General features: G+C 60.8%; 104 protein-coding genes and 1 pseudogene (2 of these 105 cut by a window edge). 69 read left to right on the top strand and 36 right to left on the bottom strand.

What is annotated here, in order from left to right:
• The 8 genes from LDN90_RS12585 to LDN90_RS12550 form a co-directional block, all read left to right on the top strand.
• Positions 1-12 carry the end of an acetyltransferase gene (locus tag LDN90_RS12585; protein ID WP_223945969.1) on the top strand. 651 nt of this gene lie to the left of the window's left edge, so the window shows 12 of its 663 coding nt (coding positions 652-663); its start codon lies beyond the left edge, outside the window; its stop codon occupies positions 10-12.
• Positions 9-1,472 (top strand): oligosaccharide flippase family protein, encoded by a 1,464-nt coding sequence (locus LDN90_RS12580; RefSeq protein ID WP_223945967.1) that lies wholly within the window; start codon positions 9-11, stop codon positions 1,470-1,472. Before LDN90_RS12585 ends, LDN90_RS12580 begins: the two co-directional genes overlap by 4 nt.
• The gene (locus LDN90_RS12575; RefSeq protein ID WP_216925719.1) at positions 1,469-2,734 is read left to right on the top strand and encodes a glycosyltransferase family 4 protein; all 1,266 of its coding nucleotides are present in this window, start codon (positions 1,469-1,471) and stop codon (positions 2,732-2,734) included. The genes LDN90_RS12580 and LDN90_RS12575 overlap by 4 nt, the downstream gene beginning before the upstream one ends.
• Positions 2,734-4,743, top strand: a complete 2,010-nt coding sequence (locus LDN90_RS12570) for a glycosyltransferase (protein WP_223945965.1) — start codon at positions 2,734-2,736, stop codon at positions 4,741-4,743. Before LDN90_RS12575 ends, LDN90_RS12570 begins: the two co-directional genes overlap by 1 nt.
• Before the next feature lie 140 nt (positions 4,744-4,883).
• Positions 4,884-5,474, top strand: a complete 591-nt coding sequence (locus LDN90_RS12565; protein ID WP_223945963.1) for a hypothetical protein — start codon at positions 4,884-4,886, stop codon at positions 5,472-5,474.
• Between the two features lie 2 nt (positions 5,475-5,476).
• Entirely contained in the window at positions 5,477-6,163 is a 687-nt protein-coding gene (locus tag LDN90_RS12560; protein WP_223945961.1) for a hypothetical protein, read from the top strand.
• A complete protein-coding gene (locus LDN90_RS12555; protein ID WP_223945959.1) occupies positions 6,144-7,580 on the top strand; it encodes an O-antigen ligase family protein in 1,437 nt (478 codons plus the stop codon). Before LDN90_RS12560 ends, LDN90_RS12555 begins: the two co-directional genes overlap by 20 nt.
• The gene (locus LDN90_RS12550; protein ID WP_223945957.1) at positions 7,561-8,721 is read left to right on the top strand and encodes a glycosyltransferase family 4 protein; all 1,161 of its coding nucleotides are present in this window, start codon (positions 7,561-7,563) and stop codon (positions 8,719-8,721) included. The genes LDN90_RS12555 and LDN90_RS12550 overlap by 20 nt, the downstream gene beginning before the upstream one ends.
• A 69-nt stretch (positions 8,722-8,790) precedes the next feature.
• Here the strand turns inward: LDN90_RS12550 and LDN90_RS12545 are convergent, their stop codons facing one another.
• Entirely contained in the window at positions 8,791-11,415 is a 2,625-nt protein-coding gene (locus tag LDN90_RS12545; RefSeq protein WP_223945955.1) for a WecB/TagA/CpsF family glycosyltransferase, read from the bottom strand.
• Positions 11,416-11,857: 442 nt separating this feature from the next.
• On the opposite strand from LDN90_RS12545, the gene LDN90_RS12540 reads away from it, so the two are divergent.
• Positions 11,858-12,718: a glycosyltransferase gene (locus tag LDN90_RS12540; RefSeq protein ID WP_216925714.1), complete on the top strand. Its 861-nt coding sequence runs from the start codon at positions 11,858-11,860 to the stop codon at positions 12,716-12,718.
• Here LDN90_RS12540 and LDN90_RS12535 read toward each other — a convergent pair.
• Both LDN90_RS12535 and rfbB read right to left on the bottom strand, forming a co-directional pair.
• On the bottom strand, positions 12,710-14,119 hold the full coding sequence (locus LDN90_RS12535) for a bifunctional dTDP-4-dehydrorhamnose 3,5-epimerase family protein/NAD(P)-dependent oxidoreductase (protein ID WP_223945953.1): 1,410 nt from the start codon (positions 14,117-14,119) through the stop codon (positions 12,710-12,712). The two genes, LDN90_RS12540 and LDN90_RS12535, sit on opposite strands and share 9 nt — an antisense overlap.
• Positions 14,120-14,122: 3 nt before the next feature.
• Positions 14,123-15,121 (bottom strand): dTDP-glucose 4,6-dehydratase, encoded by a 999-nt coding sequence (gene rfbB / locus LDN90_RS12530; RefSeq protein WP_216925712.1) that lies wholly within the window; start codon positions 15,119-15,121, stop codon positions 14,123-14,125.
• A 54-nt stretch (positions 15,122-15,175) separates the two neighbouring features.
• Between rfbB and rfbA the strand changes: the two genes are divergently transcribed.
• Positions 15,176-16,042, top strand: a complete 867-nt coding sequence (rfbA, locus tag LDN90_RS12525) for a glucose-1-phosphate thymidylyltransferase RfbA (protein WP_223945952.1) — start codon at positions 15,176-15,178, stop codon at positions 16,040-16,042.
• A 12-nt stretch (positions 16,043-16,054) separates the two neighbouring features.
• On the opposite strand, the gene LDN90_RS12520 is transcribed toward rfbA, so the two are convergent.
• A complete protein-coding gene (locus LDN90_RS12520; RefSeq protein WP_216925710.1) occupies positions 16,055-16,987 on the bottom strand; it encodes an aldo/keto reductase in 933 nt (310 codons plus the stop codon).
• A gap of 51 nt (positions 16,988-17,038) precedes the next feature.
• On the opposite strand from LDN90_RS12520, the gene LDN90_RS12515 reads away from it, so the two are divergent.
• Both LDN90_RS12515 and mshC read left to right on the top strand, forming a co-directional pair.
• Entirely contained in the window at positions 17,039-17,872 is an 834-nt protein-coding gene (locus LDN90_RS12515) for an undecaprenyl-diphosphate phosphatase (protein WP_223945950.1), read from the top strand.
• A gap of 15 nt (positions 17,873-17,887) precedes the next feature.
• The gene (gene mshC, locus LDN90_RS12510; protein ID WP_216925708.1) at positions 17,888-19,165 is read left to right on the top strand and encodes a cysteine--1-D-myo-inosityl 2-amino-2-deoxy-alpha-D-glucopyranoside ligase; all 1,278 of its coding nucleotides are present in this window, start codon (positions 17,888-17,890) and stop codon (positions 19,163-19,165) included.
• Positions 19,166-19,181: 16 nt separating this feature from the next.
• Here the strand turns inward: mshC and LDN90_RS12505 are convergent, their stop codons facing one another.
• Positions 19,182-20,087, bottom strand: coding sequence for a PAC2 family protein (locus LDN90_RS12505; protein ID WP_223945948.1), 906 nt, complete (start codon positions 20,085-20,087; stop codon positions 19,182-19,184).
• A gap of 122 nt (positions 20,088-20,209) precedes the next feature.
• Between LDN90_RS12505 and LDN90_RS12500 the strand changes: the two genes are divergently transcribed.
• The 18 genes from LDN90_RS12500 to LDN90_RS12415 all read left to right on the top strand — a co-directional run bounded on the left by LDN90_RS12500 (position 20,210) and on the right by LDN90_RS12415 (position 41,259).
• Positions 20,210-20,929, top strand: a complete 720-nt coding sequence (locus tag LDN90_RS12500; RefSeq protein ID WP_223945945.1) for an HAD family phosphatase — start codon at positions 20,210-20,212, stop codon at positions 20,927-20,929.
• Positions 20,930-22,093 carry a site-2 protease family protein gene (locus LDN90_RS12495; protein WP_223945943.1) on the top strand — a complete coding sequence of 388 codons (1,164 nt, stop codon included), beginning with the start codon at positions 20,930-20,932 and terminating at the stop codon, positions 22,091-22,093.
• Between the two features lie 109 nt (positions 22,094-22,202).
• Positions 22,203-23,291: a tRNA (adenine-N1)-methyltransferase gene (locus LDN90_RS12490; RefSeq protein WP_223945941.1), complete on the top strand. Its 1,089-nt coding sequence runs from the start codon at positions 22,203-22,205 to the stop codon at positions 23,289-23,291.
• 96 nt (positions 23,292-23,387) lie between these two features.
• Positions 23,388-25,199, top strand: a complete 1,812-nt coding sequence (arc, locus tag LDN90_RS12485) for a proteasome ATPase (RefSeq protein ID WP_216925704.1) — start codon at positions 23,388-23,390, stop codon at positions 25,197-25,199.
• A complete protein-coding gene (gene dop, locus LDN90_RS12480; protein WP_275962935.1) occupies positions 25,196-26,869 on the top strand; it encodes a depupylase/deamidase Dop in 1,674 nt (557 codons plus the stop codon). Before arc ends, dop begins: the two co-directional genes overlap by 4 nt.
• A 137-nt stretch (positions 26,870-27,006) precedes the next feature.
• Positions 27,007-27,210 (top strand): ubiquitin-like protein Pup, encoded by a 204-nt coding sequence (locus LDN90_RS12475; RefSeq protein WP_216925702.1) that lies wholly within the window; start codon positions 27,007-27,009, stop codon positions 27,208-27,210.
• A gap of 80 nt (positions 27,211-27,290) precedes the next feature.
• Complete coding sequence (gene prcB / locus LDN90_RS12470) at positions 27,291-28,100, top strand: proteasome subunit beta (protein WP_216925701.1); 810 nt, start codon at positions 27,291-27,293, stop codon at positions 28,098-28,100.
• 1 nt (position 28,101) lies between these two features.
• Positions 28,102-28,809, top strand: a complete 708-nt coding sequence (prcA, locus tag LDN90_RS12465; RefSeq protein ID WP_223945939.1) for a proteasome subunit alpha — start codon at positions 28,102-28,104, stop codon at positions 28,807-28,809.
• 1 nt (position 28,810) lies between these two features.
• On the top strand, positions 28,811-30,175 hold the full coding sequence (pafA, locus tag LDN90_RS12460) for a Pup--protein ligase (RefSeq protein ID WP_216925699.1): 1,365 nt from the start codon (positions 28,811-28,813) through the stop codon (positions 30,173-30,175).
• Between the two features lie 128 nt (positions 30,176-30,303).
• A complete protein-coding gene (locus LDN90_RS12455; RefSeq protein ID WP_216925698.1) occupies positions 30,304-31,233 on the top strand; it encodes an FKBP-type peptidyl-prolyl cis-trans isomerase in 930 nt (309 codons plus the stop codon).
• A gap of 70 nt (positions 31,234-31,303) precedes the next feature.
• Positions 31,304-31,699 (top strand): FKBP-type peptidyl-prolyl cis-trans isomerase, encoded by a 396-nt coding sequence (locus LDN90_RS12450; RefSeq protein WP_216925697.1) that lies wholly within the window; start codon positions 31,304-31,306, stop codon positions 31,697-31,699.
• Between the two features lie 97 nt (positions 31,700-31,796).
• The gene (locus tag LDN90_RS12445) at positions 31,797-33,836 is read left to right on the top strand and encodes a WYL domain-containing protein (protein WP_223945938.1); all 2,040 of its coding nucleotides are present in this window, start codon (positions 31,797-31,799) and stop codon (positions 33,834-33,836) included.
• 9 nt (positions 33,837-33,845) lie between these two features.
• A complete protein-coding gene (locus LDN90_RS12440; protein WP_223945936.1) occupies positions 33,846-34,196 on the top strand; it encodes a hypothetical protein in 351 nt (116 codons plus the stop codon).
• Positions 34,197-34,232: 36 nt separating this feature from the next.
• Entirely contained in the window at positions 34,233-34,502 is a 270-nt protein-coding gene (gene tatA, locus LDN90_RS12435) for a Sec-independent protein translocase subunit TatA (RefSeq protein WP_223945935.1), read from the top strand.
• Positions 34,503-34,508: 6 nt separating this feature from the next.
• A complete protein-coding gene (gene tatC, locus LDN90_RS12430; protein WP_223945933.1) occupies positions 34,509-35,345 on the top strand; it encodes a twin-arginine translocase subunit TatC in 837 nt (278 codons plus the stop codon).
• 24 nt (positions 35,346-35,369) lie between these two features.
• Positions 35,370-38,339 (top strand): DEAD/DEAH box helicase, encoded by a 2,970-nt coding sequence (locus LDN90_RS12425; RefSeq protein ID WP_223945931.1) that lies wholly within the window; start codon positions 35,370-35,372, stop codon positions 38,337-38,339.
• A 95-nt stretch (positions 38,340-38,434) separates the two neighbouring features.
• Complete coding sequence (locus LDN90_RS12420; RefSeq protein WP_223945925.1) at positions 38,435-40,096, top strand: amidohydrolase family protein; 1,662 nt, start codon at positions 38,435-38,437, stop codon at positions 40,094-40,096.
• A gap of 419 nt (positions 40,097-40,515) precedes the next feature.
• Positions 40,516-41,259, top strand: coding sequence for a polyprenol monophosphomannose synthase (locus LDN90_RS12415; protein WP_223945924.1), 744 nt, complete (start codon positions 40,516-40,518; stop codon positions 41,257-41,259).
• A 74-nt stretch (positions 41,260-41,333) separates the two neighbouring features.
• On the opposite strand, the gene LDN90_RS12410 is transcribed toward LDN90_RS12415, so the two are convergent.
• The 4 genes from LDN90_RS12410 to LDN90_RS12395 form a co-directional block, all read right to left on the bottom strand.
• Positions 41,334-41,681, bottom strand: a complete 348-nt coding sequence (locus LDN90_RS12410) for an RNA polymerase-binding protein RbpA (RefSeq protein WP_021470504.1) — start codon at positions 41,679-41,681, stop codon at positions 41,334-41,336.
• Between the two features lie 256 nt (positions 41,682-41,937).
• Positions 41,938-42,933: an SPFH domain-containing protein gene (locus tag LDN90_RS12405; RefSeq protein WP_223945923.1), complete on the bottom strand. Its 996-nt coding sequence runs from the start codon at positions 42,931-42,933 to the stop codon at positions 41,938-41,940.
• Between the two features lie 96 nt (positions 42,934-43,029).
• A complete protein-coding gene (locus LDN90_RS12400; protein ID WP_216925837.1) occupies positions 43,030-43,491 on the bottom strand; it encodes an NfeD family protein in 462 nt (153 codons plus the stop codon).
• An 83-nt stretch (positions 43,492-43,574) separates the two neighbouring features.
• Positions 43,575-44,429 carry a methyltransferase domain-containing protein gene (locus LDN90_RS12395; RefSeq protein ID WP_223945921.1) on the bottom strand — a complete coding sequence of 285 codons (855 nt, stop codon included), beginning with the start codon at positions 44,427-44,429 and terminating at the stop codon, positions 43,575-43,577.
• 69 nt (positions 44,430-44,498) lie between these two features.
• Here LDN90_RS12395 and LDN90_RS12390 point away from each other — a divergent pair, with 69 nt between their 5' ends.
• Positions 44,499-46,514, top strand: a complete 2,016-nt coding sequence (locus LDN90_RS12390) for a S9 family peptidase (RefSeq protein ID WP_223945920.1) — start codon at positions 44,499-44,501, stop codon at positions 46,512-46,514.
• A gap of 17 nt (positions 46,515-46,531) precedes the next feature.
• On the opposite strand, the gene LDN90_RS12385 is transcribed toward LDN90_RS12390, so the two are convergent.
• Positions 46,532-47,209 carry a peptide deformylase gene (locus tag LDN90_RS12385; protein WP_216925686.1) on the bottom strand — a complete coding sequence of 226 codons (678 nt, stop codon included), beginning with the start codon at positions 47,207-47,209 and terminating at the stop codon, positions 46,532-46,534.
• A 98-nt stretch (positions 47,210-47,307) separates the two neighbouring features.
• On the opposite strand from LDN90_RS12385, the gene LDN90_RS12380 reads away from it, so the two are divergent.
• Positions 47,308-47,751 (top strand): nuclear transport factor 2 family protein, encoded by a 444-nt coding sequence (locus LDN90_RS12380; RefSeq protein ID WP_216925685.1) that lies wholly within the window; start codon positions 47,308-47,310, stop codon positions 47,749-47,751.
• A 9-nt stretch (positions 47,752-47,760) separates the two neighbouring features.
• Here the strand turns inward: LDN90_RS12380 and LDN90_RS12375 are convergent, their stop codons facing one another.
• The 3 genes from LDN90_RS12375 to LDN90_RS12365 are packed head-to-tail and all read right to left on the bottom strand — an operon-like array spanning position 47,761 to position 50,753.
• Entirely contained in the window at positions 47,761-48,891 is a 1,131-nt protein-coding gene (locus LDN90_RS12375) for an NAD(P)/FAD-dependent oxidoreductase (RefSeq protein WP_223945919.1), read from the bottom strand.
• 9 nt (positions 48,892-48,900) lie between these two features.
• Positions 48,901-49,620 (bottom strand): class I SAM-dependent methyltransferase, encoded by a 720-nt coding sequence (locus tag LDN90_RS12370; protein WP_223945918.1) that lies wholly within the window; start codon positions 49,618-49,620, stop codon positions 48,901-48,903.
• Positions 49,617-50,753: a type III polyketide synthase gene (locus LDN90_RS12365; RefSeq protein ID WP_223945917.1), complete on the bottom strand. Its 1,137-nt coding sequence runs from the start codon at positions 50,751-50,753 to the stop codon at positions 49,617-49,619. Before LDN90_RS12365 ends, LDN90_RS12370 begins: the two co-directional genes overlap by 4 nt.
• 250 nt (positions 50,754-51,003) lie before the next feature.
• On the opposite strand from LDN90_RS12365, the gene LDN90_RS12360 reads away from it, so the two are divergent.
• Positions 51,004-53,397: an excinuclease ABC subunit UvrA gene (locus LDN90_RS12360; protein ID WP_223945915.1), complete on the top strand. Its 2,394-nt coding sequence runs from the start codon at positions 51,004-51,006 to the stop codon at positions 53,395-53,397.
• 438 nt (positions 53,398-53,835) lie between these two features.
• Positions 53,836-54,891 (top strand): haloacid dehalogenase-like hydrolase, encoded by a 1,056-nt coding sequence (locus LDN90_RS12355; protein ID WP_223945914.1) that lies wholly within the window; start codon positions 53,836-53,838, stop codon positions 54,889-54,891.
• Between the two features lie 200 nt (positions 54,892-55,091).
• Here LDN90_RS12355 and LDN90_RS12350 read toward each other — a convergent pair whose 3' ends face one another.
• Entirely contained in the window at positions 55,092-55,442 is a 351-nt protein-coding gene (locus tag LDN90_RS12350) for a hypothetical protein (protein ID WP_223945913.1), read from the bottom strand.
• A 547-nt stretch (positions 55,443-55,989) separates the two neighbouring features.
• Between LDN90_RS12350 and LDN90_RS24205 the strand changes: the two genes are divergently transcribed.
• A complete protein-coding gene (locus LDN90_RS24205) occupies positions 55,990-56,112 on the top strand; it encodes a hypothetical protein (protein ID WP_256449733.1) in 123 nt (40 codons plus the stop codon).
• A 257-nt stretch (positions 56,113-56,369) separates the two neighbouring features.
• Here LDN90_RS24205 and LDN90_RS12345 read toward each other — a convergent pair whose 3' ends face one another.
• Positions 56,370-56,564, bottom strand: a complete 195-nt coding sequence (locus tag LDN90_RS12345; RefSeq protein ID WP_254186553.1) for a hypothetical protein — start codon at positions 56,562-56,564, stop codon at positions 56,370-56,372.
• A 423-nt stretch (positions 56,565-56,987) separates the two neighbouring features.
• Here LDN90_RS12345 and LDN90_RS12340 point away from each other — a divergent pair, with 423 nt between their 5' ends.
• Together LDN90_RS12340 and LDN90_RS12335 are read left to right on the top strand one after the other, a co-directional pair.
• Positions 56,988-57,296, top strand: a complete 309-nt coding sequence (locus LDN90_RS12340) for a hypothetical protein (protein ID WP_216925678.1) — start codon at positions 56,988-56,990, stop codon at positions 57,294-57,296.
• 132 nt (positions 57,297-57,428) lie between these two features.
• Entirely contained in the window at positions 57,429-57,992 is a 564-nt protein-coding gene (locus LDN90_RS12335) for a GNAT family N-acetyltransferase (RefSeq protein ID WP_216925677.1), read from the top strand.
• A gap of 493 nt (positions 57,993-58,485) precedes the next feature.
• Here the strand turns inward: LDN90_RS12335 and LDN90_RS12330 are convergent, their stop codons facing one another.
• Positions 58,486-58,701, bottom strand: coding sequence for a hypothetical protein (locus tag LDN90_RS12330; protein ID WP_223945912.1), 216 nt, complete (start codon positions 58,699-58,701; stop codon positions 58,486-58,488).
• A 945-nt stretch (positions 58,702-59,646) separates the two neighbouring features.
• On the opposite strand from LDN90_RS12330, the gene LDN90_RS12325 reads away from it, so the two are divergent.
• The gene (locus LDN90_RS12325; RefSeq protein ID WP_216925675.1) at positions 59,647-60,171 is read left to right on the top strand and encodes a barstar family protein; all 525 of its coding nucleotides are present in this window, start codon (positions 59,647-59,649) and stop codon (positions 60,169-60,171) included.
• A gap of 635 nt (positions 60,172-60,806) precedes the next feature.
• Here the strand turns inward: LDN90_RS12325 and LDN90_RS12320 are convergent.
• On the bottom strand, positions 60,807-61,709 hold the full coding sequence (locus tag LDN90_RS12320) for an alpha/beta hydrolase fold domain-containing protein (protein ID WP_223945910.1): 903 nt from the start codon (positions 61,707-61,709) through the stop codon (positions 60,807-60,809).
• 1,315 nt (positions 61,710-63,024) lie between these two features.
• On the opposite strand from LDN90_RS12320, the gene LDN90_RS12310 reads away from it, so the two are divergent.
• The 5 genes from LDN90_RS12310 to LDN90_RS12290 all read left to right on the top strand — a co-directional run bounded on the left by LDN90_RS12310 (position 63,025) and on the right by LDN90_RS12290 (position 65,214).
• Positions 63,025-63,324, top strand: coding sequence for a hypothetical protein (locus tag LDN90_RS12310; protein ID WP_216925672.1), 300 nt, complete (start codon positions 63,025-63,027; stop codon positions 63,322-63,324).
• Positions 63,325-63,551: 227 nt separating this feature from the next.
• The gene (locus LDN90_RS12305) at positions 63,552-63,935 is read left to right on the top strand and encodes a DUF1304 family protein (RefSeq protein ID WP_223945908.1); all 384 of its coding nucleotides are present in this window, start codon (positions 63,552-63,554) and stop codon (positions 63,933-63,935) included.
• 239 nt (positions 63,936-64,174) lie between these two features.
• The gene (locus LDN90_RS12300; protein WP_223945907.1) at positions 64,175-64,453 is read left to right on the top strand and encodes a hypothetical protein; all 279 of its coding nucleotides are present in this window, start codon (positions 64,175-64,177) and stop codon (positions 64,451-64,453) included.
• Positions 64,454-64,684, top strand: coding sequence for a hypothetical protein (locus LDN90_RS12295; RefSeq protein ID WP_223945905.1), 231 nt, complete (start codon positions 64,454-64,456; stop codon positions 64,682-64,684).
• Between the two features lie 242 nt (positions 64,685-64,926).
• Complete coding sequence (locus tag LDN90_RS12290) at positions 64,927-65,214, top strand: hypothetical protein (RefSeq protein ID WP_223945904.1); 288 nt, start codon at positions 64,927-64,929, stop codon at positions 65,212-65,214.
• A 408-nt stretch (positions 65,215-65,622) separates the two neighbouring features.
• Here LDN90_RS12290 and LDN90_RS12285 read toward each other — a convergent pair whose 3' ends face one another.
• Positions 65,623-66,678, bottom strand: coding sequence for a CU044_5270 family protein (locus LDN90_RS12285; protein WP_223945903.1), 1,056 nt, complete (start codon positions 66,676-66,678; stop codon positions 65,623-65,625).
• On the bottom strand, positions 66,644-67,240 hold the full coding sequence (locus LDN90_RS12280) for an RNA polymerase sigma factor (protein ID WP_223945902.1): 597 nt from the start codon (positions 67,238-67,240) through the stop codon (positions 66,644-66,646). Before LDN90_RS12280 ends, LDN90_RS12285 begins: the two co-directional genes overlap by 35 nt.
• 460 nt (positions 67,241-67,700) lie before the next feature.
• Here LDN90_RS12280 and LDN90_RS12275 point away from each other — a divergent pair, with 460 nt between their 5' ends.
• From LDN90_RS12275 to LDN90_RS12265, 3 genes are all read left to right on the top strand, one after another.
• The gene (locus LDN90_RS12275; protein ID WP_223945901.1) at positions 67,701-68,105 is read left to right on the top strand and encodes a hypothetical protein; all 405 of its coding nucleotides are present in this window, start codon (positions 67,701-67,703) and stop codon (positions 68,103-68,105) included.
• 517 nt (positions 68,106-68,622) lie between these two features.
• Positions 68,623-69,228, top strand: coding sequence for a VCBS repeat-containing protein (locus LDN90_RS12270; protein ID WP_223945900.1), 606 nt, complete (start codon positions 68,623-68,625; stop codon positions 69,226-69,228).
• 434 nt (positions 69,229-69,662) lie between these two features.
• On the top strand, positions 69,663-70,496 hold the full coding sequence (locus tag LDN90_RS12265; RefSeq protein WP_216925666.1) for a VCBS repeat-containing protein: 834 nt from the start codon (positions 69,663-69,665) through the stop codon (positions 70,494-70,496).
• 855 nt (positions 70,497-71,351) lie between these two features.
• On the opposite strand, the gene LDN90_RS12260 is transcribed toward LDN90_RS12265, so the two are convergent.
• The 5 genes from LDN90_RS12260 to LDN90_RS12240 all read right to left on the bottom strand — a co-directional run bounded on the left by LDN90_RS12260 (position 71,352) and on the right by LDN90_RS12240 (position 75,168).
• Positions 71,352-72,812 carry a site-specific integrase gene (locus tag LDN90_RS12260; protein ID WP_216925665.1) on the bottom strand — a complete coding sequence of 487 codons (1,461 nt, stop codon included), beginning with the start codon at positions 72,810-72,812 and terminating at the stop codon, positions 71,352-71,354.
• Positions 72,805-73,158 carry a helix-turn-helix transcriptional regulator gene (locus LDN90_RS12255; RefSeq protein WP_216925664.1) on the bottom strand — a complete coding sequence of 118 codons (354 nt, stop codon included), beginning with the start codon at positions 73,156-73,158 and terminating at the stop codon, positions 72,805-72,807. Before LDN90_RS12255 ends, LDN90_RS12260 begins: the two co-directional genes overlap by 8 nt.
• Positions 73,151-73,324, bottom strand: a complete 174-nt coding sequence (locus LDN90_RS12250; protein ID WP_263426263.1) for a hypothetical protein — start codon at positions 73,322-73,324, stop codon at positions 73,151-73,153. The genes LDN90_RS12255 and LDN90_RS12250 overlap by 8 nt, the downstream gene beginning before the upstream one ends.
• Positions 73,321-74,274, bottom strand: a complete 954-nt coding sequence (locus LDN90_RS12245; RefSeq protein WP_223945897.1) for a hypothetical protein — start codon at positions 74,272-74,274, stop codon at positions 73,321-73,323. The genes LDN90_RS12250 and LDN90_RS12245 overlap by 4 nt, the downstream gene beginning before the upstream one ends.
• A 252-nt stretch (positions 74,275-74,526) precedes the next feature.
• On the bottom strand, positions 74,527-75,168 hold the full coding sequence (locus LDN90_RS12240; RefSeq protein ID WP_263426262.1) for a sigma-70 family RNA polymerase sigma factor: 642 nt from the start codon (positions 75,166-75,168) through the stop codon (positions 74,527-74,529).
• Between the two features lie 310 nt (positions 75,169-75,478).
• On the opposite strand from LDN90_RS12240, the gene LDN90_RS12235 reads away from it, so the two are divergent.
• Positions 75,479-76,462, top strand: a complete 984-nt coding sequence (locus tag LDN90_RS12235; protein ID WP_223945894.1) for an Lrp/AsnC family transcriptional regulator — start codon at positions 75,479-75,481, stop codon at positions 76,460-76,462.
• Positions 76,463-76,536: 74 nt separating this feature from the next.
• Here the strand turns inward: LDN90_RS12235 and LDN90_RS12230 are convergent, their stop codons facing one another.
• The 3 genes from LDN90_RS12230 to LDN90_RS12220 all read right to left on the bottom strand — a co-directional run bounded on the left by LDN90_RS12230 (position 76,537) and on the right by LDN90_RS12220 (position 78,223).
• On the bottom strand, positions 76,537-76,965 hold the full coding sequence (locus tag LDN90_RS12230; RefSeq protein ID WP_223945893.1) for a VOC family protein: 429 nt from the start codon (positions 76,963-76,965) through the stop codon (positions 76,537-76,539).
• An 87-nt stretch (positions 76,966-77,052) separates the two neighbouring features.
• Positions 77,053-77,511: a VOC family protein gene (locus LDN90_RS12225; RefSeq protein WP_223945892.1), complete on the bottom strand. Its 459-nt coding sequence runs from the start codon at positions 77,509-77,511 to the stop codon at positions 77,053-77,055.
• A 100-nt stretch (positions 77,512-77,611) separates the two neighbouring features.
• A complete protein-coding gene (locus tag LDN90_RS12220) occupies positions 77,612-78,223 on the bottom strand; it encodes a dihydrofolate reductase family protein (RefSeq protein WP_223945890.1) in 612 nt (203 codons plus the stop codon).
• Between the two features lie 358 nt (positions 78,224-78,581).
• On the opposite strand from LDN90_RS12220, the gene LDN90_RS12215 reads away from it, so the two are divergent.
• From LDN90_RS12215 to LDN90_RS12195, 5 genes and pseudogenes are all read left to right on the top strand, one after another.
• Positions 78,582-78,773 (top strand): hypothetical protein, encoded by a 192-nt coding sequence (locus tag LDN90_RS12215; RefSeq protein WP_216923785.1) that lies wholly within the window; start codon positions 78,582-78,584, stop codon positions 78,771-78,773.
• Between the two features lie 160 nt (positions 78,774-78,933).
• Positions 78,934-79,449, top strand: a complete 516-nt coding sequence (locus LDN90_RS12210; protein WP_223949285.1) for a flavin reductase family protein — start codon at positions 78,934-78,936, stop codon at positions 79,447-79,449.
• A gap of 70 nt (positions 79,450-79,519) precedes the next feature.
• Entirely contained in the window at positions 79,520-80,620 is a 1,101-nt protein-coding gene (locus LDN90_RS12205; protein WP_223945889.1) for an LLM class flavin-dependent oxidoreductase, read from the top strand.
• Between the two features lie 101 nt (positions 80,621-80,721).
• The gene (locus LDN90_RS12200; protein WP_223945888.1) at positions 80,722-81,759 is read left to right on the top strand and encodes an AraC family transcriptional regulator; all 1,038 of its coding nucleotides are present in this window, start codon (positions 80,722-80,724) and stop codon (positions 81,757-81,759) included.
• Between the two features lie 225 nt (positions 81,760-81,984).
• Positions 81,985-82,274: pseudogene (locus LDN90_RS12195) on the top strand (amylo-alpha-1,6-glucosidase); the annotation flags it as partial.
• A gap of 95 nt (positions 82,275-82,369) precedes the next feature.
• On the opposite strand, the gene LDN90_RS12190 reads toward LDN90_RS12195, so the two are convergent.
• Positions 82,370-83,392 carry an AraC family transcriptional regulator gene (locus LDN90_RS12190; protein WP_223945887.1) on the bottom strand — a complete coding sequence of 341 codons (1,023 nt, stop codon included), beginning with the start codon at positions 83,390-83,392 and terminating at the stop codon, positions 82,370-82,372.
• A gap of 331 nt (positions 83,393-83,723) precedes the next feature.
• On the opposite strand from LDN90_RS12190, the gene LDN90_RS12185 reads away from it, so the two are divergent.
• From LDN90_RS12185 to LDN90_RS12160, 6 genes are all read left to right on the top strand, one after another.
• Positions 83,724-84,518 (top strand): SDR family oxidoreductase, encoded by a 795-nt coding sequence (locus tag LDN90_RS12185; protein WP_216923780.1) that lies wholly within the window; start codon positions 83,724-83,726, stop codon positions 84,516-84,518.
• 110 nt (positions 84,519-84,628) lie between these two features.
• A complete protein-coding gene (locus tag LDN90_RS12180) occupies positions 84,629-85,906 on the top strand; it encodes a styrene monooxygenase/indole monooxygenase family protein (protein WP_223945886.1) in 1,278 nt (425 codons plus the stop codon).
• Positions 85,907-85,957: 51 nt separating this feature from the next.
• On the top strand, positions 85,958-87,718 hold the full coding sequence (locus LDN90_RS12175; RefSeq protein ID WP_223945884.1) for a flavin reductase: 1,761 nt from the start codon (positions 85,958-85,960) through the stop codon (positions 87,716-87,718).
• 16 nt (positions 87,719-87,734) lie between these two features.
• On the top strand, positions 87,735-89,312 hold the full coding sequence (locus tag LDN90_RS12170; RefSeq protein ID WP_216923778.1) for an NAD(P)/FAD-dependent oxidoreductase: 1,578 nt from the start codon (positions 87,735-87,737) through the stop codon (positions 89,310-89,312).
• Positions 89,313-89,340: 28 nt separating this feature from the next.
• On the top strand, positions 89,341-90,153 hold the full coding sequence (locus tag LDN90_RS12165; RefSeq protein WP_223945882.1) for a cyclase family protein: 813 nt from the start codon (positions 89,341-89,343) through the stop codon (positions 90,151-90,153).
• Complete coding sequence (locus tag LDN90_RS12160) at positions 90,150-91,826, top strand: thiamine pyrophosphate-binding protein (protein WP_223945880.1); 1,677 nt, start codon at positions 90,150-90,152, stop codon at positions 91,824-91,826. Before LDN90_RS12165 ends, LDN90_RS12160 begins: the two co-directional genes overlap by 4 nt.
• Positions 91,827-91,895: 69 nt before the next feature.
• Here LDN90_RS12160 and LDN90_RS12155 read toward each other — a convergent pair whose 3' ends face one another.
• A complete protein-coding gene (locus LDN90_RS12155; RefSeq protein WP_223945879.1) occupies positions 91,896-92,786 on the bottom strand; it encodes a PaaX family transcriptional regulator C-terminal domain-containing protein in 891 nt (296 codons plus the stop codon).
• 115 nt (positions 92,787-92,901) lie between these two features.
• Positions 92,902-93,042, bottom strand: coding sequence for a hypothetical protein (locus LDN90_RS12150; RefSeq protein WP_223945878.1), 141 nt, complete (start codon positions 93,040-93,042; stop codon positions 92,902-92,904).
• 269 nt (positions 93,043-93,311) lie between these two features.
• Here LDN90_RS12150 and LDN90_RS12145 point away from each other — a divergent pair, with 269 nt between their 5' ends.
• The 3 genes from LDN90_RS12145 (at position 93,312) to LDN90_RS12135 (ending at position 97,253) form a co-directional block, all read left to right on the top strand.
• Complete coding sequence (locus LDN90_RS12145; protein ID WP_223945877.1) at positions 93,312-95,705, top strand: bifunctional salicylyl-CoA 5-hydroxylase/oxidoreductase; 2,394 nt, start codon at positions 93,312-93,314, stop codon at positions 95,703-95,705.
• 298 nt (positions 95,706-96,003) lie between these two features.
• A complete protein-coding gene (locus tag LDN90_RS12140) occupies positions 96,004-96,423 on the top strand; it encodes a nuclear transport factor 2 family protein (RefSeq protein ID WP_223945875.1) in 420 nt (139 codons plus the stop codon).
• A gap of 17 nt (positions 96,424-96,440) precedes the next feature.
• A complete protein-coding gene (locus LDN90_RS12135) occupies positions 96,441-97,253 on the top strand; it encodes a hydrolase (protein ID WP_223945874.1) in 813 nt (270 codons plus the stop codon).
• Positions 97,254-97,297: 44 nt separating this feature from the next.
• Here LDN90_RS12135 and LDN90_RS12130 read toward each other — a convergent pair whose 3' ends face one another.
• Positions 97,298-98,977: a response regulator transcription factor gene (locus LDN90_RS12130; protein ID WP_223945873.1), complete on the bottom strand. Its 1,680-nt coding sequence runs from the start codon at positions 98,975-98,977 to the stop codon at positions 97,298-97,300.
• 131 nt (positions 98,978-99,108) lie between these two features.
• On the opposite strand from LDN90_RS12130, the gene LDN90_RS12125 reads away from it, so the two are divergent.
• Positions 99,109-99,495 carry a hypothetical protein gene (locus LDN90_RS12125; RefSeq protein ID WP_216923771.1) on the top strand — a complete coding sequence of 129 codons (387 nt, stop codon included), beginning with the start codon at positions 99,109-99,111 and terminating at the stop codon, positions 99,493-99,495.
• Between the two features lie 727 nt (positions 99,496-100,222).
• A complete protein-coding gene (locus LDN90_RS12120; protein WP_223945872.1) occupies positions 100,223-100,897 on the top strand; it encodes a DUF6766 family protein in 675 nt (224 codons plus the stop codon).
• Positions 100,898-101,017: 120 nt separating this feature from the next.
• Here LDN90_RS12120 and LDN90_RS12115 read toward each other — a convergent pair whose 3' ends face one another.
• Entirely contained in the window at positions 101,018-101,371 is a 354-nt protein-coding gene (locus LDN90_RS12115; protein ID WP_216923769.1) for a cupin domain-containing protein, read from the bottom strand.
• A 260-nt stretch (positions 101,372-101,631) separates the two neighbouring features.
• On the opposite strand from LDN90_RS12115, the gene LDN90_RS12110 reads away from it, so the two are divergent.
• Positions 101,632-102,525 carry a LysR family transcriptional regulator gene (locus tag LDN90_RS12110; RefSeq protein WP_223945870.1) on the top strand — a complete coding sequence of 298 codons (894 nt, stop codon included), beginning with the start codon at positions 101,632-101,634 and terminating at the stop codon, positions 102,523-102,525.
• A gap of 182 nt (positions 102,526-102,707) precedes the next feature.
• Entirely contained in the window at positions 102,708-104,195 is a 1,488-nt protein-coding gene (locus tag LDN90_RS12105) for an NAD-dependent succinate-semialdehyde dehydrogenase (RefSeq protein ID WP_223945869.1), read from the top strand.
• A 307-nt stretch (positions 104,196-104,502) separates the two neighbouring features.
• On the opposite strand, the gene LDN90_RS12100 is transcribed toward LDN90_RS12105, so the two are convergent.
• Entirely contained in the window at positions 104,503-105,912 is a 1,410-nt protein-coding gene (locus LDN90_RS12100) for a ferredoxin reductase (RefSeq protein ID WP_223945868.1), read from the bottom strand.
• On the bottom strand, positions 105,909-107,210 hold the full coding sequence (locus LDN90_RS12095) for an aromatic ring-hydroxylating dioxygenase subunit alpha (protein ID WP_223945867.1): 1,302 nt from the start codon (positions 107,208-107,210) through the stop codon (positions 105,909-105,911). The genes LDN90_RS12100 and LDN90_RS12095 overlap by 4 nt, the downstream gene beginning before the upstream one ends.
• Before the next feature lie 163 nt (positions 107,211-107,373).
• On the opposite strand from LDN90_RS12095, the gene LDN90_RS12090 reads away from it, so the two are divergent.
• The 4 genes from LDN90_RS12090 to LDN90_RS12075 all read left to right on the top strand — a co-directional run bounded on the left by LDN90_RS12090 (position 107,374) and on the right by LDN90_RS12075 (position 112,911).
• Positions 107,374-108,306, top strand: a complete 933-nt coding sequence (locus LDN90_RS12090) for a LysR family transcriptional regulator (RefSeq protein WP_216923764.1) — start codon at positions 107,374-107,376, stop codon at positions 108,304-108,306.
• Positions 108,307-108,801: 495 nt separating this feature from the next.
• On the top strand, positions 108,802-109,839 hold the full coding sequence (locus LDN90_RS12085) for a glycine betaine/L-proline ABC transporter ATP-binding protein (RefSeq protein ID WP_216923763.1): 1,038 nt from the start codon (positions 108,802-108,804) through the stop codon (positions 109,837-109,839).
• On the top strand, positions 109,839-111,872 hold the full coding sequence (locus tag LDN90_RS12080; RefSeq protein WP_223945866.1) for an ABC transporter permease subunit: 2,034 nt from the start codon (positions 109,839-109,841) through the stop codon (positions 111,870-111,872). Before LDN90_RS12085 ends, LDN90_RS12080 begins: the two co-directional genes overlap by 1 nt.
• A gap of 58 nt (positions 111,873-111,930) precedes the next feature.
• Positions 111,931-112,911 carry an ABC transporter substrate-binding protein gene (locus tag LDN90_RS12075; protein WP_216923761.1) on the top strand — a complete coding sequence of 327 codons (981 nt, stop codon included), beginning with the start codon at positions 111,931-111,933 and terminating at the stop codon, positions 112,909-112,911.
• 63 nt (positions 112,912-112,974) lie between these two features.
• Here LDN90_RS12075 and LDN90_RS12070 read toward each other — a convergent pair whose 3' ends face one another.
• Together LDN90_RS12070 and LDN90_RS12065 are read right to left on the bottom strand one after the other, a co-directional pair.
• On the bottom strand, positions 112,975-115,242 hold the full coding sequence (locus LDN90_RS12070) for an alpha-galactosidase (protein ID WP_223945864.1): 2,268 nt from the start codon (positions 115,240-115,242) through the stop codon (positions 112,975-112,977).
• Positions 115,243-115,250: 8 nt separating this feature from the next.
• Positions 115,251-115,343, bottom strand: the 3' end of a protein-coding gene (locus LDN90_RS12065) for a glycosyl hydrolase family 32 (RefSeq protein WP_223945863.1). Its footprint extends 876 nt past the window's final position; only the last 93 of its 969 coding nucleotides appear in the window; its start codon lies beyond the right edge, outside the window — the gene reads right to left on this strand; it ends in the stop codon at positions 115,251-115,253.

Here is a 115,343-nt window from a genome sequence, read left to right as displayed (position 1 = left end):
GACGCCCTGTGACCCTCCGCAGCCGTCCTGCAATCCCGCGAACGCCCACTCCAACACGGGCGTTTGTCATCAGCGTGCTGAACGCAGTCGTGACCCGCCTGGGAACGATCGCAATTGGCATAGCACTCGCGCGGTTACTGGGGCCCGAGCAATTCGGAACATACGCTGTGGCCTTTGTGGCACTCATGGCTGTACTGAGCTTCAACGAACTTGGGGTCAGCCTGGCAATCGTTCGATGGCCAGGGGATCCGAAGGAGATCGCAGCGACCGTGACGACGATCTCGACGGCATGCAGCATTCTTCTCTTCGCAGGTTCCTATGTGATGGCGCCATACTTCACAGCAGCCATGGGAAACGAAGCTGCCACCGACGTGGTCAGGGCGCTCGCATTATGCATCATTCTCAACGGGCTGGTGGCTACGCCTGCGGCCGTTCTGCAACGAAACTTTCGCCAGGGCCAACGAATGATCATTGACCAGGTCAACGTTTGGCTTGGGGCAGGCGTCTCCCTTGTTCTCGTCATTATGGGGATGGGCGCTATGAGTCTCGCCGTTGGACGCGTGCTGGCCAGCCTTGTTTCCGCTGTCCTTTTCCTGGTTTACTCGCCGTTGCCTTATCGCTTTGGGTTCTCCATGAAGCTGGCGAAACAGCTGCTGGGTTTTGGGTTGCCTTTGGCGGGCGCGAGCATAGTGGTCTTCGGCGTGGGTTACGTTGACCAACTGGTTGCTGGAAAGATGCTCGGTCCGGTGGTGTTGGGTTTTTATGTCATGGCCACGAATATGGCCGGTTGGCCAGCCAGCTTGTTGTCGCAGCCTCTGCGCAGCGTGGCACCTGCGACATTTGCCAGACTGCAGGATGCTCCCACGGAGATGCGTGCCGCCATGCTGTCAATAGTTGCGGTGGTGGCATCAGCCATGCTGCCGGTTTCGGCCGTCCTGACTGCCTGCGCGGTTCCGGTGGTGACGCTGCTGTATGGGGAGGCGTGGGGGCCGGCTGCCGGGGCCCTGGCTTGGCTGGCGCCGGTTGCGGTCTTCAGGGTTTTTCACGAACTCATTTATGACTACCTGGTGGTGATAAAGCAGTCTGTTCCCATTCTGAGGGTCCAACTCTTGTCCCTCCTTGCTTTGATTCCGGCACTTGTGCTGGGCGCACAACTGGGCGGCCTCCAAGGCTTGGCGGCAGTTCCGCTGTTCATTGCGGCGGCCGTAACTTCGCCGCTCTATTTAGGTGCGCTCTCTCGGGCTGGCATTCCCTTGAGGAGCCTTGCAGTCAGCGTGAGCGTGTCCACCGGTATCTCGCTCGCCGCCGGAGTGGCGTGTTTCGTGCTGTCCTCTTCGATTCCTTCGCCGTTTCTGGCAGTTGGTGCCAGCCTGTTGGTTGGTTTGCTGGCGCTCGCGGTCTCGGTGTTCCTCCGGCTGGGAGACATTCATCAGTTGCGTCGAATGGGTCGGGAGCAGGAGGCTGTCCGGTGAAGATTCTTATCTATCCGCATGACCTTCGAATCGGTGGCAGCCAGGTCAATGCCATTGAGTTGGGAGCCGCTGTCCGGGATCTTGGCCACAGCGTGGTCATTTTTGGGCAGCCCGGAACGCTTACCCGGAAGGTGCGGGAGCTTGATCTGGAGTTCATTCAGGCACCGACTCCCCGAAAGCGGCCATCCCCGTCAGTGTGCGCGACGTTGGGCAAGCTCGCCCGGGGCCGCATGCTTGACGTACTCCATGGTTACGAGTGGCCACCGGCCCTTGAGTGCTTGATTGCTTCAAGACTGGTACCCGGCAGCAGCAGCATGGCGACTGTCATGTCCATGGCCGTTGCGCCGTTTATCCCCAGGACGATGCCCCTTCTTGTAGGAACTGAACAGATTCTAGGTGCAGAGTCAGCTTCCGGTCGCCAGCGCGTGGGGCTTCTGGAGCCTCCCGTCGATGTCATCGCAAACAGTCCGTCAGCCGTTGCAGGGCCGGTCAAATTCCGGGAACGGTTTGGACTCAATGACCAGGCCCAACTAGTTGTTTGCGTTTCACGACTTGCCCGGGAGTTGAAGCTTGAGGGCATCTTGTCCTCGATGGACGCCATCGCTGAATTGGCACGGCTGAGAGACGTTCGCCTAGTGATCGTTGGCGACGGGCCAGGGATGAGCGACGCGATTGCCAAGGCTTCCGCTATCAATGACGGGCTGGGACGTCGCGTGGTCCTGCTAACAGGGGAGCTTGAGGACCCCAGGCCAGCGTACGCGGCTGCTGATGTTGTCCTGGGGATGGGCGGCTCGGCCTTGCGTGGTCTTTCCTTTGGGAAGCCGCTGGTGGTTCAAGGGGAGCGCGGCTTCTGGGAATTGTTGTCCCCGGAATCTGTGGACCGCTTCCTCTGGCAGGGATGGTACGGCGTAGGCAGCGGCACGGAAGCGGGGCGGGAAAACTTGATTTCCATCCTTGGATTCCTGCTGGACAACGAGCAGGAACGAGCCCAGCTGGGCTCCTTTGGGCGCGAACTTGTTCAGGACAGGTTTTCGCTCACAAACGCAGCCCGGGTACAGGTGCAGTTCTACCGGCGTTCACTGGAAGAAAGCACAGGTACATTCTCTTCGTTGAGGGCCGAGGCGCTAGCTGGTGCTCAATATGCCGCCTACGTGGGGCGTCGACGCTTTCACCGCTATTTCGGACACAACGCAGCCGATGACTTCAATGCCAAGCCGGTGGCATCGATGCCTTCCTTGGCCGTGCGTGGACGGGACAGCTGATGGAAACGATCGTCTATTTGTCCGGGACCCGCTGGGACAGCCTTTCGGGTACTGACAAGATGCTGGCCACCTCGTTGGCCAAGACACACCATATCCTCTGGGTTGATCACCCGGTTCCACTTACCAGCTACGAGGATGTCCGACGCCACCTCGTCCGGAGCCTTCGTGGTGTCGGCGAAGATGTGGCGACGAATATCAGCCGCCTCCGGATCCCGGCTCTGCCCGGCGTGAGCAAACCAATGGTGCGTCGCTCTACGGATGTCCTTGTACGCCGCTGCGTGGGTGCAGCGTTGGATCGGAGTGCCAGGCGTATTGCCGGCATAGTCAATTCGTCGCCGATCATGCTGTTTCCGTCCCGCCGCCCGGAAGGGACACGGCTCCTGCACGTGACAGATGATTGGTTGGCGGGGACGAACCTCATGGGCTTCACTTCGTCCCATTTGATCCGCGTATTGGAAGAGAACATCCGATCTGCCGACGCTATTAGCGCAGTCTCTGAGGAACTGGCAGCCAAGATCTCCCGGTTTTCCGGCAGGCCCGTCGAAGTCTTGCCCAATGGCTGCACTCCCGCGACCACGCCATCAGGTTCCAGCCGCAGTCCGGTTGTGGCCCTGGTTGGTCAGCTCAACAACCGGTTGGACCTGGACGCCCTGGAATCCGTAGCAGCAACGGAGGTCCCACTGCTCATCATTGGTCCCCGGGCGGACGGTGATCCAGTTGTCCGCTCCAGGTTGGATGCCCTCTTGTCCAGGCCAAACGTGGATTGGAGGGGGTTGGTGGCCCAGGAGGACGTTGCCCTATTGCTGCAAAGCGTGTCAGTCGGGATCACTCCTTATGCGGACACAGAGTTCAACCGATCAAGTTTTCCTTTGAAGACCCTTGAATACCTTGCTGCAGGGCTCCGGGTAGTAGCCACAGACCTGCCCTCGACCCGATGGATTGACTCGCCCGCCATTGCGGCGGCCCGGACACCGACCGAATTCTCGCAACTCGTTCTCAAGGCCCTGCGTGAGCCTATGACACGGGAACTCCGCAAAGATATGGACGCAACCGCCAGGCAGCACAGCTGGGACTCACGGGGCGCCAAAATCCGGGGGCTCCTGTCGGCTCCTACCGTGGAGGGGCTGGCGGATGACGTGCGGCCGACGGTAGACCACGCGCTCCTGACCCGGTTCAACCTTCCGTCAAAGGGCTTTGAGAGCCTTGTCCGGGCCAAAGACGGGTGGCTTCACAACCGTGTTGAACTCTTCGAGAGATATTGTCTTCCCTCGGTTCGTGCCCAAACACGCAAAGGCTTTCATTGGATTGTCTATTTCGATCCCGAGTCTCCTGAGTGGTTGTTGGACAGGATTCGGGACCTAAGTGCCGACGGTCTGTTCACGCCGATTTTCCGGGCGGAAGTTTCTGCCGACGAGCTCCTCTCGGACATCGAGGAGGTCACAGGGCGGCAGGCACAAAATCTGCTGACCACCAACGTAGACAACGACGACGGTCTGGCAGCAGACTTTGTGGCCCAGGTGCAGGATGTCCAATGCTCCGAGCTGCCGTCAGCTATCTATCTCTCCTCCGGATTGATAAAAGGAGACGCCTCGGTGTACTTGAGGCACGACGACCGAAACGCTTTTTGCTCGGTCCGGTCCAGTTGGAGTGCTCCAGTAACTTGTTGGTCTGCCTGGCATAACCAGCTGAGCGAGATCATGGCCACGGAGGAAATCGGTGGCCCGCCAGCATGGTTGCAGGTCGTGCACGGGTTAAACGTCAGCAACAGAATCCGGGGACGGCTTGTGGCCGCTGATCCATTTGCGGACAGGTTTCCTGGGTTGCTCGACGACGTGGCCACAGTGCGAACGCTGGAGTTAGTGCGCGACGCCCTGGTTGAGGGGCCGGTGCGCCTGCTGCGTGACGGCCTTCGCAGCGCAATCAAAGCGGCCACGATCAGGCTCCTTGGCAGAAGCGGAATCGACAGGGTGAAAGTGTTCCTGGGACAGAGTAGGCGGGAGATCGAATAATGCAAATTAGAACGATTCTAAGAAGCCTGGGACGCAGATGGTACTTCGTGATCATCGGCCTGGTCATGACGTTGATTCTGTGTTTTCAGGTCCAACAAAACACCCCCGAGAAATTCAAAGCCCAAGCCAGCCTGGTGATCATGCCATCAGCGCATAGCGTTGGCGTCGACGGTAATCCGTACCTGAATCTGGGCGGGATGGGTGAGGCGCTGGACATCCTTACGCGCCGGCTCTCGGCCGAAGACATCCGTGGCAAGATCGCGGACGAATTCGCCAACGCAAGCTATACGGCCGAGACCGATCGAGGCACGAGCGGCGCTATTCTTCTCATCACGGCCACGTCACCGAACCCGGATGAGTCCTTGGGTACCATGCGCGCGGTCATGGACCAAGCCCCACTCGTGCTGGAAAACATGCAGGGCGCGTTGAACGTTCCAGAGGAGTCACGGATCTCAACCATGACCCTTCTGGTCGACAGCCGGGCAACACCCGAATCCAAGGCAAGGACCCAGGTCCTCCTCGTGGCGGCAGCCGGGGGAGTAGGGCTGACCTTGGTGCTTACCGTTCTGTTGGACAGCCTGCTTAAGTCACGCAATGCCCGCCGCCGCAGGGAAAAGGGTTCCCGGATTCCGGAGGAAACCAACCATACTGTGCCGGCTACAGCGCCAGCGCCGGAACCAGCGCACGACGACGTCCCGGTCACCTTGCCGCTTTCCCGCAGGCCCTCATAGCCATGACGCCCAAGACGCTGCTCCAGGTCCTGCGAAGGAGGTGGTATGCCGCCGTCGCTGTTCTGCTGATTGGCTTCGCAGGATTGGGGGCTATCCGGTCCCTGGATCCCGTGTATTGGACGCAAGCAGAAGTCTCCTTCGTTGCACCTAATGGAGAACCTGCCTACTGGGTACCAGGGGGAGATGTGGCCTCGCTTGTCCCCTTCGCCGCTTTGGTGGAGCGCCGGGTCAACGACAACTCCGACTCAGTCAATTTGGTCCTGTCCCGGGGCACCCTCTATGGAGCGGGGGTCAAGCACGGGTATTCCGTGACGCTGCCCAACACTGGAGGTCAGTGGACCAAGAGCTATTCCAGGCCGGTACTTGCGGTTCAGGTGGTGGACTCAAGCGCGGAGCGGGTGAACGAAGTACTGTCCGCGGTCATTAAGCGAATCCAGGAGGAGTCCACGGCACTGCAGGAGGAAACGGACGTTCATGGCGCCCTGATAACCACGGTGACCACGCCGTCAAGCCCCGAGATCATCTTCGGCGGCGGTACGCCGACGGACCGCGTCAAGGGTGCCAGCGCCTGGCTCGCCCTCGCTTGCGCTGCCGCCATGGCCGTGGCCGCCACTGTTGAACGCCAGGTTGCCCGACGCCGTGGGGTACGTCGAGGGGAGGTCAGTAGATATGCGGGACTCAGCAAATAGTTGGCACCCCCGTGAAGGAACTGTGGTCCAGGCTGCGGCCCAAATGGAGCCGCAGCGCGAGCGCTCGGATGTCGCCACATTCGTCACCGTATATCTGGTGCTCACGTGTGCCGTTCCTTCCAACCTGACGATATCGGCCTTGGGCACGGTCGGACGATTGACTACGTTGTGGGCCCTTTTGGCACTCGTATGGTGGGTGCTGTACCAGGTCCACAGGACCACGCCGGAGGCTGTGGGTCGCCGCCCCGTCCGTCTCGCCCTTGCCCTCTTTTTGGCTGTTGCGATAGCCAGTTACGCCGTGGCGATGCTCCACGGCCTGCCCGATAAGGAATCCAGTCCTGCAGATGGAGGACTCATTCGTTTGCTTGCCTGGGCCGGGATTCTCCTCCTGATCCACGATGGGCTCAAGAATCGACGTGGACTGATTATCATCATGCGCAGTGTTGTCATGATGGGGACGTTCACCGCAGTCCTTGGACTTCTCCAGTTTGTTACCGGAGCGTCGCTCATCGACTGGATCACCATCCCGGGTATGTCATCCAGCCCCGACTTCTCCAACATCGACGTAAGGGGCGGATTTGTCCGGGCCGCCGCCATGGCGTCCCACCCGCTCGAGTACGGAGTTGTACTTTCGACCTCATTTCCCATTGCTTTGACCTTGGCACTGACGCAGACCACCAGGAATTGGCTGCTCCGGTGGCTACCGGTCATGGCTATCGCCGTTGCTTCCGTCTTGTCCGTCTCCCGTTCTGCATTGATCGCGGTCGCCATCGCCTTCGTAATCCTCATCCCTGCTTGGTCGAAGTCAATGCGGCGTCGTGCATATGTGGCCTCGATAGGCCTCGTGGGCGCCATCTATATCCTCACTCCTGGACTGCTTGGCACGCTTCGAGGACTGTTCACGGTGGGGGGCGATGACACAAGCATTACTTCCAGGACAAATGGGTACTCAACTGCTTTGGGGATGTTGGAAAACAACCCCGTCATTGGGCGGGCCTTCGGAACGTTCCTGCCCGAGTACGTCATCGTCGACAACCAGTATTTGGGACTGCTTGTGGAACTCGGAGTCCTGGGACTGGCCATGTTCCTGGCCCTGATCGTCAGTGGGCTTACGTGTGCTTGGCGCGCGCGGCACCTGGCGGTGGACAACGACATGCGCCAATTGAGCCAAGCAGTCCTTGCGTCCCTGGCAGCCGTAGCTGTCACCTTTGCGTTCTTCGACGGGCTCTCTTTTCCCATGGCCGCCGCGATGTTGTTCCTCATGCTTGGAGTCGCGGGCGCCTTGTGGCGCATCGTGCAGGAAGAACGAGGAGGCCTTCCCGTAGGAAAGCTGACCGCGCCAACCATCGGAAAGACCCCTGGATTTGGATTGCTGCACCCGTATCGAGACGGAGTTGATGATGGTTCGAACAGATGAGGCCTTCCGTGTTGGTGCGCCGAGAATCCTCCTCGTCAAGACCAGGGGACGCTCGACAGTGGAGCGGGCTGACCGACAACGCCTGGAGTCCTCTGGCGCAGAGCCCCGCAGTCTCCTGTTTGAAGAAACCCTGAACTGCGATGTCCTCGATGAAAACACCATTCAACACACGGAGGGCCTCCGGGCACACATCTATAAGCGTTTACCGGCCTTTGCCGCCCAGGCCTTCGAAGCCGCGCGGCTCAGCGGCTCCTACGATGTGATTATTACGTGGTCGGAACGGCATTCAGTTGCCGTTGCGGCACTCTTCGCCGTCCTCCGTATCAGGACTCCGCATTTAGCCATGATGTTCTGGCTTTCAAAACCGGCAGTTCGATGGCCTCTGAGGGTTGTCCGGACCGGTATTGACAGAATCGTGACATGGAGCTCGATCCAACGGACCGTGGCGATTGAACAGATTGGGTTCAGGCCCGACGACGTAGTCCTCGTTCGCCATCCCGTAGATCTGGAATTCTTCAAACCAGTCGATTCCGAGCGTGAAATTATCTTTTCAGCAGGCTCAACCCAACGGGACTTTCCAACCTTCGCAGACGCAGTCCGGGGATTGGACGCGCCCGTTCATATAGCCGCCTCGCTGGTGGTTGCCCTTGACGGATACAAAATCATCACGCGGGACGTTCGTGATGAACCGGGCTGGCCAGAGAACTGCCAGGTCCGACCCCTCACGTCCGTTGAGCTGCGGGACGCCTATGCCGCCGCCAAGGTGGTGGTTGTCCCGCTGCTGCCCACCGACATTGACGCAGGCGTGAACGTCATTCTGGAGGGCATGGCCATGGGAAGACCTGTCATTGTCTCGGAAACCCAGGGTCAGGTGGACGTTATCCGTGACGGCGACACCGGAGTTTTCGTGCCAACAAAAGATTCCCCGGCACTCAGGAGTCGCATAGAGTCTTTCCTCGCCGACCCGGAAGCCGCGGAGGAAATGGGGCGTCGTGGTCGCGCCTACGTGGAGCAAAACCACCGTCTGGAAGACTTCATAGATCACGTCAGGAGCAATGTGCTCGAGTTGTCGGCGCGGCCAAGCAGAAGAAGCTTTTGGTCCCGGAGGAGCGGCGTAACGCTGGGGTCGGTCCGGAACTAGCCCGGCCCGCCCGGAACTAGCCCGAGCTTGCAAGGCAAGCCCACCTGCCCGGGTCCGCCCACAGTGGGTCTACTGCCTGCTGCTCTCATCGCGTTCCCAGGAAGAGCTCGCTCTCCCCGTAAAGAATGCTCCACACCGGCCAATAACGGCGAAAGCAGCGTATACGAGCGCATCGCATGCACTGACCGGCCCGCGTACTGAAACGGCCAGCTCCTGCAAAGTCCGCGCCGTAGAGGTGGCTGCGCCGGATGACGTCGACAGAGGGCCCCGTGTGGGTCCTTGCTGTTGGTTTCCGCGGTATGTGCGCCGAAGAATCGCGAGCAACGCCCTGGATGAGCGCGGGGTCCGGACAACCACAGGGTCGGTCGCCAGAACAGCTTTTTCGGCCGGCTGGAACAAACGGTCCACGTAGTAGTCGTCGCCGGTCAGAGCGGGAAATTCTCCGAGCCGTTCATGTCCATGCGCGTTCATTGCGTAGACTCCGGCGCCCCACAGTCCTTGAGCGTTTCCAGGAATCCGGTTCCGGGCCCTGTAATAGGCCCTGACCAATACGGAGGCTCCGCTGGTGTCGTAGCGGAAGGCTGGCCGTGCAGCCAGAAGGGGCCCGGCCTCCAGGGCCTTGAAAACGGCGTGCAGGGCCTCGGAGTTGAGCTCTACATCGGCATCCAGGTATAGGCGCGGCCACAGTTCCGTGGCATCGTCCGCGGCGTTCAGTGCTGCTGTCTTTGACGCTTCCTTGACATGCAGGACCTTAACGCCGCGATACTGCGAGGCAATGGATTCCGTATCATCGGTGCAGCCATTGCACGCCACGATGACATCTACAGATCCGGTACCTATGACGTCCTTCAAAGAATCCAATGTCCGGCCAATCACTTTTCCCTCATTGTGCGCCGGGATGATGACGGCTCCGGTTGGAAGGCCTTTCGAAAGACCAGGGGATCGGGTGGCATGAGGCAACGTCTGCCATAGCTGCTTCCTCAAAAGGGCCCGCGCTGCTTCCCGGTGGCCAGGTTTGTTTATGCGTGCTATCTCAGCGGCGCACACGGCCGCCCGGAAGAACAGAGCCCTGCTCCGCCCGAGATGTTTGGCTGCATAGCGAACACGATTCACGGACAGAAGTGCCGTCAGTTGAGGCGAGGTACCTGACCCCCCGCCTTCATGCCACATCCTTGCTGTGGGCTCGAACCAGATTGACTTCCCTGCTTCACGGAGTCGATGGCAATAATCTGTCTCTTCCGAATACAAGAAGAATTGCTCGTCCCATTCCCCAACGGCCTGGGCTGCCTCGTCGCTTATCAGGAGGGCCGCGCCTGTGGCCCATTCGATGCGGTGAGCGTATTGGTAGCCCTCCACGTCGAAGTCCATTTCCGAGAGCCAGGCGGGCCGACGGCGCAGATGGCTGCCCAGTGCGGCATCCCCTAGGGCCCGCATCACGCTCGGCTCGCGGCGCAGCGAGGGATAAACACTGCCATCATTTTCCAGCAGGACCGGCACAACGGCCCCAGCGTGGGACAGCCTCATTCTTCGGCGCAATGCTGCTACTGCGCCCGGCTCCACCCGTAGGTCCGGATTCAAGATGAGGTAGGCGTCGGCGGGGCCCGCCACGCGCATCGCCGCGTTGATGCCACCCGCGTAGCCGAGATTTCCGCCCGTCCGCAAAGAGATGACATCCGAATGCTTCCCCAGCTCTGTCATGGTGCGATCGTCAGGAGAATTGTCCGCCACCACTACCTTCATGGTTTGCTCGCCCGTCATAGCCCTCAGGCTCGAAATCAGGGGCCCGACGTCGTCGGCGTTGTTGTAGGTAACAACTATGGCTGCCACCTCTGCCCTCGCCTCAGCCGGGAGGAAGGGCTGCGGCGCCTGGTTGTTGATCGGGGCAGGGGCAATTATTGAATCCTCTGGCTTCCGGCCCGCGGGCAGTGCGGTAGGAGGCACTTCCGCAGCGCTGACTTGACGCAACTTCAGGTATGCCTCGGGCCCATCCACCAGGTACCGGCGGGCAAGCCTGCGCGGCTCCAGCATGAGTCGCCAAGCCCACTCAAACCCGTGGGAACTGATCCAAGATGGGGCACGCCGGATTCGGCCAGCCAGGAAATCGACAACAGCACCGAACGCCAGCAGGATCTTGGCACCCGTGAGCCGACCATACTTGCTCACCCACAATTCCTGGCGAGGCTTGCCCATGCCCACCACCAGGATGTCCGGAGCAGTGGCCGATATCTGCGCGGCAAGTTCCAGCGAAGCCTGCTCATCGCTGATCACGGACCTCTCCGGGGCCCACCAGCCTGCGATCGCCAAATCCGGACGCTCCGCTGCGAACCTGCTGCGGATAAGTTCCTGGGCCTGCTCCGTGCCACCAAGGAATCCCACGCTCAGGCCGCGGCGTTCGGCTTCGTCCAGCAGGGGCTCCACAAGATCGCTTCCCGCCAATCGCGGCCACGGTTGATCCGTAAGACGACGGGCCTCGGCTACCAAGGGGGCTCCGTCCAACAGCGTCAGCCACTCCACGGACGCGTGCTCCGCCATGGCACCCATCCACCTGCTTCCGGCCCCAAAGTGCAGGATATGGTCCAGGTTCGCAGAACAAACGCCAAGAGGTGACGCGCCAACCGAAGTTGCCCGGTCCATAATTTCCCGCAGGGCGCCATCAAACTCCAAGAGCTTGACGGGAACTCCGCCCAAGCTCACCCACAGACCCTGCCCTGCTGGTGAAACTGTTGGCGGTCGGGAACCATGCCCTCTGGCGTCCCCAGGGCGAAGCCGGGTAGAAATGTGGTGGGTGGCCACCCGGGAGGGCGCAGTCTCTTGGTGCAGCATTCTCGGCTCCAGGCTCGACGATCCAACTCACGGCACAAAAAATGTGCCGGCGATCCAAGTTGCTGCACTTCCCGGATCGCCGATGCCGGACGGCGGGTGCCGCCCGAACTTACTTCCTTGAGTTGTCTCCCGGCCCTACTGTTTCGAGGCTGCCGTAGGGCTACTTTAGGACGATTTGCCTGCGTGCACCAGTGCGCGCGTTTGACTCATGGGAAGGTCCGCGGTCGCAGGGTATTGCCTGCCGGCCCCTGCCGGGAGAGGATGCGTTATGTCGACACCGAAGGGACCAACTCTGACCACGTAGAGGACGGACATGGGCAGCGAGATCACAGATTGTTCGCGGGGCTCGGCAACGCATTTTGTTCTGACACGCTTCAACGTCCGCAGCTTTTATCACAAGGCAGAGCCCACGGACGAATGGCTTCGCGAGCGCCTTCAACTATTTGAAATGTACTGCATCCCTTGCTTCCGGAATCAAACCGAGGCCCGGTTTACTTGGCTGGTTTTCCTTGACTCCCTGTCACCATTGTGGTTGCGGCAGGAAATAGACAAACTATCCCAAGGCCTCTTTCGGGCTGTTTACGTTGAGGGTGCCTTCTCGCAGGAATTCCTTAGCCGGACAATTGGCCAACTTAGTGTCACTCCCTACGTCATCACCACACGGGTCGACAACGACGACGCAGTAGCAAACGACTTCATTGAGACAATTCAGAACTGTTTCGCCGAACAGGACAAAACCTTCGTTAATCTAGTGAATGGTGCGCAGTATGCCGGGCGGAAACTTTACGTCCGCCCCTACACGATGAATCCATTTTCGAGCTTGATAGAGCGGGTTGCGAACCATCGTCCCGCCACCGTGTTCGTTGAACATCATTACCGGATCGATGCATATGCCCCTGTCCTGAACGTGCGCACCGCACACCCGATGTGGTTGCAGGTGATCCACGGCGGCAACGTCCTCAACGAGGTCGTAGGCCTGCGAACGAGTGCCCAACGCATTGCCCCACACTTTTCTGTTTCCCTCGAGGTGGATGATCGACTGTTCAGCCGCAGCGTGGACAGGGTGCTGGGCGCCTGGAGGATTTTCCTGCGCCTGCTCCGAAAGCCATCGCGGCTGAGGGACTTGACCAGGACCCTCGTGGCGCGGAAAGCGGGAAGCTTCGTCTCAAAGTGACGTTCCGGAACGCAGATATGCTTCCAAGCGGGCATGCGACATGGACGGAATGAAGCCCGCTTCCTTTATTTTCGAAAGGTCCAGGATGCTGCTGCCTGGGCGCGGCGCCGTCCCGGGTTTTGCGTATTCGGAGGTGCTGATGGTGGTGATTTTCCCTGGATCCGCACCGCAGAGTCGATAGACGTCCTGTGCAATGTCCGCCCAGGACTGCGGCTCGCCGTCGTTGGTGAGGTTGTACGTTCCGTAAGGTGCCTGTTGGGTAATCAGGTGCCTGATGCCTGCGGCAATATCAGAGGCAAATGTCAGCCGCCCCCATTGGTCACCCACCACCGTGGGCGCAACGCCTTTCGCCGCCAGGCCAGCCATGGTGCGGACGAAGTTGCGGCCCTCGCCCACTACCCAACTGCTCCGCACAATGTAGTGCCGCGGCACCGCAGCAACGGCAGCGTCTCCGGCGGCTTTGCTTTGCCCGTAGACACCCAGGGGAGCGGGTGCCTCGTCCTCCCGGTGCACGGCGGCCGTGCCGTCGAACACATAGTCGCTGGACACATGGACAAGCGTCAGTGAATGTTCGACGGCGGTCCTGGCCAGGCGGGACACTGCAGCTGCGTTAATGCTCCAGGCAGCAGTGCGGCCTTCCGCTGTCTCCGCGGCGTCGACTGCTGTGAAGGCGGCGGCGTTGATGATGGTGGAGTACTTGCGCCAATCGGTGGCGAGATAGGAATTCTCTGCGGAGATATCGAACTGGGCTCGTCCCGCAAAGTCGACTGTGGGGTCGCCGTCGAACTCCTGTCTGAGCGCCTTCCCCAATTGTCCGTCCGCGCCGAGTACCAATGTCCGCCTGGATTGCATGGGTGTGACTGTTGCCAGCCTCGGATGGTTGCGGTCCTGCGCTGACAGGATGGCCCGCTCCAAGGGTATGGGCCACGGGACGGCGACGTTTTCGTCGCCAACGTTCAGGAACGTATATTCGGCTTGCGCGCCGGCGCTCCAATGGTCGTTGACCAAGTAGGTGTAGGCAGTGTCGTCCTCCAGGGTTTGAAAAGCATTGCCCACACCGCGCGGAACGAAGATAGCGTCCTTGGCCGTCAGCTCGGCATGGAACATCGTTCCGAAGGTTGGCCCATCCCGCAGGTCCACCCATGCACCAAAAATCCGCCCCGATGCGAGCGAAACAAACTTGTCCCATGGTTCGGCGTGGATACCGCGCGTTGTTCCACGGAGGGCATTGAAGGAGATGTTGTTCTGCACCGGCCCAAAATCCGGCAGGCCCAAAGCCATCATCTTGCTACGGTGCCAGTTCTCCTTGAACCATCCCCGGTGGTCACCGTGGACCGGCAGCTCGAAAAGCACCAACCCAGGGATGGGGGTGCTACGGGCTGTCAATTCAGTGGGTTCCATTGGTTAGTGGCCTTGACCCGCATACTTGGTTTCGGTCGCAGCTTTTTGCGGCCGCCACCAAGCTTCGTTGTCCTGGTACCAGCGCACGGTGTCAGCCAATCCGGCGTCGAAGTCTGCAAACCGGGGGACCCAACCAAGTTCCTTTCGAAGCTTGCTGGAATCGATCGCGTATCGAAGATCGTGACCGGGCCTGTCAGTCACCAGGTCATAGGCTTCAGGGGACTGTCCCATCTGTCGAAGAAGCTTCTCCACGACGACCCGGTTGGACTGCTCACCGTCAGCACCGATCAGGTACGTTTCACCAATCCGCCCACGCTCCAGGATTGCCGCCACAGCCGAGGAGTGGTCCTCCACATGGATCCAGTCCCGCACATTGTGGCCGTTGCCGTAGAGGCGGGGACGGTTGCCATCCAGGATGTTGGTGATCTGTCGTGGAATGAACTTTTCCACGTGCTGGTAGGGCCCATAGTTGTTGGAGCAGTTGCTGATGGTCGCTTGGAGGCCGAAGGAACGGACCCAGGCCCGCACCAACATGTCTGAACCGGCTTTGGTTGCCGAGTAGGGGCTGGTGGGCCGATAGACCGACGACTCGGTGAACCGCTGCGGATCTTCCAGGGCCAAATCCCCATACACCTCATCTGTGGATATGTGGTGGAAGCGGGTACTGTGCTTCCGCGCCGCTTCAATGAGCGTGAACGTGCCGACGAGGTTCGTGTCCACGAACGGCCGGGGATCCTGCAGCGAATTGTCGTTGTGGGATTCGGCCGCAAAATGCACCACGGCGTCAACGCCTGCTGTCATGCGGTCTACCAGTGGGGCATCGCAGATATCGCCCTGGACGAATTCGAAACGTTCAGGAGGCAGACCGGCGAGGGACTCGATGTTTCCGGCATAGGTGAGTTTGTCCAGGGCCGTGACATGGAGGCCTGTGTGCTCCATGATGTAGTGGATAAAGTTGCATCCAATGAATCCGGCCCCGCCGGTGACAAGGATTCTCTGCATGGCCATAGCGTAGCCGTCAATTGCGGCTATGTGCAGCGGGAAGGGACAGCTAATATGCGCGGCATCGTTCTTGCAGGCGGCACGGGCTCCCGGCTTCACCCAATAACGCTTGGAATCAGCAAGCAATTAGTCCCCGTATTCGACAAACCCATGATTTATTACCCGCTTTGCACGCTGATGCTTGCCGGCATTCGGGACATTCTGGTGATTACTACACCCACGGATGCGCCCCAGTTCGAGAACTTACTGGGCGACGGATCCCAATTCGGCATAAACCTCAGCTATGCACAACAACCCACGCCTGATGGATTGGCCCAGGCATTCATCCTGGGGGAGCAGCACATTGGCAGCGGCAAAGTAGCGCTCATCCTGGGGGACAACATCTTCAACGGTCCGGGGATGGGCAACCAATTCCGCAAGTACGCCGACGTTGAAGGCGGCGCGATCTTTGGTTACTGGGTCAAGGACCCAAGTGCTTACGGCGTCGTGGAATTCGATGACGATGGTCTTGCCGTATCCATCGAGGAAAAGCCAGCGTCCCCAAAGAGCAACTACGCGGTCCCGGGCCTGTATTTCTACGACAATGACGTTGTCGCCATGGCAAAAAACCTCAAACCTTCCCCTCGAGGGGAGCTGGAGATCACGGACATCAACCGGCAGTACATGGAGCTCGGAAGGCTCCATGTGCAGAAATTCCCCCGCGGCACCGCCTGGCTGGATACGGGAACATTCAGCGACCTCAACGATGCATCGAACTATGTCCGCACCACCGAGAACCGGCAGGGCCTGAAGATCGGAGCGCCTGAAGAGGTGGCCTGGCGAATGGGATACCTGAACGACGACGAACTCCGCCAACAGGCGTCCAAGCTCGCCAAGAGCGGCTACGGCAGCTACCTGTTGGACATCCTCGACCGCCAGTAAGGACCTCTAAGGCTATACCGCCGAGACATCCTCCAGAGCGCGCGAAATTTCGGCCGGGAGAACCGTCAACTGGGCATCCAGCAGTTCCTTGAGCTGGACGGCGTTCCGGGCTCCCACTATCGCCGTGGCAACGCCGGGACGCGAAAGCAACCAACTCAGCGATACGTCCACCGGCGATCGTCCCAAACCCCGCGCCGCCATGGCGACGGCCTCCACTACCCGTGATGCCTTGGGTTCAAGGTACGTCTCAACATACGCAGCGAGCCTGCTCTGCGCAGCACGTGAATCCGCGGGAATCTGGCCCCGGTACTTTCCGCTCAACACACCACGGCCCAGGGGCGCCCAGGCCATCAGGCCGAGCCCGGCATCCTCCACGGCAGGAATGAGCTCTTCCTCCGGCTTTCGCTGCACCAGGGAATATTCGGATTGGTTGGCTACCAGCGTGAAACCAGCCACTGCCGCCGCTTTGGCTGTCTGCCAACCGTTGTAATTGGAAATTCCCACGTATCGGGCACGTCCCGTCCTCTGCGCGAGCTCCAACGCTGACAGAGTCTCGTCCAAGGGAACATTCGGGTCCCACTCATGAACGAACCAGATATCGAGGTAATCGGTTCCAAGCCTTGCCAGGCTGGCGTCCAACGCTGACAACAGGGCACCGCGTGATGCGTTGATGCTGCGCCTGGATTCCGACGCCGAGACACCGGCTTTGGTAGATATCACGACTTCGGAGCGAGCCACGACGTCACCCAACATGGAGCCCAACATCGCCTCAGCCTGGCCTTGGGCATACGATGCAGCGGTGTCGATGACGGTGCCACCTGCGTCCACGAAAGCGTGGAGCAACTCCGCAGCGTCCTGCTCATCCGTCTCCTGTGCCCAGGACATTGTTCCGAGGGACAAAGAGGAGACACGGAACCCACTGTTCCCGACATAACGCTGCTGCATGCTGATAGCTTACGGGGAGTTCCCAGTCTTCATGACGTAGGGTCTATTCACGTGAACTGGATAGAAGCAGCCTTGCTGGGCCTGGTGCAGGGCCTCACCGAATTCCTCCCGATCTCTTCAAGCGCACACCTGCGGATCGTGGGCTCATTCCTTCCGAATGCAGCCGATCCCGGTGCCGCCTTCACGGCCATTACCCAACTGGGTACGGAGACTGCGGTCATCGTCTATTTCTGGCGCGACATTGTGCGGATCATTGGAGCCTGGTTCAGGTCCCTGGGCGGAAAAGTGCCACGAAACGATCCTGACGCCCGAATGGGGTGGTTGGTGATCCTGGGCAGCCTTCCCATCATCGTGCTCGGCTTGTTGTTCCAGGACCAGATCGAATCGGTCCTGCGGAGCATGTGGATTGTCGCCACCATGCTCATTGTCTTCGGCATGATCCTGGCAGTCGCCGATGCCGTAGGCCGCCAGGAACGTGATCTCACACAGCTCAGCTACAAACACGGCATTCTGTATGGCCTTGCCCAGGCGATGGCCCTGATTCCCGGTGTTTCGCGGTCAGGCGGAACCATTACCGCCGGCCTGCTGATGGGGTACACGCGTGAAGCAGCGGCCCGCTACTCGTTCCTACTCGCCATTCCGGCGGTTTTCGGCAGCGGCCTCTACCAGCTCTACAAAACGGTTTCCAAGGAGGGCCTGGCCGGTCCCTTCGGCCTCCCGGAGACGGCCCTGGCCACAGTCATCGCCTTCGTGGTGGGCTACGTGATCATTGGGTGGTTCCTTAAGTTCGTCTCCACACGCAGCTACAGGCTCTTTGTCTGGTACCGCATCCTCATTGGCCTGGCCTTGTATGTCCTGCTCGGTTTCAATGTGATCAGCGCCTAGCACTAAGGTTGAGTCGTGAAATCGTGGACTTCCCGCCCTGTTCCTGAGCTGCCCGGCACAATGCCGCAACTACGCCTCTTCGACACCGCCCTCGGCCGTGTCGTGGAGATAGAGCAGCAGCCGGAACAATCGATGTACGTCTGCGGCATTACGCCGTACGACGCCACGCACATGGGCCACGCCGCCAGCTATGTGGCCTTCGACCTCCTCAACAGGGCCTGGCGCGATGCCGGGATCCGGGTGGCCTACGTCCAGAACGTTACGGATATCGATGACCCGCTGCTTGAGCGCGCCACCGCCACCGGCGTGGACTGGCGTGAGCTGGCGCAGAGCCAGATTGAACTTTTCCACACGGATATGGACGCGCTCAACGTCCTTGCTCCGAATCACTACATCGGCGCGGTGGAAGCCATTCCGGATATTGTGCCCGCCATCGAGCGGCTTATTGCCGATGGCGTCGCCTATCGCGTACAAGGCACAGACGGCGAGCCCGACGGCGATGTCTACTACGACGTCGAAATGGCCGGCAAACGATCCGACGCCACGGATGCATGGACTTTAGGTGACGTGTCAGGCCTCGGCGAAGCGGAAATGCTTGCACTCTTTGCAGAGCGCGGCGGCGATCCGGACAGGGCGGGCAAACGCCAAGCGCTCGATCCCTTGCTCTGGCGGGTAGCGCGTGAAGGCGAACCCAGCTGGCCGGGGGCCACTCTCGGCGATGGCCGTCCCGGTTGGCACATCGAATGTACGGTTATCGCGCAGAAGTACCTGCCCGCACCTTTCACCGTGCAGGGCGGCGGCTCCGACCTCGTGTTCCCGCACCACGAAATGGGAGCTGGACACGCTTACTCACTGGCGGGCGTTCCACTTGCCCGGCACTATGCCCACGCTGGCATGGTAGGCCTTGATGGGGAAAAGATGAGCAAGTCAAAGGGCAACCTGGTTCTGGTCTCCAAGCTCCGGGCTGCCGGAGAGGAACCAGCAGCCATCCGCCTTGCCATCCTCGCGCACCACTACCGCTCTGATTGGTCCTGGACGGAGGCGGACTTCGGGGCAGCAAAGGATCGGCTCGCCCGGTGGCGCACTGCCCGCGACGCCGCCCCTGCCGGTTCGGCCGCAGCACTCGTCGAGGCCATGCGCCTGGAATTGGCCAATGACCTCAACGCTCCCGGAGCCATTGCCGCCGTCGATCGCTGGGCCGAGGAGGCATTGCGGAACAACGCCCCGGTGTCCGGGATGGACGCCGCACTTATGGGCGATGCTGTAGACGCGCTGCTCGGCGTGGAGCTTTAGGGCCGGTCCTTACGCTTCAGGGCCGGTCCTTACCGCGCCGCTTCAGATACCGCTCGAATTCCCGTGCAATCGATTCGCCGGATGCTTCCGGGAGGTCTGCGGTGTCCTTGGCCTCCTCCAACTGGCGCACGTAGGCGGCAATCTCAGGATCTTCGGTGGCAAGTTCGTCCACTCCGCGTTCCCAAGCCTCGGACTCTTCCGCCAGGGCCTGGCTGTCCAAGGGAACCTGGAGCAAGTCCTCGATCTTGTGAAGGATGGCAAGTTGGGCTTTGGGCGAGGGTGGTTGCGCAACATAGTGGGGGACCGCTGCCCACAATGACACCGTTGGCAGCCCTGCCAGCATGGCAAACTCGGCGAGCACACCCACAATGCCCACGGGCCCCTCGTATTGGGAGGCCTCCAGGTTCAACCGTTCCCGAAGGGAACTGTCTTCTGTGGTGGTGCTTACCGGAATAGGCCTGCTATGGGGAACGTCGGCCAGCAGCGCGCCCACAAGAATGACCGAGTCCACCTTCAGCGCCTCCGCATGGACCAGGAGTTCGGTGGTGTAGGCGCGCCAACGGTATGAAGGTTCGGTGCCAAGAACAAACACAGCGTCCACATTGCTGTCCGGAACTGACGCTTTGTAGATCCGGGTTGACGGCCATTTGACTTTGCGCGCACCAGAGGACGTGCGCCGCACGGTGGGCCGGGTGAACTGGAAGTCGTAGTACTCCTCGGCGTCCACTGTGGCAACCTTCTTGCCGTCCCAGAGCTTGTTCAAATAGTGCAGCGCATCGCTGGCAGCCTCACCGGCGTCGTTCCAGCCTTCAAACGCGGCGATCATTACGGTGACGCGCTGGCCTTCCGCGGGTTCCTTAAGGAAACGCTCGGGCTCCGCGCTGTTGTCCTGTCCTTCGGGGGTCCCGTCCACACTGTTCATCCACTCACCCTACGTCCAAGTCCCTTGCGGATGCATGGCATTTCGCGCCGGAGCGTGTCCTGTATTCGCCCACAGCGCAAGCCCGGCCGGAAGCGCCCCGGCTTCCACGTAGACTTGAAACCATGCCTTCGTCATCCAGTCAGCCCCTCCTCAAAGCCGTGCTCTGGGATATGGATGGCACCCTCGTGGACACTGAGCCCTACTGGATCGCCGCCGAGCGCGCACTCGTGGAGGCCCATGGTGGGACATGGTCACACCAGCAGGCCATGCAGTTGGTGGGCCAGTCCCTGCTGCACTCCGCCGCTGTACTCCAATCTGCAGGAGTCCGCCTTGAATCCCGGGAAATCGTGGATACCCTCAGCGCACAGGTGATCACGCACGTCCGCAATGAAGTTCCCTGGCGCCCGGGAGCACGGGAGTTGCTTGACGAATTGCACGAGGCAGGCATCCGCTGTGCTCTCGTCACCATGTCCGAGGGCCCGCTCGCCGGCGTCATCGTTGAAAGCCTCCGCAAGCCCTACTTCGAATTCCTGGTCACCGGAGACACCGTCACCAACGGCAAACCGCATCCGGAGGCCTACCTTACGGCTGTTGAACGGCTTCGGCTCGACGACCCGTCCCTGACCATCGATCACTGTGTTGCGTTGGAAGATTCCATTCCGGGCGCTACGGCTGCCCTGGCATCGGGCGTACTGACTGTGGGCATCCCGCACCAGGTTCCGTTGCCCGGGTACCCCGGCATGGTCATGTGGGAAACCTTGGTAGGCCGGTCCGCAGCAGACGTCAGGCAGTTGGTTGCCGACCGCTTCGCGACAGGAAACCTGCTTGAAGGGGCAAACTAGGTGAGCAGCTCCTCCACGCCACACCATGCTGTTACCAAGAAGGACGGCATTCCACTAGGGAGAATCGCGGGAATCCGCGTGTACCTCGCGTACTCGTGGTTCGTCATCGCGGGTTTCACGGTGATCGTCTATGGGCCGGCCCTGCTGGTGCGAATGCCCAACCTGGGCATTTGGGCCTACTTTGTTGCGCTCGGCTACGCCTTGCTGCTCGCGCTCTCCGTCCTGGTCCACGAGCTTGCCCATGCGCTCAGTGCCAAAGCGTTCAACTGGCCAACGGAAAAGATTGTCCTGAACCTGTGGGGCGGTCACACCCAATTCGAAAGCTTCACCGCATCCCCGGGACGCTCAGTCATCGTCGCCCTTGCCGGACCGGTGTCGAACTTCATCCTGGCCGGCGGCATGTGGGCTGTCCTTACTTCAGGCATCCTCGGTGGCGTCGCGGAAATCCTGGCAAACATCCTGATGTGGGCCAACCTCCTCATTGGCATCTTCAACGTTCTTCCCGGTCTGCCCTTGGATGGCGGCCGGTTGGTGGAGTCGGCTGTATGGAAGGCCACAGGCAGCCAGGACAAGGGAACCATAGCGGCAGGATGGTCAGGCCGTGTCATCGTCGCCGCACTTGTCATTTGGTTCATCGCAGTGCCCTTCCTCAGCGGAGCGCCCCTGGACATCAGCCTCATGCTCATCACCGTCCTTGTTTGCGGTTTCCTGTGGATGGGCGCATCGAGCTCAATCCACCATGCAAAACTCCGCAGCCGCCTTTACCTGGTGAGCGCGGCCGGGCTGGCGGAGCCCGCAGTCGGCCTCCCGAACGCGGCTACTGTGGCGGACATCCTGCTGGTATCACCTGCCGGGAGTCCCGCCGTCGTAATTTGCGGTCCTGACGGAAAACCCCAGGGAGTGGTGGACCCGGGCGCGGTTGCCGCGGTTCCTCCCGAAGCCACAGCGACGACGCCGGTCACCGCCGTAGCGCATGCCCTCGCTGCCGGCGCCTACGTCCCGGAATGGTCCAAGGGCCAGGAGCTGATCCAGTATCTGGCGCGGCTGGAGGGTGGCGAATACGCTGTGGTGGACCACAACGGAACCGTGACCGGGTTGCTCCGCCAACAGGCGGTAGTGACAGCGATAACAGGTAAAGAAGCACGGGGCAGCGGGCGCGCCTGACCCCCTTGCCGGTAGAGTTACGTGCCGGTCAGTAGAACAAACCATAGATTTCGGTGCCCATACGGCAGCAACACATGGCGGCCCAGCCGCAAGGAGCGAGGAACACCACATGAGCAGCGAAACCGCCGCGGCTGAGACAAGCGCAGGCACTGTCACGGGTGCGGACACCGGCATCGACAAGCCAGCTACTGACACTGCCACGCAACCAACCGGGGCAGCCCGGCGCCGTGGGCCTTTCCGTGTGGGCGAGCGGGTGCAGCTCACCGATGAGCGTGGCCGGATGAACACCATCACGCTTGAGGTGGGGGGAGCTTTTCATACCCACCGCGGGTTCCTGAACCACGACGAAATAATCGGCAAGGTTGATGGTTCGGTAGTCAGCAATAACATCGGCCAGCAGTACCAAACGCTGCGTCCCCTCCTCTCGGACTTCGTGCTGTCCATGCCTCGCGGTGCGGCGGTTGTCTATCCGAAGGATGCCGGCCAGATTGTCACGATGGCAGATATCTTCCCCGGTGCGCGTGTTGTTGAAGCCGGCGTGGGCTCCGGTGCGCTGTCCATTTCCTTGCTCCGTGCAGTAGGCGACGGCGGCTACCTCCATTCCTTTGAGCGTCGGGAAGAATTCGCGGATATCGCCCGGGGGAATGTGGAGACGATTTTCGGTGGCCCGCACCCCGCTTGGCAGATCTCCCTGGGTGACTTCCAGGAAGAAGTGGTCCGCACCGAGGCGCCCGGCTCCGTAGACCGTGTAGTACTGGACATGCTTGCTCCCTGGGAGTGCCTTGACGCAGTGGCAACGGTTCTGGCCCCAGGTGGCGTCTGGATCAATTACGTGGCCACGGTGACGCAACTTTCCCGCACGGCCGAGGCCATCAGGGCTGACGGACGCTTCACCGAGCCCGATGCCTGGGAATCCATGGTCCGCGGCTGGCACCTTGAAGGACTCGCAGTGCGCCCGGACCACCGCATGGTGGCCCACACGGGATTCCTCCTGGTCACCAGGCGGCTCGCCGACGGCGTCACTGGAATATCCGTCAAACGGCGCCCATCCAAGACCGAATTCAGCGAGGAAGACCTGAACGCCTGGACTCCGGGAGCAGTAGGGGAGCGTGCCGTATCGGATAAGAAACTCCGGCGCGCCGCACGTGATGCCATCGCCGGAACCAACGTCCAGGACGACCCCCCGGTCACAAACTGAAAAGGTCACAATAGGGTCCGCATTCCGGATGTCACACAGCACCCTGAGCTTTTCGGGACTAAGGTCTTCTTAAGCGCAGGAAGGGGCTGATGAATCGTGGATACGTCGAACAACAACGACATTGGACGGCCGACGCCGGAGGAAGCTAACGCCGCTGCTGAAGAGGCAGCGAACCGGAGGCTTGCCGCCATCCAGCCGCCCGACCCATCCAGTGAATTGACCGTGGCCGAACGCCAGATCAACATCCTTCGGGACAAGCTTCGCCACATCGACCGCCAGCTTGCTGCCGCCACCCAGAACAACAGCAAGCTCGTCAGCATGCTTGAAACGGCGAAGAGCGAGATCCTCCGTTTGAAGGGTGCTTTGGAGCAGGAAGGGCAACCGCCCTACAGCTTCGGAACAGTGGTTCAGATCAACCCCCGCAGGCAGCCGGCGCCGGGAAGTTCCGGGCAGGCGGCCACGGAGGAATCCGTGGACATTTTCAATGCAGGCCGCAAGATGCGTGTTGGCATCAGCCCGCTGGTAAATGTCAACCAACTCGCCGTTGGTCAGGAAGTCCTCTTGAATGAGGCACTGCTGGTGGTTGCCGGGCTTGGCTACGAACGGGCAGGTGAACTCGTTACGCTCAAGGAGTTGCTGGGCAAAGACCGTGCGTTGGTGGTTGGCCGTGCGGACGAGGAACGCGTAGTCCGCCTTTCCGGGGCGTTGCAAAACGTGCACCTGAAGGTAGGAGACGCACTATCCCTGGATTCGCGCACCGGCTATGCACTGGAGAAAGTCCCGCGCGCTGAGGTGGAGAACCTTGTCCTGGAAGAAGTTCCGGACATCACCTACCAGGACATCGGCGGCCTTGGTCCCCAAATTGAACAGATCCGAGATGCTGTAGAACTCCCGTTCCTGCATCCGGACCTGTACCGGGAACACGGGCTCAAGGCGCCCAAAGGCATCCTCCTCTACGGTCCGCCAGGTTGCGGCAAGACCCTTATCGCAAAGGCGGTGGCCAATTCCCTGGCAGCCCGTGCCGCTGAGCGCGCAGGCAACACCGACCTCAAGAGCTACTTCCTCAATATCAAGGGCCCTGAGCTCCTGGACAAGTACGTCGGCGAAACCGAACGGCACATTCGGCTGATCTTCTCCCGTGCCCGGGAAAAAGCGTCCGATGGCAGCCCTGTAGTGGTTTTCTTCGATGAAATGGATTCGCTGTTCCGCACCCGTGGAACTGGCGTATCCTCCGATGTCGAAACCACCATCGTCCCGCAGCTGCTGAGCGAGATTGATGGGGTGGAGCGATTGGACAACGTGATCGTTATTGGTGCCTCAAACCGCGAGGACATGATCGATCCCGCGATCCTCCGGCCAGGCCGCCTTGACGTAAAGGTCAAGATCCAGCGACCCGATGCCGAAGCCGCTGCAGATATCTTTGGCAAGTACATCACCACCGACCTTCCCTTCCATGCACAGGATCTGGCGGAGTACGGCGGGGACGTCCAGGCCACTGTCGACGCCATGATCCAGCGCACCGTGGAGGCAATGTACTCCACCGAGAAGTCGAACGAATACCTTGAAGTCACGTACGCCAACGGTGATACGGAAATGCTTTACTTCAAGGATTTCAACTCCGGCGCCGTGGTTCAGAACGTCGTGGACAGGGCTAAGAAGTACGCCATCAAGGACCTGCTGACCAACCATCAGAAGGGTCTGCGGATCGATCACCTGCTGCGTGCAGTGGTGGATGAATTCCGGGAGCATGAGGACATGCCCAACACCACAAACCCTGACGACTGGGCAAGAATCTCAGGGAAGAAGGGTGAACGGATCACGTACATCCGTACGATCGTGCAAGGCAAGGCCGGCCAGGAACCTGGCAAATCCATCGAGACCACAGCCAACACGGGTCAGTACCTGTGACGGCCAAAACCGAGGGTGTGCCCGGGGAAAGGTTGCCTGTAGGTGGCGCGATGCGCGTCATGGGTTCCGAAACCGAGTACGGAATCCATGCGCCATCGGCGCCCGGGGCGAACGCCACCATGATGTCCGCCCGGATCATCCAGGCCTATGCCACGGTCACGCGCCAACGTGCCGCCGGGGGAGCGGAAACCCGTTGGGACTACACGGACGAAGAACCTTTACACGATGCCCGCGGTTGGACCGTTGACCGGGCGTCCGCCGATCCCAGCCAGTTGACTGACCAGCCGCCAGTGCTCGACGCCGAGGCAGTGGCGTTGGCGTATGGCCGCCAGGAACTGGAACTGGACGGCCAGGACGAATCCGGTTCGCTCCTCATGAACATGGTCCTCGGGAACGGCGCGCGCCTTTACGTGGACCATGCACACCCGGAATACTCAAGCCCTGAAGTCACCAACCCACGGGATGCAGTGGCCTGGGACGCAGCCGGCGATCTCGTCGCACTTGCCACGGTGCGGAAAGTGGCGGCAGACACCAGCCTTCCGCCGATCAATCTCTACAAGAACAATACTGACAACAAATCAGTGTCCTATGGCTCGCACGAGAACTACCTCATGCCCCGTTCAGTACCCTTTGGCGACATCATCCGGGGGCTCACACCATTCTTCGTGTCCCGGCAGGTGATTTGTGGGGCCGGACGTGTGGGGATCGGACAGGACAGTTCCACGGCCGGTTACCAGATCAGCCAACGGGCAGACTTCTTCGAGGCTGAGGTGGGCCTTGAAACCACTATCCGACGCCCCATCATCAACACCCGGGACGAGCCCCACGCGACGGCGGATAAGTACCGGCGGCTTCACGTCATTATCGGCGATGCGAACCTCAGCCAGGTTTCCAACTACCTGAAGTTCGGCACCACGGCCATGGTTCTCAGCCTCATTGAAGCTGGCCAGGCACCCCGCATCGAAGTCCATGAACCCGTTCAGGCGCTGCAGGCCATCAGTCATGACACAACCCTGGCCACTACCGTAAGACTGCTGGACGGACGCAGGGTGACAGCCCTGGACATCCAGTGGATGTACTACGAAGCCGCCGCAAAGCTGGCGCAGGAGACCGGAGTTGCCGATTCCGTCACTGGCGACGGGCACACGCATGGCGTCCTTGAGCGCTGGGAGTCCACCCTGTCACTGCTGGGCAGCGACCCCGCTGCTGCGGCGTCATCCGTGGAGTGGGTAGCCAAGAAGTCCCTTCTTGAGGGGTACCGGAACCGGGACGGCCTTGGCTGGGACGATGCCAGGCTCGGGCTGGTGGATCTCCAATGGTCCGATATCCGGCCGGAGAAGGGCCTCTACTACAGGATGCTGTCCAGGGACAGGATGATCCGGATCGTCGACGACGCCGACATCGCCAGGGCGGTGGGTGAACCGCCGTCGGATACTCGCGCGTATTTCCGCGGACGGTGCGTCTCAAGCTTCGGCAAAGATGTTGTCGGTGCCAGTTGGGACTCCGTCATCTTCGATGTTCCGGGACTGGGGAAATTGCAGCGTGTTCCCACGCGCGAGCCGTTGCGGGGCACCCGGGCACTCACAGGAGCCCTCTTTGACCGGCATAAGGAGGCAGGCTCGTTCCTGGCCGAATTGCTGGGCCAGAAGCCGCCGCCGCCCAAGGACTGACGCGTTCAGTCCCGGGACTGTGGCGTTCAGGCACAGGAAAAATGGTGCCCCGGCAAAGCCGGGCGCAGCAGCCCACGGCGTGGCAATATGGCAGTAGGAAGTCCCCACAAACGGGGACTGACAGTAGGGAGAAAGAAATGGCAGCTCAGGAGCAGCAGCAACCGCAGTCACGGGACACCGAGACCGAAGTAGACGTCCCGGAGGCACCACCGGCAGCACCCGAAGCCCAGGCCTCGGACGCCACGCAAGGTGTGGACGATCTCCTCGATGAAATCGATGGCGTCCTGGAATCCAACGCTGAAGAGTTCGTCAGGGCCTTCGTCCAAAAGGGCGGCCAGTAAGCGGACCCGGACAAACCATGTACTGCCCGGCTGGCGCGAGGCCGCCGGGCATCGGAATGCAGAGTCGAAGGAGTGCAGCAATGCAGGACCCATCAACCGGCCCCCTGGCCACCCAGGCAACGTCTTCATTCACGGAGCACCTTCAACGCTCGCGTCCCGAACTCCTTCCTTTCAACCAAACGTTGCCGGCCGGCACCGTACCGTCCTCGCCGCACGCAACCACCATCGTCGCCTTGACGTATGCCGGCGGCGTGCTGATGGCGGGGGACCGGCGGGCAACCATGGGAAACGTGATCGCCAGCCGGCACATTGAGAAGGTCTTTCCCGCGGACCAGTATTCGGTTTTGGGTATTGCCGGGACAGCTGGCCTGGCCATCGACATCACCCGGCTCTTCCAGGTGGAACTTGAACACTACGAAAAGATTGAGGGCACCCTCCTCAGCCTGGTTGGCAAAGCGAACCGTTTAGGCGCCATGATCCGGGGCAACCTGCCCATGGCGATGCAGGGAATGGCGGTGATTCCGTTGTTCGCCGGTTTCGACCACGTGTCAGCCACCGGGCGGCTTTTCTCCTACGACGTCACGGGTGGACGCTACGAAGAACAGGAACACCACTCCGTGGGTTCCGGTTCTGTTTTTGCGCGGGGAGCGCTGAAAAAGCTTTGGAAGCCCAATCTCACGGAAGAACAAGCCGTGGCCGTCGCGGTGGAGGCCCTCTATGACGCCGCGGACGACGACTCCGCGACAGGCGGCCCGGACCCCGTCCGCCAACTCTGGCCAGTGGTTTACACGGTCAACCGTGCCGGTAATCGCCGGGTACCTGAACGGGACCTGGCGGCGATAGCCGGTGCCATCGTCGAATCCCGTGCCATCGCCGGACGGGAGGCCTGACATGACGCAGCAGTTTTATGTCTCGCCCGAACAGCTGATGAAGGACCGTGCGGACTTCGCACGGAAGGGCATTGCGCGCGGACGTTCCGTAGTGGTGATCAGTTGCGCCGATGGCATCGCACTGATTGCTGAGAACCCGTCACCTTCGCTGCACAAAATCGGCGAGATCTACGACAAAATCGCGTTCGCGGCAGTGGGCAAGTACAACGAGTTCGAAAGCCTCAGGCAGGCTGGGGTACGGTACGCGGACGTCCGCGGCTACTCGTACGACCGCGAAGACGTGACCGCCCGGGGATTGGCAAGCGTCTACGCGCAGAGCCTCGGCGCCGTGTTCACCGCCGAACAAAAGCCGTTCGAAGTGGAACTGGCGGTGGCTGAAGTCGGCCTGGCGCAGGAGCAGGACCACCTGTACCGGCTCACCTTTGATGGTTCGATTGCCGATGAGAACGGCTTCGTGGTGATGGGTGGACTTGCCGATCAGATTTCCGACGTCGTAAGCGGGGCTTGGGAGCCCGAGCTTGGTTTTGCAGGGGCCATGAGATTGGCTTTGCGCGCTTTGGCGACAGATAAGGAAGCCGACGCCCTCCCGGCGACCGCCGTCGAAGCCGCCGTTCTGGACCGCGCTTCGGAGAGTCACCGGGGTTCCCGCCGGGCTTTCCGGCGTCTGGGTCCCGAGGACATGACACAGCTGCTCACAGAGGAGGCTTGAGATGGACAAACGCATATTCGGCATCGAGACGGAGTTTGGGATTTCCTATTCCAGCCCCGACTCACGTCCTTTGGCCCCCGAAGAAGTGGCCCGCTATTTGTTCCGCAAAGTGGTGAGCTGGGGCAGGTCTTCCAACGTCTTCCTGACCAACGGTTCACGCCTGTATCTGGACGTTGGTTCGCACCCGGAATACGCCACCGCAGAATGCGACGACCTCGCGCAACTGATCGCCCACGACCGCGCCGGCGAGCTCATCCTGGACGACCTCGTCGATGAGGCCCAGGCCCGCCTGGCCGCGGAGGGTTTCAACGGCACGGTTTACCTCTTCAAGAACAACACCGACTCCGCCGGAAACTCCTACGGCAGCCACGAGAATTACCTCATACCCCGCCGGGGTGAGTTCTCCAGGCTGGCCGAGATCCTCATCCCGTTCCTGGTGACCCGGCAGCTCATCGCGGGAGCGGGCAAAGTTCTGAAGACGCCCCACGGTGCAACGTTCGCCTTTTCACAGCGGGCGGACCATATCTGGGAAGGCGTGTCCTCTGCCACCACCAGGTCACGCCCCATTATCAACACCCGTGACGAGCCGCATGCCGATGCAGAGTTCTACCGTCGGCTTCATGTGATCGTGGGTGATTCCAACATGTCCGAAACCTCCGCGCTCCTCAAAGTGGGCACGGTGGACCTCATCCTGCGCATGATCGAGGCAGGGGTGATAATGCGGGACATGCGGATGGAAAACCCGATCCGGAGCATCCGGGAAATTTCGCATGACCTCACGGGCAGCGCCTTGGTCCGCCTGGCAAACGGCAGGCAGCTTTCGGCGCTCGATATCCAGCGTGAGTACCTGGCAAAGGTGACAGAGTTCGTCGCCGCGAACGGCGCGCACAATGCCCACGTCCCCCTTATTCTCGATCTCTGGGAGCGGACTCTGGACGCGATTGAAAGCGGCGATACCAGCACCATCGACACCGAGGTGGACTGGGCCATCAAGAAGAAGCTGATGGACAGTTACATGCGTCGGCACGACCTCAGCCTGGACTCGCCACGCATTGCCCAGCTGGATCTCACCTACCACGACATTTCGCGCCAGCGCGGCCTCTTCTTCCTGCTGCAATCACGGGATGCCGCACGGCGTTTGGTCCCCGAAACCGAGATCAAAGATGCCGTGGACACTCCTCCCCAGACAACCAGGGCCAAGCTGCGGGGAGACTTCGTCCGGAGGGCGCAGGAACTCGGACGCGACTACACGGTGGACTGGGTGCACTTGAAGCTCAACGACCGCGCACATCAGACGATCCTGTGCAAGGACCCCTTCCGCAGCGTGGACGACCGCGTTGATGCGCTCCTGGACTCCATGGGCTAACGGCTTTCTGAGCGGACTCCCAGCTTCACCGGCTATTCTGGACTGTGGCCTCTTTCCAAGAGGCCATTGCCTTGGATCTGCCATGCGCCTTTCCGAGTGTCCTTTGCCCCGACGAAAGTGTCTTTTTTGTGCGCCGACTCCTAGCAATTCTTCTTCCTGCCCTGCTGCTCATCACTGCGTGTGGAGGCGGGGGCACGCCAGCCGCCGAGCCCACCAGCCAGTCATCCGGCGATGTCTCCAAACTCGATTCCGTGAAGGTGACGGACAACGGAGATGACAAGGCCCCTGGTCTGGACTTCACCAAGCCGCTCACCGTCGCTGAACCCACTATCAAGGTAGTCAGCGAAGGCAATGGCGAGCGTATCAAGGCCGGCCAGGTTGCCGAGCTCGCATACATCGCGGTGGATGGCAATGACGGCAAGACCGTTGAAGACGTCTACAAGAATGGCCCCCAGCCCATTGAGCTGAATGACGAGCTTAAGAAGGGCAACGAGCTGATCTACAACGCCATTGTTGGCGCCAAGATCGGTTCCCACATCGCGTTCGCTGCGCCGGGTTCGGCAGCTACGGGCGCGGCAGCCGGCTCTACGCAGTTGGTGGTTTTCAAGCTGCTTTCAGCTAAGGAAGCAGCTCCGGTCCTGTCGAAGCCGGAAGGTGAGACCGTCACTCCTCCGGCTGGGCTCCCCACCGTGAAGGAAGACGACAAAGGCATCCCGCAGATCTCCGTTGACGGCGCAGCCGCTCCGAAGGAACTTATCGCACAGGACCTGATCAAGGGCTCCGGCGCTGCTGTTAAGGCCACAGACACGCTCACGGTGAATTACGTAGGCGTCAATCTTGTAGGCGGCCAGAAGTTCGATTCGAGCTTTGACCGGGGGCAGACAGCAAGCTTCGCGCTTTCCGGTGTCATCAAGGGCTGGACCCAAGGCCTGGAAGGCAAGACGGTGGGCTCCCGCGTCCTTCTGGTAATCCCGCAGGACCTTGCTTACGGCGCGGCTGGACAGGGTGAAGCCAAGGGCGATCTCGTATTCGTCGTTGACATCCTCGGCGTCAAGTAGACTGCCACCTGATCCGGGACTGGCTAAGCTTGATCCTGACACCACTCACCCCACACACCAAGGAGCAACCATGTCATTTGGTCAGCGTGACTTCGACCGCACCAAGCCCGAAATCGACTTCCCCGAAGGCGACGTTCCCACCGAACTCGTCATCACGGACCTCATCGAGGGGTCCGGCGCTGAGGCCAAAGCCGGCGACACCGTTTCCACCCACTACGTTGGCGTCGCCTGGTCAACGGGCGAAGAGTTCGACGCTTCCTGGGGCCGTGGTGCTCCGCTGGACTTCCGCGTTGGCGTGGGCCAGGTCATCCAGGGTTGGGACCAGGGCCTGCTGGGTATGAAGGTTGGCGGCCGTCGCCGTCTGGAGATCCCTTCAGAACTGGCGTATGGATCCCGTGGCGCCGGCGGAGCAATCAAGCCCAACGAGGCGTTGATTTTCGTCGTTGACCTCGTAGCTGTCCGCTAAGGCGCAAGCTTCCTGCCAAGGCGCGTTACCTTCCGGCTTTGCCGGACCGGTGACGCGCCTTGCTGCTTTCGCCCAGGACTTTAGTAACGTAGCAAGCGTGTCCGCATCCCGCACTGAACGACTCCTGAACCTCCTGCTTGCCCTGCTCAATACCAGGGTGGGCCTGCCGCGCTCTGTCCTGCGGGAGAAGGTCTATCACGACACCGCCGAAAACGACGTCGCGTTCGGACGGATGTTCGAGCGCGACAAAGTGGATCTGAAACAGTTCGGCTTTGAGATCGAGACCCTCACAGACCCCCGGAGTTTCGGCGCCGAGGATCCCGCATCAACCCGCTACCGCATCGGCAAGGACTCCAACAGGCTGCCTGATGTCAGCCTGACGCCCGCCGAGTCCACCGTTCTCCTCCTTGCGGCCCAGTTGTGGGAGCGCGCTGCTCTCGGCAACGCCGCAGTCAATGCCGTCCGCAAACTGCAGGCCGCAGGCGGATTTACCGACGTCGACCTGCCTGCCGGCGTCCAGCCGAGGATTAAGCCAGCCGGACAAGCCTTCGACGACGTCGTTGCAGCCATGCACGCCAGGCATGCGGTCCGCTTCGGGTACCTCGCCGGAAGCACCGGCCGAGAGGAAGTGCGCGAGGTGGAGCCGTGGGGCCTGGGGAGCCGGTTTGGGCAGTGGTACCTCGTGGGATTTGACCGGGGGAGGGCAGCCAAGAGGATTTTCAGGTTGTCACGCATGACCACTGCCGTCTCGGTCATGCCGGGCAGTTCCTTCGAGCCACCAGCCGGGTTCAATGCCCGGGCGGAGCTGGATTCGCTGAACGAACTTCCCCTGCAGCAAGCTGTCATGGACGTAGACGCCGGACGCCTTCTAGCCCTGCGCAAACGTGCTGGTTCCAGCGGTGCCGGGAAGGAACCGGCTGAGAAGGAATTGGGCGGCCGGGACAGGCTAGTGGTGGACTTCCGGGATCCCGAGCAGTTCGCCGAGGAACTGGCCTCGTATGGCCCCCACGTCAAAGTAGTTGAACCCGCCGGGCTGCGTGCCGCCGTCGTACGCCGACTCAAAAGCGCTGCGGAGTTCAATGCGTCTCCGGCCATCGAAGTGGAATTTCCAGAAGCTGGGCGCGCGCAGCGATCGAGGAAACGCACGTCCGAAGACCAACTCACGCGCATGCTGCAATTAGTGCCCTTCCTGGTCCACCATCAGGGCCTGCAGGTACAGGAGGTAGCCGATCGCTTCGGCATCAGCCGCAAAGCACTTATCGACGACCTAAAAATCCTGATCTGTTCCGGGTTGCCCGAAGGCTACCCGGACGATCTCCTGGACATCCAATGGGAAAACGACCATGTGTACATCACGGAACATTTGGACCTGAACCGTCCTGTTCGCTTCAGCGAGGACGAGGCCGCCGCGCTGCTGACTGGATTGTCGATGCTGGGCGATCTACCTGCACTTGCAGGTTTGCCCGAAGACGAACCGGGCAGCGCCTTGGAGTCTGTGACGATCAAATTGACGGGCGCAGCAGGACAAGCCGGACGCCTGGCTGGTGCAGTTGCAGGCCAGTCCGTGGCACCCGAGCAATCGGAGGCGTTCGCCACCATTACGCACGCCATCAGGGACGGCAAACAACTGCACCTGAGCTACCTTTCCCCCCAAAGGGATGAAGTAACACAGCGCGACGTGGACCCGCTGCGGCTGTACTCCCTGGACAACACCTGGTACTTCGAGGCCTACTGCCATAGCAAGTCAGGACTCCGGAATTTCCGGCTGGACCGCGTGCAATCCCTGGAAGCCAACGGCCGTCCAGTCTCCGGAACAGCAACTGCTGATGCAGACTTCCCGGCAAGGCTCTTCACCCCCAGTGACGACGACGTCCTGGTGGTGCTTGAGTTGACCCGGCAGGGCGCTGGCCTGGCTGATGACTACTATGCCGAACGCACGGCGGAATTGCCCGACGGCGGACTGCTCGCTGAGGTGCGCTTTGGAAATGCGGAGTGGTTACCAATGTTTGTGTCCCAACATGGAGGGACGGTGCGGGTGCTGGACCCTGCAGAGTTGCGCCAGGAAGTCCAGACGTGGCTCACGGCGGCGCTTGACCAATACGGTGCCGTTTCCTCCTCGGACAACATGGCTGGCTAGACTACTCAGATGCCTTGGTGGTTTTGGATCCTGCTGTGGATCGCGCTCATAGCACTGTCGTTGCTCCTTCACGTGACCTTGGGTTTTCGGCTGTTCAGGAAATTCATGGCCACTGTTCACGAGTTAGGGGACGCTGGTCAACGTTTCAGCCATATCCCTCCTGCCGTAGAAACCTCCGATGTTGAGGCCCCGGAACGCCGACCGGAGCCGGGATCCGCAATTTTTGCCTCGCCGGAGCAGATGCGTCATGATTACCTGACGGCCAAAGCCTTCCGCCAGGAAGTTCGTCGCCAGAAGCGCGTTCAGCGCAAAGCAGAGCGGGGTCAGCCCCAATCCCTGCACGACATTGAATTCAGATAGACGTAGGATGTATCCAAAAGGAAAGGACCTCCCCACATGAGGCTCGAAGGCTGGCATCTCATCATCATCATCGTCCTGGCTCTGGTGCTTTTCGCGGCACCGAAGCTGCCGTCCATGGCGCGCAGCATTGGCCAGTCGATGCGTATCTTCAAGTCTGAAGTCCGGGAAATGAAAAAGGACGGTTCCTCGGAAAAGAAGGAAACCCAGGACCCCTCTGACGCCGTCGAAGGCAGGGTTGTAGACCACCCGGACGTAAAGGCCAAGAACAACGGCGAGACCGACGTTCCGCCCTCCAACCGCGTCTAAGAAGAAGTGGTAGAGACGAAGGGGCGCAAGGCCAACCCCGAAGCCCGGATGGCGCTCCTTGACCATCTTAAGGAGCTCAAGAACCGGCTCTTCAAGGCTGCCATCGGCGTTATTCTTGGGACGGTGCTGGGCTTCATCGTCTATCAGCCCCTCTTGGAAGCTCTGATCAAGCCGATCAAGGACCTCAATCAAAAAGAGGGCCGCGCTGCCAGCCTCAACTTTGATGGCGTAGCCAGCTCATTCGACCTCATGGTCCAGGTCTCGGTATTCCTTGGCGTGATCCTTTCCAGTCCTGTCTGGATTTACCAGCTGTGGGCATTCATAGTCCCGGGCCTGCACAAGAAAGAGCGCAGGTTGGCTCTATCGTTTGTAGCAGCTGCCGTTCCGCTGTTTATCGGCGGCGTCCTGCTGGCATGGCTGGTGTTGCCCAACGCCGTGCGTGTCCTCACGGACTTCACACCCACGGGCGCTTCAAACTTCATTAGTGCCGAAATCTACCTTGCGTTCGTCCTCAGGCTTCTTCTGGCTTTTGGAATCGCCTTCCTGGTGCCGGTGGTACTGGTTGGGCTGAACCTGGCGGGAATTATCAAGGGCAAGCAACTGGTCAAAAGCTGGCGGATTACGATCTTCCTGGTCTGCCTGTTTGCGGCCATGGCTGCCCCGGGTGCCGACGCCATGAGCATGTTTTACTTGGCGGCGCCCATGCTGCTTCTGTTCTTCGCTGCCATCGGTGTTTGTCTCTGGAACGACCGCCGGCGAGAGCGCCGCGCCATCAAGCGAGCTGCTGAGACCGAAGCCACGGCAGATATTGCCACCCCGGCCTCGGATCTGGAGAATCTCTAGACCTCAGGCCATTAGGCTTGGTGCATGTCCTCCATTTCCGGGTCTCCATCACCATCAGACCGCTACCAGGCGGCCGCTCACCGGGCAGCTGAGGCCAAGACGTATCTTGGTGCCTTTGCCCGGACGCTGGACTTCGAATTGGATGACTTCCAACGTGAGGCGTGCAGATCATTGCAGGAGGGCCGCGGCGTCCTCGTCGCGGCTCCCACAGGTGCGGGAAAGACGATCGTTGGCGAATTTGCCATCTATCTGGCTTTGGAACGCGGGCTCAAAGCGTTCTACACAACACCCATCAAAGCCCTGAGCAACCAGAAATTCTCCGAGCTCGCCGCCAAGTATGGCTCTGCCAACGTTGGCCTGCTGACGGGTGATACAACCATCAACGGTGAGGCTCCCGTTGTGGTGATGACCACCGAAGTCCTCCGCAATATGCTGTACGCCGACTCGGAGACACTCGGCGATCTCGGCTTCGTCGTGATGGACGAGGTCCACTACCTCGCAGACCGCTTCCGCGGAGCCGTCTGGGAGGAAGTCATCATTCACTTGCCCAGTGAAGTGCAGGTTGCTTCGCTGAGCGCCACTGTCTCCAACGCCGAAGAGTTTGGCGCCTGGCTGGATACCGTTCGGGGCGATACTGACGTCATCGTGTCCGAGCACCGGCCCGTACCACTGTGGCAGCACGTCATGGTGGGCAGGGAGATTGTTGACCTTTTTGCCGGCGATACCACTTTCGATGAAATCGCTCCCCAGATACCGGACACAGAAGTTCCGGATCTCAGCGATACTGACGACGCCGTGGATGAGGCTACTCTGCCGGCAGAATCCCGGAAGATCGCCGTTAAGAGTTCTGTGGCATCTCCTGCCCGGCAGGCAGTGACCGGCCCGGAGTTCGAAGTGAACCCCGATCTGCTCGCAATGGCCCGCTCCGAGAGCCGGATGAACTTCAACGGCCGCTTCGGCCACGGTGGCCGGAGCCGCCGACGGCAGGACCGCTATAGGGATGAGCGGCAGACCACTGAACAACGCAGCCCGGTCCGGAAGGCAAGCCGCCCCCAGGTTATTGAAAGCCTTAACCGACAGGGCCTGCTGCCTGCTATTACGTTCATTTTTTCCCGGGCCGGTTGTGACGCTGCAGTGGCCCAGTGCGCGGCATCGGGACTGTGGCTCACTACAGAGCGTGAACAGCAGATCATTGCGCAGCGGGTGGATGAAGCTAGCCACGAGATCCCTGCCGATGACCTCGATGTCTTGGGATTCTGGGGCTGGCGCGACAGCCTCATCCGGGGCTTCGCGGCTCACCACGCGGGCATGCTTCCCACTTTCAAGGAGGTAGTGGAGAAGCTGTTTGCGGATGGCTTGGTCAAGGCAGTTTTTGCCACCGAAACGCTGGCGCTCGGGGTCAACATGCCCGCGCGCTGCGTGGTGCTGGAAAAGCTTGAGAAGTTCAACGGCGAAGCGCACGTCAACATCACGGCGGGGGAGTATACACAGCTCACCGGCAGGGCTGGACGCCGGGGTATCGACGTCGAGGGCCATGCCGTAGTCCTGTGGCAGCCGGGAACGGATCCGGCTGCCGTTGCTGGCTTGGCATCCCGCCGCACCTACCCGCTGAATTCCAGCTTCAGGCCCACGTACAACATGAGCATCAACCTGATAGCCCAATTTGGGCGGGTCCGGGCACGGGAAATCCTTGAGTCGTCCTTCGCGCAGTTCCAGGCGGACCGCTCTGTCGTCGGGCTGGCGAGGCAGGTCCGTGGCCGTGAGGAGTCGTTGGCAGGATACGCGAAATCCATGGAGTGCCATCTTGGCGACTTCACCGAATACGCCAGGCTCCGGCGGGAGCTTAGTGATACTGAGCAGTTCGCTGCCCGGGACTACCAACGCGCGCGGAAATCCAGGGTGGCGGACTCGCTGACGCGGCTTATTCCAGGGGACGTCATCAGCGTCTCCAGCGGCAGGCTGGCGGGGTACGCCGTCGTGCTAGATTCTGATGCCAACGCCCGCGAGCCCAGGCCTTCGGTCCTCACCTCGGACAATCAACTGCGCCGGATCGGCGTCCACGACGTCGACGCCCCGGTCTCTCCTGTAACCCGGATCAGGATCCCGAAATCCTTTAATGCCAAGGTCCCTAAATCGCGGCGTGACCTCGCCTCCTCCATGCGCCATGCAATCAGCGACGACGCCCCCAAATCGCGCCGCAACAGCAGGCATGAAGACTTTGGCTTGGGGTCCCGGCTCCCGGACCAGGAACAGAAGATCACTGAACTGCGCAGGGCGCTCAGGGCCCATCCCTGCCATGGATGCAGTGAACGCGAAGACCACGCACGCTGGGGGGAGCGTTGGTGGAAACTTCGCAAGGAGACAGACGGCCTGATCCGCCAGATCCAAAGCAGGACCAACACGATTGCCAAAACGTTCGATCGCGTATGCGACGTCCTGTCCGCCTACGGTTACCTCGAAACCAACGACGCCGGAACGGTCACCATCAGCACGGACGGCCAGCGGCTGCGGCGCATTTACGGTGAGAAGGACCTGCTCATTTCACAGTCCATCAGGCGTGGTGCCATCAACGATCTCGATGCTGCCGAGCTGGCCTCGTTGGCCAGCACCCTGGTGTACCAGGCAAAGCGCGAAGACAGGGGCCTTCGCCCGAGGATGCCCTCGGTTGCACTGGAAACGGCGGTGGACATCGTCGTCCGGGAATGGTCGCAACTTGAGGACACAGAGGAACAGAACAGGCTTCCGCTGACCGGCGAACCGGAGCTGGGCCTCATGTGGCCGATGTATAAGTGGGCCAAAGGCCGCCATCTCCAGGACGTGCTCAGCGGCACAGACCTTGCTGCAGGGGACTTCGTCCGTTGGGCAAAGCAAGTGGTTGACCTCCTGGACCAGCTCGCCAAAATTCCACAGTTGGATCCGCGCTTGACGCGGATCTGCCGTGAATCCATCGATCTGGTCCGCCGGGGTGTCGTGGCTTACTCCACTGTCGCCTGAACCTCCACAGCCGCCTGTACCTGCACAGTAGCGCCTGACCCGGAACCGCTTTAGAGACCCCCAGACCTTCTTCAAACGCTCAAGGAGCACACCGCATGAACCAGCCAGGCCTGTCCGCCGGCGACCGCCCCAACGAAAACGTCCGTAAGGTCACCCTTTACCGGAACGGTTCCATCTATACCGCTGCCGATCCGTTCGCTACCGCCATGGTGGTGGACGGTGACACGGTCGCGTGGGTGGGCTCCGAGCAAGCGGCGACGTCCATCGCGGATTCCACCATGGACGTCATTGATCTTCGGGGAGCCCTCGTGGCGCCGGGCTTTGTTGACTCCCATGCGCACTTGACGGAGACGGGCCTCGCTTTGGCTGGACTGTCCTTGACGGGCGTGCGCTCTGCCCGGGAACTGCTGGACGCCGTTGCCGCCGCTGGCGGTACAGGAACGGTGATTGGGCATGGCTGGGATGAAACAACCTGGCAGGATGCCACCCTTCCAACGCTTGAAGAGCTGGAACAGGCCTCGGCTGGCAGGCAGGTTTACCTTTCGCGCATTGACGTTCATTCCGCCCTCGTTTCGTCCTCCCTGGCGGCGTCGGCAGGCCTTGCCGGCATGGACGGCTTCACGGGGGACAGTGGGCGCGTAGTCAGGACGGCCCACACCGCTGCCCGTCTCGCGGCACGGCGCTTCAGTGACACCGAGCGGAGTGGGTATCAGGAACAGGCCCTGCATCATGCGGCTTCCAACGGGTACGTTGCCTTGGCTGAAATGTCGGCCCCCCACATTTGCGGGCCGGAAGATCTTCGCATGGCCATGTCCTGGAACAGGCAACAGGGCAAACCGCAGGTGCTGCCATATTGGGGCGAGCTGGCGTCATCCGAAGATCACGCCCGCAGCATACTGGACAGCGTGGGACCCGAGGTCCTGGGCTTGGCGGGAGACCTGAACATCGACGGATCCATCGGGTCACGAACAGCTGCCTTGAGGCAAGACTATTCCGATGCGCCGGGCCAACGCGGCAATTTGTATCTTTCAGTAGATGAGGCCGCCAAGCACCTTGCCGCATGCTCACTTCTGGGCGTCCAGGCCGGTTTCCACATCATTGGTGATGCGGGCCTCGATGTTGCGCTTGACGCATTGGATGCCGCAGCCGCCGAGGTGGGGGAGCAGCGGATCCGCGCAGCAGGTCACCGCTTTGAACATGTTGAGCTTGCCGATCAGGCCGCAGTGGACAAGTTGGCCAGATACTCGGTGACGGTCTCCATGCAACCGTCCTTCGATGCTGTGTGGGGAGGGCCCGGAAGACTCTACGAGCAACGGCTAGGCGGCCGCAGCAAGGCCATGAACACCTTTGCTGCGTTCTACGCCAGCGGAGTTCCGATCACCTTTGGCAGCGATAGCCCCGTGACACCACTCAGCCCTTGGTCAAGCATCCGGGCCTGCCTGGAACACAGCAACCCGGACCAGCGCATTTCGGCCCGCGCCGCTTTCCTTGGCCACACCAGGGCGGGCTGGCGGGCCACCAAGCACAGGAACCCTCTCATGGGCCAACTCGTCCCGGGTGCGCCAGCCAGCTTCGCAGTATGGGAAATTGAGGAACTCATGGTGCAGGTGGCGGATAGCCGCGTGCAATCCTGGAGCACCGATCCCCGTGCCCGGACCCCCTTGCTCCCTGCCCTGGATACCGGCACTGATCCTGTGTGCCTGCAGACCGTGAGGGAAGGCCAGGAGCTCTTCGCGCACGAATCCCTCCGCGTCTGAGGGCACTATTTCCTTGCCTTCGAATGCGGCGCCTGAACTGGGACGATGCACGAACGCGCAGGTCAACCCCTGGTTGACAGCTTTTGTAAAGTCCGTAACATTGAGGCTCAACAGATTGTTAAGGCTTGGGGTTCCCCCGGAAGTAACTATCTGGTCGTGGCCAGGACGTAGTCTGGTGGCGGTACGCGAGTGGGCAGGCCCATAGGGCCCCAGAAAACAGTTCGTCCGGCAAATTACCTGTCCGGACAACACTGGTCCTGGGTCTATGGACCTGCCCGCAGCGCTTTAGGTCCGTGTGGCCGGGGACACAGCTGCCCATAGGAGTGCGCAGGATCGTCCTATAATGGAGAGTTGCGCCAGAACGCCAGCCTTAAGGCTGGCCCGGCACACTGACCGCTCCATCAAGGAAAGGCCTCTTCTTGCGTGTCCTGACGATCATCCCTACCTACAACGAGCTGGAATCGCTCCCCAAGACATTGGGTCGGCTGCGGACCGCAGTGCCTGAGTCGGACGTCCTGGTGGTTGATGACAACAGCCCGGACGGCACGGGACAACTTGCTGACGGCATAGCCGCCGAGGACAAGCAAGTGCACGTACTGCACCGCAAGGGCAAGGAAGGCCTTGGCGCGGCGTACATCGCCGGCTTCAAGTGGGGCCTCGCCGCCGGGTATGACGTTCTGGTGGAGATGGACGCCGATGGCTCCCACAAGCCCGAGCAGCTGCCCCTCCTCCTTGATGCGGTCAAAGAGGGCGCCGACCTCGCCATGGGCTCGCGCTGGGTACCGGGAGGCAGTGTTGTGAACTGGCCTCTCTACCGCCAGGCAATCTCCCGCATCGGCAGCACCTATGCCCGCATCATGCTTGGCCTGAAAATCAAGGACGTCACGGGCGGCTACCGTGCCTTCCGCCGCAGCACACTTGAAGCCCTCAAGTTGGATGAAGTGGATTCAGTGGGTTACGGCTTCCAGGTTGATCTCGCCTGGCGCGTGGCCAAGCTCGGCCTGCGTATCGAGGAGCGTCCTATCACCTTTGTTGAGCGGGAACTCGGTGCATCGAAGATGAGCGGCAACATTGTGCTGGAAGCCATGATCAACGTCACCAAATGGGGCCTGGCAGCACGGTGGGCCAAGCTCACCGGAAAACAGCCTGCCCTCGCAAAATAAAGATAGCTTCCACAAGAAAAGGCCGGACCGGTTCCCAAAGGAGCCGGTCCGGCCTTTTTGCTTGAGTTTGAAGACTAAGCTGAGCGGCGCTCTCCGCGGCGCTCACGCAGGATGTTCAAACGATCCTCAAGGATCTGCTCCAGCTCCGGAAGGCTGCGGCGTTCCAGGAGCATGTCCCAGTGGGTACGGACGGCCTTCTCGTTGGCATCCACGGGACGCTCGCCGTCTACGAGCAAGGCTTCCTTGCCAGTCTTGGAAACCCAAACAGGGGGGATCTCGGCTTCAGCAGAGAAGGTGACGAAGACCTGCTCGCCGTCCTCGCAGCGGTATTCAACCCGCTGGCGCGGTGCCGGTTCAACGCCGGACTCGGTTTCCATGCTTTGGGCGCCAAGACGCATACCCCGCAGGCTGCGATCGCTCATGATTACTCCCTCTGTCTGTTCGCGGAGCCTGAACTCCGCGCTAGCCGTAAGCCGTTTTCACGGTCCCTACGGACTACTTCTGCACACCTTGCATCACTAATTGCAACGCCTGGCCAAGCTTTAATGTTCCATCAACACTGAACCAGCCGGACAAATATCCCATTATACGCGGATCGATGGTCAGTACCCAAAAGCAGTGCAAAACGCGATGAGCGGCCAGCCATTTGGCTGACCGCTCAACTGCCTCACAACAGAGTTACTCTGTTGGCCTTGAGTGTGCTGCCGTGGTGGATTCCACCGGGGCTGCCGGCTCCGAGCCCGCAGCTTTGTTGCTGCCGCCAAAGAAGCCAGTAGCATCGGTGTCGCCGTTGGCGCCTCCGAGCGCACTCCCAATGCCCTTCAAGGCCTCGCCAACTTCGCTGGGGATGATCCACAGCTTATTGGAACTGCCCTCAGCGAGCTTGGGTAGCGTCTGCAGGTACTGGTAAGCCAAAAGCTTCTGGTCGGGGTTGCCCTTGTGGATCGCGTCAAAGACTTTCTGAATGGCCTGGGCTTCACCGTCGGCCCGAAGGATGGCGGCCTTCGCATCACCTTCAGCTGCGAGGATGGCCGCTTGGCGCTGGCCTTCGGCTGTAAGGATTTGCGACTGCTTGGTTCCCTCAGCAGTCAGGATCGCTGCTCGACGGTCGCGCTCTGCACGCATCTGCTTTTCCATCGAGTCCTGGATGGAGTGGGGCGGATCAATAGCCTTCAGTTCCACACGCGAAACGCGGATGCCCCAGCGGCCTGTGGCTTCGTCCAACACTCCACGTAGCTGGCCATTGATCTGGTCACGGGAGGTTAGTGCCTCTTCCAGGTTGAGGCCACCCACCACGTTACGAAGCGTGGTGGTGGTCAGCTGCTCTACCGCCTGGATGTAGTTGGCGATCTCGTAGGTAGCTGCGCGGGGGTCCGTTACCTGGAAGTAGACCACGGTGTCGATCGAAACCACGAGGTTGTCCTCGGTGATGACTGGCTGCGGCGGGAAGGACACCACCTGCTCGCGGAGGTCGAGCAACGGCAGGAGCCTGTCGACGAACGGAATCAGGATGGTAAGGCCCGGGTTGAGCGTGCGCTGGTACTTGCCGAGGCGTTCAACGACGCCGGCACGTGCCTGCGGGATGATCCTTACCGAGCGGACCAACACGATGATGACAAAAATGACGAGAACAATCAGCACAACTGCTGCCGCTGTTCCTCCTAAACCGTCCATGCGTCTCCTTGATTCCCCAATTGCGTGGCTTGCTTTGGCCTTTTGCGGGCAGGTTGCCAGCCCGTTATCCGCAGAATTCTGGTTTTCCGGTTCGAATCAGCGCGGGCTGTTTTCGGCAGGCGAGGCTACTACCGCCGTCGCGCCGTCAATCCTGGTGACCTGAACGGTGGCGCCGGCGTCGAGGACTCCGGCGGTGCTGCGCGCGCTCCAGACGTCGCCGCCGATCTTTACCAGGCCGCTGGTGCCCGTGACGGCTTCTATGACGAGGGCGGGCTGTCCGATAAGCCGGTCGATGTTCGTCCGCTGTTCTGCTGGTCCCTTATGCAGGTGTTTCAAGGCGACCGGCCGCACGAAAGCGATCATCAAGAGGGAGACCACGCTGAAGATGACGATCTGGAGCCAGAAATCCGCCCCGGCGAAGTCGGCAATGAGCCCTGCCAGCGCGCCTCCGCCGAGCATGATGAAGAAGAGGTCGAGTGTGAGCATCTCCACCACCGCGAACGCGAGGAAGACCGTGAGCCAGAGAGCCCACCAATTCTCGCCGAGCCATTCAAACATCATTTCCCCCTTGGTCCCGGACCCCGTCGAAGACGGGATCACAGTCGCTGTTCCTCCATCCTAGCCCGACGCCGAGTTCCTCGTCAGGAAGCCGAAGCACCCACTGTGAAGAGGCTGATACGGAACTTCGCCGTGGTTGCTGCGGCTCTATCCTCGCCGGCCAGCAGTGCGAGTTCTTCGGGCTTGATGTGGTGACCGGCCGGTCCCATATAGGCGATGTCGGCCAGCTCGGAGCCCGTGAGGGTGAGCGGCACGTCCAGGTTGTACGTTGAATCCGCGTGGAAATAGCCGCCCAGGGATTCAGCCAAACGCTCGGCCTTGCCTTCCTCAATACTGAGCATTCCGGTGCGGGCAGCGATTTCAGCCAGGTGTCCTTGCTGCGGTGTCACCACAATCAGCTTTCCACCGGGTCGCAGCACCCGGGCGAACTCCGGCGGATTCCTTGGAGCGAACACCACCAGGATCACGTCCACCGCGTCATCGGCTACGGGAAACGGACGCCAAATATCCCAGACGAGGTTGGCAGCATCCCCGTTGAGCCGTGCAGCGCGGCGGAGTGCGAATTTGGAGATGTCCAGGCCTATCGCAGAAGCCGGAGTGCTTTCCAGGACACTGTGGAGGTAGTGCCCGGTGCCCGTGCCGGCGTCGAGAACCACGGCCCCGGGCCGCTGCAGCGATGCGGCTGCCAGGCCAGCGACTCGCTGGGCCAAAGCAGCGTAATGTCCGCTGTCTAGGAATCGATGCCGGGCTCCCACCATCTCCGCCGAATCAGCTTCGAAGACTGTGCCCTTACCTGTCAGCAGGTTGAAGTAACCTTGCTTCGCGGCGTCGAATACATGCCCGGAGCCGCAAACGAGCCTCCGCTGCGGATCCTCGACAAGCTGAAACCGCCCTTCGCAAACGGGACAACGGAGGGCGGCAACGGCATCGGACAACATGGATTCAATCCTACGGTGGGCCGGAGTGTCTGGTGCCTGCGCCAGGGCGGCGGGGCTAGGCTCACCAAGGTGAAACCCGAGCAGCTGCCTTTGTTGAACTCCGTCTCCGCCCCTGCCATCCATCCGGACGGTACTAAAGCGGTGGTATCCGTGGTCAGGCCTGATTTCGACGCCGATGCTTACGTTGGTCAATTGTGGAACGTACCGCTGGACACCAACAAGCGCCCACGACGCATCACCCGCGGGTTCAGGGACACTTCCCCGGCTTTCTCGCCTGACGGCCTGGTTTTGGCCTTCCTGCGCAGCGATGCAGAGGGAAAAGCGCAACTGTTTGTTGTGGAGTCGGCAGGGGGCGAACCGCAGCAGGTAACGGATCAGCACGGCGGGGTCAGCGGGTTTGCGTGGGCTCCGGATTCCCATCGGGTGGTCTTCACCAGCCGTGTTGCGGAACCGGGCCGCTATGGAACGGTCGACGGCGTTACTTCCGGCAGCGAAGACGCCCGGCTTATCGCCGTGAACCAGTACCGGATGAACGGCGTGGGGTACGTCCTGGACCAGCGCCAGCAACTGTTTGTGGTTGACGTGCCGGAATTAGGTGGCGAGCCTGTGGTCATTCCCCGCGGCAGAGCCGCCCACGAACGGCCGGGTGCCAAGGTAACCGGGGTTCCCGATGCCAGGCAGACGACGTTTGGCGAATCAGACCATGAGGCGCCGTGTTTCTCCGCCGACGGCAGGTTCGTTTACTTCATAGCTGCCCTACACGACGGGCATGATGACGACCTCGTAACGTCCGTGTACCGGATTGACGCAACGGGCGGCGAACCAGAGCTCATCAAACCCCACAACCCAAAACTGCAGACCGTCACGGCCGTGCGGGCGTCCACCGATGGCCGCTCGCTCTTCTTCACCGCACAGGACCTTGGCGATACAGGACGGGATTTTGTCGCGCGCAACAGCGTCCTCTATTCAATGCCCGTCGCCGGGGGAGATGCCGTTGCCCTCACCGACGTCGAGCATTTGGACATCTCAGGTCCGCTGGAACCGAGCGGACCGGACAGCGTCCTGGTCCTGAACACAGCATTGGGCAGCGTGGAGCTCCTCGATGTCACGGCGGCGGGAAGCCTTACGCCACTGGTGCATGGCGCCCGCGTGGTCACCGGAGCCACAGTTGCTGCCAATGGTGAAATTGCCGTGAGCTTCCTGGACGCGTCCACCGCTGGCGACGTCGGCTCCCTGGAGCGTGGTGAACTGCGCCTGCTGACAGACTTCTCTGCGGAACTACGGAATAGCTCAAGGGTCAGTGAGCCGCTGGATTTCCAGGCAATCGCCGACGACGGATACCCCGTGAACGGTTGGTTGGTGCTGCCCGACGGACCCGGACCACACCCTGTCCTGCTGAGTATCCATGGAGGTCCGTTTTCCCAATACACGGGAGCCTTCTTTGACGAAGCGCAAGTCTATGCAGCTGCAGGATACGCGGTAGTGATGTGCAATCCGCGGGGCTCCTCAGGCTACGGACAATCCCATGGACGGGTTATCAAGGAGCGAATGGGGACAGCGGACATGCAGGACGTACTCGCCTTCCTGGATGCTGCCTTGTCCGCCCATGCAATCTTGGACGCCGATAGCGTGGGCATCATGGGCGGATCCTATGGCGGTTACCTCACGGCCTGGACCATCGCACACGATCACCGCTTCAAAGGGGCAATTGTCGAACGCGGATTCCTGGACCCTGTCAGCTTTGCCGGCACTTCTGACATCGGCTGGTTTTTTGGCGGCGAGTACGCTGGCGCCACACCCGGTCAGCTTGTGGCACAAAGCCCCTTGGCCGTAGCTGACTCCGTCGTGACACCGACCCTGGTGATCCACAGCGAAAACGATCTTCGGTGTCCCCTCGAACAAGGGCAGCGGTACTACGCGCTCCTCAAGGAGAGGGGAATTGAGACGTCGTTACTCGTCTTCCCGGGCGAAGACCACGAATTGTCGCGTTCCGGGACACCGCATCACCGCAAGCAGCGGTTCGAGCACATCCTTGCCTGGTGGGCCAGGTATCTGCCGACTGCATCAAACCGCGTGACGGGCTGAAGCCCGCTACGGACCAGCTAGCCGTGCAGGAAACCGAGGGTCCGGCGCGCGTCCTCAATGTCCGGATTGGACCACCGTAGGGAGTGTTCCGCGTTGCTGCAAAGCGACCGCAGTTCTGCCTTGTCCACGTAAAGAATTCCCTGCACGTGGTCCGTTTCGTGCTGCACTATGCGTGCCTGCCACCCTGAGAACCATTCCTCCACCGGACGTCCCTCTGGCGTGAGGTAACTCAGTTCCACGTTGCGGTATCTGGTGACCACCGCTTGATAGCCGCTGACGGACAGGCATCCCTCATAGAAGGACGCTGTCTCGCTTCCCAGAGGACGATATTGCGGGTTGAGGACAGCCATGAACTCCAGCGGCTCCCTATGCCGGACCGTTGCCGACTCCGGATCCACCTCGTACTTGTCTTCAAGGACTGCCAACTGCAACGGAATGCCCAACTGAGGAGCCGCCAGTCCAACCCCCGGCGCCGCATGCATGACCTCACGCATCCGCTCTATGAGCGCCTCCAATTCAGCGCCATCAAGCTGGCCGTCATATGGCGCCGCCTGTTGCCGGAGGACGGGGTGCCCGGCTTGAACAATCGGCGGAAGTTCCTCTGTTTCAAGTAGCCGCCGGACTGCGTCCCTGATCTGGAGGGGATTGAAGTCGGTGGCGGGGCTGGGCGCCTCGGAGTGAGGTTGCTGCGTCATGACTTGAGCCTAACGCGAAGGCTCCTCTTCGCGCCCGTTCCCTGCTCCGGGTTCGCCCTTGCCGGGCTTTGGCCTCCGCGTTCAGCTAGGCTCGTCGGATGAGCGAAAGCAACCCCCTGGACCATGTACTCGGGTTTATCAGGACGGTTGAGTCCGGTGGCGGAGCCGCTGAGATCAGCCCGTATCTGGCCCACGACTTCACACTTACGGAATGGCCGCACGCCCTGTCCAAGACCGGGTCCGTCAGGACCCTTCAGGAGACCCTCACTGGCGCGGATCACAGTAAGAACATTGTGGCGAACCAGAGATTTGAGGTAGCCCGCACTACTTGCGAAGGCAACCGGGTAGTCGTGGAGATGAACTGGTCAGCCACGTTGCTCCTGGACCTGCCGCATTGGGACGCCGGCGAAACCGTACGTGCGCGGAGCACTGCTGTATTTGAGCTGCGGGACGGTTTAATTGTCAGCCAGGACACCTACGACTGCTACTACACACTCCCTGAACAAGGGAACTTTCTTAATAACAAGGAACGTCCTGAATGAACACGCACCCTAGCGCATCGTGAATCGCCGCTCCACCAACGCTGAGACAGTGGGAAATTCCAAGGCATATGTAAAAACCGAGTTCCTGGCTGCCATGACTGGGGGAGGCAGGGGCCTTCCGAGTGCCATGTTCAAACTGGCCTGCAAGGATGCGCGGGCGGCTGCCCGGCGTCGGTCCTTCTCGAACAACTGAAGCTGGCGACCGACAGCGTGTCCCCTGAGGGAGGCATCAATGAGAGGTGCCAAGGCAGCAGCATCAAGCCATCCAAGGTTCATGCCCTGGCCACCAATGGGACTGATCTCATGGGCGGCATCGCCCAACAACACAGTTCTGCCATGGATCATACGGCCCGCAAGCCTGGACTGGACGTCAAATGGGCTGAGCATGCTGTTGCTTTCCGGATCCAGCACGGCGCCGGTCCGGGCTTGGACCAAGGCAGCCAGGTCTGCCGCCGTCGCTCCATCGGCCGAGACTCCAAGCCGCACCACCCACCGGCGAACATCCCCAGGCAAGGGGAAGGACTCTACGATCCCCTCGGGCTCCAGATACAAGACCGCGTTGTCTCCGTGGCCTGTCCCATCAATGAAATCTCCCATCAGATAACTATCCGGATAGCTACTTGCCGGAAGGCCAGGGAGAAGACGTTGACGTATCAGCGAGTGCGCTCCGTCAGCTGCCACCAAAAGGCGGCTGGTGAAGGTGTGTTCTCCGGAAGGTGAGGCCGCCCGGACGCTGACCGTGCCGCCGTCGTCGGCAAAATGGCGCACGTCTGCGCCGCGGATGATCGCCTCGGAGTCCAACGCCAGAACCGCTTGCTCCAGTGTCTGCTCCGTCACTGGTTGCGGCACTGCGAGGATGAAGGGAAAGTCCGGGTCCCCTGTAAAGGGCAGCTCGGCGATCTTTTTGCCTTTGCTGTACGCAACGCCCCGCTCGATCCGCACGCCGGAAGCCAACAACGGCGCGGATAGACCGGCCCGGTCCAGTTCAGTGAGCGCCGGGGGGTGAATCCCTATTGCCCTGGAACGGTGGCTCTTGTTCAGGCGGCGTTCAAGGATTCGGATCTGGTGCCCTTGTTTGAGCAACAAGGCACCCATGAACAAACCGACCGGACCGGCACCCACGATGATGACGTCAAGCACGTCCGGCCCTCATGTTCGGGATCCATTGCCGGCAGGCTCGTAGACGAGCAGGTTGTGCCAGGGTCCGTTCGGATCCACCCTCCATCCTTCCGGGGCCACCGACTGGAGCTCCCCGGAGGTGAAGCTGCGCCTGATGGAGACCAAACCATCACCGCAGATGAAAGAGCCAACGCCCAAAGGCCAGAAGCCGGCCGCGAAGAGAAGGTAAGCGATGTTGCTCCGCTTGAGGTCATTGTGCAGGGCTACCCTCCGGCACAGTACTTCTGAGTCCTTCAAGACTCCGGCGAGTTGGTCAGCATCGAGATGGTGGAGGATGTGATTCGAGAGGACGATATCGAACCCCCTGCCCTCCGCGACAAGATCGGCGCTGTGCGCTTGCCGGTAGGTGACGCCCTCGATCGCTGGCGCCCGGATCGCAAAATTGTATGCCCGTTCGTCAGGGTCTATGGCAGTTACCTTCAGCGTGTATCCATCCTTGGCGGCCCATCCGGCCAGGCTTCGGGCGACGTCCCCACCACCGCACCCGATGTCCAGCACCGACGCCGTGCCGCTGGCTGCGAGAAGTGGACGGAAGCGATCACGGTACGTCCGGTGCCATCCGGAAAGGAGTCGGTTAACCGCGGGGAAGCGGGCGTAACTGCGATCCAGGCGCCGGAGGTCACAATCAGGCCGGTCCATGTCCTCGATGGCATCCACGTCCCTGTCTTTCAGGGATCCCCACGGGCTCACGGGGTGGGAGAGACCAATGTAAAGAGGCCAGTCTCCACCGTGAGGCCGGGACCGAACGCCATGGAGCAGATTGGTTCCTCCCGTTGGTTTGCCGGCTGCCCGAGCATGTACTTCAAAACAAAGAGGACGGTGGCGCTACTCATGTTGCCGTATTCCCTGAGTGTTTCCCTTGCCGGGACCAGTTGCTCTGCGGTGAGTTCGAGCTTGGATTCGACCTTGTCCAGAATGCTGCGCCCACCGGGGTGAATGGCCCAGTGCGTTATATCGCGATAGGGGAGTTCTGCCAGTCGCGGCTCTTTCGCGAGCAACGGCTCCAACGCCCCGGTGATGTGCTCCTCGATGATGTGGGGCACATAGGAACCCAAGACCATTTCAAATCCCTCGTCGCCAATATTCCAGGCCATTGCCTCTTCACCAACGGGGGTGAGGACCGTTTCGAAGTGGTCCAGCCTGATCACCGGTTCGGGCCCTTGGGGTTCCTTGGACGTCACAATGGCCGCGGCAGCACCGTCACCGAAGATGGCCGAACCCATGATGGTGTCGGGGTCGTTGGATGTACGCACGTGTAGCGAACAAAGTTCCACACAGATGACCAGTACGACCGCGGCTGGATCTGCCAGGCAGAACTGCTTGGCTGCCTTCAGGGCTGGAAACGCGGCATAGCACCCCATGAAGCCGAGGTGGTAACGCTGCACGGCAGGGTTCAGTCCCAGGGCCCGGACGACCTTGTAGTCGGGACCAGGGTTGAAGAATCCCGTGCAGGACACCGTGATGACATGAGTAATGTCATCGAGGTCGATGTCCGGCACGCGTGCTACGGCAGCCTTGCCGGACTCGATAAAGAGCTTGGTGGCCTCCGTGGCAAAAATCTCGTTCCGGACTTTGGTGCTGGGGCTCAGCACTTGATTGGTCGAGGGGTCAAAGAATCGCGGATTTTCCGGATGCGCGTCGAGGCTCAGCTCTTCCACCGCGGTATATCGGGTATCTATTGCAGCTGAGTCGAAGCAAGTGGATACCAACCGCGAGCCGAGCCTTGTCAGGCCCGGTTGAGCTGCGAAGACGTCGCGTGCCTGCGACTGCACGAGGATGGTTGGCGGAACTGCGGTTTCGAGGGACCTCATGTATACCGGCATGCTTCATTCTTAGCGAGTCGGCGGCTGATGACAATGGTTGGAGCCGCTCAGGCTTCGCGTCCTCCCAATGGCCTGCGGCAGACGCCGCTAGTGTGGTCAATGACCGTTGCCGCATTCGCGACGACGAACGAGAATTTGACGTACTGACCGAGGTTGGTAGTACAGGCAGGCGGTGCCGACAGGGGGACTGTTGGGCAGCACAGACCAACAGTCGCCGGCCAGCAGTTGCCGCCTAACAGATGGAGAGATCATGAGCATTGCCACGAGCACCGACACACAGTCTCCTGCGTCGCACGTAGCAGACACCCACGACCTCATACGGGTGCAGGGTGCGCGCGAGAACAACCTCAAGGACATCAGTGTCGAGATCCCTAAACGTCGCCTCACGGTGTTCACGGGTGTCTCTGGCTCGGGCAAAAGTTCGTTGGTCTTTGGCACCATCGCAGCAGAGTCCCAGCGAATGATCAATGAGACATACAGCGCTTTTGTTCAGGGCTTCATGCCTTCATTGTCGCGGCCGGACGTGGACATGCTGGAAGGCCTGACAACGGCCATCATCGTGGACCAGGAGAGGATGGGCTCAAATCCGCGCTCGACGGTGGGTACTGCGACAGATGCCAATGCCATGCTTCGTATTCTCTTCAGCCGGCTCGGGCAGCCCCACATCGGATCGCCGAACGCGTACTCATTCAACGTGCCAACCGTAAAGGCCAGCGGGGCCATCACGGTCGATCGCGGAGAGGGCAAAACCAAAACGGAGAAGGCCACCTTCAATCGCCTGGGCGGCATGTGCTCACGATGCGAGGGAATGGGTTCAGTCAACGATTTCGATCTCACCGCGCTGTATGACGACAGCAAGTCCTTGAACGAAGGCGCGCTCACCATTCCGGGGTACACGATGGATGGCTGGTATGGCCGTATCTTCAGCGGTTCAGGCTTCTTTAATATGGATAAGCCAATTGCCAAGTTCACCAAAAAGGAGCTCCACGACCTCCTATACCGGGAACCTACCAAAATCAAGGTCGAAGGCATCAACCTCACCTATGAAGGCGTCATCCCAAAAATCCAGAAGTCGATGCTCTCCAAGGACGTTGACGCACTTCAACCACACATCCGGGCTTTCGTGGAGCGGGCCATCACCTTTACCACCTGTCCGGAGTGTGAGGGCACCAGGTTGAGCCCGGAGGCACGTTCTTCCAAGATCAGAGGCAAGAGCATCGCGGATGTGTGCACGATGCAGATCAGTGACCTTGCTGTATGGATCCGGGAAATCAATGAACCCTCCGTGGCTCCGCTTCTCAAGGGACTGCAGCACCTCTTGGACTCCTTCGCCGAGATAGGACTCGGATACCTGTCCCTCGATCGGCCTGCCGGTACCTTGTCCGGGGGAGAGGCGCAGCGAACCAAGATGATCCGGCATCTGGGCTCATCCCTGACTGACATCACCTATGTCTTCGACGAGCCAACTATCGGCCTGCATCCGCATGACATCGAGCGTATGAACCAGTTGCTGCTGCAGTTGCGCGATAAAGGCAACACTGTGCTGGTAGTCGAGCACAAACCCGAAACGATCGCGATCGCTGACCATGTGGTGGATCTTGGACCTGGCGCGGGCACAGGCGGTGGCACGGTCTGCTTCGAAGGCGATCTGAACGGGCTGCGGGGGAGTGACACCATCACTGGACGCCACCTCGACGATCGCGCATCCATTAAAGAGCAAGTCCGGTCAGCTTCCGGCACCCTTGAGGTCCGGGGAGCTTCCACCAACAATCTTCAAAACGTGGACGTTGATATTCCGTTGGGCGTCCTGTGTGTACTCACGGGTGTGGCCGGATCGGGCAAGAGCTCGCTGATTCACGGGTCGGTGGCCAAACGTGACGGCGTCCTGGTGATCGACCAAGGTGCCATCCGCGGTTCCCGCCGGAGCAATCCTGCAACTTACACCGGGCTCCTTGAACCCATACGCAAGGCATTCGCCAAGGCCAACAATGTGAAACCGGCGCTCTTCAGTTCAAACTCGGAGGGCGCGTGCCCCACCTGCAACGGCGCCGGCGTCATTTACACAGATCTGGGCGTCATGGCGACGGTGGAATCAACGTGTGAGGAATGCGAAGGAAAGCGCTTCCTGGCCTCGGTATTGGAGTACAAGCTTGGCGGACGCAATATTGCAGAGGTGCTTGCAATGTCTGTCAACGAGGCTGAGACCTTCTTCAGCGAAGGGGAAGCACGCACACCGGCCGCACACAAGATCCTGGACCGCCTCGCCGACGTCGGGCTCGGTTACCTGACGCTTGGACAGCCGCTCACTACGCTGTCTGGCGGGGAACGCCAGCGGCTCAAGCTTGCTACGCAAATGTCGGAGAAGGGCGACATCTACATTCTGGACGAGCCGACCACGGGGCTCCATCTAGCTGACGTCCAGAACTTGCTTGGCATGCTGGATCGATTGGTCGAGTCGGGAAAGTCCGTCATTGTCATCGAACATCACCAGGCCGTCATGGCACATGCGGACTGGATTATCGACCTCGGACCGGGCGCCGGACACGATGGTGGCAAGATCGTTTTCTCTGGCACGCCCGCTGATCTGGTGGCCGACCGCTCGACGCTGACCGGTAAGCACTTGGCGGTTTACGTCGACGCCTGACACCTTAGGTGGCATGAAAACATGCCAATGTCGAGTGTTTCAGAGTGGTCGTATTACTAGCAATTCGTCCCAATCTCTTGACTAGACCACGTTGTGTGGCACACACTTACTCAGAACTTTGGACTATTTACAGACCATTGAGAATCGGGGGAAGGTATGTCCACATTTTCGTTAGGGTTAGTCAAGGATGACAACAACCGCAGGAAGGAATTCCGCAGGAAACAGTATTTCCGATTTGCGACCACTGCGGCCGTAGTTGCGACCCTCATGTCGGCAGCGTCGTGCGCCACAGCTCCTGCCACCAACACTCAGCCAGCAGCCGAATGCCGCCAACTTGACGCTCAACTGGCATGGCCAAGCGAGGTCCGTGGGCAATTACAAAAGACCATTGACGCCCACAGCAGCTGCACCGGAACAGCCCGCGGCGACAAAGCTCCAGTGGCGATCTTTGACTGGGACAACACGGTAGTAAAGAACGACATTGGCTACGGCACGAATTTTTGGATGCTCAGGCACGACAAAGTCCTGCAACCGGCCAATAAGGATTGGAAGAGCACAAACCGTTACCTGACAGATGCGGCAGCGAGAGCGCTGACAGCGGCATGCGGTACCGACACGCCCGCAGGTCAACCGCTCAAGACCAGCATCAACACGGAGTGTGCCGATGAAATCCTCGCCATCCTTGAGGACAAGACGCGTTCCGGCGAACCGGCTTTTGAGGGCTTCAATGCCCGTCACCTCATAGGCGCCTACGCCTGGGGTACGGCCCTGTCTGCTGGATATACCGAGGAGCAACTCGGCCAGTTCGCTCTCTCGATGAAGCAGGAGAACCTGCTGGCAGCACAAGGTAGCATGCAGACCGTTGGAAGCCAGCAGGTGGACGGTTACATCCGGATATACCCACAGATCAAGGACCTCATCGGCGTCCTTCAGGCTCACGGTATCGAAACCTGGGTGGTCTCCGCTTCGCCGGAGCCGGTGGTCAAGGCATGGGCCGGCGAGGTCGGCATCGACGCCGGGCACGTCGTAGGCGTCCGCAGCGTATACGAGGACGGCATCCAAACTTCCCACCTGAAAGGCTGTGGCGGAATACCCGACGGCGAAGATTCAGTCATGACCTACATCGAGGGAAAACGTTGCTGGGCCAATCAGGTGATCTTCGGCGTCGAGGCTCCTTCGGCCTTTGAGCAGCTGCCTGCCGAACGCCGCCAGATCCTGGCCGCCGGTGACTCCGGCACGGACGTAACCTTCGTTGCCGACGCCACCGAAGCCAGGCTGGTGGCGAACCGGAACAACGCCGAAATCATGTGCCGCGCGTACGACAACGAGGACGGCAAGTGGCTCATCACGCCAATGTTCATCGACCCCAAACCACAGCGTAGCGAGCCGTATCCATGCGCCACCAAGGCCTACACCAACCCGGACGGCAGCAAGGGGCCGGTGGTGCGCGAGGACGGCAGCCTCATCCCGGACCAGGTGGACCGTGTCCACTGAGGGGATTTCCGGATACCAGCTTCTGTTGCGAAGGGTCCTATTTCAGGCTTCCCATGGTGACTCTGAGCGCCCATAGCGTTGCATGGCATAAGCCTCCTTTGAGGTGGCGCGAAACCTAGGAAAGGCCCTTACAGATGGAATTCCGTCTGTAAGGGCCTTAGCCGCTGACCGACCTCGAAGCGGCAGTTATCTCCCTGTGGCTACGGGGCAAGAGCTGTATCGAAAAGATGCTCGGCCAGCTGGAGTAAATGAGGGGGTGCATCTTCCTCATCACCGTGGGCGTCATGGCCAAGAAGAACAGCTGTGCCCCTGACGGGCTGTTCGATCTCCAGACCCGCTTCGCGGAGCAAAACCTCGGCCCGGGAATTCAGGGGCAGCGGAATAGACTCTGCCTCGTCGTTCAAATAAGCGTGCCAACCGTTGCAGGTAATTGCTTCGACGTTTCCTTCAAGCAGCCTTTGCCGGGTAAGCAATGTCGCCTCGATCCTTTCGATGCGGACGGGCTGCCTGAGGGGAGCGGGGACAATCAGGGCAATGCGCTCCCAATACATAATTCATCCCTTCCATTTCTGGGCTGGCGGAATTCTCAGACATCGCCGTGCCTCCGGTACCAGCTCCACTACCAAGACAGAGCGTAAGGGCGACGTGTCACCGTTGGTTTTTACGCGGTTTTTGGAAGAGATTTTCACTCGTATCGTTTTTTGCCCTTTTTGCAGCTCTTTTTTCAAGGATAGATTTTCCTGCTTTTTTGGTCCCAACATTTCTCGGAGACTTACCAGACACTGGAATCACGCCTTTCTAAACGCTATCTACCCATCACCATACCGACTTTAATTTTTAATGCCAGTCCGCGGCTTGCTGGATATTTCTACCGGCCACTCCCGGACGAGACTTTCGATGAATTTGCGGCGGACGCTAGTCACCCGAGCGCGCCGACATCGGCGAGGGCAGCTGGCAGGGAGCGGTTAGTCAGGTGGCCAGTTCTACTCCCGCTACCCGACTGGCAGCTAGGGGAGTGGTAAGTCTCTTGCGTGCACGTCAGTCTTCCAGGACTGCGCGCGCGGATACGGCGTTGTGGAGGTCGGGCAGATATGTTTCTTGTTCTTCGATCCCTCGCCGGTAAAAGTCCTAGGCTTGCCATACTTTGAGCAACTCGTGGACATCCCCGCTGTTGAGGGCTTGGTTGATGGCATCACCGTCCATGGCGTCAAGTTAGCGTGACGTCATGGACGGTGATGAGGTGGAAGTTCCGCCCACGGCCGGTCAGTCAAAACCGAGAGATCGCTCGATGAATTAGAACAGGGACGCGAATGAGCCCCATCCTGGGCCGATCCAGTACCGCTCCTGCCAAACGCCTGCCCTCTGTGTATATATGAACAGGTTCCCGTTCGAGTCGACTCCCGCGAGATCGTTCCACCCGTTGAGGCTCGTGTCTCCGAAGCTTCCAACGTACTTAAAGGATGACCATCCTTTACCAATTACCTTGGGCTAAGCCAGCCCCTTCGCCCGTCACTCGGATAAAGGTGCAACCGCCCGCTGACGTCTGTGGCCAAGAGGTCGGGACTGGAATCACCGTTGAAGTCACCTCGTGAAAATACTCTGTTGAAAACGTTCCAGCCTTGACCGACTTGTCTCGGGGATCCCCAGCCGCCTTTGCCGTTCCCTGGATACAGAATCAGCTTTCCCTCGCGCTCCTTGGCCAGGACGTCATCGTGACCATCAGCGTCGAAATCACCGGGAGAGAGCAGTCACCCGCTGGCGCTCGAAGCTCTAGGTTCTGCTTCTCACAATGCTGAAACTGACATCTGCGCGCAATAAGAATTGCTTGCCTAATCCTTCGCAAAACCCCTTAACTTCAGCAGGCGAATTTTTCTGTCCGCTGGACCCAGACCAGCCTATCCGCGCAATCTCAGATGATCATTTGGCCCTTTTGCGTGAACATGCGCGGTAGCAGATGCCGCCTCATTACGTGCACGTAAGCCGATCCCTCACCGTACGGCCGTCATCTGGATTAAGGACACCTGTTTGAGGCAGAGAAGTGCAGAGCCGTTTTCCAGGGGAGTGTCGCGATCTGCGATCAGGACTAGCATTCGGTCATGCCAGACAAGCCAGCTCGTCGCATTATCCGCCTGTTCCCTGACTACGGTCATTTATGGCCGCTCTGGGAGAACAGCACGGCCGAGCACCCGACCAAATACACCATGGAGCCGGCGGACTTCGGACTCTCACCGGCCCTCACCGCCCGGCTTCGAGCATGGTACGACGCCTGGGAAGCGGAAAAATTGCACGTGAGCGGCTGGAGTTCGCCGGATGCTGAGAACGCATGGAGAGCTGAGGGAGCGAAGATTGCGGAGCAGCTTCGCGACGAGGTCGAAGCCTTCGCCGATGTGGAATACGACGTTTAACAGCCACGGCGATCCAGACGGCAATGCCCTTAACTGGGCGCCCGGTAAAGGATTTGGTTACTGGCACCTACTGGTTCGTTGTTCCGGCGGGAAAGTGCTGGAGCGAGTGTTCGTCTCCGATAAAGTTCAAGCATGTCCAATCCTTTCTCCCCATACAACGAACCAGCGTTCGTTGCGTGGAAGGCAGGAGTGCAGGCATTGCCATCTTCGGAGGTCTTGATACGCAATGCGGATCAGACCGAACCGGACGGCCGTTCAATGCGATGGATCCAGATGAGTTGCGAGTCAAGCAACATTCACTCTGTCGAAGGCAATGTATCGAGGATTCGCAGGCAGTTCGTTTTGCTGGCAGAAATCGCTGGTCATCCAGTTGGCTTTTGTTGTGCGATCACGGGCCGCACCTCTTCGGATCCACTGTTCATTCAACTGGTAACCGTGGTTCCCTCCGTGCAAAAGCAAGGAGTGGGGAGCGCGCTGCTTAGCGCCATCGCTCATTGGCAGCCCCACCGCGATATCGCGATGGCCACTATGGACACCAACCTCGCCGCCTATAAATTCAACGAGCGTCTCGCTCGATCAATCGGCGGGACCATCCAGAGCGTTCCACGCAACCGGTTCCGGCCAACTGATTTAGGAATCACCCGAGACGAGAAGCACCGGCCATGGCTCATCACCCGCCCACAGGAAACCAACTGACCACCCGCCGGTGATCACAGAACCGCCACTGCTGCCGCCCCGCGATCAACAGCGCCGGCCAACTGATGGTTCTCCTCATGGCATTACAGGAGCGGCCGCGGGCGCTGGTGACCACTTCCAGCTAATCATCAACGAGACTAGAGAGGTCCGCAGCGGTTCCCGTGTGGGGATGGCCAAAGTAACAAGATGTTGGCTAGCTGAAACGGGCCGAACATGGCAAAGAACCCATCCCATGTCGCCTTGATGGACCCGTCCTTCTCCTTCATCCAAGCACCCATCCGTTTTGAGGAGATACGACCGGCCGAGGGAGCTTGAGAGCCCCGGTCCCTTCCCTAGACAGCCATTCTGCTACAGACGAATACTGGCACGTCTGCTCGGCGATTACTTTCCCCAAATCATCACCCCCAGATTATGAAAGGGGGTTGCCATCTGGCCGAAGTCCTCGGTTGAGGTTTTCCTTGTCCTGCTGTTCGGAACGGTTTAGGGCGGGAAGTCAGGACGCTGCGATAGCCACCGGGATGCACATGGCAACAAATAGGGCGGTCAAAATGAACACGGGAACCGCGTCGCCAAATGAAGGCCGCGTTGTCAGCGCGAAAACGACGAAGGCTATAACAAGGGGAACATTCCAGATCAGGGGCTTGAAGACGCTGAGGTACGCCTCAGTTGTCCGCTTGCTGCGTGGGAAATTATCGTCCCTCTCATTCACGGCTATCTCCCTCCAAGTCGTTTGAGGTCGTTCGCATCTCTCCCAATGCCGGGTAGGTAGACATGGTATGCCCCCCTTCTGGATAAGTGGCGGGCTCGGGTTTTCTTTATCATGACCAGGCACACGGCCGACCGCAGGGGAAGACAGGTCATAAGCCATAACCGCTCCTAAGCGCCCGTAAGCATCGGTCCTCTACCGGGCGAAGCCGGTGCGCGTGAGTACTTCAATGCCCCGGCCTGCTCGGGGGAATTGAAGGTGCCTGCCCCGACGATCCAGTTCACGAAGTCCGAGCCGAGCAACATGAAAGGGGTAAGGCTCAGAACCAATGCAGGATATTTTGCATTAGCCACATGACAAAGCCGAAGAGGAAGAAGATCGGCAGTAGGTACAACACCCAGACACCGTGCACTTTCCGCCTCGTCATGCCACGCCCCTTCCTGCTAGCCACGAGTTTACGCAGTGCCGCAGCCCTTGGACTTGAAGAGGTCTCTGCGGCCCATCGAGCGCCCGTTAGCCGATCCTCTACCGCCCCGTCGCTACGCCTCTAAGGCGGCACGGGTGTGCCCGTGGCCGGTGAGGGTTATAAATTCAGCATCACCAACGGTGGAGTGTCCATCGTGATTCGGGGAGGAAAACAATGGCACCGGAGCTGCGGCCGAAACCCGGAATGAATCGGCTTGAGTTGGCTGACCTCATTGACCAACTCAGAGATAACCTGCATGAAGATCCGGAATCCTGGGAGAATCCCGACCTGGACAGATTCTTGGAGTCTTGGGTGCATGGACCCGAAATATGGACGGTTGGTTCAATAACCGGGGCGAACCAGTCCCCGAAGCACCATCCTGGGAACTGCTCGGCCACATGCTGCTTGCCGCAAGAGTTTATGAGTAGACCGCGGAATGCTGTATTGCCCCTCGCAGCTGCAAGGGGCAATACAGTTTCCTCATGGCAATTTGGGACTTGGCCGACGAGCTTACTCATCCGCTGGACTTTTTGTTGATCCAGAACGGCTTCATCAACCTGTTTCATCAGCGATCGATCCTCGACGAAACAGTGTCGTGGTTACGAGACCACCGCTACAAAGTCGTTCAGGTAGACGCTGCTGCATGGCAATCCCAGGCTGATCTCCATCAAGACATTGCCCAAGCTCTAGATTTCCCTGATTACTACGGCTCAAACCTGGCTGCTCTCAACGATTGCCTCAGCGACGTAGCCGTTCAAACCTATGGCTGGACCCCAACAGATACCGGGCTAGTTCTCGCGATCGACGGGTATGAAACCTTCGAAGGCAGGGACGCGCCGACAGCCCATCACCTCTTAGACATCTTCGCGAGGCAAGCAACTTACGCCGCTCTATTCGGCCACCGCATGATGTGTCTGGTCAGAACCGAGGACCCAAAGCTGGAGATCCCTCCCGTTGGTGGCCTCTCTGTTGCTTGGAATCAACGTGAAGTCCTCGACGCCCGGTAAAGGATCCCTTACCGGACGTGGCAATTCGGTGCCGAGGAGTACGGTCAGTGGATGCGAGCAGAACGAATCGGCCCGCGGGATCAGACCCTCCAGATGAACGCCCCGGCGTACCGCGTGTACTCCTGAGCTGAGGGCGGCGGGGCCATGAGTAGGAGCTTTCAAGAGCAGACCTTCCTGAGGCACTCCCTTCGCTGGGGAGCGGACACAGCAAAGCCCCCGGCCTAAGCCGGGGGCCGTTGTGCGGTTGCTTGGAGGTTATGGGGCTGAATTGACCACTGAGGTCTGGACTGAGGTCCAGGAGGTTGCTGTTCCTGCCGGGAAGGTCTCGCCGGCTTTCAGTGTGACCACCCGTTCTCCAATCAGCAGCCCGGTGGCTGGATCAACGATGACGTCCGTCCGGGTTTTTCTGTTCGGATGCTCGATTCCGATTGCTGTGCCTACCTTGCCGCCAAGGTTCCCTTCCCTGTCTACGACGGTGACTCCGGGAATGAGCGCGGCCGCGTTGTCCAGTGCAGCGCGAAGGTCGGCCGGGACGACTCCGGTCCGCAGGGCGGCCGCGATGCGGGACGCTGCACAGTACGAACCAGCTCGGGTTCGGTCAAGGATCCTCTGGTCGCAGCCTGCATACCGGGCAGTCAGCTTGTGACCTCGGCCAGTAGTCGGCGCATCATGAGATCGAGCGCTGAGTCGTCGATGCCCAGCGAGAACACGTCGGACGCATGCAGGTGTCCGGGGTCTACCGCGAAGTACGGGAGCGCACCGCGTGCCTGGAAACGTTCGGCCAGTAGGAGGAGGGCCTGCTGCTGTAAGGTTGCAGGGTCGAATTCGGCCACCGTGACCAAGAGTGGCCCCGGCCAGGCGGCCAGCCCGGGCACGGAGGACCGGGCCCTGAGTTCGTCGTGGTCGACGCCGTAGTACTTGCCGACAAGGATGCTGAGCGGGGCCTCGGTTACCGAGGCCGGGGCATAGATGCCTGACACGACGACCACCCCGGCCAGGCTGCCGGGGTCACCGCCGTGGCCGGCCACGAAAGAAGCTACATGTGCTGCGCCTGAGGACGCTCCGGCGAGCACGATGCGGTTGGGATCGCCGCCGTACGCGATGATGTTTTGCCGCACCCATTCGATGGCCGACGCGAGGTCTCCGGCCGCTACGGGCCAGGTGTACTGCGGGGCGAGGCGGTAGTCGATGATGACCGCGATCGCATGGTTGCGGCGTGCCCAAGCACCGATATTGTCCCAATGCGGGGTGCCGGGCTGCCACTTCGTGCTGAAGACGAAGCCGCCGCCAGGCACCCACACCAGCACCGGCACCTGCTGGTTCACAGCTTCTGGATCATAGTGGACGTCGAGCCGTTGGCGGGGGTCGGGCCCGTAGGCGATGTCGCGCTCGATACCCGGAGCGGCATAGCCGCGCCGTTGGTGCGGCTCGCGGACGACCCGCATGATCGCCTCCGTGGTCTGAGGGCTGAACGGGGCCTGCGCAAGCGTGCGGAAGGCATCGCTGAGTGCGCGATCAGCCGAAGAAAAGCCTGCCACGGGGCCTCCTTGTCCTACGGTCCGCCCTTCCCGGGGTTCTTCCCGTCGCAGCGGTTGATCGACGGGGAACCAGCCAGTCGATGAGTCAATCTCACCGCTCATGTACATCATTGTCCGGGGTACTAGCAGGAAGGCGAGAAGCGTCATCCGTCCTAGTCACAGTAGCGGTTTATCAAGTGATAATTCAGGTTGGGGCAAACGAACGCCAACGCATCTCGGAGAGCCGATCCAGAGTCTTGAAAAACAAATGCTTCCTGAGGCATTGCTGCATCTGCGGCTGGCAAGCCAGATACTCAGGATTTCCGTGCACCACGGGGGTCTCGTTTAGTCGTCTCGGCGTGAAGCGTCTCAGTGTCGGCGGTGGAGGGGTTTCCGAGCGACGGAACGTAAGGGGATCCTTCACCGGGCAGCGGCCGCCAGCCGTCCACCGGCTTACGAGAGACCATTGCTGGGGTCCGCCATCGTCCCGCAGCTCTCCATGAACTGCCGCCCGTCAGTTTCGGTTTCCTGCTACAAATGACTCGATGCAAAGTTCAAATAGTCGGACTCCACCGCAGCCGATCAGCTTTCGTGAGGGAGTCGAGTCAGATTTCTCCCGGTGTGCAGAACTTTGGATGCACGCCTTGGCCACGCGCGACAGCACACCCCGAGATCCCCAAGTGAGGCGCAGAGCGTTGGAGAAACTCACTGGTGGAGGAAACATCCTCTCCATCGCAGAAAGCGCTTCGAGGATCCATGGGTTTGCGATGGCAACGGACAGCACTCAACCAGGTGCGGCCCGGCGCACCTCACACTGCTGGCAGTGGACCCAGAAAGCCAGTCGCAAGGCTTGGGAAAATCGTTGCTGACGAGACTCACTTACTCGCTTGCGCTTGAGCAGTTCGCAGAAGCCACTCTCAGGGTCCTGGCAGAAAATCTTCCCGCCCGCAGGATTTACGAGAGCACAGGTTGGCGGCCCACAGATCACGGAGTATTTGAGGATTCCGGGCGGCCCTTTATCCGCTACGTACTAACGCTTGGAACAAATATTTCATGACGGATCCGGGAGCAGTGTTCCAGAGACACCGGCCCTGGAACACGCCGGGATCCTGATGTCATCAAGCGCCCGGTTGAGGATCCCTCAACGGGCTTCCTGGGCAAGGTCAGATGATTAACGGCAGGGTCAGGTCATTCGTTGTGCGGCACTAGCAGGCGTACGAGCCAGACCTGATGAGACCGGCTCGGAAGCCCCTCCCCGCAATCAATTGACACGGCGGCTTGTCATCTCTTCTCTGTTTTGCTCACCCTCCACTGGATCCAATGAAACAATCGCGGTATGACGCGTGTGATCGTTCGGGCTACTGCGGTTCGATGGGCAGACGACCACTTCCCGGGATGGATCGAGGTCGACATTGTCGACGCGGAGGATCGGACTCATCGGATAGTTGAGAAGGCCCCCGTCCTCACCCGTGCCAACATCACGGCTGCGTCGACGTTCCCGTTTGAACTGTGGATAGAAGCTGAGTTCGAGCGCACGAAGGGCGGAGTTGCCTTGGTACGGTTTGCCCATGGCGTAGAAACCACCGATGGCCTGGACGTGATCGGAATGGACGGGCACGGCGTCCGCTGGCTGTAAGGGTTATTCGCCCGACGTTCCGTAGTCTGACTGAAGGGTGGGCAGCCGGGCATACGACGACGCCCGTTGGGGGATCCCTCAGCGGGCGTTGTGGCACTTTGCGCGGCGAAGCTGGCAGGTCCCAGAATCGTCAGGGCTGCGTTTGCAGTCCGCCCTTGAAGGTCTCCGTGCCTGGGGCGTAACTTGCCTACACAAGCTGAGATGCAGGATTTCTCCAGGAGCACGGGATGAATTTGCTGAGCCAGATACTCGCGGGGTTCACTGGCCTTGCGCTGATAAGCGTTGGCATCCTGGAGATCTTCTTCCATGGCGATCAACGCTTTCATCGGATCTTCCTCATCCGACCTGACGACGTGCGTGCAGCGCGGATGTGGGCGATGAACGTTGGTGCCTACAACATCACTTTTGGGCTTGGAATAGCAGTAGGTCTGTGGCTAGTGAACTTCTCGGGCACTCCCGCCAGTGGGTCAGCGATAATAATCTTCTGCTGCGCCTGCCACATCTTCCTTGGTTTTTGGCTGTGGGTCACCGAGAAGCGCCTTCTGGTCAGTGCCATCGGCCAGGCACTCTTTCCCGGACTAGCGGTAGTTTTCTACGTTCTCCTTCACTAGAAGGGGTTCCAGCTGAATCCTCGTAGCGGCATTTTTTGTTGCTCCGCGTCAACAGCGGCGCCCGTCACGGGATCCCTAACCGGATGAAGGGGCCCGAGAGCTACTGGCCATCGACAGCGGCTTGCGGGTCGTATTAGCCGAAGATTCTAGATATGCACGATTGATTAATACCGCCAGATCGGACTAACAGGGGTAATCGCTTCCAGGATGATGAAACGACGAGGACTTGAGGGGGAAGCATGACACTTGGGCTCGTCTTCATAGGGATCGGCTTGGTGTGGCTGCCGATCAGGAAGTGGATCGCCCACCTGCAGTATCGGGCCGCCTTGGAAATGCTCGGCCGGCACTCCGCCTTCTCCACGTCCGAATCGCACCCTGATGAACACACGGAATCAGATGAGGAACGGGTCCGGGGCTTCGAGGTGCTCGGGGTGCTCTTCTGCTCAGTGCTGATCGTTGGGGGCCTGCTGATTGTGGTGCTGACGCTCATTCTCCGGCCACCGTGGTCAGGTACTTAGATGGGCGATTCCTTCCTCGCTATCGTCGGGGCCTTCCTGATACTCAGCGGCTCTGTGCTGTACCTGATTCGCAACGTCATGGCACGTTTCGGTGTCGACGGTTGGGCGTGGCTGCCTGAGGGTAATCAGTTCAAGACCTATGAGCATCAACTCACGTGGTCGAAGGTGGCAGCCGGTATCGTAGCCACCACCGGGCTGGTCTTCTTAGGCGTTCTCCTGTGGCCACGGTAGATAAATCTGCGGGGGGGGAGGAATGCTTGACGGAATCGGTTAGCGCTGCTGCAGCGCAGACGGAAGACGTGACTTTGCATCGGGAAATCGAGGAGGGCGTGAAGCGCTGGCATGACCGCGCCGTTGCCACGGGAGAGGACCGAGTCCTTGCCTGGACGGCAGACGGTGGTCTATGTAGCTATCGACGGGATGAAATCACCCTCAGTGGAAAGTACGTCCCGGTAGTGGCTCCCCTCTGGTTCATGACCACCTTTGCCGCGGTGATCATAGTTATTGCTCTCGTCGCACTGGTCTTGTCAGTCGTGTTCTCGGCATCAGACAGTCAATGGGCCCGCCTGTTTATGCCGGTCGGCTTTGGTCTCTTCGCCTGGCTTCTTGTCTATTGGGCGCGTCAGGACTGGAACGCGCGGGCCCGGCGACGGAAAAGGGGCGTTCCCGATCCGAAGACGGACACGAGGCCGGTGCAGATTGATTTTCGTTGGCCGCCGCCGCGGACACGGAAAAGAATGTCGGGATCCTCAGGCCAATGATCAGTTATTGAAGGTCGTCGTAGCTTTGCAGAGTGAACAATTTATGGTGACGACTTGGGACAAAGGCCGAGAACAAGAATCTTCGAGAACTCTCCCGCTACCCAGAGCTTGTCCGTTAGCCGGTCCCTCACCGCGCGTCACCGAAAACCTCGTTCGGACCCGCGTCGAAACTAGCTAACGGCATGTACGTAAGACCCGCACGATGAAATGCACGGTGACGGGGGGATTACTGCAACTATGTTCCTTATGACTGGAATGAAGATCGGCTACGCGAGATAGCTTGGCATGAGACGTGTGCGGTCTGGCCTGTGTCTACAAAAAGCAGGTCGGGTGGTCACCACGAAATAATGACTACCCGACCTGAATGTGTTGCATAACTTCCGTGGGTGGGCCCTAGCGGTGCAACGTTTATGGTGCGGAGTCCACCACTGACGTGCGTACCGAGGTCCAGCTGGTGACGGTTCCGGCGGGAGAGCCTGGGTAGTCCTTCAGGAGGACGCTTTGTTCTCCGATGACCAGCCCGGAATCTGGGTCGATGATAATGTCGGTCCTTGCAGTGCCATCAGGTGATGGGATGCCGATCGCGGTGCCCGTCCTGCCGTCGATGGTTGCTTGCCGGTCACTGAGTGTGACGCCTGGAATGAGCGCAGCTGCCTTGTAGAGGGCGGCGCGAAGCTCGGCCGGGACGGCACCGGTTCGCAGGCCGTCTGCAATGGTCACGAAGGCTTCATTGTCGGGGGACTTCCCGGCGTCTTTGGTCCGTTCGTAGATGAGGTCAAGCAGAGCGCGGGGGTCCTTGGGCAGGTTGCTGGCGTCCTTCAATGGTGTGCCGATGACGGCTGCCGGCGCGTTGCCATAGAAGGCGCCGCCTGGGGCGCGGACGATGCCAACACTTGAAGGCTGCCCTTCAGGTCGGTAGCTGTCGCGCGCGGCTATTTCGGCCGCCAGTGCCTTGGCTTCGTCGCTCGATGAGTCCAGAATTCTGCGGGGTGCCCTGTTCCAGACCCATTCGCCTGCCCTATCGGCTGGCACGTAGACCTGACCGCCGGTCATTTCCTGCCAGTTCACCTCGCTGCCGTCTGGAGCCTGCGCGCCTCCGCCGGTGAGCTCCTTCGTCTCGACCTTTAGGTACTGGCCGGGTCCAACTAGCGGGTCGGAGGTTCGGATGGTTGCCGCAGCAGCATCGTTCAGGACCTCGGCCGCTTCTGCGGTCGCTCCCGGGGCGCCGGGGCGGAAGACGTCGGCAACAACGATGCCGCCCACCAGCAGAGCAGCAGCTGCAGAGGCGAACAGGACGCGCCGACGGAAACGGATGGGCGTGACGGTGGCTGTTGGCCGGATTTCCTCGGTGGTGGAAGTCTGGGCGATTCTGGTCATGAGTTTTTCGCGGCCGCGGGCTAGGGTTGCCGGAGGTGCGGAGCCGACGTCGCTACGCATTTCGCGGAGCAGCTGCAGGTCGTGCATGGTAGTTCTCCGTTTCGCTAAGGTTTTCGAGATTGAATTGGGTTCGCAGTGTTTGCCGTGCACGGTTCAAGCGGGAGCGAACGGTTCCCACCGGTACGCTCATGGCCAGAGCGATGCCTTCATAGGTCAGGTCCGCCCAGGCGTAGAGCAGCAGCGTTTCCCGGTCGATGTCCGCCATGCTTTTGAGGGCCTGGGCGATTAGCCCCGTGGCCACCTTCGCGTCGACCTCGGCGGCAATCCGGTCGGAATCGTCGGCAATGGCCTCACGTGCGGCCGACTTCGCGGCTGCCTTGAGCACTTTGGCTTCCGCCCGGTGGTGCTGGCGGAGCAGGTTGGTGGCTATGCCGAACAACCAGGGCCGGGCGTCGTCCCGGCTGACGTCGTAGCTTTCCAGCTGTTCCCAAGCCACCAGGAAGGTTTCCGAGGTGACGTCGTCGGCTGCGAAGTCGCCGGCCCTTCTGGCCGCGTATCTGTAGATCGCTGAGGCGTGTCTGTCGTATAACTCCCCGAAAAGCGCGGGGCTGTCCCGGGACCGCCTGATGATGTCGCTGTCTGTGCTCACACTATGTATTGACTGCTGGCCGGAAAAGAGTTCACGGAGCGGCGCCTTCTTCCTCCCTAAGACCTCGCTCACAGACTAGCTGCGGCTTCCGGTTATGGTGCATTTGGGTCATGCAATGGTCTTCAGATCGCTTGCCGTCGCAGACAGTTAGCACGCCCGGGGTCGTTTTTTGAACGGCAGCATCTTAGGTTGGAGCCATTGCGGGCATTGTGCTCAATTTAGTGACGGCCGGAGCGACTGCAACAGGTGCCGGCGGCAACCCGTTGAACCCCGTTCTGACTGTTTCAGAAATGTCCTTTCTGAAATTGTCATGCCTCGTCAAGTTTTCAGTTGGTTCCACCTCACGTTCGCCCAAGGCAGCGAAGGGACAAGTTCCCGCCGAGCCGGGACCCCTTGATAAATACGGACCGGTATTGCACGATCTGCCTTAGCTCGAGGACGAGCGGCCATTGTGCCATAAATGGGGGCACCGAAAATTTGGGGGCGGCATGCGTGTTGTTCGGTTGAGCGCTCCATTGTGCTCGCGGCCGTGGGAGCCTATTACATCAAGACCATCATTGGCATTATCTTTGCTTTACTCGGCGGCACAAACACGTTTTTTCTTGCCAGGGTCTCTGAAGGAGAGGTTCGCATGGGCACTGAGTCGAGGCGCGGCCGGTTAGATTTTGGCAAGTTTCTTACTCCCTTGGCAATTTTGTTTGCTCTTATCGGTATCTCCGCGCTTTACAACGAAGTCCATGAACCCTTCTGGGTTGCATTGAAGATCGTTATTGTGGTTACCGGTCTCGGATTCGCCGCTGCAAATCTTGTCGCTTACATCTTCCTTTGGTTTCGTCGACGGGCCGCGCGCAGCCGTCGCGTATAAGGGCCAGAACTCCGGTCGGGCGCAGCGAAAAGTAGCCAGGTGGTAACTCTTTTGCTGGTTTGGATCATGGTTGTGTTTGTGGCGGTTGCAGTCGGTGGCTTCATATATTGCCCGGGTCCGAACGGCGCGCCGTCGACAGGGAAGGAACTCGCATGAAGACGTTCAAGCAAAGCGACATGGGCTGCGGTCTTCTCAATGTTCGGGCCATACACCGTTGCTAACGTACCGATGTTGGTCGCGGTCGTACTCTTCGTCGTCCTATTGCCCAATGCAAACGATCCGGGTACGTATTGGTCATGGCGGTTATCGCACTTGCCTTGGTTTCTGCCGGCATCTTCGTTTTCGAGGGGGCGCTCGGGCTGCGCCGCCTACATGCGTCAGGGCGGGAAGATCGCCGCCGCAGTGCAGCGGGATTACCGCTGGAGCGGTTAAAGGACATGAAGCAGATCGCACCAATTCTTATTGCCTGGCGTTTCCGGGCAGCATACGAAGGCTTTTGCTCATCTCGAAGCGTCAAATGCCAGTTCGCAGCCCACGTCCGGGGAGCAAGATTGTGTCCATGCTCATGGGGCGGGCCACCGACGGCGGGCTGCACGTGAGGGCCGGCTGGAGCAGGACTACCCCTGTGGGCCAGATCGGTTGGGGCTGGGACGTCATGACGGCCGTGGCCTCCCCGGGTGACTGGAACGGTGACGGAGCCGCAGACGTCCTTGCCAGGGACAGCACTGGTGCCCTGTGGATGTACAAGGGCAACGGTCACGGCGGCTGGCTTCCCGGCCGGACCCAGGTCGGCTGGGGGTGGAACGTCATGACGGCCATTTTCAGCGGACATGATTTCAGTGGCGACGGGCCCTCGGACGTGATCGCCAGGGACACCAACGGGCAGCTGTGGCTCTACCCAGGCAACGGGTACGGCGGATGGCTGGACCGCATTCAGATCGGGTGGGCGTGGCAGGGCATGGACCTGATCACCGCCCCGGGCGATTACGACAACGACGGGTACGGCGATGTCATCGCCCGGGACAACACTGGCACCATGTGGCTCTACCCCGGAAACGGAAGCGGGGGCTTCACCGGTGCTAGAAGCGTCATGGACATCCCAACTCCGCAGCTTTTCGGGTGACGGCGTTTTCGCTAGCAGCACCCCATCAGCAGCTGGCGAAACATCCTCGACGGCAGGATCCAACCGACGATCAGCGCCGCCAGCAAACGACGGTGTTAGACATTCGCCTTGATCCCGTCGTCAGCGCTTCTTAGGGATTGGATTCAACTCCGCATTTCCCGTGGTGCGTCTGCAAGAACAGTCCCGCTCGCGGATGAGCTCCTGAAGGTCCGTCCAAGCATGCTTGCGAACCGGGCGCATGGATGTGGCCTGCAGGCAACCCGCATCCATCCAAGCCAGTCATGGTCAAAGCTTGTTCGTTTCCCTGCGCGAAGCCTGCGTTGGAAACGCAACAGTGATTATTGCGGCGGCTATGGCAGGCCGGGTACCCTCGCGGCAAGAGCGTTTCGCTGGGGTGCGCTAACAATTGGGGGGCTACCGTGCGCCGTCTGGTCATGATCCTTTCTGCTGTAGTTGCCATGACGCTTACCCAGCCCGCGATGGCTGCTCCTGCCCGGGCAGATGACTCCTGGCACAACTTCATTCAGCTGTGGTGGGACTGGGGTGTAGTTTATTCCGACCTGGTCACCATCACTGACCAAGGCGGAGTGATCGTCTATGAGGGCAAGCCCGGCTGGGAAGGGCAGGGTCTGGGCCCTGGAAACACTGTCGTTTTGGACGCGGATGCCTTGGTTACGCCGGGGGACTGGGATGGAAACGCCCAAGCCGATTGGATGTTCCGCAGCAGCGACGGCGGCTTGTACCTGCGTACCGGCATTGGCGGGGCGGACGCGGAACAGGTCGGGTGGGGCTGGGACGTTATGACAGCCATGGTTTCACCTGGCGACTGGAACGGTGACGGCGCCTCCGATGTTCTGGCACGCGACGGAGCAGGGGTGTTGTGGATGTATCGGGGCGACGGCTCTGGTGGGTGGCTGCCCGGGCGCACCCAGGTCGGGTCGGGATGGAACATCATGGCCTCCATCTTCAGTGGACGCGACTTCAACGCGGACGGTAAGCCGGACGTTCTTGCGGTGGATACAGGTGGTGCGATGTGGCTGTATCCGGGAAACGGGACTGGCGGGTGGATGAGCCGCGTGCAGGTTGGTTGGGGCTGGCAGAAGATGGATCTGATTGCCGCCCCCGGGGATTTTGACTATGACGGACATGCCGACGTCATCGCCCGCGACATCGCGGGTTCCATGTGGCTCTATCCTGGCAACGGGGCGGGTAGCTTTACGTGGACACGGCGACTGCTGAACATCCCGACGCCGGCGCTCTTCGGCTGAGCAGGCATTCCTGGCCCCGCTGCGCCATGAGCGTGTCTCCGGCGACTGCCCGACTGGGCCAATGGCTGGCCTAGTGGAGTTCTCGCAGCTACTTCCACTCCCGTACTTCAACTGGCATGCACGGGTATTCGTGAGCCGGGAGTAGGTCCGTCCCGGGGTGGCCGTCCAATGCCTTCGAAGTCACTGGAAGTTTTCGCCGAACGCCTATGCTGAGCCAATGGGTTTTGGTCGTGAGTCGGGGCGTGTTCGTGATGTGTCGTTGCCGTTTAGCCATCGCTTTATGTCCCTTGGTTCCTGGATCCAGCAGGCTCAGCCGATCGGCTTTGAACCCACTTGGGCGTACCTTGAAGCGAAGTTGAATCTTTCTTGGTATGAGACGGACTTCTTGTTGCCAGCCTTGGACATGTTGGAGGCAGAACGAGCCGTTCATCTCAGGATTGCTGCGGAGTATGCCGATCTTCGTAGGCTGCAGAAGGCTGCCGGTCATCGATCTCCGCCGAGGGACCAAGTTACCCCTATCGAGCCGCGTCGTTGGCATGGCGATGAACGGGCCGGCGCACGACACGCGCTGGAATCATGGCTCCGGCGCGTAGGCCTGGAACTTTCCGACCCGTACGAGCGAAGAATCCGCGGTGTGGTTGAAGATGCTCTGTCAGGATCAGCGCTGACAAAGCTTGACGCTGACGAGCTCCAGTCACTTCTTGATGGCGCCCGCGCCCAGAGTGTGGGCTTCGCAGGTGGCACGGTTCCGTATCGGGATGCCTTGTCCTATCGTCAGCCTCTTGGGCACTTGTTTTTGATGTTTCATGAGGTTCCTTCCGTCGGGAAGTCATGGAATTTTCGAACCCCTTAGATTCAGGTTGCCTGCTTTCGGGCGGCAATGTATTGGGCGTAGGCGGCGGCTGAGTCTGTGGCGTGGCGTTCGATGGTGGTGGGGGAGTAGCCGAGGGTTTCGGCGATGATGGCCACGGGTGCGAGTTTGGTGAGTTCGTGGAGTGTTCCCAGGCGTGCGGCGCGGGTGCTGAAGAGTTTGCTGAGGCGGGTTGTGAGGTGTCCTGGGTGGATGTGGCGTCCGGGTGATGCCCCGCGGAACACCCACTTGGTGTTGGGGTGCGCGGCAGTCAGTTCGTGGCCCGGGTTTGCGGCGAGCTCCCGCCACGGCTGTGCAAGGGGATCCGGCAATGCGATCTGGAGAGTCCCCAGTTGAACGGTGACCAGTTCGTCGGTGACGCTGACGTCGTCCCAGGTTAGCCGTGCGATGTTCTCTGCCTGTTGTCCGAAGACGAGGATCAGGATGGCCGCGGCCCGGTCGCGGGTTTCCAGTTCATCGGTGTGGATGACGTGGTGGAGTGCTTGGTCTTGTCCAGCTTTGGGGAGTCGTGGGCTCGTGCCGCGGCGGTGCGGAATGATGGTGAGCCCAGCTGGGGCGGCTTTGGTTTTGATGGCCCATTTGAGGAAGCGCTCAGCGATGCGCCTGGTCGTGGGTCCTTCGGCTTGCCATACGTCAAGGTGGGACTGCTGCAGTTCCGGCAACGTGATGTCATGACTGGTAAGCCAGTTCAGGAAGTCGATGGCGACGGTGACTTCCTGCTTGGCACGAAGAAAAGTGCCGCGCGTAACTTCGTCCATGAGATTCATGCGCCGTTGGTGATGCCAGCGGATGTAGCGGCGGATCACGTCAAGGTTCTGGGGGTCGCTGACGCGGTTCATGGCCTGGGTTGCCCAGCTGTCGTAGCGGGTCAGGAAAGCATTTCGTTGGGGGAGCACCCCGTGTTCGATGAGGAGTCCCCGGACGTATTCGCGGGTGCGTGAGTCGGGTAGTTCGTCGAAGGTTGCGTGGCTGATGGTGGGTGCGGTGGCGAGGTTTCGAAGGAAGGCTGTGACGTGCTTTTGTCGGATCCAGGTCATGCCGCTGTTGGCCCGTTTCATGGTCTTTAATGCCGCGGCCAGCGGGATCAGTTCCGTGGCGATGATTCCCGGGGCCGGGTTGGTCAGGAGGTTATCAACGACGTCGCCGAGGACGCAGGCCCAGCAGTGCGCACCGGTATAGAGCTCGTCTTCGGCGCCGCAGCCCTGGCAGTCGATATTGAGCCGAACGCCCGAGCAGTTCCGGCATGCCGGCTGTTCATCGATGATTCCGGGCAGGATGCCGTCGTGGCCGCATTCGCAGACCCCGCGGGTGCGTTTTGCCTGCTGATAGCAGTAGCCGCAGACTCCGCCGTCGGGCCAGCGCGCGACTGTTTGGTGGTGCTGGCCGCAGCGGCCGCAGGGGACAGGCCAGCGGGTGGGGTCCTCTGCCTTACGGGGCCTACTCACCGTCCTCGGGAGCGACGAGCCGGACGCGTCGGGCGATCGGGTTGCCGGGTTGGATGCCGAGGTCTTCACTGCGCTTGGGGGCGTTCGCTGTCGCTGCGGCGCGCATCTCCACGAAAGGTTCGAAAAGGTCGTTTGGTGTGCAGTCCAGGATGTCGCAGAGCGCGGCGAATGTCCTTGCAGGAATGCGCTCCGGCGTGGAGGTGACCAGCCTGTAGACCTGGCTTTCGGAAAGGTTGATGCCACGGGATTTCAGGAGCGGCATCAATTCGGTGGTCTTCCAGAGGTTCTGCTTTGCCATCAGGGCTCGCAGGTTCCAGCGGTAGCCGATCCGGCGCTGTTCAGGCATCTGGGTCCTCCAAGTTCGCGATGCGGCGTGCAATCATCTGCTGCACGGTTTTCTGCTTGAAGTCCGACGATACCGAGGTATAGAGCCCGGTAGTCGACGCATAGGAGTGGCCAACCTGCGTCTGCACGAAGGCCGCGTCATAACCGGCTTCGATCAGGTGAGTCACGTAGGAATGCCTGAGGCAATGCAGGCCCAACTCCTGCGGCAGACCGACGGCATCCGCGCGGCAGCGAACGCATCACCGAACGAGCCCAGGGACATCCGGGCGCCACGCTCACTGGGCCACAGCGCCGAGGAGCGTTCAGCGGTCGGAAACTGTTGCCGCATGCCGCCGGCTGTCCAGGTCTTGAGCTGGTCCCCGACCCAGTCGAACTCCGGAACGGTCAACACGGTCCGCCTTCTGGGTCCTGAGGCTGCCGCGCCTTTGGCGAATCGGACCTGGACGGCACCGAACCGGCCGTAGTCGCTGACGTGTGGGTTCGGGCCGAAGTCCTCCAGGTCCAGCATGGTCATTTCACGGCGGCGAAGCCCGTAGGCGTAGCAGACCTTGAACGCCACAGGGTCCCGGAACAGGGGCAGCCAGCGTTTGCTGCCAGCGGCAAATTCCTGGTCGACCAGGTCATCTAGGTAGTCGAAAAGACGCTGCAGTTCCGCCTTCGTGAACGAGCGCTTCTTCGCCGGGACAGCATCATCGGTGGTGTGCCGTGGCATGTTCCACTCGAAGCAGATCTGGCTCGGAATATCGCCGAATGTCCGTTCGCAGAACTCGCCCCATCCGTAGGCAGGATGCGTGAGGTAAGAGCAGAACATCGCCACGGCGTTGCTGTACGAGCGCAACGTCTTCAGGCTGATCGGCTTCTCGCCAGAACGCAGATCGGCCAGGAAATCATCGATGTCCGCGGGGCGCCATTGCCACGGAAATTCACCCGTGAACCGCTGAAAACGCTCCAGCAGCTGGCAACGCTGCTTGATGGTGTCCGCCGTGAGGCCACGGGCAAGCATCTGTGCCCGCCAGCCATCCAGCATGGCGGTAAAAACCCGTTCATCAGCACGGAACAGCCCAATGTCCGGATCCACCAGCATCCGCGGGACAAAACCCGGAACGGCACCACTCACAACGACCCCTAAACCATGGAAACATGCATTAGATGCAGGAAACCTACAGGCGCAAAGGATCCGGGCGCAAATTCAAGTCCGAACCGAGAACACTTTCTTCCTCGTCAATGCGTTCTGATCTGCGCAAACGTTGGATACGTCGCGGGACGGGAGTTCTCGCAGCTACTTCCACTCCCGTTGTTTTAACGCCGATAATCTACATTATGTAAAGTAAGCGTTGATTACGCCTTTCACTGACCGGCGCGGCCAGTCCTATCCAGCGCCGGAGCCGGCCTGTTTCATTCTTGACTGAACTTCCACCAACTCAGCCAATACCCTGGTGCACCGGAGGCAATCGTCCAGGTGCCGGCGAACTTTCTCCTGAGCGGCCCGGCGCACGGCATTGCGGGCGTATTTACCTAAGTAGCGCGAAAAGTCCGTGCAGGGGTCCGTAGCTGATTCCTGCACGTGTTTTTGCAGGTACGCCTGGCGGAGACCCTCCCGTGCCCGGATGAGCAACGATGAAACAGCGTTTGGAGTCAGTTCCATAGCCCGCGCCGCTGCGGCCGGCTTCATGCCCTCGACGTCCACCTGCCAAAGTACGGTCTGCCAGCGGGACGGCAGGGAACGGAAAGCCAGCAGAAGGATCGTATTCTCGAAGTCTTTGACAACAGGATCACCATTAAAAACCACGATCTCACTCACAACGCCATCCACCGTCGCCGATGCTCGTCGGCTCTGCAGATTCCGGCGGTGCGACATCCGCCGAACGGTGGTCAACAGATAGGCCCTGAATGAGTCCACCGGTCCCCTGCCTTCCAGCAGGGACTTCAGGATCGATGCAAACGCCTCGGAGACCACATCGTCAGCGTCCGTTGGATTATCCGATTCCGTCCGGGCAACACGGGTGGCCACGCGTTGGTACCGGCGAAAAAGTTCCTCGAAGGATCGCGAGTCACCCCCTCGCACGGCAGCGAGCAGGCATGTGTCACTCTCGCCCGCCGGTAGCGTGTGTCTGCCGGCTCCCCTCCCCTGCTGACGTTGTGCAGGTTTCAGAAGCACTTGTACTTGCTGAGCCGGCGTGGAGGATTGGACGCGGCCGAACGGCAGGACGGGGACAAGCATGGTTGCCTTCCGACGTGTTTGAGTGATGACGCCTAGAATCTAGGCAGCAAGTGATTGGTCACACTCAAAACGCAGGCAATTTGTTGGAAGTAGACGTTCCATGCAGGATTTCGACTTTGATGAACGGGATCTCAGGCTTTTACATGCCCTGCAAATCCGACCCCGGGCACCGTGGACGGCTTTGGCGCCTGTAGTCGGAGCCGACGCAGTCACGTTGGCCCGCCGCTGGAATTTCCTGTCCGCGGAAGGCCTGGCATGGGTAGCAACCCACCATGGCAGTGGTTCCAAAGTAGCGTTTGCCATTGTGGAAGTTGAGTGCTCGCCTGCCAGCCTGGCAGCAGTGACCGACGAACTAGCGGCCGATCCGGATGTCCTCTCAGTGGACCACACTGCGGGCGGACGGGACATGGTCCTCTCTGTTATTTGCCGCGACGAGGCGAGCCTTGGACGGTTCATTTTGGACCGACTGGGCGCCATCAAAGGAATCCGCAGCACAAGAACCCATGTGGGCATCAATCTGATAGCAGACGCCCGAAGTTGGCGGTTGCGCTCATTGCAGGATCACGAGGTAAAGCTCATAGAGCGGGAAGCACCCCAACCTAGTCCCGCCACCAGGGCCGCATCGACAGATGTGGAGGGCCACCTGTTCCGGATCCTTCGCTCTGATGGTCGAGCCTCGATAACGGAAATATCCCACCAGCTCGGAATCAGCCCCTCGCGCGCGAAAAGCGCCCTAAACGCTGCCTTGGCGCAAGATCGAATCGTAGTCCGGCTGGAAATCGCCCGCAAACTATCACCATGGCCTGTAAGCGTTTGGTATTTTCTTCGCGTCCCAGCCACCCAAGTGGAGGCAGTTGCGGACAAGTTGGTCGGTCTCGGAGAAGTGCGTCTCGTCGCAATGACGGGAGGGCCATACTCGCTCGTGATGTGTGTTTGGCTTCGCCGACTCGAGGACATGACCGTTCTCGAGCGGCAGCTGGGCGAAAGGTTGCCGACGGTGGAGATCATGGATCGCTCCATCGCGTTGCGTACGCCTAAGCATGTTGGTGTCAGACTGGACCCTTCCGGTCGGCGGATCATGTAGGTACCGGACATACGAATGCCCCGTCCAGCGCGAGCCGGACGAGGCGTTCGAGGCTACATTGCCCTGCGTGGCCGCTATTGCTCCTGTTGCGCTCCTGCAATATTGACCAACCAGGCAATGCCGAACTTGTCCACACACATCCCGAAGGTGTCACCCCACGGTGCGCTTTCAAGTGGCATGGTGACGGTACCGCCGTCGGCCAGCTTGTCCCAGTAACCACGGAGCTCGCCTTCGTCCTCGGACTGGCCGCTGAGTGACACCGAAATGTTATTGCCAGGGTTGTAGTCCATACCGTTGGGCGTGTCGGCGGCCATCAGTGTTAGTCCGTTGGGAGTCACCAGCATGGCGTGCATGACCTTGTCCGCTTCGGCTGGGTCCTGACTTGCCTGGAATTCGCCAAAAGTGCTGAGTGTTAGTTCGCCACCGAAGACGGACTCGTAGAAGTTAATTGCGTCCCTGGCATTATCGCGGAACGAGATATATGGGTTGAGGCGGGTTGTCATTAGTCAGTTCTCCTCATGGTTGTAATAGGTGCGCACGTCACCGTGCGGTAATGCTAGCAGCGCCCAAGGCGCCTGTCCCCCAAACTTTCAGTCGCCGTCGTACGCCTTTTGCAGGGCATTGATATCTAGCTTCCGCATCTTCAGCATCGCTTCCATTGCCCGCTGGGAACCTGCTGGATCCGGACCATTCAACAGGCTCGGCATCCCAGCAGGGACGATCTGCCACGACAAGCCAAACTTGTCCTTCAGCCATCCGCACTGGCTTTCTTCTCCCCCTCCTTCCAAGAGCGCATCCCAGTAACGGTCAACCTCGTCCTGCGAGTCGCAGTTGACCACCAGGGACACTGCTTCGTTGAAGGTAAAGGCCGGTCCCCCGTTCAAGGCCATGAACTGCCGTCCTTCAATTTCAAAGTCCACGGTAAGAACCTGTCCGTCTGGACCCGGCAACGATGTCAGGATGGACGAATCATCAAATGTCGACGTGTAGAACTCCGCCGCCTCCGCGGCCCGGCCGTCAAACCACAAACAGGTGGATATCTTCTGCATTCTGCAAGTCCTCCAGGATCGCGAGGAACCACTTGTCCCCCGACTGAGGCTAGTCGCGTGGGTTCCACCACACAATGCCCGACGGCGGCCGGCAACCTTGCTACCCTTCGCCGATGTCGATGCCCGTAACGGGCACACCCGCGCGCTCGTAGGCAAGGGCCACTGCGCCCGTCGGGAACCCCTGCGGTGGTTGCGCGAACCGGAACGCTGCCGGCACGCCGGCACCGTCGGGGAACAACTTCTTTCCGGCTCCAAGCGTGATGGGGTAGAGGAAGAGGTTCAATCGATCAACGACGTCGACCTTCAGCAAGGACCGCACGAGCTCGCCGCTGCCAATGACGTGGATGTCCTCGAACCGATCCTTCAGGGCAGCCACTTCCGCCACTTCGGACAACGCCGTAGTGCCCGCCCAGCCAGGATCCGTCAGCGAGCGGGAGACGACGAACTTCGGCAGGGCGTTGAAGGTGTCGGCGATCGGGTCATCGGTGCGGTTGGGCCAGTATCCCGCGAAGATGTCGTAGGTTTTGCGTCCCAAGAGCAGCGCATCCATGCGGTTGATTCCCGCGACGATCGCTTGGCCGGTTTCCTCATCCGAATATGCCGCCTGCCAGCCGCCGAATTCGAAGCCGCCCTCACGGTCCTCATCAGGTCCACCCGGGCCTTGGTACACGCCGTCAAGGGTGATGAACAGGTCGACGGAGAGGATTCCCATAATGTACTCCTTCGCATGTGAGGCAACCCGGATGCCGCCTCCAACCGTACGCCGATCGGGATTACCCGGGATCGACATCACTGCGAGCCAGACTAGCGACGCGTGCACACGATGGGTAGGGGTTTCCTCAACACGATGATGTTCGGCCTCGGTGGCCTTTAAAGGCCTCGGCCGCCACCACGCTCCACCGTCGTATGCGATCTGGGCGTCAATGACCGACGGGTAGGGCAAACGCTTGTTTATCGTCAACAATTGACGATATTGTTGGATGCATCCGTCTGCGAAAGGCAGCCCCCATGCGACAACGTCGTCGTGTCTTGCCCTGGAACTTAGCCAAGCCTGGGAAGGTTATGACGCCATGCTTAGCTTGAGCGTCATCATCGCCGCAGCACTGATGACCAGCTTCAGCGCCGTCTCCCTCATGCCACGGTCCGCGCCAAGAGGACTGCGGCGTTCAAAGGACGGCTTCCTCCTACAGCTAGGCGCGGGAATCCTCGCGCTGGCGTCCGTGGTGCTTGCCGTCAACATCCAGCTCGGCGTGTTCCGGTGACAGAGGCCCCGTCGCGTACTTTCCCCGCCAGGATTGGGGATTGCGGCGCAGTGGTATTTGGCGCAAAACGGCCATAAGTCAGCGAAGAACGGATAGTCCAGTCAGCCTGCGGTCCGCAGAATTGTGGAACGTTCGTAACACTGACTGGAGGTGGCACGTGATGTTGACTGACAGCATCCAACAGCAACCGTTTGTAGCAAAAGACCTGGAACCCTCTGCGGTTCCGCCGGACCTGAGGTCCGTCATGCGGCATTGGCCCTCGGGCGTCAGCGTCGTGACAACCGCGGCGGGCAACCGACGGGCCGGCATGGTCATGAACAGCTTCGCCTCCGTCTCGCTGGATCCGGCCCTTGTCTCCTGGTGTGTGGACAGAGCATCGTCCAGCTTTGAGACCTGGATGGCGACAGATAACTTTTCCATCCACGTTTTGGGTAAGGATCTTGGGCACTACGTCCCCCGCTTCGCCCAACGCGGCAATGACAAGTTTGAAGGCCTCACTCCTCTTGTGGGATCTACCGGCGCGCCCGCTTTGCCGGGCGTGGGACTGCGACTCGACTGCCGGCTATGGGCACGCTATGAGGGCGGCGACCACATGATCCTGGTCGGCCAAGTGGACCACATTACACAAGCGGAGCCGTTCGAGCCCCTTCTGTTTCAGCACTTGCGGAAACCGTAGAACCAGGGCCTGACGGCTCGTGTATATCACCAACACTCACACTGGACCCGAAAGAGGAATCATGCATCCCATGAACAGAAAAGACCACTTCAAGCTCGGACTATTCTCGGCAAATTGTTCCGGCGGATTGGCCGTCACAAAGATCCCCGAAAGGTGGGGGGCTACGTGGGAGGAAAACCTTCGGATGGCCCGCATAGCCGACCAGGCAGGAATTGATTTCCTGCTGCCCATTGCGAGATGGATCGGTTACAAGGGCGATACGAATTTTCATGGTTCGGTGCTCGAGCCCATCCCATGGGCCGCCGCGCTCCTGGCCGCCACCGAAAAAATTTCTGTCTTTTCAACGGTTCACACAGCGTTCAACCACCCATTGGTGACGGCGAAGCAGATCGCCACCCTTGATGCGATCGGTGGCGGCCGCGCTGGGCTGAATATCGTGGCTGGCTGGAATCAACCCGAGTACGAAACCATGGGCGTAGATATGGCGGAGGCCCATGACGATCGCTACGGTTTCGCCCAAGAGTGGTGGGACGTGGTGCGTCGGGCATGGCAAGAGGAAGAAATCTTTGATTTCGACGGGAAGTTCTTCTCGCTCAAGCATGTTGAGGCATTGCCGAAGCCCGCCGGTGGAAAAGTTCCTATTCTCAATGCGGGTTCGTCCACGCAAGGCAGGAACTTCGCTGGAAGGAACTCGGATTTCGTCTTCACGGTGGTCGGCGGACCCGAGGACGGGGCAGAAATTGTTCGCTCCGTGAAAAGCCAGGCGATGGCGAATTACCAACGTGAGGTTGGTGTTCTGACCCTCAGCCATGTGGTGTGCCGGCCAAGCCATCAGGAGGCAGCGGACTATCTGGCGTATTACGCAGAAGAGAATGCTGATTGGGGTGCGGTGGATTACCTCATGAACCTGCAGGGACTGCACGCGGAATCCTTCACTAAAGAAATGTTGGCTACCATGCGGTCGCGTTTTGCCGCCGGCCATGGCTCTTGCCCGATCGTTGGCACACCTGATGAAGTAGCCGCAGAAATTGCCCGTTTCGCCAAGGCCGGTTTTGACGGGATGACCCTTGCGTTTGTCGACTACGCCGGCGAGCTTGAGTACTTCGCCCAGGAGGTACTCCCGCGCCTGGAGAAGCTGGGCGTTCGTGAACCGGCACTTGCCAATGTATAGAAGGCATGACTATCGTCAAGAGCACTCTATATATCCGTCGGATGGTAGAGGCGGTCTCGGTGCAACCAGGATCAAGATTCCCTTCCGGGAAAGGTCATTACATGGATTCAACTGGAGCGGCCGACGCTGTCTCCCATCAGTTGCCTGCGGATAGACCCCTTGAAGCACATGCGCTAACCCGCAGCACCTCGGCAGCAGTTGTCCGCGACTCCGTCAACAGCCTGACGTCGGATGAGCATCTGCTGGTTCCGCATCAGGGACACGGAATCGACGGAACCGTCAACGGCCTGGTGGCGGGTGCCATCAGCCTGGTATTCGTCTCGTACGGTACGGGTGTCACCATTGTCAGTCCAGCGTCGGGCCGCCGGGCGCTCCTCGTCATCCCGAGGGGTCCAATGCTCGTGGAATCCTGCGGCAACCAATGGGTGGCGAATACTCCGTTCGCCTTGAGCTCGCATCATCAGACCAAGATGGTTCCGGACCCACTGCGCGGAGCCCTCGTTGGCGGCGTCGACGCTGATGTGCTGGAAAACTATCTGGCTGCTACGGCCGGCCGGGTGCTGGTCAAGCCCATTTCCCTTGCCAGCGACGTTCCATTGCAGCTCAGCAATCCGAACATGGTGTCGCAAACCTGGTTGGAAGCCTGCCGCCAGCTGGACCAAGGCCTCCCCGGAGAGTCCGTGACTTGGCTTGAGAATATTCTTCTTGCCACAATGTCCGCCGGGCTTGCTCCTTTTTTGGAGCCGGCTTTCGCTCCCTTGCCCGGCAACAAGGGGGCTCCGGCGTACGTTGAGTTGGCTTGCAATTACCTGGAGCAGAACCTGGGGGCAAACATCCGGATTGATGATGTCGCCTCTGCCGTCGGGATCAGCACAAGGCAACTGCATAATGCCTTCCAAGCACACGTCGGCCAGAGTCCCGCGCACGTCCTGCGCGATATGAGGCTGGCGCGTGCACGCCGGATTCTAGAGGGACAGGCAGGTCCAGCCGCCGCAACGGTTGCCGAAGCAGCCTTCGACGCCGGGTTCTCCCACCTTGGGCGGTTTGCCGCGTATTACAGCGAAAAGTACAAGGAGTCTCCGTCCGCAACGCTCCAAAGATTGCGGGGGCGTCCTTTGGCGGCTACGGCCTTCCGGTGAAGTGAGTAGGCGGAGGCACTGACGTTGCCCCGGCTACAGGGGGCTCTGGCAAGCTCTACGGTACCGGCGGAGATTCAGATCACGTGACAGGCGGTGCACTTCAAAGGAGCCTGCTGTGGCCGGATGGAATGCAGATAACGCGGCGGGTCCTGTTGGGCAGGGTGCCGTGACACTCGTAGAAGGATCCGCGTTCTGTATCTCTTTGCAGAGCGGGGACATCTTTCCAGCGGGTGGGGCGTATCACCCTGGCCACGGACATGGGTGCCTACAATCCGGTCAGTTAGCACAACGGCTCCGTGTGGCAGCACGATAATGCACTGATTGTCGCGGGGTTGGTGCGCTATGGATTTGTTGAGGAAGCCCAGCGCCTTGCTTCAGCTTTGATGGAGGCCGCCGAACATACCGACCATCGGTAGCCTGAATTGTTTTGCGGTTACAGCCGCTCCGACTACCCTCAGGCGCTTCCCTATCCCACGGCATGTTCACCCCAGGCCTGGGCGGCGACCACTCCGATCTCCACCGCGGTACGCGCCCTTCGCTGGCTGACGTTGACCAATTGGACAGACTTCGACCAAGCGAATAGCGAATAGCTCGATATCGGATAGCGAGGCTACCGGCGAAGGCTCTCCGACGGCAGCTCGCCGAACGTGTCAAGGTAGAGCGCCGAGAAGCGCCCTTGATGGGAGAAACCGCAGCGCTCTGCGATCGAAACAATGGTCTCCTGTCCGGGGGCAGCAGCAAGAAGCAGTTCCCGGGCCCGGTCCAGTCGCACCCTCCTCAACAACTCCGACGGCGTTGCCCCCACCTCGGAGCGTAGGGCCAGTTGCAGGGTACGCACCGACACTCCCAGATTCTCTGCGATATCCGGAACCCCCAGCTCCTCAGAGGCGTGCCGTTCCAGCAGTTCCCGGAATTGTCGTATCAGGCGGCTTTCGGAAGCTGGACTGGAGTGGTCAGCCTCCGTCACGGGACTCATTGCCAAGAGCAGCCGGGAAACCATCGTGTCCGCCAGAAGCTTCTGGACGAAAGTTGGAGCCGTTCTTTCCTGCTGGCTGATCATGTCGTCGTGGAGTTCGACGACCGACCTCAGGAACGCCCGGCCGGCAGGGCCAGTAAGGTCCATCGCATAGCCGAGCTTCACGCTCGTCTCCGGATCGCCGCCGGGATCCTTGGTCCGCAAACCATTTCCCTGCGGATCCTCTCCATAGAGTTGCGCTGCTACAGAAGCAAGAGCGAGGCGGCTCACGTAGACAATCAAATGCGGGGTTCCGCGATCCCACGTCATGGTGAACGGACGGTCGATCGGAGGAACTGTCGCGGTCTTGGGGCTCGAATCCACCGAGGATGAGCCCACCTCCATGTGTGCGTGGCCCGCAAGGGGAATCTGGATCAGATGGAAGTTCTCCAGTCCTTCCGGACTGATCCGGACGTCCGCACCATAGTCCAGGAATTCGATGCCAACATCACCGCGGTGCAACGAGCGCAGCTTCATGTCCACGGACGTCCCCCGGGTCTGCGGAACGAGGTCGTGACCGCAGAACAAATCAGCGATTTTCTGGTGCGCGTCATCGACATCCGTCGTGCTCACTGTCGGCAGGCCCCTGAGGACGTCACGTGGAAGGATCCTCACCATTGCGCGTTCCTTCCCCGGTTTTCGTTTTTTGGATGAGCCCTGCGCCAAGCGGATAGACCCGTTTTTTGCCTGTGAATAGAGTCACTCTTAGAACAAGTATGACGCACGTCATAGAAACGCAGCAAAGAAACCGATGGAAGGGGTGAGCAGAGATGAAGAACGTGAAGCTGGTGCATGACCGCCGAATCGAGTGGGAACGGACTCATCCGAAGCCCGCGCCGAGGCCCACTGTCAAATAGGCAGTGAAATAGGCCGTCCGTCGGCAGCGACGAGCGTCAATGCGTACATAAGACACTTTCCACCTCACCGATTCACTACGAAAGGTTTGGCCATGTCAGCACTCTCGGGCAAGACCGCAGTCATCACCGGCGGCGCCACCAAGATCGGCCAAGGCGTCGCCGTAGCGTTGCGCGATGCCGGTGCCACCGTTGTGGTCGCCGACATCGACGCCGACGGCGGCGCGCAGCTCCACGCGTTGGGAAGCGACATCAGCTTTTCGCTCACTGACATCACAGATGATGCAGCAGTAGCCCGGCTCATGAACGACACGGCAGCCTCGCATGGAGGTATCGACATCCTCGTCAATCTGGCCTGCACCTACAAAGATGAAGGTGCGGCTTCGGACAGGAACGATTGGCTGCAGGCACTGAACATCAACGTGGTGAGCGCCGTCATGGCAAGCAACGCGGCACGCCCTTACCTCAAGGCATCCCAGCGCGGGGCCATCATCAACTTCACCTCGATTTCGAGTTCCGTTGCCCAGACAGGCCGCTGGCTCTACCCTGCGGGCAAGGCCGCCTTGGTCCAGCTGACCCGGAGCATGGCCGTAGATCTTGCCGACGATGGCATTCGCGTCAATTCGGTCAGCCCTGGGTGGGTGTGGAGCAACATCATGGACACCCTGTCCGGCGGCGACATTGACAAGACAGACTCCGTAGCAGCCCCGTTCCATGCCCTGAAGCGGGTGGGACGGCCAGAGGAGATCGGAGCCGTGGTCGCTTTCCTCGCCAGCGACGCCGCAAGCTTCGTGACAGGAGCTGATTGGGCAGTCGACGGCGGCTACTCCGCTTTGGGGCCCGAGCGCGCCGAAGAAGCCATCCCATTACTCGCCGCTGAAAAGAGGTGACGACACATGAATGACATCAAGCTCGTGCACATCGGCCTTCCCGGCTGGGAACAAACCCATCCCGAACGAACGCCGAGGCCCGGCCAAATATCTTCCCCCATCATTTACGGATGCAGAGACAGCAGAAAGACAAGGTCAACACTATGACACAGCGCCACATCACCATCGTCGGAGCAGGGCAATCGGGCCTGCAACTTGGCATCGGCTTGCTCAAAGCAGGATTTGCGGTCACCACCATCTCCAACCGCACCGCCGAAGAAATCCACGAGGGAAAGGTCTCCTCCAGCCAATGCATCTTCCACGATGCCCTTGAGCACGAGAGGGCGCTCGGGTTGGACTTCTGGCCTGAAGCTCCCACCGTGGACGGAATATCGTTTACGATCCCCCATCCGGAAGTTCTTGGTGAGAAGGCCATCAGCTGGGCATCGCGCCTGGATAACCCGGCCAAGTCCATCGATCAGCGGGTCAAGTTCCCGAGGTTCATGGAAGAGTTCGTGGCGCAGGGAGGCGAGCTGGTGTTTGAGGACGCCGGTGTGGAGGAACTGGAACGCTACTCCCTTAACTCCGATCTGGTGATTGTGGCGGCAGGCAAGGGCGAAATTGCGCAGCTCTTCACCCGCGATGCCCAGCGCAGCACCTATGACGCACCCCAACGTGCCTTGGCGTTGACGTACGTCACTGGAATGGAACCCAGGGCAGAACACTCGGCAGTTTCCTTCAACCTGATTCCAGGGGTGGGCGAGTACTTTGCCTTCCCGGCCCTCACCACCACAGGTCCGTGCGAAATCATGGTCTTTGAGGGCATTCCGGGCGGCCCGATGGATTGCTGGAAGGGCCTGACTCCCGGGGAACACTTGGAAGCGTCCAAGACCATCCTGAAGCAGTACTTGCCGTGGGAAGCCAGCCGGGCGGCCGACGTCGAGCTGACCGATCCCAACGGCTTCCTGCAAGGCCGGTTCGCACCCACGGTCCGCCATCCCATCGCGACGCTTCCGAGCGGCAAGAAGGTCCTCGGACTCGCGGACGTCGTAGTCCTCAACGACCCCATCACCGGCCAGGGCTCCAACAACGCCAGCAAATGTGCGGCGTCCTACTTGCAGAGCATTGCGGGACACGGCGAAGGTGCCTTCGATGCAGCGTTCATGCAGGCCACTTTCGAAACGTACTGGAACTATGCCCAGCACGTAGCACAGTGGACGAACGCACTGTTGGCTCCTCCTCCCCCGCATGTCCTTTCGCTCCTGGGAGCGGCCGGCCAGTCGGCCGAAATCGCGCACCGCTTCGCCAACGGCTTCAACAACCCGCCGGACTTCCAGGAATGGTTCATGGACCCGGACAAGGCGGCCGCATACCTTGCAAGCGTGGGCTCAGCCGTACCCGCGACCTGATAGTCGCTCCACTTCCCCCTGGCAACAACGTTCCTCGAAGGAAAACCAGACATGCGAAAGATCGCAATTATCGGAGCCGGCGAATCCGGCGCTCAACTGGCCTTGGGCCTGCAACGGGAGGGGTATGAAGTCACCCTGTTCTCGGACCGTTCGGCCGCTCAGATCCGCACCGGCAAGGTGATGTCCAGCCAATGCATGTTCCCCACAGCCCTCGCCGCCGAAGCGCAGCTGAGCTCCGCCCTGACCAAGCTTTATGACGACGAAGCCGTGCCCGGGATCGGCGCCATCCGATTGCGTGTGGAAGGCGAACCCGGCTCAGACGCCATCGAGTGGGAGGCACCCCTTGAGGGAACCGCCCACTCGGTGGATCAGCGGATCAAGAGTGCGGCCTGGATCGAGGCCTTTGTGGCTGGTGGCGGTGATTTCCGTATAGAGAAAGTCACGCAGCGCATGCTGGAGGAACTCGCACGCGACTATGAGCTGGTTATCGTCGGCACCGGAAAGGGAGAGATCGCCCAGATCTTCCCCAAGGACAGGGCCAAGTCCCCGTTCGACCGTCCGCAAAGAGTCCTGGCCCTGAACTATGTTTCACTCGATTCGGACTCACTGGATACGGTCTCAATGGACAAATCCAATACAAATGACAGCATTCGCATGTCCGTAGTCCCCGGCGTCGGGGAATTTTTTACCTTTCCCGGACTCACAGTGTCCGGGCCTTGCCAGATGATGGTCTTTGAAGGCATAGTCGGCGGCCCAATGGATAAGTGGACCGATGTTACAAGTCCGGAGGAACAGCTGAGCCGATCCCTGGAAATCCTGGAAGAACATTTTCCCCACGAGGCGAAGAACTTCGCCAACGCGACACTCACCGATGAGGGTGCAACACTCCTGGGCCGGATCACGCCGACCGTTCGTTCAGCAGTGGGCGAACTGGGCAACGGCAACCTTGTCTTCGGCCTGGGCGACGCCGTCCTGCTCAACGATCCCCTCACCGGTCAAGGGTCCAACAACGCGACGCTGGCCGCCAAGTACTACCTGGATTCCATCATCCGGCGGGGGCAGCAGCCTTTCGACAAGCAGTGGATGGAACGCACCTTTGACGAGTTCTGGCGGGGCTGGGGCCAGTGGGCGGTGGCATGGACAAATGACATGCTCAAACCCCGGCGGGAACACCAACAGGCTGTGCTGGCCGAAGCCGCAGACCACCCTGCACTGGCCGCAAGCATCGCCGGAGGATTCGATGATCCACGCACGTTCTACCCATGGTGGTTCGATCCCGCAGCTGCCGCCGAGTTTGTGCAGGCACGCAAGGACGAAGATTCGTCAGCTTTTGACCTGAGGGACTTCCGTGGCGCACTCGGACAATTCGCCACGGGCGTCACCGTAGTCACCACCCTTGGAGTCGACGGACGGAAAGTGGGCATGACCGCCAACTCCTTCACGTCCGTTTCCATGGAACCTCCGCTGGTGTTGTGGTGCCCCAGCAAGCGTGCTCCCAGCCTGGCGGACTTCGAGGACGCCACGCACTTTGCCATCAACATCCTTGCCAGTGACCAGCACGTCCTTTCCCGCCAGTTCGCAACGCCAGCCACAGACAAATTCGCCGGCGCGGAAACCACCGAGGGAATCGCCGGAATCCCGTTGCTGGACGGCGCCGTCGCCACGTTCCAGTGCCGCACCGTCTCACGACACGATGCCGGCGACCATGTCATCTACGTAGGCGAGGTGGAGAAGTACGAGAATGCTGGAGGGGAACCACTCCTGTTCCACAGCGGCAAATACCACGCCGCGACCAACCACCCGGACTTCTGAGATGACGGTGCCCTCCATGACGGACTCGACCGATATTGCCATCATTGGTTCGGGGATCAACTCCCTGGTAGCCGCCGCGGAGCTTGCCATGGCCGGGAAGCGCGTCTGCCTCATTGAACGGGGTGGCAGGCTGGGCGGCTTCATCCATTCAGCGGAACGCACGCTGCCCGGGTTCATCCACGATTCCTTCTCCTCCTGGCACCCCCTGTTCGTTTCCGGAGGGGCTTACCAGGCTTTGGGAAGCGAGCTGCATGCGAGGGGATTGGAATACTGCAATTCCGACGGCGCGGTGACGGCCAGCGTGGCAGCCGATCCAAAGACGGGGCAACACAGGGTGGTCATGGCCCATCGCGACCCGGCACTCACTGCAGCTGCGTTGCAGGAGAACGGAGACGAAGGCGCCTACCTGGCGATGTTGGAGGACCTCGGCCGCAATGCAGGGACCATTTTCGGTGCGTTCGGTGCTGAACTCCGCTCGTTCAAAGACGTGCTGAGGATCGCCGCCGGCGCTTTGAAGCGAGGAAAAGTCAAGGGTACTGAGGCCTTCGTCCGGGATTCCGTCATGAGCGGCCGCAACTATCTCCGCAGCCGCTTCAACGGATGGCAAACCGACCAGCTCTGGTCCCCTTGGCTCCTTCACGCAGGCCTCGGCCCCGACCAAGCGACCGGCGGCGTCATGCTTCCGGTCATGGCCTTGAGCATGCACAGCTTTGGCTTGCCTGTCGTCAAAGGAGGGGCCTCGAATTTCATCGCTGCTTTTGAGGCCCTTCTGAGGGATAAAGGCGTCCGGATCATGCTGGACACCGAAGCCGAGGAAATCCTGGTCGGCTCCAAAGGTGCAACAGGCGTGAAAACCTCCAAGGGCCTGGTCAGCGCACAGACCGTGCTCGCAAATGTGTCGCCCCAGGCGCTGTATTCCAAGCTGTTGCGCCAGCCACCAGCCGGGTTGGCCGAAGCAGCCGCACGCTACCAGAATGGCCGCGGGGCCATGCAGATCCACCTGGCTTTGGATAAACCGGTCCAATGGACCGATCCGCGTTTGGATTCCGTGCCCCTGGTTCACCTGAGCAACGGTTCGGACAGTACTGCAATTGCTTGCGCCCAAGCCGAAGCGGGGCTGTTGCCTACGGAACCTACCGTCGTCGTAGGTCAGCAGTGCGTCCTGGATCCTTCCCGGGCCCCCGCAGGCAAAGCGACACTATGGCTGCAGTTACAGGAAGTGCCGTTCTCGCCGGTAGCGGATGCGGCAGGGTCGCTCGCCGTGGACGGCGGCTGGACACAGGAACTTAAGGAACAGTACATGGAACGCGTCCTGACCAGGCTCGAACAATTCGCGCCAGGCACCAGGGCCTCCGTCCTGGCCTGGGACATCCTGGCACCGACCGATCTGGCTGCGGAAAACCCCAATGCCGTCAACGGCGATCCGTACGGCGGATCCGCGGAACTCTTCCAAAACCTCCTCTGGCGGCCCTTCCCCCAGGCCGCAAACCACAAAACCCCCGTCAAGGGCTTGTGGCACATTGGCGCTTCCACCCACCCCGGTCCCGGGCTGTCCGGCGGATCGGGGCATTTAGTTGCCCAGAAACTGAAATGAACCCACACATCAACCCGACAGGAGAACAATGTCTGTTCTAAATGAGCTCACCGCAGCCTTGTCATCCGGCGCCATCGACGTCGTCGACCTCACCACGCCACTCAGCGGTGACACCCCGATTCTGAATCTTCCCCAACCCTTGGCCAACACGGTTGGACTCTCGCTCACTCCCGTCAGCAATTTCGACGACGCCGGACCGGCCTGGGCGTGGAACGACGTCACGGTGGGCGAACACGCCGGTACACATCTGGACGCTCCCGTCCACTGGATCACGGGCAAGGACGGGAAATCCGTTGACCAGATCGAGCCCTACCGCCTGGTGGGGCCGGCTGTGGTGATTGACAAGACCGCCGAAGCTGCACAGGACGCCGACTTCCTGCTGGAACCCGAACACTTCGAGCAGTGGCAGCAGGACCATGGCCCTTTCCCGGAAAACTGCTGGGTCATCTTCCGCACCGGCTGGTCCGCCCGCGGCGGTAACGCATCGGATTTCATGAACGCTGACGACGCCGGCCCCCACACACCCGGGGTCTCCGCGGCGGGTGCCAAATGGCTCGCCGGAAACGCCTCCATCAGCGGCTTCGGCGTGGAAACGGTCGGCATTGATGCTGGCCAGGCCGCAACACTGGATCCGATGTTCCCGGTCCATTCGTTCCTGCTCGGCGCTGACAAATATGGTGTGACGTCGCTGCGGAACGTTGATCGCCTCCCGGTCACCGGCGCGACACTGGTGGTTGCACCCCTGCCCATCGTCGGCGGGACGGGGAGCCCCAGCCGCGTTTATGCACTGGTTGACAACTCAGCAAAGACGGAAAGCACCGCATCGGAGCCCGGCGCATGAGCGAGCAGGTAAGGGTCTCCACGCTGGTGGGCCAGACACTGGCAAAGCTGGGAGTCGGCCACGTCTTCGGGGTGGTGGGAAGCGGCAACTTCGACGTCACCAGCACCTTGATGAACGCCGGAATTCCCTACACCGCGGCCCGCCATGAGGGCGGCGCTGCCACCATGGCCGATGCTTACTCCAGGATGTCGGGCAAGGTGGGCGTGGTGACCACACACCAAGGATGTGGCCTGACCAACGCGATCACCGGCGTCGGGGAAGCTGCCAAGAGCCGAACACCCATGATCGTGCTGACGGCCGATACGCAGGCGGCAGCTATCCGGTCCAACTTCAAGATCGACCAAGATGCACTGGCACGCAGCGTAGGGGCCGTGGCGGAACGGATCCACTCCCCCGAAACGGCTGTAGCGGACACCGTCCGGGCATTTCGAACAGCGGTGAATGAGCGCAGGACCGTGGTCCTCAGCTTGCCTTTGGATGTCCAAAGCGGAACGGCCGCAGACACGGTGAGTACCGTCGTCGTGCCTGTGCCGGTGCGGCTTCGTCCGGATACCCGTGCAGTGAACCAGCTGGTAGAGCTGATTTCCAATGCGAAACGGCCCGTGTTTGTAGCGGGCCGCGGCGGCAGGGGCGCCCGGGATTCCATCCTGGCCCTTGCCCGGCATGCGGGGGCACTCGTGGCGACCTCGGCCGTGGCCAATGGGCTGTTCAACGGCGATTCGCACAATTTGGGCATCTCCGGCGGGTTCTCCTCCCCTTTAACCGCGGAGCTCATTACCTCAGCGGACCTGATTGTCGGGTGGGGTTGCACCCTGAATATGTGGACTATGCGTCACGGCAGGCTGATCTCTACCGGGACAAAAGTAGTCCAGATCGACGTCGAAGATTCCTCGTTGGGCGCCAACAGGCAGATCACACTTGGCGTGCTGGGTGATTCCGCCCTCACGGCCGACGACGCCCTGGAAGTGCTCAGGACGACCCAGCCTGCAGCGGCGGAAAAGTACCGCACTGAGCAGAACGCCCTCGCCATCAAACAGAGTTCGCGGTGGCGGGACGTGGAGACTCCGGACCTTGGCACTGCGACGTCGATCGATCCACGGGTGATCAGTCGGGAACTGGATACAATCCTTCCCGCAGACAGGATCCTCGCAGTGGATTCGGGCAACTTCATGGGCTACCCCAGCCAGTACCTGGCGGTTCCGGACGAATTCGGATTCTGTTTTACCCAAGCGTTCCAGGCGATTGGCATTGGCCTCTACACGGCAATTGGCGCTGCAATAGCGCAACCACATCGATTGCCCGTCCTGGGTGCCGGAGACGGTGGGTTCCTAATGGGCATCAGCGAGCTGGAGACCGCCGTACGGCTGAAGCTGCCGCTGGTCTGCATCGTCTACAACGATGCCGCATACGGCGCTGAGGTCCACCACTTCGCCGAACACCACCCGCAAGAGGAATTGGGGAGCGTGTCCTTCCCCGAGACGGATATTGCCGCAATCGCCCGGGGATACGGAGCCGACGGCGTGACAGTCAGGACTCTTGAGGACCTTCAGCCAGTACGGGAATGGGTTGCAGCCTTCAGGGACGGCGGACGGGACCGGCCCCTGGTGATCGATGCCAAGATCGCCTCGGACGGTGGCTCCTGGTGGCTGGCGGAGGCCTTCCAAGGACACTGATCCCGGGACGGCTCCTTGTAAAAGGGTTGGGGCGCAATGCTGCCCCAACCCTTTTCTCGGTTGCGTACTTCACACAGTTGTTACTGCTGGCACATCTGATTTCGCAGGTGACCCAACGATGGACAGCGCATATTCATGGGCCTTCGGACCTAGCAGTTGGTGCAGCTTCGTGAAGAGCTCCTGTGCGGCCAGCCCATGCCAATTTTCCGGCAGGTATTCTTCGGGGAGCCCGGGGTCCATATACGGAAGCCTCCGCCACTGCGTGACCATGGGAACGTAATCCACGAAGGCCTGCTTCAGCAGTTCGGCCTGCCCGGCCTCCTCATCGTGGTCCTCCCAGCGACGGAGTACGAGCTGATGCCGTGCAATGAAGTCCGAATATAGGGCCTCCAACGATGGCAGATCCCACCATTGGCCCACTTTCTCCTCCAGGTGGCCGCCGGTCAGGTGGGTTGCCCTGAAGAGTTCCACATAGTCCATGAGCCCGGCCCGCCGCAGCTGGTGTTCGACGTCGGGCGCAAGATTTCCGGGTGCGATCCACAACCCCGGAGACACCTGGCCGCAGCCAATACGTGTCAATATGCTCCGGAGCTTGTGCCGCAGGTGTCGCTGTGTCTCGGGGACTGAGAAGGAGGCAAGGAGCCAGGCGTCGTCTTTGTCTGCACGGCGGGGAGCGAAAATCCGTTCGTCGCCGGCGCTGAAAACATCCTCGAGTTCCGGCGAAAGTTTGTAAGCCGCAGAATTTCCCCGTTTCACGCTGACCAGGACTCCGCGTTTCTTCAACCGCGACACGGAAGAACGCACGCCCGCTGATTCGACTCCCAGGTCCCCGAGGAGCTGCACGAGGTCCGCGATCGCGAACGTGCCGTCCTGATGGCGGGCATACAAGCCATACACAGTGACGATCAGGTGTTGATGGCGCGGCGTCGGGGCAACGTCGGGCGCGGCGGCCTTGGCCATTCAGCGCTACCTCAATTGGTTAGGGATGGACTTAGAGTCTTAGGCTACATCCCCGATTGGACGCGCTTTTCACGGCCCTAGCTGCTGTACATGCAGGGTTTAGTGCAAACGGTGTCTAAATGAAGATCAGGCCAGCCCACGGCGTGGCAACCGGCGTCGTCCCGTCGAATACGGAGCGGAACTCTTCATCGAGCAAAGCGCCCATGGTTAGTTCGGGTGAATTTTCCTTGATCTCATCAGAGCGTGAACCAGACATCTTTGTCTCCTTAGTACGGGGATGCGGAGCGGATCACCACTTGCGGCGCCCTCATGCTTCCAAACACCACTTTATATCGCGTCAGTGACGATCGTAAATAGATCGACATATGTTTTTGGCGAATCACCCGCGCGGTCTTGTTTGGGCTTTGGTGGCGTGCTAACTTCTGTGTATATGACGATCGTAAAAAAATCGACATATCCTCACAATCGTCAGATGGACCCTGGCCCACGCGGCCGCGCAGCCCAGGCTTGAGAAGGAGCATGAGCATGAAGATCGCTATTGTTGGAGGCGGCCCGGGCGGGTTGTATTTCGCGGCTTTGATGAAGCAGTTGGATCCGTCGCATGAGATCACGTTGTGGGAGCGCAATGCTGCCAGTGACACGTTTGGGTTTGGTGTGGTGTTTTCCGATGAGACCCTGGGCGGGATTGGTAACGCTGATCCGGTGGTGGCGGAGTACATGAGTCGCCGGTTCGCGCGGTGGTCCGATATTGATATCCATTTCCGTGGCGAAATGATGACGGTGGGCGGGCAGGGGTTCGCGGCGATGAGCCGCAAGGAACTGCTGGAGTTGCTGCAGCGCCGGTGCCTGGAGTTGGGCGTGGATGTCCGGTTCTCCACCATGGCCCCGGCCATCGAGGATCTGGAGGCGAACTATGATTTGGTGCTCGCCGCGGACGGGGTGAATTCGCAGATCCGCGCCAAGTACGCGGACGCGTTCGGCCCGGACCTGGATCCGCGGTCCAATAAGTTCATGTGGCTGGGCACGGACCAGGTGTTCGAGGCTTTCAAGTTCTTCGTCAAGGACACCGAGTTCGGTGTGATGCAGATCCACGGCTACCCGTACTCCGATGAGGGCTCGACGTTCATTGTGGAAATGCACCAGGACGTCTGGCACGCGGCGGGCTTCGATGAGACCGCGGACGAGGTTTTCCCTCCCGGGGTGTCGGATGAGAAGGCGATCGCGAAGATCCGCACCCTTTTCGCGGAGGAACTGGACGGGTACGAGGTCTTGTCGAACAATTCCAAGTGGATCAACTTCACCACGGTGCGGAACCAGAGCTGGCGCAAGGGCAACGTGGTGCTGCTCGGCGACGCGGCCCATACCGCGCATTTCTCGATCGGATCCGGGACGAAGCTGGCCATGGAAGATTCCCTGGCCCTGGCCGCGTGCCTGCACGAGCACCCCACAGTGGAACAAGCCTTGGAGGCCTATGAGGCTGAGAGGCGTCCCGTGGTCGCCTCGACCCAGCGCGCGGCGCAGGCATCCCTGGAGTGGTTTGAGCGGATCGGGCAGTACAAGGACCAGGACCCTACCCGGTTCGCGTTCAACCTGCTCACCCGAAGCCGCCGTATCACCCAGGAAAACCTGCGCCTGCGCGACCCCGAGTTCGCGGACGCCGTGGACCGGAACTTCGCCGAGTCCCAGGGCCTGGCCCAGGTCACGCCGGCCATGTTCCAGCCCTACACCATCGGCGGTCTGGAGTTGAAGAACCGCATTGTGGTCTCGCCCATGGACATGTACTCCGCGACCGACGGGATCCCGGGGGACTTCCACAAAGTCCACCTCGGCTCCAAGGCCCTCGGCGGGGCGGGTCTGGTCATGACCGAGATGGTGTGCGTGTCCGAAACCGGGCGCATCACCCCGGGCTGCTCCGGCCTCTACACGGACGAGCAGCGGGAGAGCTGGAAGGAAATCGTGGACTTCGTCCACGCCCGCTCCACCGCGAAGATCGGCGCGCAGCTGGGCCACTCCGGACGGAAGGGCTCCACGAAACTCATGTGGGAAGGTATCGACCAGCCCCTCGAAACCGGCAACTGGACCGCTGTCGGCCCGTCCCCAGTGCCGTACGGGCCGGAGAACCAGACCCCGGTTGAGCTGGACCGTGCCGGGATGGACACCATCCGGGACGAGTTCGTCGCCGCCACGATCCGCGCCGATGAGGCCGGCTTTGACCTGCTCGAGGTCCACGCCGCGCACGGCTACCTGCTCTCCTCCTTCCTCTCCCCGGTCTCGAACCAGCGCACCGACGAATACGGCGGCAGCCTGGCCAACCGGTTGCGGTTCCCGCTGGAAGTCTTCGACGCCGTCCGCGCGGTGTGGCCCGCCCACAAACCGGTCACGGTGCGGATCTCCGCGACGGACTGGATCGAAGGCGGGAACACCTCCGATGATTCCGTGGCGATCGCGAAGGCATTCGTGGAGCACGGCGCGGCCGGGCTGGACGTGTCCACCGGCCAGGTCGCCAAGGAAGAAAAACCCGCGTTCGGCCGCTCCTACCAAACCCCGTTCGCGGACCGTATCCGCCAGGAAGTCGCCGCCCCCGCAGGGGTGGCCGTGATCGCCGTCGGCGCGATCTCCAGCTACGACGACGTGAACTCCATCCTCCTCGCCGGCCGGGCGGACCTCATCGCACTGGGCCGCACCCACCTCTACGACCCCCAATGGACCCTGCACGCCGCAGCCGAACAGGAATACCACGGCCCCGGCGCGCAATGGATCCCGCAATTCCGCGCCGGCCGCCGCAAACCCCCCACCACCCGCACCGACGCCATCCGCCCCCGCCTGTCCCTCCTAAAAGAACCCGACACCGAACAAACAACCACCCACCTCCGCTGGACACCCGCGTCGATGGCCAAGGAAGCCTCCCTGCGAAGCTAGACCGTTTCCGCGAAACGCGATTTCCACCAAAACCCAAACGCTCCATGGACGCCGAAGACCCCTCTTCCACGAACAAGATGGTTCGGGAACGGCTCGGCGAAGCGGCCAGAGCCTCGACGGCGTCACCGAGAACGTCATGGAGGCAATCAAGGCGCCGCAAACTACCTGAAGCGCCGCCCCAGGTAAAGGTCTGGAGTAGAGGGCTGATTCAGCGTAAATTGGCGCCAGGTTCGGCCCTCCTATGTACGGTCCGGGAGCGTGCTGAAAGTGGCAATCATGGAGCAGAAGGAGACGAGGGTTGAGTGAAGTCATAGACCGGCTCTTGCTGGCGATGAACGCGCACGACCTCGAGGCAGTGGCAGCCCTGTTCCACGAGGACTACCACAGCGAACAGCCTGCCCATCCCGGTCGGACATTCGTAGGCAGAGGGCAGATGCATGCGAACTGGGCTGCGATGTTCGCTGGAATCCCGGACTTCCGGACAGAATTGATCCGTTCAGTCGACGACGGTAACACCACGTGGACAGAATGGTCATGGACCGGTAACCGTACCGACGGGCAACCCTTCCAAGCACGTGGAGTCACCCTCTTCGAAGTAGAGGACGGCCTTATTACGGCCGGAAGGCTGTATATGGAGGACGTCGAACGCGAGGTAGTGGGGATCGAGCAAGCGGTCGAAAATCTATCGGGGCGCCGGCCGGATCCATCCGGGACCTGAGCGAGGAAGGGATAAGTGTGCTGACCTGTGCAACCTGCGCCGTTGAACGCGAGGAGCCCACTCCGGAGCTCTGCCCGATCTGCACTGACGAGCGGCAGTATGTGCCCGAGGACGGGCAAAAGTGGATTTCACTCGACGAGTTGGCGCAGGCCGGCCAGCAGTTACTGCTGGAGGAGAATGAGCCGGGACTTATCGGCATCAGAACTGCGCCGAAAGTCGGGATCGGCCAAACTACCCAGCTTGTAGTGACACCCCAGGGTTCGTTGTTGTGGGATCCCGTTGGATTCGTTGATGACATCAGCGTGAAAGCAATCCTCGAACGAGGCCCGGTTCTGGCGATCGCGGCCAGCCATCCCCACATGTTCGGCGTGCAGGTGGAATGGTCACGTCGGCTCGGCGGCGTCCCCGTGCTTGTGGCGGACGCCGACCGGCGGTGGGTTGGTCGGAATGACGCGGTCATCTCCTACTGGTCCGGCAGCAGGAGAATCACCGAAGGGTTGACACTGCACCAGACCGGAGGCCACTTCCCCGGCAGCGCGGTAGCGCACTGGGCTGCAGGAGCGGGCGGCAAGGGGGTCTTGCTGACCGGAGACAGCGTGTTTCCAAATCCAGACCGCCGCTCCATCGCTTTCATGCGCAGCTACCCGAATCATCTGCCGCTTTCGGGAGCCGTGGCGTTGCGGATCGCCTCACAGCTGGAAGAACTCACGTTCGACAGGATCTACGGCAACTTCAACAACAAAATCGCCTCCGAAGCCAAAGCCGTTCTGCACGATTCGGCCCAACGGCACGCTGCCTGGGCGCGAGGAGACTTCGACCATTTGACGTGATGCGGCCCTTCTCCTGCTCCCTCGTCAAGGGCAACGACACTCGGCTACGGGGCGACGCTGACGATCCCCTGGCCGATTGCATGGGTGGCCGCTTGCGTGCGGGAGCTCACGCGGAGCTTTTCGAGAATGCTTGTTACGTGTCTGTGGACGGTCCGCTCGCTGATGAACAGCTCGCTGGCAATTGCCCGATTGGTCCGGCCACGCACGATCAAACGGAGCACCTCCAACTCGCGCGGTGAGAGTCCATATTGAGGGGGAACGCCCGGCTGCAGAAGCATGTTCTCGACCTCGGCCAGGTCAGCACGGGCGCCGAGACGCCTGAAATCCTGGCGCGCTGATTCAAGCTCAAGGCCTGCGGCCTCGTTGTCCCGCACGCCCCGACACGCCGTCGCGAGGAGGACTGAGCACCGCGCGACCTCGTAAGGGACATCCAGCCCACGCCATAGGTCAGCGGCCCGTCGAAGTTCGGGAAGTGCCTTTTGACAGTCATCGTCGGCAAGGGCAAGCTCGCCCAGGGCCTGCGCATGGGCTGCGCGAACGCTGTCGGAGGCGAAATGCTCGGCTAGGCTGCCTATCTCCTCGGCAGCTGCCGCGGCCTCCCCTCGAGCCCCAGCCGCTAGGAGGACCGTCACCGCCGCGGGCAGCAGATCCACGCGAGCACCTGATCCCGCGGACTCCCCGAGTGCGCGCCGGATACCTGCGGCCGCCGCCGGAACATCGCCGAGGGAGAGCCTGAGCAGCGCCAGGCCCGGCTGCGTGGGTCCTCCCGAGAACGCGGCAGCCCGGAAGGCCGCCTCTGCCTCGGGGAAGTCGCCCAGAAGTCGATGCGATTCACCCAGCTCGTAGCGGGCATGACCGATAAGGCGTGTGCCTGCACCGTCCGCCAAGCTCCGACATGCCTCCTGAAGCTCGGCGAGGGCCGCCGCCCATTGTCCCGCGAGCCGGAGGTGGACTGCCCGGTACGTAAGGCAATTGCCGTAGAAGGGCCCTCCAAATGGGGGCACCGCATCCAGCCAGGATCCAAGGGCAATGCTCCACTCGCGTACCCGGGAAACCTCCCGGGCCTCCATCTGGCAAGTGCCGATCGCCGCGCAGAAGAGCAGGCTTGTGGCTCTGGGGGTGGTCTCGCCCGCCACAACGCGAAGCATTGCATCATCCAGCCAGTCGAGTCCGTCCGCAAGGTGGCCGGACTTGACCAGTGCGCGTCCGGTAAGAAGCGTCGAGAAGGCCAGCTGATCGGCGTCGTGGGCGGCAGCGGCGGTCGCTCGAGCGCGCGCCAGAAGTACGCCCGCCTCGTCGTACGCGCCCGCCGCGATGCGACCGTAAGCCATCGTTATGAGCAGCCAACCGGGTTCTCCCCCGACGTCGTCCGGACCGAGTTCGCGAGCCCTTGCCATCCAGCCGTTGGCCTGGGCGAACTCGTTATTGAGGTTGTAAGCCTGCCACAGCCAGAAGGCTGAGGCGAGGGCGGCGCGCACATGACCCTCCGCTGCCCGCACCTCGAACGAACGCTCAAGGGCGTTTATCGCATCCTCATTCAGCCCTGCGATCTGTGCGCACTCGGCGAAGCGCTCCACATCCTCTACCCCGAGGGCCGGGAGCCCGCCGGCGGCGCGAAACTCGTCGCACGCCTCCCGCCACTCGTAGTCCATGTGGAGCGTCCGGGCCCGCGCCAGGTGATCTGCCTCCACGGCCACGTCCACCTCCTGATCACCAGTATGCATCGGCGGACTGGGCAGAACTACCCAAAGCCGGGGTGGCGAAGTTGGCCCGAACTGCCGAGGTCCGGGCGGGGCGCCAGCGGGATCCTGAAGGTAATCCGCACGGTGCGGATCCCTTGATTCAGGAGGCCATCATGTCAGAGCTGTTCATCTACTTCAGCACCTATACGGTGCGGGCAGGTCATCTGGACGAAGCTTTCGAAGCATGCCGCGAGGTGGTGCGGCTTGTGGAGAGCCGCGAGCCCAGGATGCTTATTTTCCATTTCTTCGCCGACGAATCAGGCCGGAAAATCACCTGCCTTCAGGTCCATGCCGAGGCAGAGTCCATGGCCAATCACATGTCGGTGATCAGCGATCATCTGGCACAGTCTGGTTCATGGCTCGAGTCCTACACCAATGCCATCACGCTGGGCGAGCCTCCAGCCGTCCTTACGCAGTGGTACGAGGAGGCGGGCGAGCAACTGGACCAGTTCCCGCGGCGTATAGCGGGCGTCACCAGAGTAGGATCGCCCGTCGGGTGAGTAGCCGGGAGTGCAGTTCCGCCGTGTTCGACGAACACGGCGGCTACAACAACCTCGAAGTGGAGTTCCTGTCCCTGCGTGGAGTTCCTGTCCCTGCACAGCGAGTAGCTAAGGAGTTCCCGGGTTTACACTAAAGCCATACCAAATCATCAGGTTGCTTAGTGTCGTTGCGGGGAGGAACGCATGGGCGCATGTCGAAGCTACAGTTACCCCGTCCAGTCTCTTAAGCTGGGCCGCATGCGCAGATTAATCCCCGCCACTGCCGCCAGCCTTCTCCTCCTGGCTGGGACAGGTTGCGCCGTAGATACTTCGGGCGCAACCAAAGTCGCTGAGGATTTCCATCGTGCCGTCAATACCTCAGACTGGGCTGCTGCTTGTGATTTGCTCCAGCCTACGATCCGGGACAAGTCTAAAGAGAAGGACGGTGACGACTGCCAGACCCACTTGGCGTCTGTCCATCTTCGAGACCCCGGAGAAGTGGTTAAAACCGAAGGCTACGGCCGGGAAGCATTGGTGCAGTTCGAGAGGGATGCCGTTTTCGTAGCCGTTTCCGGCTCAAGTTGGCGCGTGACTGCTGCCGGATGCACTCCAAGAGAGGAAATCCCCTATTCCTGTGAAGTAGGAGGCAGATAACGATGCGTGTCACCTTTACTCTCTATCTCATTCTCATCTTCGGTGGCCTTGCATACCTGGCCGCCGTTGGACTGGTTCACGGATAGGGCGCGACGTGAAAAAAGCCTTGAGGAACAACGGATTAAGTCTATTTTTCGGTCTGATCTTCATCCTCGCGTTGGCGGGCCAGGCCATTACTGGACAGGCCGCGTTCAACGAAGAGCAACTCACTGCCGGCCTTGATGAAATCACCTTCGTCCAATACATCACTTCTTCCAGCTTCGCGGTTGACGTGTCGGAAAACTGGCAATCTGAGTACTTGCAGTTTCTCCTCTACATCACTGCCACAATCTGGCTGCTTCAGAAGGGGTCGCCGGAATCAAAGGAGCTGGACAAGCCCGGCCTGGAATCCGACCACGATCAACTCGTGGGTGAGCATGCCGACGCCAAGTCCCCCGCATGGGCCAGGGCCAAAGGTTGGCGCCTGACAGTATTCTCGAACTCGCTCGCCGCAACAATGGGACTGATCTTTATCTTGTCGTGGCTGGTCCAGTCCATCGCAGGTCACGTCGCCTTCAACGAAGAGCAACTGCGCAACTTCCAAGAGCCGCTTTCCTGGGCTGAATACGTGGCATCGCCTGACTTTTGGAACCGCACCCTGCAGAACTGGCAGTCGGAGTTCCTGGCGGTCGGATCCATGGTGGTCCTATCCATTTACCTTCGCCAACGGGGATCACCGGAGTCCAAACCTGTTGGCGCAGCCCATGATGACACCGGAACCAGTGGCTGATCCATCCGGGAATACCCCATGATGATGCACCGTTTCGGCGGCCGCGCGGCCTTTGGTCGATAACTCTATCGGTCCACTCTTGTTGGTGGCGGCGGCCCAAGCGGCGACGTCGTTCTCCGCTTATGCGGGCAGCTCCACCAAGCGGTCCGTCTTGACCACTGTGAAGAGCACTGCTGAGTCCTCCTCCGCTTCGAGGCTGTGGAGGCCGTCCGGCACGATCAGAAGGTCCCCCGCCTTCCCCTGCCACGAGTTCTTCCCCGACTTGAGCCAGACACTTCCCTTCAGCACAAAGACGGTAGCTTCGCCGGGGTTCTGATGTTCGCTGAGTCGGGTGCCTGCGCGGAAAGCCATGACTGTTTGGCGGAGTGTCTTCTCATGCCCGCCGAATGCTGTGTCGGCAGCGCGTCCGCTGGGTGCGGCAACCGCGGCTTCGATTTGCTGGCGGGCAAGGGCATCGATCGATATTTTCTGCATGAGGTCACCGTACCTACGTTTTCATGTGCTGCCGAGGGGTGCTTCGCGGCGCCCGCGCGCAAGGCTATACGGAACTTTCCGCCGATATCCGTAGCTCAGTGGTCGGAGCAGGGGCCTCAAGTGGGAGAAGGTCAGTAAAAGTTCCTCGACGCACCCAATGGGCTTGCCCAACTGGTTTGATTGGATGGGAGCACACCCAGTCACGCGGTTGGGGCTGTGCGCCGTCGAACGCACCCGACAGCAACCAGGCAGGTACCAGCATGCTCGACCTCCATCGGCTCACCCTCCTCAGGGAAGTCAAGCTGCACGGCAGCATGAGTGCTGCCGCCCGCGAACTTTCCTACAGCCACTCTGCCATCTCGCAGCAGCTCGGCTTGTTGGAAAAGGAGACAGGTGTGGTCCTTCTCGAGCGGGTGGGGCGCAATGTCCGGCTCACGCCTGCGGGCGAGGAACTCGTGCGCAATACGGAGGCAATACTGGCCGCGATGGAGCGCGCTGAGGCTGATCTTGCGACTTCCCATGAACGGCCCCAAGGGGTTGTGACCATAGCGGCATTCAGCACTATCAGCCGCAGCGTAATGCCTTTTGCGTTGGCCGAGCTGGCCCGAAACTATCCCCGTCTCGACGTCAGGTTGCGACGCGAGGATCCCGAGCAGGCGGTGGTTCAGCTGATCTCCCGGCAGGTGGATGCCGTGGTCAGTGATGCGTTTCCTGGGACTACGGTGGCTCCGCCCGGAGGAATGCACACCACCTTGATCGGCCAGGACCCAATCCGCGGCTACCTCCCCCATGGCCTTGAGTTCACCGACTTTGACGATCTAAGGAAACTGCGCTGGGTAGCAGAGCCACCGCACACTGCCTCGTCACAATGGGCCATGCGGGTCTGCCGCGAATTAGGCCTTGAGCCGGTCATCGCCTATGTTTCTTCGGACCTTCTCTTCCACCTCCGCATGGTGGAACAAGGACTCGCCGCAGCCTTCCTGCCTGACATGGTGGTACGTGAAGCCGGCAGTGTGATGACGCCCAGCACCTGGCTGCCGTCGGATCAACAGCGCAGCATCCAGTTGCTGGTTCGGTCCGGCTCAGAGCGCAGCGCTTCCCTGACAGCCGTGAGGGAAGCAATAACCCAAGCGCTGCAAGCCAGCAATCTGTAAGCAAACCTTACATATACACTTCAAAAAGGTTCGCTTTTATTTACTTTTCAAGGTAGTTACATTTGCTTCAGGCACGAAACCATCATGCGTTGGTTATCGGTCGCGGCGAGACGCAGATCATCCGTTGATGATGTGCGCGTTCGTGCCGCCATCTACCAGGCCATTACCGAAAGAGAGAACCGATGAGCCTTATATCCGACGTCGCTGCACCCCTGATTGAGGCTGACTCCGCCAGCCTGAAACACGCGGATGCCGTCATCCAATCCATCGGCCTTCCCAGCTCCGGCATCGCAGTCCAGGACCCCGCGACAGGCGAAACCATAGCCCACGTCCCCGACGCCGATGTTGAGGCCGCACTGGAAGCTGTTGCGACGGCCGACAAGGCTGGAACGGCCTGGGCCAAGAGCTCCCTTCGCCAGCGCGCCGACGTGCTGCACGCCTGGTACGCCAAACTCGTTGAACACACCGAAGACCTCGCCCACCTGATCTCCCGCGAAATGGGCAAGCCGCTCGCCGAAGCCCGCGGCGAGGTCAAATACGGTACCGACTTCGTCCGCTGGTACGCCGAGGAAGCAGTCCGCCCGGCAGGGAACTTCCGCGAAACGCCCGATGGCGGTGCGAGCCTGCTGACACGCCGCTCCCCCGTCGGCCTGGCGGTCCTGATCACGCCATGGAATTTCCCCCTGGCGATGGCCACCCGAAAAATCGCACCCGCCCTGGCTGCGGGATGCCCCGTGGTCATCAAGCCAGCGACCCTCACTCCCCTAACGACGTACTTTGCCGTTCAACTCGCCATCGAGGCGGGGGTACCGGAAGAACTGATCCAGGTCATCACGACCTCAAAATCAGGTGCGTTCAGCGAAGCCGTCCTGCTCGATCCCAGAGTCAGGAAAGTTTCTTTCACCGGATCGACGCCGGTAGGACGCCAGCTCCTGAAGCTCGCGTCCCAGAACGTCCTCCGCAGCTCAATGGAGCTTGGCGGCAACGCCCCGCTCATCGTCTTCAACGACGCCGATCTGCAGCGGGCCGTGGATGGAACGTTCGCCGCGAAACTCCGCAACGGCGGCCAGTCCTGCATTGGAGCCAACCGGATCTACGTCCAGGACGAAATAGCGGATGACTTCGTAGCAGCGCTCACCGAACGCTTCGCACAGGTCGCTGTGGGAAGCGGCCTCGCACAGCAGACAGGACTCGGCGCGCTGATCGATAACCGTGCCGTCGCCCAGATGCAGGCCTACACCCAGAACGCCGTGGCGTTGGGAGCCACACTGCTCACCGGCGGACACGGATACGATTCCGCAGGCAATTTCTTCGCCCCAACCGTTCTGGACCGCGTTACGGAAGATTCCGACGTCGCCCAGTCCGAGATTTTCGGCCCCATCGCCGCGATACAGCGCTTCAGCTCCGAAGCCGAAGTAATCGACCGCGCCAACGCCACAGAATTCGGCCTCGCCGGCTACGTCTTCACCGAGAACCTGGACCGCGCCCTCAACGTCGCCGACAGTCTCCAGACAGGAATCATCGGCATCAACCAAGGCGTCCCATCCAACGCAGCCGCCCCCTTCGGAGGCGTCAAGCAGTCAGGCCTCGGACGCGAAGGAAGCGCCGAAGGCCTCGAAGAATACGAGAACATCCGCTTCTACAACGTGGCCCGACGCGCCACGGCCTAGCGTACCGCCGTCGTGGGCAGGCTAAGGGCCGGACATCTGCATTGCTGCAGTTGTCCGGCCCTGGCCGACGGAACCCCTGGGCACCAACCGCCAAACGTTGGGGGTTATTGGCAGTTATTTGGGATCCGCTGCATCCAGTAAAGACCAGCAGGCAGTCTTGGTGCACGAGTAGTCTGTACTCGACTTTTAGCTGCAACCGTGGCAACGCTACCTGTCCCCCGGTTTCCCTGATTGGTGAAGGAGCCCAAGGATGTGGGTCCATCTTCGTTCATGGAGACTCCGTAGCTATTCCCGCGGCTGGACGAAGCTAGGCATCGATCACCATGTCCGTCTGGGCTGTGGAGCAGCAGGGCAGGAACTTGCCTGCCGCGATTTCCCGGGCCCGGATCCCACCCTGGTGGTTCATCTCCACTTCCCCTGAAAGCTTTACAACCTTGCAGGAGCCGCACATCCCTTCCTTGCAGTTCGCGCCGATCCGGACACCCGCACGTTGCGCCACCTCAAGGATGTGTTCGGTGGGGTCGATCCGCACATTGACGCCGGTGCGCATGAAGGACAGGGTGAGGCTTCCGGTTCCCACCGTGTTGAAGCTCGAGGCATCAGGGGTTACGGCTTCTGGCCCCGCGCCTGAATCGCCCTCGGTGGCTTCGGGGGCGTCCGGGTCCACGGTTTCCAGCGGCAGTCCTGTGGCCTTCACGGTTCCCTCGGCGTCGTAGCCGGGCTCGTAGAGCCCGAAAGCCGACGGCTGGCTTTCAAAGTAGTCCTCGGCGGAATCGGCGATTTCCTCTGCGATTTCCTCGGCTATGTCCGCTGCGTGCGCCAGCTCCGCCTGGTATTCAAGGAGCGTCTGGCGGTCGCCGGTGAAGAACTCCATGTAGATGGAGGTATCGTCGACGCCCACCTTCTTGAGGAGCTCGGTGGCGGTATTGAGGTAGCCCTCGGGACCGCAGGCATAGACCTGACGGCCGTTGGCATCGGGGGCCACCTCGTCGAGCATGGCAGCCGTTAGCCTTCCGGTGAGTCCTTCCCAGCCCTCGGGCAGGCCGCGGTCACCCAGGGAATAGAAGACCTTAACGCGCGAGTCCACGGACGCGATGTAGGCCAATTCCTGGTGGAAGGCAAAACCGCCGGCTTCCGCTCCATGGTAGAGGACAATTACGTCAGCATGCCCCGGCAGCGAGTGGATGGTCCGCACCATGGACATGATGGGCGTGATGCCGGCTCCAGCAGCGAGCAAGAGGTAACGAGCACGCCGGTCTGCATCGGGCAGGTGGAACGCGCCAACCGGGCCGAGCATCTCCAGGACGGTACCGGGCTTGACGTTTTCGTGCACCCACGGCGAAACCAGGCCGCCGGCGTCGCGCTTGACGCTGATGCTGAAAGTCCACGGCTCGGTGGGCGAACTGGAGAGCGAGTAACTGCGGTCCACCGGTTCCTGGTCCTCGCCGTTCACTGGGAAGGCGACGTTCACGTACTGCCCTGCGCGGAACGCCAGGGGCGCTCCGTCGCAGCGCCGGAAGACGAACGTCATGAGGCCGCCCGCTTCCGGAACGGTTTCCACGCATTCAGCCGTGAACTCCTGAGGGTGCCAGGGGCCCAGGGCACGGGCCGCACGGGCGGGTGCCTCGGTGCTTCCCATCACCCTGTTCCAGGGCATCTCAAGACCGCGAATGCGCTGCGGTTCCTGGATTGCCGTCTGAGTGAGGAGTTCAATCATGCCAGGTGCTCCTGGACACGCTGTACGTACCAGTTGATGAACGCCTCAACCTGGTATTCGCTCTTCATGTACGGGCCGGGCTCGTAGGCAGGGCTGCCGGCGCCCTGCTGGCACAGCTCCACGAACGCTTTGTCCTGCAGGTTGGTCTGCTTCCAGGTGTAGGTCAGCTTGTCGAGGTCGTAGTCAACGCCCTCCACGGCGTCGTCAGCTACCAGCCAGGTGGTGCGGACCAGGGACTGGTGCTCATTGATCGGGAAGACACCGAACGTGATTACGTGGTCGCCCAAGAAGTGGAACCAGCTGTTGGGCTGCAGGTGCATCGAGCAGCGGCCAAGGCGGAAGTCGGGCAGGTCACCGAGCAGCTTCTTGGACAGCCGGCGTCCGTCGGCCGAGAACGATTCGCCTTCGCCGTCCAGGGATTCGCGGGAGATGCGGATTCCGGCAATGCGGGTGTCCAGTTCCTCAACCACCTCGTAAGGCAAGCCGTAGCGGCGGCAACGCTCCTCAAGCGAGGACTGCGCTTCCTTGTTGCGGTCCCACACCTCCTCAAGGTGCGTCGGAATCAGGCCCTCTGTCAGGCCCCACGTGGGGAAGAGCGAGCAGGCGAGTTCCGGGTGCCCGTCGCAGTGGTAGCACTCACGGTTGTTCTCCATGACGAGCTTCCAGTTACCCTCTTCGATGATGTTCTGCTGGTAGGCGATCTTCGTCTTGGACAGATCGTGGGGCGCGAGGTAGGGCTCGAAGATCTTGGAGGTCTCGTCAAAGTCCGTCGGCGGTTCGTCAGCGATGCAGACGAAAATGAGGCCGGCAACTTCGCGGCTGTGGGCACGCTTGAGGGCGAAGCAGTTCTTGTCGAACTTGGCCTCGCCGGGAGCGGAGGCGTGGATCAGGTTACCTTCCGGGGAATAGGTCCAGGAGTGGTAGCCACAGACGAGGTTGCCGGTGGATCCGGCAGCTTCGGTCAGGACGCGGGCGCCACGGTGGCGGCACACGTTGTGCAGGACGTTCACGCCGCCGTCGTCGTTGCGCAGCACAATCAGCGAGTAGGGGCCATAGTCCACAGTGATGTAGTCACCCGGCTCCGGGAGTTCTGCAATGCTGCCGGCAAAGATCCAGTGCTGGCCGAAAATGGCCTCCATGTCGATCTTGAAAACTGTGGGGTCTGTGTAGAAGGGGGCATCGAGGGAGTACCCCGTGCGCCGGAACTCGAACAACTCGCTGATCTCTGCCAGCTGCTCTGCAGGCAATGATGAAGCGAGTTTTCCGCGTGAATTGAGGGGCAAGACTGGAGCAGACATGTGTTTCCTCCCGGGAGGCCTGGGTTAGCGTGCGATTCATGGCGACCAAGGGTGCTTGGGTGCAACCGATGTTGTATTCAAAATCCTTGTAGACAAGAGAGTAGGGACGATTGCGCTGCAACAAAAGCGCAACATTTAGAAGATAACCATGCACAATAGGTGCATGATCGATGCGAGACTCATCACACTTCGAGTGTTTGCCCGCTGCGGCACCATTGGCGCCACCGCGGAGCTCACAGGTTATTCTCCCTCTGCCGTCTCCGCGCAGCTGCGGGAACTCCAGCGCGTGCTTGGAATGCAGCTGTTGACGAAGGACGGCCGGGGGGTGCGGCTGACCGCCACGGGCCGCTTTCTCGTGGCCGGTTCGGACACCCTCATTGCGGACTGGGAGAGCCTACGGGCGGCAGCCATGCAGGCCGGGGACCAGGTGCAGTCACATTTTGGCCTCGGAGGATTCTCGACGGCGGCCGCCCAGTTGCTGGCGCCGCTCGCCGCAACCCTTCGCACAACACGTCCCCTGCTGGAGGTGCAAGTTCTCGAGGCCAATCCTGCCCGCTGCTTCGATTTGCTGGTTGCCGAGCGGATCGACCTCGCGGTTATTGTTGCCATGCAGTCCGATACGTACGCTGAGGACGATCCGCGCTTCGAACAGACCGTGCTGCTCGATGACCCACTGGACGTGATCATTCCCTCTGACCATCCATTGGCATCGCGGGAAACAGTGACTCTCCAAGAGCTGGCATCGGAACCCTGGATCACGGAGGCCGCCGGTTCCACGTACCACTCCCTCTTCACCGCGGCGTTTACCGCCGCGGGGGTAACTCCACGAATTGCCCATGAGGCCGTTGAGTGGGAAACCCAAATCGCCTTCGTGGGCGCGGGGCTGGGCGTGGGCCTGCTGCCGCGGCTGGCGCCGCTGCGTGGTGCAGAAAACGTAGTTCGCCTGCGTATTACCGGCAGGGGCAAGCCGTCACGCCGCATTGTCGCTGCAGTGCGCCGAGGGAGCATCACATCGCCCCTGATCCAGGAGTCGCTCGGCATCCTGCAGCTCAGCGCCAATCGGATTCTCACTGCCCGGCCCGAAGACGACCTCTAAATCGCATGGCCGCCTCGGCGTTGTCGAGCCCGGTCGCCGTCTCCGGCATTTGCCTGGAAATCAAGGGTTTGGCCGCTGCCCGTCGCTAAGAGCATCGGCGTAATGTGACGCGATGGCTTCGGCTCGGCCAGGCATGCCCTTTTGAGGGTCGAGCTCATGAAGCGCGTTGGCCATCGTTTTTACTTATTTCCAACCCTTGACAGCAAGGAGTGAGATACATCACTGTTGCGTATTACGGGTGATGTTGATGCATGCACAACCAGCCACACATGCGGATCAAGCCCGTTCGCAGCGAAGAAGATTTACAGTGCCCTGGCGACATCGCGCAAGGATTTGCCCGCGGGCGTCTGGAGCATGACGTTGAGAGCGCTGCCTCCACCGACGTAACCCCAGCTTTCCCCAAGCCGAGTGGGTGACTTCGGCGAAAAAGCAAGCAGCATGACGTCCACTCAAGCCCGGCCATTGGTTCGAGCCGCCATAAGCAGGAGTACAGCAATGAACAGCCCCGACATCTCAGTACGGAACCTCTGGAAGGTTTTTGGCGCCGCTGGTGAAAAGATCCCTGGCGATCCTCAGCTTTCGTCCCTTAGCTCCGCTGAACTGTTGGCAGCCTCCGGCTGCGTAGCGGCCGTCCGCAACCTAAGTTTCGACGTCGCAAAGGGCGAGGTCTTCGTAGTCATGGGTCTTTCGGGATCCGGTAAGTCAACCCTTGTCCGCTGCCTCACCCGGCTTATTGAACCCACTTCAGGGCAGGTAATGGTGGACGGCAAGGATGTCCTGCAGGCAGGCGTTGGGGAGCTGCGGGAACTTCGACGGCGGAAAATGTCCATGGTGTTCCAGCACTTCGGACTCCTGCCCCACCGGACGGTTTTGGACAACGTATCCTACGGGCTGCAGATCCGCGGGGCGGCTAAGAACGAGCGCTACGGCCGGGCTCGGGAAATCATTGAACTGGTGGGGCTGAAGGGGTACGAACAGCACTATCCGGACCAACTGTCCGGCGGGATGCAGCAGCGCGTTGGCCTTGGCCGGGCTTTGGCGGGCGATCCGGACACCATCCTTTTCGACGAGCCCTTCTCGGCATTGGATCCCCTTATCAGGCGTGACATGCAGGCCGAGGTCATCCGGCTCCACAAGGAAATGGGCAAGACCATGGTGTTCGTCACCCATGACCTTTCCGAGGCACTCAAGCTCGGGGACCGCATTCTGATCATGCGCAACGGCGAGATGGTCCAGTGCGGCACCGGGGATGAGTTGGTGGGATCCCCGGCCGATAAGTACATTGAGGATTTTGTGTCCGAAGTTCCCCGCGCGGACGTTCTGACCTTGAAGTGGATCATGCGTCCCGTGATGGATGGAACGCCTCTGGATGCTCCGGTCCTCAGTTCGGGGACGATCATCCGCGACGCCATATCAGCGGTCATGCATTCCTCTGGCCCCGTCCTCGTGGAGGACGAAGCAGGCAGGATAATCGGGCAGATCGACCGTGACAGCATCCTTTCGGTGCTGCAGCCAGCGGAAGCAGCGGCCTGATGACTACGCTTGTCCGGGATCAGGAAAAGGTCCAGCCCTCACCCTCCCCTGTTAGGGAACCGCGCCGCCTGCCCAGTCGCCGCACCATTTTGCTGGTGGGCGCGGGCATCATCTGGATCCTGGGATTTCTGATCCTGCACGGTACGTCTACTCTGACTTTGCCTGCCTCCGAGCTGACGGATCTGCACCGCTCGTTGAACCAGTTCAACGCCTGGGTCGCGGCCAACAGGGCGGACAACCCGGTCTTCCTGTATATCTTCACACCCTTGCGGGCCGTGGTGGACAACGTCGCCAACCTCTTCATCACGCTCTTTGCGGCAAGTTCCACCGGCCTGCGGCTGCCTGAAATTGGCTGGTTTGGCACCGTAGGACTGCTGGGCTGGATTGCATTCGCTGTCGGGAACGCCCGCGTGGCCCTCCTGACCGTAGCCGTCTTTACTTTCTTAGGGTTCCAGGGTCTGTTCGTTGAGGCCACTTACACGTTCGCCTTGGTCCTCACCGCGGTGCTGCTGACACTCCTGGTGGGGATCCCGGTCGGTATCCTCGCCGGCGTCTCCACCCGAGTTGCCACGGTGATCACGCCGGTACTGGACTTCATGCAGACGCTGCCCACCTTCGTTTACCTCGCCCCCCTGGCGCTCATCTTCCTCATCGGCCCGGCCTCGGCTGTCATTGCTACAGTCATATACGCCGCGCCTCCCGTAATCCGCCTGACGGCTCACGGAATCCGGAGTATCCCGGAGAACACCCGGGAAGCCTCGGACTCGCTGGGTACTACAGGCCTGCAGCGGCTACTTACCCTGCAGCTTCCCATGGCCAGGCGGACCGTTGTCATGGGAATCAACCAAAGTACGATGGCAGCCCTGTCCATGGTCACTATTGCGGCACTTATCGCCGCGCCAGGGCTCGGCCAGGTTGTTGTCCGCGCTTTGCAATCGCTCGACGTCGGTACTGCAGTAAATGCCGGCCTCTCCATCGTCCTGCTCGCCATCGTGCTGGACCGGGTGACCACTGCAGCCAGCCGCCGCGCGGAACCGGGCGCTGCCCGGACCGGCCGGATCTCGCGCAGGAACCGATACATCGTCCTGGGCGTGACACTGGCCGTGGCCCTGGTCATGGTCCAGTTGTCCAGGAGCTCTCTGTGGGCCGCGGCTTTCCCGAAAGACTTCAACATCGGCCCGGCAATCGTCCAAGCCGTAAGCTCGGCAAGCCAGTGGATGCAGAGCAACCTGTCCCTGTTCACAGTGTCCCTGCGGGAATCGGTCACCACTGGAATCCTTAACCCGTTCCAGTCCCTGCTCACGGACACGCCTTTCTACATCCTGGTCGGTGTCATTGCCCTGGCGGCTTACGCATTGGGCGGCTGGAAGCTGGCCGCCGTTACCACTGCCTGCCTCGGTGTCATCATCTACCTCGGCCTCTGGAGCGATTCCATGGTCACCCTCGCAGGAACGCTGGTGGCCACCGTGCTGGTCATGGTCCTTGGTGTGGTCTTCGGCGTCGCGATGGGCCGTTCCCAAAGGGTAGACCAACTCCTTCGGCCAATACTCGACGCCGGCCAGACGATGCCCGCGTTCGTTTACCTTGTTCCGTTCCTGGGACTATTCGGCGCTACCCGTTTCACGGCGATCATCGCAGGCATCATCTATGCAGCTCCCGTCGCCATCAAAATCACGGCCGATGGCATCGCAGCGATCTCACCCACTGTCCTCGAAGCTGCCATTTCTTCCGGCTCAACCCCGTGGCAGGTCATTACCAAGGTCCAGTTGCCGATGGCCAGGAAATCCCTGGCACTCGCCGCCAACCAAGGGCTGATCTACGTCCTTGCGATGGTGGTCGTGGGTGCTCTGGTCGGTGCAGGCGGACTCGGGTACGACGTCGTCGCCGGCTTTGTCCAAAGTTCGCTGTTCGGCAAGGGCTTGGCCGCAGGCCTTGCCATCGTATTCCTCGGCATCCTGCTCGACAGGATGACGCAGGCCGCGGCAGCAGCCCCGCTGCGCAAAATCGCCGTGGCCAAGTCCCCCTCAACCTAGTCCCTCCAATGAACAACCTTCCCCGCCATACTCCCACCCCCAACAAGGAGACCCAACGATGAAAAAAGCCGGACCGCTGTTGAAACGAACTATCCCCCTGATGGCAGGAGTTGCCGCGGCTGCTTTGCTGCTGACAGGCTGCGGGGGTGCTTCCGTGAACCAGGTGGCCGCCGCCCCCGCAGGTGCCGGGGATGCACCCTGCGGATCTGTTAGTGTCGCGATGAACGCGTGGGTCGGCTATACGGCCAATGCCGCCGTGTACAGCTACGTAGCGAAAAACCAGCTTGGTTGCACTGTGGTGCAGAAGGACCTGAACGAACAGATTTCCTGGCAGGGTTTCGCCTCCGGTGAGGTGGACGTCATCATGGAAAACTGGGGTCATGCCGACCTCACCAAGCAGTACATTACGGATCAGCAGGTGGCTGTAGATGCCGGTCCCACCGGCAACGAAGGTCACATCGGCTGGTACGTACCACCATGGATGGCAGAGAAGTACCCGGACATCACGGACGGGAAGAACCTGAACAAGTACGCCTCGATGTTCACCACCTCCGAGTCCGGCGGAAAGGGCCAGCTCCTCGACGGCGACCCCGCTTTCGTCACCAACGACGAAGCCCTGGTGAAGAATCTGAACTTGGATTACAAAGTGGTGTTCTCCGGCTCGGAGGCTGCCCTTATCCAGTCGTTCCGGACGGCGGAGCAAAACAAGACGCCGCTGCTGGGCTACTTCTATGAACCGCAGTGGTTCCTGTCCCAGGTTCCGCTGAAGAAGGTCGCCCTTCCAGCTTGGACCGAGGGCTGCGATGCTGACGCAGAAAAGGTGGCCTGCGATTACCCGACCTACACCCTCAACAAGGTCATGTCCAAGAAGTTTGCCGACAGCGGCTCACCGGCAGCCAAACTGGCCAAGGGCTTCAAATGGACCAACGATGACCAGAATTCAGTCGCCACGGATATCCAAGGCGGCATGTCGCCAGAAGCCGCAGCCAAGAAGTGGGTGGACGCGCACGAGCAAACAGTGAAGTCCTGGCTTAGCTAACAGAAGCCCAGACCACTTACACGTCATCCACCCCGGGACCATTCCCGGGGTGGATGACATGCGTTAAGGCACAGCATTTCGTGTCTGGCTCTCGCAGGCGACTCTGGATAACCGGTACAGAACCACCTGGTCAGGATGAATTCTGGGCGACGCAACACCAACCTTTTCCAGCGCACTGCCTGAAAACACGGCACCCGGGAAAGTCACATCATTCCTGGCGGTTGTCCGCAGCGACGTTCCTTCAATGTGCCTTCCGGAGGCTGATGGCTGTCCCCACCAGTCCGGCGGAAGCAGTCCGGATGGCGTGTAGCCAGGAAAGATGGGCACAATCTCGTACCTCGCCTCAGCGTCGAGTCCCCGGAAACGTAGACGCCCGGCAGGGTCCGGGTAAAGGCTGTCCAGGGCCGCTTGCGCAAAGATCGCCCGGGAACGATCCGGGCCCACGACGCCGTGCACCACCACGTTGGTGTCGGGACCATCCATGCGAACCACGTCACCTGCGAGCAGCAAGCGGCGTTCTTGCTTGTAGAAAGAGATCCAGCGTTGGAGGCTGTCCAGTTCATCGTCGCTGGCGGTGCCGAGATCCCATTCGACTCCCAGATGCCCGAAGACTGCGGTGCCTGCGCGGAACGCGAGGTCGTGGCGGCGACCAGTGGTGTGGGAACGTGCAGAGGCAATATGCGATCCCAGGTATTCGGGTGGCAGCAACTCTGTGGTCCAGCGGAGCATTGTCTGGCGGTCGTGGGGGTCGTTGTTGTCCGAAACCCAAACCCGGTCTGTATTTTCCAGAACGCCTAGATCGACTCTCGCCCCACCGGATGAGCACGATTCGATTTCAACGTCTGGATGAAGTGACCGGATTTCTTCCAGTAGCGCGTAAAACGCCAGTGTTTGTTGGTGGACTGCCGGCCGTCCGCCAGCCTGCTGGTTTCCGGCTTCGATGAGGTCCCGGTTGTGGTCCCATTTGATGTAGTCCAGTTTGTACTCGGCCAGCAGCGCGAGTATCTGCTTCTTCACGTGCTCGTAGGCCTCGGGAACAGCAAGATTCAGGACCTGTTGGTTGCGTGACTCCACGGGCCAGTCCTTACGGGCAGCCATGATCCATTCCGGATGGGCACGCGCCACGTCGCTGTCCGGGTTTACCATCTCGGGTTCGAACCATAAGCCGAACTGCATCCCCATCTCGTGGACGCGGCCCACGAGCGGGTGGAGCCCGGAGGGCCAAACATCCGCAGATACGACCCAGTCCCCCAGCCCGGAAGTGTCGTCGCGCCGCGAACCGAACCAGCCGTCGTCGAGCACGTAGCGCTCAACACCGGCGAGTGCTGCACGTTCAGCCAAGGCGATCAGCTTTTCTTCTTCATGGTCGAAATAGACCGCTTCCCACACGTTCAGCGTGACGGGGCGGTCAGCGGACACCGGGAACGTGCGGCTCCGTACGTGGGCATGGAAACGCCGGGCAACGGCGTCGAGGCCCGTCCCGTATGAGGCGTAAATCCAGGGGCTCTGATAGATGTCACCGAGGCTGAGCCGGACTTCACCGGGAAGAAGCAGTTCTCCCCCGCCTATCAACTGATCTCCAAAAAAGCGTTCCGCGAAATGGTGGTGGTTTCCGCTCCAGGCCGTATGGACGGCCCAGATCTCGCCATGGCCGAAACCAAATCCCGGAGTTCCGGCGTGCAGAATGTAGGCGCTGTCGGAGCCGGTCCTCCCCTTTCGGTTCTCGCGAAGGTGTGTCCCTGTGCGCAGGGTTCCGCGCTGAGGCACCCGTTCAAAATTGTGGCTTCCGGCGAAATCGAGCAGTTCTGTAGCTTCACCAGGAATCGGGAAGGCCAAGGAGACGTCCTCGACTGTGTACGTTTCGTCGCAAAGATTGGTCAATTCCACCCGACCGCGGATCAGCCCGGCGGGAAGCAGTTCCAATGTCAGGTCCAAGCGCAACCGGTGTGCATCGTCTGTTCCGGTGATCAGGACCCGCCCAGCTTCGGCGGCTACGAACCCGATGGCTGGGGAATCGTTGAACGTCACCTTGTGGACCTGGAACTTTGGTGACCACCCGACTCCGTCGAACGAGCCTCGCAGTCCGGGACGTCCCATCCAGCCTGAGTCCTGTCCAGGCAAGAGGCCGGGCCGCGGTGGAACGTCAATCGTGCTGGAACCGGCCACGGGAACGCTGGCTTCCACCATTTTCCTGGCTTCTTCTGCGGTCAGCGCGGGAAGTTGGTCACCCCAGTGCACGATGGCGGGCAATTGTCCGCCCGTAGCGTCGATCAGGACGGACACGCCGGCGGCGGCCAGGTGCAGGATCGCACCCTCGTTGTCGGTTGGCATGAAAGTCCTCACGGGTTCTTGGATGGTGCAATGATGGCCAGGCCGCCGCGTTGGGGGTCCCAGTGGACAGGCAGGGGATCGGATACGAGGCCGTCGAAGGA

It is taken from the genome of Arthrobacter sp. NtRootA1, assembly GCF_019976975.1.
GTDB lineage: Bacteria > Actinomycetota > Actinomycetes > Actinomycetales > Micrococcaceae > Arthrobacter > Arthrobacter aromaticivorans.
The sequence above is the reverse complement of the archived record's forward strand: the minus strand, read 5'-3'. Positions and strand labels throughout refer to the sequence as shown.

Bases quoted from the DNA above. Each gene is read 5' to 3' on its own strand.
- LDN90_RS12570 (WP_223945965.1), top strand. From the start codon at position 2,734: ATGGAAACGATCGTCTATTTGTCCGGGACCCGCTGGGACAGCCTTTCG.
- LDN90_RS12565 (WP_223945963.1), top strand. From the start codon at position 4,884: ATGCCATCAGCGCATAGCGTTGGCGTCGACGGTAATCCGTACCTGAAT.
- LDN90_RS12560 (WP_223945961.1), top strand. From the start codon at position 5,477: ATGACGCCCAAGACGCTGCTCCAGGTCCTGCGAAGGAGGTGGTATGCC.
- LDN90_RS12555 (WP_223945959.1), top strand. From the start codon at position 6,144: ATGCGGGACTCAGCAAATAGTTGGCACCCCCGTGAAGGAACTGTGGTC.
- LDN90_RS12550 (WP_223945957.1), top strand. From the start codon at position 7,561: ATGATGGTTCGAACAGATGAGGCCTTCCGTGTTGGTGCGCCGAGAATC.
- LDN90_RS12540 (WP_216925714.1), top strand. From the start codon at position 11,858: ATGGGCAGCGAGATCACAGATTGTTCGCGGGGCTCGGCAACGCATTTT.
- LDN90_RS12535 (WP_223945953.1), bottom strand. From the start codon at position 14,119: ATGGAACCCACTGAATTGACAGCCCGTAGCACCCCCATCCCTGGGTTG.
- rfbB (WP_216925712.1), bottom strand. From the start codon at position 15,121: ATGCAGAGAATCCTTGTCACCGGCGGGGCCGGATTCATTGGATGCAAC.
- rfbA (WP_223945952.1), top strand. From the start codon at position 15,176: ATGCGCGGCATCGTTCTTGCAGGCGGCACGGGCTCCCGGCTTCACCCA.
- LDN90_RS12520 (WP_216925710.1), bottom strand. From the start codon at position 16,987: ATGCAGCAGCGTTATGTCGGGAACAGTGGGTTCCGTGTCTCCTCTTTG.
- LDN90_RS12505 (WP_223945948.1), bottom strand. From the start codon at position 20,087: ATGAACAGTGTGGACGGGACCCCCGAAGGACAGGACAACAGCGCGGAG.
- LDN90_RS12500 (WP_223945945.1), top strand. From the start codon at position 20,210: ATGCCTTCGTCATCCAGTCAGCCCCTCCTCAAAGCCGTGCTCTGGGAT.
- LDN90_RS12490 (WP_223945941.1), top strand. From the start codon at position 22,203: ATGAGCAGCGAAACCGCCGCGGCTGAGACAAGCGCAGGCACTGTCACG.
- LDN90_RS12475 (WP_216925702.1), top strand. From the start codon at position 27,007: ATGGCAGCTCAGGAGCAGCAGCAACCGCAGTCACGGGACACCGAGACC.
- prcB (WP_216925701.1), top strand. From the start codon at position 27,291: ATGCAGGACCCATCAACCGGCCCCCTGGCCACCCAGGCAACGTCTTCA.
- prcA (WP_223945939.1), top strand. From the start codon at position 28,102: ATGACGCAGCAGTTTTATGTCTCGCCCGAACAGCTGATGAAGGACCGT.
- pafA (WP_216925699.1), top strand. From the start codon at position 28,811: ATGGACAAACGCATATTCGGCATCGAGACGGAGTTTGGGATTTCCTAT.
- LDN90_RS12450 (WP_216925697.1), top strand. From the start codon at position 31,304: ATGTCATTTGGTCAGCGTGACTTCGACCGCACCAAGCCCGAAATCGAC.
- LDN90_RS12440 (WP_223945936.1), top strand. From the start codon at position 33,846: ATGCCTTGGTGGTTTTGGATCCTGCTGTGGATCGCGCTCATAGCACTG.
- tatA (WP_223945935.1), top strand. From the start codon at position 34,233: ATGAGGCTCGAAGGCTGGCATCTCATCATCATCATCGTCCTGGCTCTG.
- LDN90_RS12425 (WP_223945931.1), top strand. From the start codon at position 35,370: ATGTCCTCCATTTCCGGGTCTCCATCACCATCAGACCGCTACCAGGCG.
- LDN90_RS12420 (WP_223945925.1), top strand. From the start codon at position 38,435: ATGAACCAGCCAGGCCTGTCCGCCGGCGACCGCCCCAACGAAAACGTC.
- LDN90_RS12410 (WP_021470504.1), bottom strand. From the start codon at position 41,681: ATGAGCGATCGCAGCCTGCGGGGTATGCGTCTTGGCGCCCAAAGCATG.
- LDN90_RS12405 (WP_223945923.1), bottom strand. From the start codon at position 42,933: ATGGACGGTTTAGGAGGAACAGCGGCAGCAGTTGTGCTGATTGTTCTC.
- LDN90_RS12400 (WP_216925837.1), bottom strand. From the start codon at position 43,491: ATGTTTGAATGGCTCGGCGAGAATTGGTGGGCTCTCTGGCTCACGGTC.
- LDN90_RS12395 (WP_223945921.1), bottom strand. From the start codon at position 44,429: ATGTTGTCCGATGCCGTTGCCGCCCTCCGTTGTCCCGTTTGCGAAGGG.
- LDN90_RS12385 (WP_216925686.1), bottom strand. From the start codon at position 47,209: ATGACGCAGCAACCTCACTCCGAGGCGCCCAGCCCCGCCACCGACTTC.
- LDN90_RS12380 (WP_216925685.1), top strand. From the start codon at position 47,308: ATGAGCGAAAGCAACCCCCTGGACCATGTACTCGGGTTTATCAGGACG.
- LDN90_RS12365 (WP_223945917.1), bottom strand. From the start codon at position 50,753: ATGCCGGTATACATGAGGTCCCTCGAAACCGCAGTTCCGCCAACCATC.
- LDN90_RS12360 (WP_223945915.1), top strand. From the start codon at position 51,004: ATGAGCATTGCCACGAGCACCGACACACAGTCTCCTGCGTCGCACGTA.
- LDN90_RS12350 (WP_223945913.1), bottom strand. From the start codon at position 55,442: ATGTATTGGGAGCGCATTGCCCTGATTGTCCCCGCTCCCCTCAGGCAG.
- LDN90_RS12340 (WP_216925678.1), top strand. From the start codon at position 56,988: ATGCCAGACAAGCCAGCTCGTCGCATTATCCGCCTGTTCCCTGACTAC.
- LDN90_RS12335 (WP_216925677.1), top strand. From the start codon at position 57,429: ATGTCCAATCCTTTCTCCCCATACAACGAACCAGCGTTCGTTGCGTGG.
- LDN90_RS12325 (WP_216925675.1), top strand. From the start codon at position 59,647: ATGGCAATTTGGGACTTGGCCGACGAGCTTACTCATCCGCTGGACTTT.
- LDN90_RS12310 (WP_216925672.1), top strand. From the start codon at position 63,025: ATGACGCGTGTGATCGTTCGGGCTACTGCGGTTCGATGGGCAGACGAC.
- LDN90_RS12305 (WP_223945908.1), top strand. From the start codon at position 63,552: ATGAATTTGCTGAGCCAGATACTCGCGGGGTTCACTGGCCTTGCGCTG.
- LDN90_RS12300 (WP_223945907.1), top strand. From the start codon at position 64,175: ATGACACTTGGGCTCGTCTTCATAGGGATCGGCTTGGTGTGGCTGCCG.
- LDN90_RS12295 (WP_223945905.1), top strand. From the start codon at position 64,454: ATGGGCGATTCCTTCCTCGCTATCGTCGGGGCCTTCCTGATACTCAGC.
- LDN90_RS12290 (WP_223945904.1), top strand. From the start codon at position 64,927: ATGACCACCTTTGCCGCGGTGATCATAGTTATTGCTCTCGTCGCACTG.
- LDN90_RS12285 (WP_223945903.1), bottom strand. From the start codon at position 66,678: ATGCACGACCTGCAGCTGCTCCGCGAAATGCGTAGCGACGTCGGCTCC.
- LDN90_RS12275 (WP_223945901.1), top strand. From the start codon at position 67,701: ATGGGGGCACCGAAAATTTGGGGGCGGCATGCGTGTTGTTCGGTTGAG.
- LDN90_RS12270 (WP_223945900.1), top strand. From the start codon at position 68,623: ATGCCAGTTCGCAGCCCACGTCCGGGGAGCAAGATTGTGTCCATGCTC.
- LDN90_RS12265 (WP_216925666.1), top strand. From the start codon at position 69,663: ATGATCCTTTCTGCTGTAGTTGCCATGACGCTTACCCAGCCCGCGATG.
- LDN90_RS12255 (WP_216925664.1), bottom strand. From the start codon at position 73,158: ATGCCTGAACAGCGCCGGATCGGCTACCGCTGGAACCTGCGAGCCCTG.
- LDN90_RS12235 (WP_223945894.1), top strand. From the start codon at position 75,479: ATGCAGGATTTCGACTTTGATGAACGGGATCTCAGGCTTTTACATGCC.
- LDN90_RS12230 (WP_223945893.1), bottom strand. From the start codon at position 76,965: ATGACAACCCGCCTCAACCCATATATCTCGTTCCGCGATAATGCCAGG.
- LDN90_RS12225 (WP_223945892.1), bottom strand. From the start codon at position 77,511: ATGCAGAAGATATCCACCTGTTTGTGGTTTGACGGCCGGGCCGCGGAG.
- LDN90_RS12220 (WP_223945890.1), bottom strand. From the start codon at position 78,223: ATGGGAATCCTCTCCGTCGACCTGTTCATCACCCTTGACGGCGTGTAC.
- LDN90_RS12215 (WP_216923785.1), top strand. From the start codon at position 78,582: ATGCTTAGCTTGAGCGTCATCATCGCCGCAGCACTGATGACCAGCTTC.
- LDN90_RS12210 (WP_223949285.1), top strand. From the start codon at position 78,934: ATGTTGACTGACAGCATCCAACAGCAACCGTTTGTAGCAAAAGACCTG.
- LDN90_RS12205 (WP_223945889.1), top strand. From the start codon at position 79,520: ATGAACAGAAAAGACCACTTCAAGCTCGGACTATTCTCGGCAAATTGT.
- LDN90_RS12200 (WP_223945888.1), top strand. From the start codon at position 80,722: ATGGATTCAACTGGAGCGGCCGACGCTGTCTCCCATCAGTTGCCTGCG.
- LDN90_RS12190 (WP_223945887.1), bottom strand. From the start codon at position 83,392: ATGGTGAGGATCCTTCCACGTGACGTCCTCAGGGGCCTGCCGACAGTG.
- LDN90_RS12185 (WP_216923780.1), top strand. From the start codon at position 83,724: ATGTCAGCACTCTCGGGCAAGACCGCAGTCATCACCGGCGGCGCCACC.
- LDN90_RS12180 (WP_223945886.1), top strand. From the start codon at position 84,629: ATGCAGAGACAGCAGAAAGACAAGGTCAACACTATGACACAGCGCCAC.
- LDN90_RS12175 (WP_223945884.1), top strand. From the start codon at position 85,958: ATGCGAAAGATCGCAATTATCGGAGCCGGCGAATCCGGCGCTCAACTG.
- LDN90_RS12170 (WP_216923778.1), top strand. From the start codon at position 87,735: ATGACGGACTCGACCGATATTGCCATCATTGGTTCGGGGATCAACTCC.
- LDN90_RS12165 (WP_223945882.1), top strand. From the start codon at position 89,341: ATGTCTGTTCTAAATGAGCTCACCGCAGCCTTGTCATCCGGCGCCATC.
- LDN90_RS12160 (WP_223945880.1), top strand. From the start codon at position 90,150: ATGAGCGAGCAGGTAAGGGTCTCCACGCTGGTGGGCCAGACACTGGCA.
- LDN90_RS12155 (WP_223945879.1), bottom strand. From the start codon at position 92,786: ATGGCCAAGGCCGCCGCGCCCGACGTTGCCCCGACGCCGCGCCATCAA.
- LDN90_RS12150 (WP_223945878.1), bottom strand. From the start codon at position 93,042: ATGTCTGGTTCACGCTCTGATGAGATCAAGGAAAATTCACCCGAACTA.
- LDN90_RS12145 (WP_223945877.1), top strand. From the start codon at position 93,312: ATGAAGATCGCTATTGTTGGAGGCGGCCCGGGCGGGTTGTATTTCGCG.
- LDN90_RS12130 (WP_223945873.1), bottom strand. From the start codon at position 98,977: ATGCATACTGGTGATCAGGAGGTGGACGTGGCCGTGGAGGCAGATCAC.
- LDN90_RS12125 (WP_216923771.1), top strand. From the start codon at position 99,109: ATGTCAGAGCTGTTCATCTACTTCAGCACCTATACGGTGCGGGCAGGT.
- LDN90_RS12115 (WP_216923769.1), bottom strand. From the start codon at position 101,371: ATGCAGAAAATATCGATCGATGCCCTTGCCCGCCAGCAAATCGAAGCC.
- LDN90_RS12110 (WP_223945870.1), top strand. From the start codon at position 101,632: ATGCTCGACCTCCATCGGCTCACCCTCCTCAGGGAAGTCAAGCTGCAC.
- LDN90_RS12105 (WP_223945869.1), top strand. From the start codon at position 102,708: ATGAGCCTTATATCCGACGTCGCTGCACCCCTGATTGAGGCTGACTCC.
- LDN90_RS12100 (WP_223945868.1), bottom strand. From the start codon at position 105,912: ATGATTGAACTCCTCACTCAGACGGCAATCCAGGAACCGCAGCGCATT.
- LDN90_RS12095 (WP_223945867.1), bottom strand. From the start codon at position 107,210: ATGTCTGCTCCAGTCTTGCCCCTCAATTCACGCGGAAAACTCGCTTCA.
- LDN90_RS12090 (WP_216923764.1), top strand. From the start codon at position 107,374: ATGATCGATGCGAGACTCATCACACTTCGAGTGTTTGCCCGCTGCGGC.
- LDN90_RS12085 (WP_216923763.1), top strand. From the start codon at position 108,802: ATGAACAGCCCCGACATCTCAGTACGGAACCTCTGGAAGGTTTTTGGC.
- LDN90_RS12080 (WP_223945866.1), top strand. From the start codon at position 109,839: ATGACTACGCTTGTCCGGGATCAGGAAAAGGTCCAGCCCTCACCCTCC.
- LDN90_RS12075 (WP_216923761.1), top strand. From the start codon at position 111,931: ATGAAAAAAGCCGGACCGCTGTTGAAACGAACTATCCCCCTGATGGCA.
- LDN90_RS12070 (WP_223945864.1), bottom strand. From the start codon at position 115,242: ATGCCAACCGACAACGAGGGTGCGATCCTGCACCTGGCCGCCGCCGGC.